General features: G+C 41.9%; 81 protein-coding genes and 3 tRNA genes (1 of these 84 only partly in view). 44 read left to right on the top strand and 40 right to left on the bottom strand.

The window, feature by feature from the left end; genetic code table 11:
- The first annotated feature begins 68 nt into the window (after window positions 1-68).
- Window positions 69-1,559: a capsule assembly Wzi family protein gene (locus LZG71_RS12800; protein ID WP_233820959.1), complete on the top strand. Its 1,491-nt coding sequence runs from the start codon at window positions 69-71 to the stop codon at window positions 1,557-1,559.
- A gap of 3 nt (window positions 1,560-1,562) precedes the next feature.
- Here LZG71_RS12800 and LZG71_RS12795 read toward each other — a convergent pair whose 3' ends face one another.
- Complete coding sequence (locus tag LZG71_RS12795; protein ID WP_233820958.1) at window positions 1,563-1,952, bottom strand: HIT family protein; 390 nt, start codon at window positions 1,950-1,952, stop codon at window positions 1,563-1,565.
- 128 nt (window positions 1,953-2,080) lie between these two features.
- On the opposite strand from LZG71_RS12795, the gene LZG71_RS12790 reads away from it, so the two are divergent.
- Window positions 2,081-2,791 carry a DUF1080 domain-containing protein gene (locus LZG71_RS12790; RefSeq protein ID WP_233820957.1) on the top strand — a complete coding sequence of 237 codons (711 nt, stop codon included), beginning with the start codon at window positions 2,081-2,083 and terminating at the stop codon, window positions 2,789-2,791.
- Here LZG71_RS12790 and LZG71_RS12785 read toward each other — a convergent pair.
- Together LZG71_RS12785 and LZG71_RS12780 are read right to left on the bottom strand one after the other, a co-directional pair.
- Complete coding sequence (locus LZG71_RS12785) at window positions 2,778-6,776, bottom strand: AAA domain-containing protein (protein WP_233820956.1); 3,999 nt, start codon at window positions 6,774-6,776, stop codon at window positions 2,778-2,780. The two genes, LZG71_RS12790 and LZG71_RS12785, sit on opposite strands and share 14 nt — an antisense overlap.
- Before the next feature lie 24 nt (window positions 6,777-6,800).
- Window positions 6,801-7,871 (bottom strand): TerC/Alx family metal homeostasis membrane protein, encoded by a 1,071-nt coding sequence (locus LZG71_RS12780; RefSeq protein ID WP_233820955.1) that lies wholly within the window; start codon window positions 7,869-7,871, stop codon window positions 6,801-6,803.
- A gap of 385 nt (window positions 7,872-8,256) precedes the next feature.
- Between LZG71_RS12780 and LZG71_RS12775 the strand changes: the two genes are divergently transcribed.
- The 3 genes from LZG71_RS12775 to LZG71_RS12765 all read left to right on the top strand — a co-directional run bounded on the left by LZG71_RS12775 (window position 8,257) and on the right by LZG71_RS12765 (window position 11,590).
- Window positions 8,257-8,329, top strand: a tRNA-Gly gene (locus LZG71_RS12775).
- Between the two features lie 70 nt (window positions 8,330-8,399).
- Window positions 8,400-8,488: transfer RNA gene (locus tag LZG71_RS12770), tRNA-Leu, on the top strand.
- Between the two features lie 150 nt (window positions 8,489-8,638).
- Window positions 8,639-11,590, top strand: a complete 2,952-nt coding sequence (locus LZG71_RS12765) for a DEAD/DEAH box helicase (RefSeq protein ID WP_233820954.1) — start codon at window positions 8,639-8,641, stop codon at window positions 11,588-11,590.
- Between the two features lie 58 nt (window positions 11,591-11,648).
- Here LZG71_RS12765 and LZG71_RS12760 read toward each other — a convergent pair whose 3' ends face one another.
- From LZG71_RS12760 to LZG71_RS12750, 3 genes are all read right to left on the bottom strand, one after another.
- A complete protein-coding gene (locus tag LZG71_RS12760; protein WP_233820953.1) occupies window positions 11,649-12,944 on the bottom strand; it encodes an adenylosuccinate synthase in 1,296 nt (431 codons plus the stop codon).
- A gap of 84 nt (window positions 12,945-13,028) precedes the next feature.
- Window positions 13,029-13,532: a Fur family transcriptional regulator gene (locus tag LZG71_RS12755; RefSeq protein ID WP_233821085.1), complete on the bottom strand. Its 504-nt coding sequence runs from the start codon at window positions 13,530-13,532 to the stop codon at window positions 13,029-13,031.
- Between the two features lie 135 nt (window positions 13,533-13,667).
- A complete protein-coding gene (locus tag LZG71_RS12750) occupies window positions 13,668-16,004 on the bottom strand; it encodes a bifunctional (p)ppGpp synthetase/guanosine-3',5'-bis(diphosphate) 3'-pyrophosphohydrolase (protein WP_233820952.1) in 2,337 nt (778 codons plus the stop codon).
- A gap of 123 nt (window positions 16,005-16,127) precedes the next feature.
- Here LZG71_RS12750 and LZG71_RS12745 point away from each other — a divergent pair.
- Together LZG71_RS12745 and tig are read left to right on the top strand one after the other, a co-directional pair.
- Window positions 16,128-16,209, top strand: a tRNA-Leu gene (locus LZG71_RS12745).
- A gap of 159 nt (window positions 16,210-16,368) precedes the next feature.
- A complete protein-coding gene (gene tig / locus LZG71_RS12740; protein WP_233820950.1) occupies window positions 16,369-17,721 on the top strand; it encodes a trigger factor in 1,353 nt (450 codons plus the stop codon).
- Between the two features lie 137 nt (window positions 17,722-17,858).
- On the opposite strand, the gene LZG71_RS12735 is transcribed toward tig, so the two are convergent.
- Window positions 17,859-18,236, bottom strand: a complete 378-nt coding sequence (locus LZG71_RS12735) for a helix-turn-helix domain-containing protein (protein ID WP_233820948.1) — start codon at window positions 18,234-18,236, stop codon at window positions 17,859-17,861.
- Between the two features lie 251 nt (window positions 18,237-18,487).
- Here LZG71_RS12735 and LZG71_RS12730 point away from each other — a divergent pair, with 251 nt between their 5' ends.
- The 5 genes from LZG71_RS12730 (at window position 18,488) to LZG71_RS12710 (ending at window position 23,980) form a co-directional block, all read left to right on the top strand.
- A complete protein-coding gene (locus LZG71_RS12730) occupies window positions 18,488-19,162 on the top strand; it encodes a ClpP family protease (protein ID WP_233820946.1) in 675 nt (224 codons plus the stop codon).
- A gap of 353 nt (window positions 19,163-19,515) precedes the next feature.
- Window positions 19,516-20,760, top strand: coding sequence for an ATP-dependent Clp protease ATP-binding subunit ClpX (gene clpX / locus LZG71_RS12725; RefSeq protein ID WP_233820944.1), 1,245 nt, complete (start codon window positions 19,516-19,518; stop codon window positions 20,758-20,760).
- 112 nt (window positions 20,761-20,872) lie between these two features.
- Window positions 20,873-21,649: an SDR family NAD(P)-dependent oxidoreductase gene (locus LZG71_RS12720; RefSeq protein ID WP_233820943.1), complete on the top strand. Its 777-nt coding sequence runs from the start codon at window positions 20,873-20,875 to the stop codon at window positions 21,647-21,649.
- A gap of 130 nt (window positions 21,650-21,779) precedes the next feature.
- Entirely contained in the window at window positions 21,780-22,742 is a 963-nt protein-coding gene (locus LZG71_RS12715; RefSeq protein WP_233820942.1) for a 1-phosphofructokinase family hexose kinase, read from the top strand.
- 176 nt (window positions 22,743-22,918) lie between these two features.
- The gene (locus LZG71_RS12710) at window positions 22,919-23,980 is read left to right on the top strand and encodes a 6-bladed beta-propeller (RefSeq protein ID WP_233820941.1); all 1,062 of its coding nucleotides are present in this window, start codon (window positions 22,919-22,921) and stop codon (window positions 23,978-23,980) included.
- Between the two features lie 43 nt (window positions 23,981-24,023).
- On the opposite strand, the gene LZG71_RS12705 is transcribed toward LZG71_RS12710, so the two are convergent.
- Window positions 24,024-24,749 carry a hypothetical protein gene (locus LZG71_RS12705; protein WP_233820940.1) on the bottom strand — a complete coding sequence of 242 codons (726 nt, stop codon included), beginning with the start codon at window positions 24,747-24,749 and terminating at the stop codon, window positions 24,024-24,026.
- Between the two features lie 236 nt (window positions 24,750-24,985).
- Between LZG71_RS12705 and LZG71_RS12700 the strand changes: the two genes are divergently transcribed.
- On the top strand, window positions 24,986-27,307 hold the full coding sequence (locus LZG71_RS12700) for a TonB-dependent receptor (RefSeq protein ID WP_233820939.1): 2,322 nt from the start codon (window positions 24,986-24,988) through the stop codon (window positions 27,305-27,307).
- 38 nt (window positions 27,308-27,345) lie between these two features.
- Window positions 27,346-27,897 (top strand): hypothetical protein, encoded by a 552-nt coding sequence (locus LZG71_RS12695; RefSeq protein WP_233820937.1) that lies wholly within the window; start codon window positions 27,346-27,348, stop codon window positions 27,895-27,897.
- A gap of 93 nt (window positions 27,898-27,990) precedes the next feature.
- Here LZG71_RS12695 and LZG71_RS12690 read toward each other — a convergent pair whose 3' ends face one another.
- Complete coding sequence (locus tag LZG71_RS12690) at window positions 27,991-28,404, bottom strand: Fur family transcriptional regulator (RefSeq protein WP_233820935.1); 414 nt, start codon at window positions 28,402-28,404, stop codon at window positions 27,991-27,993.
- Between the two features lie 197 nt (window positions 28,405-28,601).
- On the opposite strand from LZG71_RS12690, the gene LZG71_RS12685 reads away from it, so the two are divergent.
- Window positions 28,602-28,997, top strand: a complete 396-nt coding sequence (locus tag LZG71_RS12685; protein WP_233820933.1) for a MerC domain-containing protein — start codon at window positions 28,602-28,604, stop codon at window positions 28,995-28,997.
- A gap of 3 nt (window positions 28,998-29,000) precedes the next feature.
- Here LZG71_RS12685 and LZG71_RS12680 read toward each other — a convergent pair whose 3' ends face one another.
- A complete protein-coding gene (locus LZG71_RS12680) occupies window positions 29,001-30,251 on the bottom strand; it encodes a serine hydrolase (protein WP_233820931.1) in 1,251 nt (416 codons plus the stop codon).
- A 113-nt stretch (window positions 30,252-30,364) separates the two neighbouring features.
- Here LZG71_RS12680 and LZG71_RS12675 point away from each other — a divergent pair, with 113 nt between their 5' ends.
- Together LZG71_RS12675 and LZG71_RS12670 are read left to right on the top strand one after the other, a co-directional pair.
- A complete protein-coding gene (locus LZG71_RS12675) occupies window positions 30,365-32,083 on the top strand; it encodes an IlvD/Edd family dehydratase (RefSeq protein ID WP_233820929.1) in 1,719 nt (572 codons plus the stop codon).
- Window positions 32,084-32,173: 90 nt separating this feature from the next.
- A complete protein-coding gene (locus tag LZG71_RS12670; RefSeq protein WP_233820927.1) occupies window positions 32,174-32,965 on the top strand; it encodes an SDR family NAD(P)-dependent oxidoreductase in 792 nt (263 codons plus the stop codon).
- Window positions 32,966-32,981: 16 nt separating this feature from the next.
- Here the strand turns inward: LZG71_RS12670 and LZG71_RS12665 are convergent, their stop codons facing one another.
- The 4 genes from LZG71_RS12665 to LZG71_RS12650 form a co-directional block, all read right to left on the bottom strand.
- Window positions 32,982-33,689: a hypothetical protein gene (locus LZG71_RS12665; protein ID WP_233820925.1), complete on the bottom strand. Its 708-nt coding sequence runs from the start codon at window positions 33,687-33,689 to the stop codon at window positions 32,982-32,984.
- A gap of 75 nt (window positions 33,690-33,764) precedes the next feature.
- Window positions 33,765-34,367: a gliding motility lipoprotein GldD gene (gene gldD, locus LZG71_RS12660; RefSeq protein ID WP_233820923.1), complete on the bottom strand. Its 603-nt coding sequence runs from the start codon at window positions 34,365-34,367 to the stop codon at window positions 33,765-33,767.
- Window positions 34,368-34,492: 125 nt separating this feature from the next.
- Complete coding sequence (gene glmS / locus LZG71_RS12655) at window positions 34,493-36,331, bottom strand: glutamine--fructose-6-phosphate transaminase (isomerizing) (protein ID WP_233820922.1); 1,839 nt, start codon at window positions 36,329-36,331, stop codon at window positions 34,493-34,495.
- 258 nt (window positions 36,332-36,589) lie between these two features.
- Window positions 36,590-37,396, bottom strand: coding sequence for a glycogen/starch synthase (locus tag LZG71_RS12650; protein WP_233820920.1), 807 nt, complete (start codon window positions 37,394-37,396; stop codon window positions 36,590-36,592).
- 220 nt (window positions 37,397-37,616) lie between these two features.
- On the opposite strand from LZG71_RS12650, the gene panC reads away from it, so the two are divergent.
- The gene (panC, locus tag LZG71_RS12645; protein WP_233820918.1) at window positions 37,617-38,459 is read left to right on the top strand and encodes a pantoate--beta-alanine ligase; all 843 of its coding nucleotides are present in this window, start codon (window positions 37,617-37,619) and stop codon (window positions 38,457-38,459) included.
- A 39-nt stretch (window positions 38,460-38,498) separates the two neighbouring features.
- On the opposite strand, the gene LZG71_RS12640 is transcribed toward panC, so the two are convergent.
- Complete coding sequence (locus LZG71_RS12640) at window positions 38,499-39,971, bottom strand: Gfo/Idh/MocA family protein (RefSeq protein ID WP_233820916.1); 1,473 nt, start codon at window positions 39,969-39,971, stop codon at window positions 38,499-38,501.
- Window positions 39,972-40,267: 296 nt separating this feature from the next.
- On the opposite strand from LZG71_RS12640, the gene panD reads away from it, so the two are divergent.
- The 4 genes from panD (at window position 40,268) to LZG71_RS12620 (ending at window position 42,991) form a co-directional block, all read left to right on the top strand.
- Window positions 40,268-40,618 carry an aspartate 1-decarboxylase gene (gene panD, locus LZG71_RS12635; protein ID WP_233820914.1) on the top strand — a complete coding sequence of 117 codons (351 nt, stop codon included), beginning with the start codon at window positions 40,268-40,270 and terminating at the stop codon, window positions 40,616-40,618.
- 43 nt (window positions 40,619-40,661) lie between these two features.
- Complete coding sequence (locus tag LZG71_RS12630; protein WP_233820913.1) at window positions 40,662-41,681, top strand: lysylphosphatidylglycerol synthase transmembrane domain-containing protein; 1,020 nt, start codon at window positions 40,662-40,664, stop codon at window positions 41,679-41,681.
- Between the two features lie 50 nt (window positions 41,682-41,731).
- Window positions 41,732-42,217, top strand: a complete 486-nt coding sequence (rfaE2, locus tag LZG71_RS12625) for a D-glycero-beta-D-manno-heptose 1-phosphate adenylyltransferase (protein ID WP_233820912.1) — start codon at window positions 41,732-41,734, stop codon at window positions 42,215-42,217.
- Between the two features lie 93 nt (window positions 42,218-42,310).
- Window positions 42,311-42,991 carry a zinc metallopeptidase gene (locus tag LZG71_RS12620; RefSeq protein ID WP_233820911.1) on the top strand — a complete coding sequence of 227 codons (681 nt, stop codon included), beginning with the start codon at window positions 42,311-42,313 and terminating at the stop codon, window positions 42,989-42,991.
- Between the two features lie 72 nt (window positions 42,992-43,063).
- On the opposite strand, the gene LZG71_RS12615 is transcribed toward LZG71_RS12620, so the two are convergent.
- The gene (locus tag LZG71_RS12615; RefSeq protein ID WP_233820910.1) at window positions 43,064-44,236 is read right to left on the bottom strand and encodes a VCBS repeat-containing protein; all 1,173 of its coding nucleotides are present in this window, start codon (window positions 44,234-44,236) and stop codon (window positions 43,064-43,066) included.
- A gap of 164 nt (window positions 44,237-44,400) precedes the next feature.
- Here LZG71_RS12615 and gcvT point away from each other — a divergent pair, with 164 nt between their 5' ends.
- From gcvT to LZG71_RS12585, 6 genes are all read left to right on the top strand, one after another.
- A complete protein-coding gene (gene gcvT, locus LZG71_RS12610) occupies window positions 44,401-45,483 on the top strand; it encodes a glycine cleavage system aminomethyltransferase GcvT (protein WP_233820909.1) in 1,083 nt (360 codons plus the stop codon).
- A 56-nt stretch (window positions 45,484-45,539) separates the two neighbouring features.
- Entirely contained in the window at window positions 45,540-46,250 is a 711-nt protein-coding gene (locus tag LZG71_RS12605; protein WP_233820908.1) for a 2-phosphosulfolactate phosphatase, read from the top strand.
- 31 nt (window positions 46,251-46,281) lie between these two features.
- Window positions 46,282-48,213 carry a hypothetical protein gene (locus tag LZG71_RS12600; protein WP_233820907.1) on the top strand — a complete coding sequence of 644 codons (1,932 nt, stop codon included), beginning with the start codon at window positions 46,282-46,284 and terminating at the stop codon, window positions 48,211-48,213.
- A 12-nt stretch (window positions 48,214-48,225) separates the two neighbouring features.
- Entirely contained in the window at window positions 48,226-50,100 is a 1,875-nt protein-coding gene (locus tag LZG71_RS12595; protein WP_233820906.1) for a two-component regulator propeller domain-containing protein, read from the top strand.
- A 53-nt stretch (window positions 50,101-50,153) separates the two neighbouring features.
- On the top strand, window positions 50,154-50,795 hold the full coding sequence (gene udk, locus LZG71_RS12590; protein WP_233820904.1) for a uridine kinase: 642 nt from the start codon (window positions 50,154-50,156) through the stop codon (window positions 50,793-50,795).
- A gap of 689 nt (window positions 50,796-51,484) precedes the next feature.
- Window positions 51,485-53,065, top strand: a complete 1,581-nt coding sequence (locus LZG71_RS12585; RefSeq protein ID WP_233820902.1) for an asparagine synthase C-terminal domain-containing protein — start codon at window positions 51,485-51,487, stop codon at window positions 53,063-53,065.
- 7 nt (window positions 53,066-53,072) lie between these two features.
- Here LZG71_RS12585 and LZG71_RS12580 read toward each other — a convergent pair whose 3' ends face one another.
- Both LZG71_RS12580 and LZG71_RS12575 read right to left on the bottom strand, forming a co-directional pair.
- Window positions 53,073-56,402, bottom strand: coding sequence for a C25 family cysteine peptidase (locus tag LZG71_RS12580; protein ID WP_233820900.1), 3,330 nt, complete (start codon window positions 56,400-56,402; stop codon window positions 53,073-53,075).
- A gap of 93 nt (window positions 56,403-56,495) precedes the next feature.
- Window positions 56,496-59,549, bottom strand: coding sequence for a C25 family cysteine peptidase (locus LZG71_RS12575; RefSeq protein WP_233820898.1), 3,054 nt, complete (start codon window positions 59,547-59,549; stop codon window positions 56,496-56,498).
- 497 nt (window positions 59,550-60,046) lie between these two features.
- Here LZG71_RS12575 and LZG71_RS12570 point away from each other — a divergent pair, with 497 nt between their 5' ends.
- Window positions 60,047-62,017, top strand: a complete 1,971-nt coding sequence (locus LZG71_RS12570) for a sialate O-acetylesterase (protein ID WP_233820896.1) — start codon at window positions 60,047-60,049, stop codon at window positions 62,015-62,017.
- Window positions 62,018-62,326: 309 nt separating this feature from the next.
- The gene (locus LZG71_RS12565) at window positions 62,327-63,853 is read left to right on the top strand and encodes a malate:quinone oxidoreductase (protein WP_233820895.1); all 1,527 of its coding nucleotides are present in this window, start codon (window positions 62,327-62,329) and stop codon (window positions 63,851-63,853) included.
- Window positions 63,854-63,909: 56 nt separating this feature from the next.
- On the opposite strand, the gene LZG71_RS12560 is transcribed toward LZG71_RS12565, so the two are convergent.
- The 5 genes from LZG71_RS12560 to LZG71_RS12540 form a co-directional block, all read right to left on the bottom strand.
- Window positions 63,910-64,755 carry a sugar phosphate isomerase/epimerase gene (locus LZG71_RS12560; protein WP_233820893.1) on the bottom strand — a complete coding sequence of 282 codons (846 nt, stop codon included), beginning with the start codon at window positions 64,753-64,755 and terminating at the stop codon, window positions 63,910-63,912.
- 18 nt (window positions 64,756-64,773) lie between these two features.
- Window positions 64,774-66,027 carry a VCBS repeat-containing protein gene (locus LZG71_RS12555; protein ID WP_233820891.1) on the bottom strand — a complete coding sequence of 418 codons (1,254 nt, stop codon included), beginning with the start codon at window positions 66,025-66,027 and terminating at the stop codon, window positions 64,774-64,776.
- Between the two features lie 155 nt (window positions 66,028-66,182).
- Window positions 66,183-66,524, bottom strand: a complete 342-nt coding sequence (locus LZG71_RS12550) for a DUF6786 family protein (RefSeq protein ID WP_233820889.1) — start codon at window positions 66,522-66,524, stop codon at window positions 66,183-66,185.
- 193 nt (window positions 66,525-66,717) lie between these two features.
- A complete protein-coding gene (gene rhaT, locus LZG71_RS12545) occupies window positions 66,718-67,797 on the bottom strand; it encodes an L-rhamnose/proton symporter RhaT (protein ID WP_233820887.1) in 1,080 nt (359 codons plus the stop codon).
- Between the two features lie 273 nt (window positions 67,798-68,070).
- Entirely contained in the window at window positions 68,071-70,308 is a 2,238-nt protein-coding gene (locus LZG71_RS12540) for an FG-GAP-like repeat-containing protein (protein WP_233820886.1), read from the bottom strand.
- A 175-nt stretch (window positions 70,309-70,483) separates the two neighbouring features.
- Here LZG71_RS12540 and murF point away from each other — a divergent pair, with 175 nt between their 5' ends.
- From murF to ahcY, 4 genes are all read left to right on the top strand, one after another.
- A complete protein-coding gene (gene murF / locus LZG71_RS12535; RefSeq protein ID WP_233820884.1) occupies window positions 70,484-71,791 on the top strand; it encodes a UDP-N-acetylmuramoyl-tripeptide--D-alanyl-D-alanine ligase in 1,308 nt (435 codons plus the stop codon).
- A 218-nt stretch (window positions 71,792-72,009) separates the two neighbouring features.
- Entirely contained in the window at window positions 72,010-72,561 is a 552-nt protein-coding gene (locus LZG71_RS12530; RefSeq protein WP_233820882.1) for a peroxiredoxin, read from the top strand.
- Between the two features lie 173 nt (window positions 72,562-72,734).
- Entirely contained in the window at window positions 72,735-73,325 is a 591-nt protein-coding gene (locus LZG71_RS12525; protein WP_233820880.1) for a carboxymuconolactone decarboxylase family protein, read from the top strand.
- Window positions 73,326-73,603: 278 nt separating this feature from the next.
- Window positions 73,604-74,920 (top strand): adenosylhomocysteinase, encoded by a 1,317-nt coding sequence (gene ahcY, locus LZG71_RS12520; RefSeq protein ID WP_233820878.1) that lies wholly within the window; start codon window positions 73,604-73,606, stop codon window positions 74,918-74,920.
- A gap of 144 nt (window positions 74,921-75,064) precedes the next feature.
- Here ahcY and LZG71_RS12515 read toward each other — a convergent pair whose 3' ends face one another.
- From LZG71_RS12515 to LZG71_RS12450, 14 genes are all read right to left on the bottom strand, one after another.
- On the bottom strand, window positions 75,065-75,931 hold the full coding sequence (locus LZG71_RS12515; protein ID WP_233820876.1) for a mechanosensitive ion channel family protein: 867 nt from the start codon (window positions 75,929-75,931) through the stop codon (window positions 75,065-75,067).
- 132 nt (window positions 75,932-76,063) lie between these two features.
- Complete coding sequence (locus LZG71_RS12510) at window positions 76,064-76,933, bottom strand: anti-sigma factor domain-containing protein (protein ID WP_233820874.1); 870 nt, start codon at window positions 76,931-76,933, stop codon at window positions 76,064-76,066.
- On the bottom strand, window positions 76,930-77,475 hold the full coding sequence (locus LZG71_RS12505) for an RNA polymerase sigma factor (protein WP_233820873.1): 546 nt from the start codon (window positions 77,473-77,475) through the stop codon (window positions 76,930-76,932). The genes LZG71_RS12510 and LZG71_RS12505 overlap by 4 nt, the downstream gene beginning before the upstream one ends.
- Before the next feature lie 284 nt (window positions 77,476-77,759).
- Window positions 77,760-78,488: a gliding motility-associated ABC transporter permease subunit GldF gene (gene gldF / locus LZG71_RS12500; RefSeq protein WP_233820871.1), complete on the bottom strand. Its 729-nt coding sequence runs from the start codon at window positions 78,486-78,488 to the stop codon at window positions 77,760-77,762.
- 49 nt (window positions 78,489-78,537) lie between these two features.
- On the bottom strand, window positions 78,538-79,053 hold the full coding sequence (locus tag LZG71_RS12495) for a DUF4199 domain-containing protein (protein ID WP_233820869.1): 516 nt from the start codon (window positions 79,051-79,053) through the stop codon (window positions 78,538-78,540).
- Between the two features lie 74 nt (window positions 79,054-79,127).
- Window positions 79,128-79,679, bottom strand: a complete 552-nt coding sequence (locus tag LZG71_RS12490) for a DUF4199 domain-containing protein (protein WP_233820867.1) — start codon at window positions 79,677-79,679, stop codon at window positions 79,128-79,130.
- A 45-nt stretch (window positions 79,680-79,724) separates the two neighbouring features.
- Entirely contained in the window at window positions 79,725-81,008 is a 1,284-nt protein-coding gene (locus tag LZG71_RS12485) for a dihydroorotase family protein (protein ID WP_233820865.1), read from the bottom strand.
- Between the two features lie 221 nt (window positions 81,009-81,229).
- The gene (gcvH, locus tag LZG71_RS12480) at window positions 81,230-81,610 is read right to left on the bottom strand and encodes a glycine cleavage system protein GcvH (RefSeq protein WP_233820863.1); all 381 of its coding nucleotides are present in this window, start codon (window positions 81,608-81,610) and stop codon (window positions 81,230-81,232) included.
- 79 nt (window positions 81,611-81,689) lie between these two features.
- Complete coding sequence (sprA, locus tag LZG71_RS12475) at window positions 81,690-88,934, bottom strand: cell surface protein SprA (RefSeq protein ID WP_233820862.1); 7,245 nt, start codon at window positions 88,932-88,934, stop codon at window positions 81,690-81,692.
- Window positions 88,935-89,043: 109 nt separating this feature from the next.
- Window positions 89,044-89,637, bottom strand: coding sequence for a Holliday junction branch migration protein RuvA (ruvA, locus tag LZG71_RS12470; RefSeq protein ID WP_233820861.1), 594 nt, complete (start codon window positions 89,635-89,637; stop codon window positions 89,044-89,046).
- Between the two features lie 29 nt (window positions 89,638-89,666).
- Window positions 89,667-91,226 (bottom strand): lytic transglycosylase domain-containing protein, encoded by a 1,560-nt coding sequence (locus LZG71_RS12465; protein ID WP_233820860.1) that lies wholly within the window; start codon window positions 91,224-91,226, stop codon window positions 89,667-89,669.
- 245 nt (window positions 91,227-91,471) lie between these two features.
- Window positions 91,472-92,926 (bottom strand): Asp-tRNA(Asn)/Glu-tRNA(Gln) amidotransferase subunit GatA, encoded by a 1,455-nt coding sequence (gatA, locus tag LZG71_RS12460; protein WP_233820858.1) that lies wholly within the window; start codon window positions 92,924-92,926, stop codon window positions 91,472-91,474.
- A gap of 96 nt (window positions 92,927-93,022) precedes the next feature.
- Window positions 93,023-93,223: a twin-arginine translocase TatA/TatE family subunit gene (locus LZG71_RS12455; protein ID WP_026631334.1), complete on the bottom strand. Its 201-nt coding sequence runs from the start codon at window positions 93,221-93,223 to the stop codon at window positions 93,023-93,025.
- Window positions 93,224-93,291: 68 nt separating this feature from the next.
- Window positions 93,292-93,693: a YkvA family protein gene (locus tag LZG71_RS12450; RefSeq protein ID WP_233820856.1), complete on the bottom strand. Its 402-nt coding sequence runs from the start codon at window positions 93,691-93,693 to the stop codon at window positions 93,292-93,294.
- Between the two features lie 218 nt (window positions 93,694-93,911).
- Here LZG71_RS12450 and mdh point away from each other — a divergent pair, with 218 nt between their 5' ends.
- Both mdh and LZG71_RS12440 read left to right on the top strand, forming a co-directional pair.
- Window positions 93,912-94,838, top strand: a complete 927-nt coding sequence (mdh, locus tag LZG71_RS12445; protein WP_233820855.1) for a malate dehydrogenase — start codon at window positions 93,912-93,914, stop codon at window positions 94,836-94,838.
- Between the two features lie 362 nt (window positions 94,839-95,200).
- Window positions 95,201-98,257, top strand: a complete 3,057-nt coding sequence (locus LZG71_RS12440; RefSeq protein WP_233820853.1) for a TonB-dependent receptor — start codon at window positions 95,201-95,203, stop codon at window positions 98,255-98,257.
- A gap of 81 nt (window positions 98,258-98,338) precedes the next feature.
- Here LZG71_RS12440 and LZG71_RS12435 read toward each other — a convergent pair whose 3' ends face one another.
- A complete protein-coding gene (locus LZG71_RS12435) occupies window positions 98,339-99,715 on the bottom strand; it encodes a hypothetical protein (RefSeq protein ID WP_233820851.1) in 1,377 nt (458 codons plus the stop codon).
- Between the two features lie 85 nt (window positions 99,716-99,800).
- On the opposite strand from LZG71_RS12435, the gene LZG71_RS12430 reads away from it, so the two are divergent.
- From LZG71_RS12430 to LZG71_RS12395, 8 genes are all read left to right on the top strand, one after another.
- On the top strand, window positions 99,801-102,704 hold the full coding sequence (locus LZG71_RS12430) for a triple tyrosine motif-containing protein (RefSeq protein ID WP_233820850.1): 2,904 nt from the start codon (window positions 99,801-99,803) through the stop codon (window positions 102,702-102,704).
- 172 nt (window positions 102,705-102,876) lie between these two features.
- Window positions 102,877-105,906: a TonB-dependent receptor gene (locus LZG71_RS12425; RefSeq protein ID WP_233820848.1), complete on the top strand. Its 3,030-nt coding sequence runs from the start codon at window positions 102,877-102,879 to the stop codon at window positions 105,904-105,906.
- 13 nt (window positions 105,907-105,919) lie between these two features.
- On the top strand, window positions 105,920-107,413 hold the full coding sequence (locus LZG71_RS12420; RefSeq protein ID WP_233820846.1) for a RagB/SusD family nutrient uptake outer membrane protein: 1,494 nt from the start codon (window positions 105,920-105,922) through the stop codon (window positions 107,411-107,413).
- A 27-nt stretch (window positions 107,414-107,440) separates the two neighbouring features.
- On the top strand, window positions 107,441-108,283 hold the full coding sequence (locus tag LZG71_RS12415; protein WP_233820844.1) for a LamG domain-containing protein: 843 nt from the start codon (window positions 107,441-107,443) through the stop codon (window positions 108,281-108,283).
- Window positions 108,283-109,956, top strand: a complete 1,674-nt coding sequence (locus tag LZG71_RS12410) for a glucoamylase family protein (RefSeq protein ID WP_233820842.1) — start codon at window positions 108,283-108,285, stop codon at window positions 109,954-109,956. The genes LZG71_RS12415 and LZG71_RS12410 overlap by 1 nt, the downstream gene beginning before the upstream one ends.
- A gap of 80 nt (window positions 109,957-110,036) precedes the next feature.
- Window positions 110,037-111,398: a glucoamylase family protein gene (locus tag LZG71_RS12405; RefSeq protein ID WP_233820840.1), complete on the top strand. Its 1,362-nt coding sequence runs from the start codon at window positions 110,037-110,039 to the stop codon at window positions 111,396-111,398.
- Window positions 111,399-111,729: 331 nt separating this feature from the next.
- Window positions 111,730-112,710, top strand: coding sequence for a kelch-like protein (locus LZG71_RS12400; protein ID WP_233820839.1), 981 nt, complete (start codon window positions 111,730-111,732; stop codon window positions 112,708-112,710).
- 47 nt (window positions 112,711-112,757) lie between these two features.
- The gene (locus tag LZG71_RS12395; protein WP_233820837.1) at window positions 112,758-114,392 is read left to right on the top strand and encodes a M1 family metallopeptidase; all 1,635 of its coding nucleotides are present in this window, start codon (window positions 112,758-112,760) and stop codon (window positions 114,390-114,392) included.
- Here the strand turns inward: LZG71_RS12395 and LZG71_RS12390 are convergent.
- Together LZG71_RS12390 and mazG are read right to left on the bottom strand one after the other, a co-directional pair.
- A complete protein-coding gene (locus LZG71_RS12390) occupies window positions 114,387-115,052 on the bottom strand; it encodes a thiamine diphosphokinase (RefSeq protein ID WP_233820835.1) in 666 nt (221 codons plus the stop codon). The two genes, LZG71_RS12395 and LZG71_RS12390, sit on opposite strands and share 6 nt — an antisense overlap.
- A 42-nt stretch (window positions 115,053-115,094) precedes the next feature.
- Window positions 115,095-115,343: the end of a nucleoside triphosphate pyrophosphohydrolase gene (gene mazG, locus LZG71_RS12385; RefSeq protein ID WP_233820834.1), read on the bottom strand. 582 nt of this gene lie beyond the right edge of the window; 249 of the gene's 831 nt are visible here — the last part of the coding sequence; its start codon lies beyond the right edge, outside the window; the stop codon is at window positions 115,095-115,097.

Genomic DNA, 115,343 nt, shown 5'->3' with positions numbered 1-115,343 from the left:
GTTCTTATTATTTTTACTATTTATTTTAGATTAACACACACATCAATTAGATAGAACTAAAGTCGCTTATGCATAAATCCTTCCGGAAGATATTCTTTCTTTGCTTACTCATAAATCCACTAACAGGGTTTTCTCAATTCGAAATTATTCAAACACATTCCAAAGTTGATTCCAGTTATGGCTATGTTGAGGCAATCGGATATGGAAGCTCTCAGGAGAGATTACCGTTCTGGATTCACGCGAATCAATTTGGCGTGATCCCGAAAACAGCACCCTCAGGAACTGCAAGAATCGGACTTCAAAAATTTTGGGACCTATCAAAAACTACCGAAAAAGGAGCTGACTGGAAATTTGGGGCCGCCATTGAAACGGTTGGTAACACGGGAAATCCTGCAAAAGTATTACTTCCTCAGATACACGCTACTCTTAAATATAAAAATTGGGAATTATTTGTAGGAAGAAAGAAGCAATGGTTAGGTCTTGCAGATTCCACTCTTGGCTCAGGATCATATGCCTGGTCGGGTAATGCAATGCCCATACCCAAAATTCAAATTGGGACGACAAAATTTGTAAATGTCCCTTTGACTCAGGGGTGGGTAGCATTCAACGGATTTTATTCAGACGGTTTGTTTGAAAAAAACAGACCCGTTACCAGTGACATGAGATTCCATCATAAAGCATTGTACATAAGGTTGGGAAAAGAGACTTCCAGACTGAAGCTGTATGGTGGAGCCAACCATCAGGTACAATGGGGAGGCAAGTCTCCATACCACACAGCACAAAGTAATGATCTGCCCAAAGGTTTTAAAAACTATTTAAGTGTTATCACGGGAGCTATAGGTGGGGAAGGAGAAAGTATTACACACTTTGACAGCACGAGCCGGATAGGGAATCATCTTGGGTCTATCGATTTGGCTGTTGAAATAGAGACGTATGGCACAAGCTGGTTCATTTACAGACAATTCATCTATGAAGATGGGTCTCTGTTTTATCTTCAGGCATTAAAAGATGGTTTGAATGGAATTCGTGTACGAAGAAAAAACTCATATGGCGCAGGATTTGAAATTACTGAGGGTGTATTAGAATTTTTGTATACGAAAGATCAAGGTGGAAACGAATTTGTGATTGGTGATGGTAAAAGGAGGGGGATAGATAACTATTTTAACAATCAACAGGTGCGTGATGGGTGGTCCTATTACAAAAGAACCATCGGAACGCCTTTTATTCCTCCCACGTCGGATACAGAGTGGAAGTATCCCGCTTATGCTGATAACCACACCAGTAACAATCGAGTTCTTGTAGTACATTTGGGATTGAAAGGTACCATCGCGCAACAAATAGAATGGTATACAAAATTATCATATTCCAATAATTCGGGAGCTTATCTCGTGCCAATTTACCCGGCAGCAAAACAATTCTCCGGACTCATCGCCTTACAATCTCACATAGATTTCTTAGGAGGTTCAACCATCAAAGGCTCGTTTGCTGCTGATATGGGTGATCTTTATCCTAAAACCTATGGTTTCTCCCTTGGTCTGAGAAAAGATTTTACGTTCTGAATATTACAGATTGGCTTTGATCTGCTCTGCCAGATCGGTCAGTTCTCCCTTACTAATTTTAATCTTCTTGCTAAAATCAGCATCTGACATGCTATTTAACGGCAATAAGTGAATATGTGCATGCGGTACCTCTAAACCAATCACACTTACCCCTATTCGCAAGCAAGGGACTGTCTTTTCAAGGGCAGGAACAATACTTCTTGCAAAAAGCATCAACCGGGTATACAAGCCTTCTTCAAGATCAAACAAATAATCCACTTCTTTTTTCGGGATAACCAGTACATGTCCTTTTACAATCGGGAAAGCATCGAGAAAAGCCAGAAACTCCTCAGTCTCTGCGATTTTAAAACTCGGTATTTCTCCGCTGACAATTTTCGAGAATATAGACGCCATTACTATCTATTTTTTTGATACTTATAAAATATTACTGTGGGCTTACAGAACCCTACTTTTATCGAAAATAAGTGTTTTGATTAATAAAAGTACTTAATATTGTGTTCCAAACTTTTAACAATAAAGATATGAATTTTAAAAAATGGCAGACTTTAAGCAAAGCTGCCCTCGTTGCCTTACTTGCATTATCAATTGGTAACACCGAAGTACAAGCTCAAAAAAAAGGAAAATGGGTAACGTTGTTCGACGGCAAGAGCTTCAACGGATGGCACAGCTGGCAGTCTGATAAGGTTTTACCTCAGTGGAAGATTGAGGATGGCGCAATGGTTCTTGCGGAAAAAGGCGGTAAAGACCTCGTTACGGATAAAGAATACGGAGACTTTGAACTGGAACTGGAATGGAAGATTTCAGAAAAAGGAAATAGTGGCATCATTTATCATGTAATCGAAGATAAAAAATACTGCTGCCCCTACTCTACTGGCCCTGAAATTCAGGTATTGGACGACGAAAAACATCCAGATGCGAAAGCCGGCAAAGCGGGAAATCACAAATCCGGATCTTTATATGACATTCTGCCACCAACCGACTTCGCGGTGGTTAAGCCTGCCGGACAGTGGAATAAAGCCAAAATCGTGATCAAAGCAGGGAAAGGCGAAAGCTGGTTAAATGGCAAAAAAGTGGTAGATTTCCCTACACAAGGAGCTGAATGGGACGCATTAGTAGCCAACAGCAAGTTCAAAACCTGGGAGGGTTTTGGCTCTTTCCAGAAAGGCAAAATCGCATTGCAGGATCATGGCGATAAAGTATCTTACCGCAACATCAGAATTAAAGAACTTTAAGACTTTCTAAATTAAGAGTCTTATTCCAATATTCACGACTATAAACGCGGCTAAAAGGCCAGTTTTTTTGTCTGAGAAGAAGAGGCAGATAAGCGTGCGGTTCTTTTGACGAATCAGAGCGATGGTACAAATCATCGTCCGTCAGGATCAAACCCTTATAGGTCTCTTCTTTTTTTACGGTTATATCTCCAAATGGCAATTCTTTACTAAAATCATTGCTGCTGTTGAGCAGTCGATTCTTCAAAAGCCAGTTTGTCCTGAATCCCTCAGTAGAAATCGGGCTGGGCTTAAATTTCCCTTCCGATACGTCCCAAGCGTATTCCAGATAAGCGCGTAAAAGTTTAGGTCCCTCGTTGGCTGCACCTTCTGTATTTAACTGGGAGGGCCATAAACTGGTTACAAAGTGAACCCTTTCACGAGCACGGGTAACTGCAACATTAAGCCTGTTTTCACCTCCCTGCATGTTAAACGAGCCAAAATTCATACTTACCTTACCTTTTTCGTCCGGAGCATAGCCCATTGAAAAAATAATAATGTCCCGCTCGTCTCCCTGAACGTTCTCAATATTTTTGACAAACAAGTCTTTCACCAGCAGCCCGGCTTTCTCTATTCCTTCCTGAATAGCCTGTTGCTGAAAAAAATTAAAGGTTACAACACCAACGCTTTTATCTCCTCCCTGTAATCCACGCAGCAAATCAACCACCCGTTCCGCCTCGATCACATTAGCGTTATTTTTCCATAGTCCTTCTACCTTTTCATAAACGATACCCGGTTCCCGTTTATTAAGACGATTAAAATCCGGAAGAAGGCGTAAGGTATTTTTGTAAAAATGCCTGTTGGAAAAATCGATTAGATCCAGTGATAGACTGCGGTAATGGCCGGATAACTGATGTTGCTCCAATGACTGCGCAGCAAGATCCAGCAGCGATTCAATCTCCAGAGCAGGCGCATATTCCTCCTCCTCCGCCTTCTCCTCATACCTTACTTTATACAGATCACTTGGAGCAAGTTGTTTGCTGTCACCAGCCACAACCACCTGTTTTCCTCTGTAAGCAGCGGGCAGTCCATATTCGGCATAACACTGAGAAGCTTCATCAAAAATAACAAGGTCAAAAAGACCGTTTTCCATTGGGAAAATAGCAGACACCGCTTCGGGAGAGGCCATCCAGCATGGCACAAGTGAAAACACATCTTCCTTATGATTATCAATCAATTTGCGGATCGACCACACCTTACGCTTTTTTGTAACCTGGTGATTCAATTCCCGATAAGTCACCCGGTTCCCCAACCTGTTCTTTTCCACTCCCTGGTAAATATTCTCCCTCAACTTGATACCCGCTATCTGGCTGCTGAGAGTTTGCTTTGATCCAATACTCTCCTGAATTTGTCCCTCCCATTCCTTCATTTTTAAGGATGTCACAGCACGCAGTTCCGGATATTTGCTCTCAATGTGTCCGAGCCACGACAGGCGAATGCTATTTTCGAAAAGTTCATTTACTTCTTCTTCGCCCACCACATCTCTCTTGTCACAATCTTCAATTATCGCTTTGGTAATATCTTTTTCAACAGCACTCATTTCCAACCACAGCTTATCCATATCCACCATGGAATCAAAATCCGAACTCAGCGCGTCAAGCAAAGCACTGCTGTATTCCTGAGGATCGGCAAATAATTTAGTAATTTGTTCTTTTGCAAGAAATGGACTCATTGCCACGTCCATACGATCCCAGGTACGCAGCCATTTTATCAGGTCATTAACTTTTGTAATAAATGCCTCTACTGTGTTGCAGGTTTCTACAATGTCGAAGATAACACTGTACCATTCACCGTGCCGGGCCCTTCCGGCTGCATCTGCCGCTGCCTCCGCAGTATGAAAGAAATTCATAAAATCACGTTCTTCTTTCCCACCGCCAGAAACATACTTATCATCGAATAAAAGATCCTTATTTTTAAGCCAGTCTTCCAGTTCGATCCGGTTTCGAACTTTCAATTCAAGTTTCAAAAGATCATCAATTGCAGTAGTAAGACCATTTTCGGCTGCGACCTTCCCGATTAATTGCTTCTCAGAACCGAAGATATCCCACCATACACCTTTTACCGTTGACTTTTTCGTATCAATAACCTTAGCAAGCTGCGCCCGGAAATTTGCCAGCTCTTCATCCGGCAGAGACAGCTCAATACCATCTTCTTCAATGAAACCTTCAAATGAATCGGTTATCTGACGAATAAAAGACAGCCGCGCGTGAGGGTTTGAATCGGCAAGGAGATAAGCCTTAAAAAGAGCAAAGTGTGACTCATTTTGAATTTGTTCTCTAATATCTTCCAGTCGTTCGAGCGTTTCCGCCCTATTGTTCAAAAATTCATGCACAAAGGACCTGGTAGTAACTGTACGAAAGGATTCTAATTGCAGTTGGAATGCTTTTGGCCAGTCTGAAAGCATTTTTTCCATAGATCGAAGGTCTGCAATATCAAAAGTGGCAAAACTCTTCCTAGTCTTCCAGATGTGATCTGCTCCCAGATACAACCTGTATTTGCTATACGTTCTGAATCTCCTTTGATAGTCTCCTGATCCGTCCAGTCTGAAAAACTTATATTTCTGATCCAAATCAATATATGGCGCAGCAGGATCACTGGTGAGATACAATTCCTTTGCAGATACGCCGCACTCCTGCTCGTCAAACAGCGCAGATCGAAAAGCGTTGAGGTCTTGTACGGTTTTGTCAATCAAACGACTCTCTTTCGTAAATTGCCTTTCAATAAAAACAGCGTCCAGACTGTAATTTTGTTGCCTATAAGCTTCAACCTGATCTATTTGCAAAGCGAGTTGCTTGTATAATTCAGGCCTGTCGTTTTTAAAATCGTGGATTAATGCAGTGAAAGGAGCCATCCCGATCGTTTTCAAACGCTGATGAACAACATCCAATGCGGCGCGTTTCTGGCAAACCAAAAGAACGCGTTTTCCTCTTGCGGAAAAATCAGCCATCAAATTGCAGATCAGCTGTGATTTTCCGCTGCCCGGAGGTCCCTGAACTACCAGTGATCGCCCCGATTTGGCAGCCAGGATAATTTTTTCCTGTGAAGCGTCGAGTGCAAAAGGAGTTAATAAATCTTCCTCCTTGATTTTAGCACTCATCTTCCGTCCCTCCTCGAATGTATTAGATCCAATGTCACCCGACTTGGTGGATACTGAGCTTAAAAGTGGGATATCTATATCTTCTTTTTTATCCAGAAGCTGATTGTAATCCGGAACCAAATAGGATCCCGATTGAGGAAAAATTCCTAAAACAGCTTCGGGGAACAATTTAAGCTCACCATTACGCTCTTCAATCTGGAGCTGGCTACCCTTTTTTGCTTCAAAAGGTTTAAGTTTTTGATCAAATAAATCCTGATTAAAATTAATCCTGAGCGGTGTTTCTTTTAACCACTCATAAAGCTGGGTCCGAAACGCTAAGAAATCCCCGGAAAACTCTTCAAAAGATTTTTCCAGTACATCATCCGAGATTGTCGTTTCGTTAAAAAATCCATATGCAAGGGCAAAACTTCGGTTTAGACTAACGCCGACGTCATCTCTTTCAAATAAACACCATTGTTCCCTATCAATTTTTAGAGTGACCGGAAAGAAAAGCAATGGTGCATGAATTGGCGTTCCGTCTGCAAGTTTGCCCTGTATAAAAGGATAGCCAAGATAAAGGTCCCGTGAACCGCGTTCCTCCTGGATGAAGGACTCGGTTCTGGCGATTTTTCGTAGTTTTTTGCTAACCTCGTTAGAGCGCTCAAGACGCGGATCCTGGACATCGCAAAGCGGTATCCTCGCTTTCTTTTGAATTGCCTGTACAACAATGTCAATACAAGGCTTACCTAAAAGGAAATCCATTTCGAAAATATCGATAAACTGCTCCGAAGGTAATCCCGGAAGCAGCAACGATTTATTCCGTGTACTAAGATTGGTAAGCCGTTTTAAGTAAGCTTTAAGAATTCGGTTCATAAATACTCAAACGAGCACTGGTACCTAACTATTGGCTAGCGATTGCTCACTCTCCTTTTTCTCCGGAAAAATCACTGATGCCAGAATACTCACTGCAATAATTCCAAGAATGATGTATAGCGAATATACCGTTTTGAAGCCCAGCTCTTCCAGGTAGTCATGGGCAAGCATTTTACCTCCGATAAACACCAACAGAACGCCCAGTCCATATTTGAGAAACCTGAAGAGCCCCATGATATTACTCAGGAAAAAGAACATAGAGCGAAGCCCCATGATGGCAAAAATATTGGAAAAGAAAACGATATAAGGATCCTTGGTTACCGAGAATACAGCAGGAACCGAATCCACAGCAAAAATAAGATCCGTGAATTCCACAATAAGAACCACCACAAAAAGCGGGGTAATCATCCATTTTCCATGTTTTAGTACAAAGAAGTGCTCACGTACATATCTTGGAAAAACAGGGAAATATTTGGAAGTAAATTTCACTACAGGATGCTTTGCAGGATCAATTTTTTCATCTCCTCCCCCTTCAAAAAATATCTTCCCGCCCTGATAAACCAGCAATAAACCAAACAGATAAATGATCCACTCAAACCGCTGCATTAATGCTGAACCCAGGAAAATGAATAGGAAGCGCATGAGAATAGCCCCCAAAACACCCCAGAATAAGACCTTTTTATAATATTTAGGACGAACGCTGAATGAAGAGAAAATCAGAATGATCACAAAGATATTATCCACAGATAGCGCATATTCGAGAAGATAACCCGTGATAAATTCCAGAGACATGTTCTTTCTGTATATCTCCAGACTTTCTTCAAAATTTCCCGGTATCAACTGTATATGAGAAGCATATTTATCTCTGATCATTTCCAGCTGCGCATAATTTTCAACACCGTGGATCAAATCTCCGTGCGTGTTGATAATCAGATAGAAAACGAGGGCAAGTGCAATCCACGCAACAGTCCAGGCGGCGGCTTCACCAAACTTGACAACATGATCTTTTTTATTGAAAACACCAAGATCCAATAACAGCATTACACTAATTGCGAGAATAAACCCTCCGAAAAACAATACCTCGTTGGAAAACATGAAAAATATTTAATTAAATTAACACCATCTGATCTATGTATCAGGCTAATAAGAGCCATATCAACCCCCATTTTCACCTGTTTCGCAAAGGTAGTGAAAATATGAAGCCATTACCGGAATTGGGACGGACGGCAATAAGTATAATTATTCGGTCAGCGAGCCCACTTATTGACATACCCTGGGATGGGAAATGGCTTTCTGCTCCATGTTACGAACTCAATCTGGAACAACATGTCAGGATGCTAAAAAATAAACATAGCTTACTGCAATGATTTACAATTTGTTAATAAATAGTTAAGTAATTTTTGAAAAATATTTTCCAAAAAAGCTTGCGTCCAATATCTCTTGTCCCTACATTTGCACCACGTTAATCAGAAACGGTTATGCGAAAGTAGCTCAGCTGGTAGAGCGCGACCTTGCCAAGGTCGAGGTCGCGGGTTCGAACCCCGTCTTTCGCTCAGAGATAAAGCACCGGCAACGGTGCTTTTTTTTCTCTAAATTGCCCATCATCTTTTTATTATGGCGCAGGCCGGGGTGGTGGAACTGGTAGACACGCAGGACTTAAAATCCTGTGAGCCGAAACGCTCGTACGGGTTCGATTCCCGTCCCCGGTACCACTTATCCCAGAGACTTCCTTTACAGGGAAGTCTTTTTTTTGCTCCCCTTTTATCATATATTTGATATTTTGCCAGACACAAGAGAGCTCATCAGGGATTCATTATCTCTCTTTGAAGCTTCTCGAAAATGTCCGTTCAACGTATCATCTGATGAAAGTATCTCCCCTGCAACCCTTCAAGATCGTCTATTCGATTCTGAATCATGAGTATCTCGGCTATATTTTTGAAACCTTCGTGGTTCAGCTGGATCATCAGGGTGATTTTTCGTTTTTAATACAAAACATTTCTTCTAAAAACATAAACGAGTTCAATTCCGGCATTGATGAAAAGGACGTCGAACTCGTCAACCTCATTGACGATATTCAGCAGGATGCAATCCTGAAAAAATTCAATCCAAAAAAATTACATGCTGTTGATTTTTTCCTAAAAGTGTACGATCCTCAAAAGGGAGACAAAGGGACTCAGGAAGCCATCTTTAATTATCTCGAAAAAACCAAAGCGCAAATACTGGAAAGACTTGATGGTAAAAGTTTGTTCATCATGGGTAGTGACGGAAACCCACTCTGGAAGCAGATTGTCCGGGAGACTGAAAAAGCCACAATCCGCTTTCATTTTGTACGCAATGAAGACAACACCCATTACTTTCCTACAATCAGATTTAAATACGAAAAACTGGATTTTCAATACAAGAATGCAATACTGATCTGTGAAGAACCGGCATGGCTTATCGTTGACGCACATTTGTATCACTTTGCAGGTGACGTAGATGGTAAGAAAATCAAGCCATTTCTTGCCAAAAAATTTATTGCCATACCAGGCAAAGTAGAGGAGCAATACTACCGCAAGTTTGTGGCTCCTCTTATTGCATCGTATGATGTGGTTGCTAGAGGTTTCGAGATCAGAAATATCACCTCTTCTCCGAAAACAGTTCTGACCATATCAGATACCGCGGCAAATTTTAAAAAATCTGAAATGCTTCTTTTTGCTGATTCAGATAATACTGAAGTTGTGACTGATGAGCCCGACGATAATGAAGTAATATTGGATCTGTCCTTCCAATACGGTCTTGGAAATTTTGCATTCAGAACGGACTCTGACGCGGCTCCATCGAGTGTATCGATTGAAAAAAAAGGAACGGAATATTTCTTTCATAAAGTAAAGAGAGACCTATCTTCCGAAAAACAACAATTAGACAGGATAAAAAGCTGGGGACTAAATATTCGTAATGGAAAAATAATGCTTCCTAAATCAGAGGCGTTCGGATGGCTTCAAACCAATGCGAATCTGCTTGAAGAGCATGGCATTCAGCTTAAACAAAACACTGCCGATTCAAAACGTTACTTTCTTGGCTATTCATCGCTGGACATTTCTATCCAGGAAGGAAGAGACTGGTTCGATATTCATGCCAAAGTACAGTTTGGAGAATTTGAAATACCATTCATTCAGCTTAAAAATTACATTCTCAACCAGAAAAAGGAATTTCTTTTACCGAATGGAGAAACAGCTGTAATTCCGGAATGGTGGTTTACAAAATACTCAGAGCTGTTTTCTTTCACGGAAAATCATGAAGGTGAGCTGAGGCTAAAAATGCACCATCTGGCTCTGGTTCAGGAGTTGAGGGAGGACAATCTGGCAAGTGCTGTGATCAGCCGAAAACTTGAGAATCTCCGCGACTTTAATCACATAGAACCTACTGAGCAACCGGTTCATTTCAAAGGGATTTTACGACCGTATCAAAAATCGGGATACGATTGGCTTCATTTTCTAAATCAGTATCGTTTTGGTGGCTGCCTGGCTGATGATATGGGTCTTGGAAAAACGGTTCAAACGCTTGCATTTTTGCAGTCGCAAAAAGAACAGGGTATTTCTGAACCGTCCTTGCTAATAATGCCCACCTCGCTCATTTACAACTGGGTACTGGAAGCCAAGAGATTTACACCCGATCTTAAGGTACATGTTTACACGGGAACATACCGCGAAAAAAGCACAGAGCAATTTAGCCAATATGATCTGATTCTGACATCCTATGGTATAGTGCGGCTAGACATTAACATCATTCAATCTTACCGTTTCAATTACGTTATTCTGGATGAATCTCAGGCGATTAAAAATCCTTCTTCCATAATAACGAAGGCGGTCAGGAAACTGAACTCAGCCAACAGGTTAATCCTGACAGGTACACCTATTGAAAACAGCACCCTCGACTTATGGTCTCAAATGTCATTCGTTAATCCGGGATTGCTGGGAACGCAAACATTTTTCAGGGATGAATTCCAGATTCCAATTGAAAAACGTAATGATGCTGAGAAAAGCAAGCGGCTCTATAATCTGATCAAACCCTTTATTCTTCGCCGTCATAAATCGCAGGTTGCAACGGATCTTCCCGAGAAAGTGGAAAGCATTCAATACTGCGATATGACAGAAGAACAGGAAAAAGCTTACGAAGAATCGAAAGCTTATTACCGGAACCTGATATTACAAAGTATTGACTCTGAAGGTTTCTCAAAATCCCAGATGGTGGTATTACAGGGACTTACCAAATTACGACAATTGGCAAATCATCCCAGAATGGTCGATGCTGAATATGAAGATGGTTCAGGAAAGTTTGAGGATGTTCTTCACAAGATACAGACGGTATTGGGAGAGAATCACAAGATATTGATATTCAGCCAATATATTAAACACCTTGATCTTTTCAGGAATTACCTGAATAAAGAGAAAATCACCTATTCTTATCTGGACGGTTCAACCAAGGACAGACAGACTCAGGTCGAAAATTTTCAAAATAATGAAGATATCAAAGTCTTCCTTATTTCTCTTAAAGCAGGTGGACTAGGACTGAATCTGACAGCAGCTGACTACGTGTTCATTCTTGATCCGTGGTGGAACCCAGCCATTGAGGCGCAGGCCGTAGACCGGGCTCACCGTATTGGTCAGCAACGGACGGTATTTACGTACAAATTTATTACCAAAAATTCCGTCGAAGAGAAGATTCTTGCCCTGCAACAAACCAAGAAACAATTGGCCGACGACCTCATATCCAGCGAAGACGGTTTTGTTAAATCACTTACAAAAGAGGATGTACTGAGCCTGCTTTCATAAAAAAAGAATCCTGCCCGAAAAATTTCAGACAGGATTCTTTCACCTCAAATATATTTCCTTAGCTCAACTGGGCAGATATTTCACGGCTGATCAACGCTTCACGATCAGGACCTGTTGAAATAAAAGTAATTGGCAGGTTCAATTCTTCTTCCAGAAATTTCACATAAGCAAGTAGCTGAGACGGAATTGCTTCGAAATCATAGATTCCATCCAGGGATTGCTGCCATCCTTCAAATTCGCGATAGATTGGCTCTACTGTTTCGTCACACAAATCATAAGGAAGCTGATCGGTGGTAGTTCCATCTGGCAGGCGATAGTGTGTACAAACGTTAATTCTATCAAAAACCGTCAACACATCCACCTTCATCATAATCAATTGCGTAACACCGTTGATCATGATCGCATATTTAAGAGCTGGCAAATCCAACCATCCACAACGACGCGGACGCCCGGTGGTTGCACCAAACTCACGACCTTCCTGGCGCATTTTTTCTCCCGTTTCTTCCAACAATTCTGTTGGGAAAGGACCACTTCCAACCCGCGTGCAATAAGCCTTGAATATACCGAATACCTCTCCTACCTGACTCGGGGCAATTCCCAGACCTGTACATGCACCGGCAGCCATGGTTGTAGAACTGGTCACGAAAGGATAAGAACCAAAATCAATGTCCAGCAGAGAGCCTTGTGCACCTTCTGCCAAAACCGATCTTCCAGCCGTAAGCGCATCGTTTACAACATACTCACTGTCTACCAGTGTGAACTGCTTCATGAACTCAATAGCAGCAAAGAAATTTTCTTCCGATTGTGGTAATGCTGCAGAATAGTCAAACGCATAAAAGTCAAGAATTACTTTGTGCGCGTCAACCAGTTTTTTGTATTTATCAGCAAAATTTGGAGATAAAACATCACCAACACGAAGTCCGAGACGGGCAATCTTATCCTGATAGGTTGGACCGATGCCTCTTAAAGTAGAACCGATTTTTGAATCACCTTTGGAGCGCTCATACGCCGCATCAAGCAACGCATGGGTAGGCAGAATTAATGACGCCTTTTTAGATACAAACAGATTACTGAATAAATCCAGATTGTATTTCCCTAAATTTTCAACTTCACGTTTGAAAACAATAGGATCCAATACTACACCGTTTCCGATGATATTTTGAATATCGCTGCGGAAAATCCCTGATGGAATTTGATGCAAGACATGTTTAATGCCGTCAAATTCAAGAGTATGTCCTGCATTGGGACCTCCCTGAAAACGGGCTACGACATTATAACGCGGCGCAAGAACGTCCACAATTTTCCCTTTACCCTCATCTCCCCACTGGAGACCAAGCAATACATCAACTTTCATCTAATAATTGATTACTAAAAAATAAAATTTTTCATGCAAGACTGCCGGCTCATGCAGTCAGAACCGGACGGAGCAACAAAACTACTAATCTCTTTCGTGAGCAACAGACACTTCCTGACCAATTTCACTACGATTCTGGCAATTCTCTTTGGTGCAGTTACCGTAAAATATGAGGGAATGGTGCATAACACTAAAGTTGAGCATTTCCCCAACCATATTCTGAATGGACTGGATACGCGGATCGCAGAACTCCATTACTTTATGGCAATCGGTACAGATCAAATGATCGTGCTGTTTATTTCCGTATGATTTTTCAAACTGTGCCAGGTTTTTTCCAAATTGATGCTTGGTTACCAGATCACAGTCCACAAGTACGTCAAGGGTATTGTATACCGTAGCACGACTTACCCTGTAGCGTTTATTCTTCATACTGATGTAAAGCTCATCCACATCAAAATGATCCTCCCTCGTATATATCTCTTCCAGGATCGCAAAACGCTCAGGTGTTTTCCGAAGTCCTTTATTTTCTAAGTAAGCCGTTAAGATTTTCTTGGCGGCTTCAAAATTTGGTTTGCTGGCTTGTGGCATATCTTTTGAAATCTTGCGCAAATTACGCTTTTTTACTTAAACAAGGTGACTATGTGGCAGCTAACATCAAATTTGGAACTGCCGGAACCAATACCAGTTTCATAACAAGTATCATATGTATTGGTTCATAGATAACTATTTTCCGTTCAAATTGGTATCAAATCGCTGCACTTTGTAAACACCTTCTACTTCTTCCAATTTATTTATCAGTATATCCAAATGGCTTGTATCCTGTACATACAGCCTTATATCACCATTAAAAACGCCGTCTTTGGTGTCAATGGTAAGACCCCGCATATTAATGTGAAGCTCATTGGAAATGATTCGCGTCACGTCATTAATCAACCCAACTCGATCTGTTCCTGATATGTATAGCCCTGCCAGAAACGCTTCTTCCTTACTGGACTCCCATTTGGCTTTGATAATTCTGTTACCATGTTTTGACATCAACTCCGCCGCATTCGGGCAGGTAGTACGGTGAATTTTGATACCTTCATTAATGGTAACAAAACCAAATACGTCATCTCCGGCAATTGGATTACAGCATGGGGCAAGCTTGTAATCAATTTTATCCATGTCATCACCTATCAGCAGAGTATCGCTATCGGCTCTGTCGCCATGAATATTTTTTAAAAGTTTGGTAAATGCCTTGCCATCACTGTTTGCAGCAACAGGCGGTATGGTTGTGTTTTCACCTGCTTTCCGCTCCTTGGCCTCCTTATCTCTTTTGAATCTTTTTAACTCGTCGAGGTGAATATATGCTTTGCCAATCCTGTAAAAGAAATCAGCAGTTGTTTTACATTCAAAAAAAGCCCGAAGCTGGTTGGTAACCTCCGCTGTAAGTTCTATTCCAAGTACTTTTAATTTTTTTTCTACCAGTTGCCGTCCATCTGTTTCATAGCGACGATTATCTTCTTTGAGAAAATCCTTAATCCTGGATCTGGCCTTTGAGGTGACTACAATACGAAGCCAATCTTCATTAGGCTTTTGTTTAGCCGAAGTTATGATCTCGATCTGATCCCCGTTGTTGAGCACATAGCTGATAGGAACCAGTATTCCACCCACTTTGGCTGCCATGCAATGCGCACCGACTTCTGAGTGAATGTCGAATGCAAAGTCCAGAGCCGTAGCGCCGCTCTGCAGCACTTTCAGCTCACCTTTAGGCGTAAACACAAACACTTCCTCATTGAACAAATTGCTCCTGAACTCATCCAGAAACTCTATTGCGGCCGTTTTGTCTCCAAAACCGTTCTCCAACGTTTCCCGCACCTGCGTGATCCACTGCTCAATATTACCACGTACCTTGGTATCGTTCCCTTTGTATTTCCAATGGGCCGCATATCCCTTTTCGGCAATTTCATCCATTCTGGACGTGCGTATCTGCACCTCCACCCACTGCCCGCTTTTACTCATTACCGTCGAATGCAACGACTGATAACCGTTGGCGCGTGGCGTACTCAAAAAGTCTTTAAGCCGATCGGGGTTGGGCTTATAATGATCAGTCACGATGGAGTATGCCTGCCAGCAAATTGCCTTCTCTCTATCTCCTTCTACCGAAGATTCCAGCACGATCCTAACGGCAAAAAGGTCATAAATCTCTTCAAACGGCTTGTTTTGCTTTCGCATCTTATTCCAAATGGAATAAATCGACTTTGGTCTTCCTTTCAGAATAAAGTTCAAACCGGCAACTTCAAGGTCCTGTGCGATCGGCTCCATAAATTTGGAAATAAACCGGTCACGAATACCTTTTGTTTCTCTCAATTTCCTGGCGATAGCCCTATACTCCTGCGGCTCTGTATATTTAAGATACAGCTCTTCCAGCTCTGACTTAATACTGTATAAACCCAACCTGTGGGCAAGCGGAGCATATATAAAAATCGTTTCTGAGGCAATTTTCAGCTGTTTGTCACGAGGCATACTGTCGAGCGTACGCATGTTATGCAAACGGTCAGCCAGTTTCACCAGGATCACACGCACATCATCCGAGAGCGTCAGAAGCATTTTTCTGAAATTTTCTGCTTGCTGCGAGGTCCCGTATTCGAACCTTCCAGATATTTTGGTGAGACCGTCAATAATTTTCGCAACCTTTTTCCCGAACAGTCGCTCAATATCTTCAATACGCATGTCGGTATCTTCCACAACATCATGCAAGAGTGCTGCTACGATTCCTGTGGTACCCAAACCAATCTCTTCAACAACGATCTGAGCTACTGCCAGCGGGTGGTAAATATAGGGTTCTCCCGATCTGCGACGCATGTCTTTATGCGCCTCTACGGAGGTATAAAAGGCTTTTTTTATAAGTTTGGCATCGTTATCCTTCAAAAAAGGCTTTGCTGTCCTTAATAGTCTTCTGTATTTTTTGAGAATATCCTTACGCTCCTGCTCAAGGTCAATATTGAGGGATTCAACGAGTTGCTCCACTGCTAAATAGTAATTAGTACGCTTCACCAAAATAACAAATTTTAGTGACATTATTCAATATCATTTTACCAAAACATAAATTTTTTAAAAAAATTTGGATGTATTAAAAAAATTAACATACCTTTGCACTCCCAATTCAACGATCGAGTTGATAAACGGAACAAAAAACTAAGAGCGGGCGTGGCGGAACTGGTAGACGTGCTAGACTTAGGATCTAGTGCCGCAAGGCGTGGGGGTTCGATTCCCTCCGCCCGTACGAATAGCAAGGGAGTGACGGGGCGTCGTATTCCTAATTAAATTTAGAAATAAATTGCTCCGTAATTAACCCGTCAAATGCCCTCAGGACTATGTTTTGAGGGCATTTTTCATTTTCAATTTATCTAAAAAAGAATTTACCAATATCATAAAGGAAAGCATGGAAGTTTTATTAGAGAAAAATTCGCCGACATTAGCTTCACTTAAAGTAAAGCTGACCAAAGAGGATTATCAGCCAAAAGTTGATAAAACCATCAAGGATTATTCAAAACGTGTGAATTTGAAAGGTTTCCGTCCAGGAAAAGTGCCGGCTCATGTAATTCAGCGCATGTATGGTAAGAGCATCCTGGTAGACGAAGTAAACAATCTTCTGAGCGGTGCAGTGAGCAACTATATCCGTGAAAATAAATTGCAGGTTGTTGGGGATCCAATTCCTGACCGCAAATCTGCTGACGAAGTAAACTGGGATACCCCAAACGAATTTGAATTTAGCTACGACCTGGGTATTGCAACTGATTTTGATGCAAACCTTTCCGAGCTTCCGGCAGTAAAACGTTATTCAATCAACGTTGACGATAACGAACTGAACAAAACTTTGGACAGTCTTCGCGAAAGATTCGCTGACAGCGCTCATCCTGAGGTAAGTGAAGTTGGGGATATGATTTTTGGCGAACTGAAACAAGAATCAACTGAATTCACTACACGCACTGCAGTTCCTACAAAACAGGTTAACGAAGCAAATCAGGCTAAATTCATCGGTGTTAAAAAAGACGATATAATTACGTTTGATATCCAAACCACATTTGCTGATCAGGCTGCGATTGCACACATCACCGGCAAGAAAAAAGAAGACGTTAGCGAACTATCCGGAGAATATACTTTGGTAGTAGAAGACATCACCCGTCAGGCTCCTGCTGAATTAAACAATGAGTTTTTTGATAAAGTATTAGGACCAGGTGTTGCAGATACTGAGGAATCTTTCAAAGAAAAAGTTCTTGAAATCATTAAGAGCAACTACGAAAGAGAAACAGAAGCACTTCTTCGTCGTGACATCGAAACAGCTTTGATTGATAACATTGCTATTGAAGTACCTGAAGAATTCCTTAAAAACTGGCTTGAAAAAACAAACGAAGGCAAGTTTACCCGTGAGCAGATTGAAGAGCAATTCACTGATTTCCAGAAATCTTTAAAGCTTAGCCTGATCAAGAATAAAATTGCTGATACTGCTGCTATAAAAGTGGAGTATCCGGAAATTCTTGATTTTACCCGTGAAATGGTAAAAGGTCAGTTTGGCATTTACGGAGACGATGACAGCATGAAAGAAACCATCGACCGTGTTGCACAAGGTTACCTTGCTGATAAAGAACGCGATAACTACACAAGCATTTTCAATCAGGTATTTGACAACAAAGTACTTGACGTAATTCGCGGACAAGTTAGCACCGATGAACAAACTATTGAAGTAAGCGAATTCGAAGCTCTTGCAAAAGGAGAAGCGAAGGAAGAAGTATAGATTTTAAGTCAGGAGTTTACACTTTTCAGTAAACAGTTTCTTGACTATTCATAAAAGAGTTCAAAGTTGACAGTGGTCTGTTACTTTGGACTCTTTTGTTTTTCACGCACTTTGAACTGTTTACTCAAAACTCCTGACTAAAACCCAATCTTCTCCCGCTGCTCCCCTATCTGCCTGATCACTCCCTCACCAAACCATAACTTGAATTTGGCCTTCCATTGCTCTACTTCATTTTGCAAGCGGCTATTGACTGCCAGTAGCCTCGTATTTTCCTGACGCAGCCATTCGGTTTCTGACATGGTGAGCGATTCAAAACCCAATAATTCGGGAAGCGGGACATCCAGCAGCTTGGCAATATTTTCCAGCCGGGAAAATGAAAGTTCAGTTCGCCCCCTTTCCACATCGCCGTAGGCTGTTGTAGATAAACCCAGCATATCGGCCATATTCTCTTGCGAGAGACCCTTTTGAAGTCTGATCTGACGAATTCTTTCTGATAAATTTGATGCTAATTCCATAGCTTAAATTTTATTTTTCTTTATCATACCAAATCTTGGTGCAATATATACCGTCTGTAAAAAGATGACAATCGCAATTTTCGATAATTTATCACACCAACAGGCAAGGATTATTCAATGAAATATTCAAATTTGTGATCAGTAAAAAAAACCGAAGTACAAATTTGTTATAGAAACTAAGATAAAGTCCTTTTTGTTCTTCTGAACATGTACCCTTTAATTACATATCATTTTAAAATTTAAGTTTATTCATGAATCACGGAAATGAATTTAGAAAATATGCCGTTCATCATCTTGGGATGAGCGGTCTTAAGGTAGACGGTTATATGAACCATACTATCGATAATATGACACGTTCGGTAATTGAAGAACGTCCGATGAACTTCAGAGAGGTCGACGTATTTTCAAGATTGATGGCTGACCGTATCATTTTCATGGGAACGGGAGTGGACGATAATATCGCTAACATCATCGTTGCTCAGCTATTGTTCCTCGAATCTGCTGACGCTAAAAAAGATATCCTGATGTACATCAACAGCCCGGGAGGCTCGGTTTACGCAGGATTGGGAATTTATGATACCATGCAATATGTACGTCCTGACGTAGCAACAGTATGTACCAGCCTTGCCGCATCTATGGGTGCTGTACTTTTGGCAGGTGGTGCTGCCGGCAAGCGTTCTGCACTTCCACACGCAAGGGTGATGATTCACCAGCCATCAGGAGGAGCACAGGGAACATCTGTTGACATCGAGATCACAACACGTGAAATCGTAAAATTGCGTCATGAACTTTATGAGATCCTGGCAAATCACACAGGCCAGACAGCGGAACAAATCGGAATAGATTCGGATCGTGACAAATGGCTTCGTGCTTACGAAGCAAAAGAATACGGACTTATCGACGAAGTTCTTACAAGAGATAAATAAGCATTCTGGATTACCAGTAAAGGCCGCCCGGATGAGAAATTATCCGGGCGGCTTTGTTATACAGTATACCACAGATTTGGTAAGGCGGTCAAAAAACCGGAACTTTACAGCAAGTTTGCTCTGCATATGCGCAATGGTTAATTTGTTTGATGCTTCTGATGTTTGTTCGTGGTACATCTACAAATTATCCGTCCCATAATTAATATACCGGACTCCTTTGTTCGAGAGCAAAATCATCGGGTTGGCTGAAACAATATGTACAACCATTTTGTTTAGTTTTCTCAACAGTCGCAATCCGGTTGGGTTATGATTTATTTTAGAATTGCATCGTACCATCACTGAAATATTGATCAATGGCACAAGTAAGTTGTTCGTTCTGCGGACGTAAGAAGAATGAAGTTGACCTTTTACTTTCGGGTATTGATGCCCACATATGCAATCACTGTATTGCACAAGGGTATCAGGTTATTACCGAAGAACTAGGCTCTAAGGAAGATAAGAAAGAAAAGAAATCGAAATTACCCAAGCTAAAATCCATTCCGCCAACTGAGATCAAGCGTTTTCTTGAACAATACGTAATTGGCCAGGATGAAGCAAAACGTTCTCTGGCTGTTGCAGTATACAACCACTACAAACGTCTGAATCAGACTTCTACGGATGACGATGTGGTGATAGAAAAATCAAATATCATCATGGTAGGCGAAACCGGAACCGGTAAGACCTATCTTGCAAAATCCATTGCACGTATACTTCAGGTGCCATTTTGTGTTGCTGATGCAACCGTGGTAACAGAAGCAGGTTATGTGGGAGAGGATGTCGAAACAATCCTGACACGTCTTTTGCAAGCGGCTGACTACAATGTGGAAGCAGCTGAGCGTGGAATTGTATACATTGACGAAATAGATAAAATTGCGCGCAAGTCGGACAACCCTTCTATCACCCGTGATGTAAGCGGCGAAGGTGTGCAACAGGCCTTGCTTAAACTTCTTGAAGGCTCTTCTGTAAACGTGCCACCACAAGGAGGTCGTAAGCATCCCGACCAAAAGATGATTACTATCAATACAGAGAACATTCTGTTTATTTGTGGAGGTGCATTTGATGGTATCGAACGTCACATCGGAAAACGAATTAATACACGCCCGATCGGATTTTCCGGTGACAACCGCATTATAGAAATATTTGACAAAGGAAATCTGATGCGCTACGTTACAGCAATGGATTTGAAGTCATTTGGACTAATTCCTGAGTTGATTGGTCGTTTGCCAGTATTGACGCACCTGAATCCTTTGGACAGAGAAACGTTGCGACGTATTTTGACAGAACCTAAAAATGCACTTGTGAAGCAGTACGCTAAACTTTTTGCAATGGAAGGTATCAAATTACATTTCGATGAGGACGTTCTGGATTTCATTGTGGATCAGGCTATGCAATACAAACTTGGTGCACGTGGACTTCGCTCGATCTGTGAATCGATCATGACAGACGCCATGTTTGATCTGCCTTCTCAGAAGGAAATCAAAGAATTTACGCTTTCCCTGGATTACGCACAGGAAAAATTCGAGAAATCGTCGATGGCCTTGCTTCGCTCTGTGGCATAGTCAGTTATCATTCGATATTTTATATTAAAAATGCCCCGCAGCACTTCTGGTATTGCGGGGCATTTTCAATTTATTACAAATACCTCTACTTTGCGGTCAAAACAGTAGTATCATGGAAAACTGGTTAGTTAATAAATCAATTGTAGTAATAGGCGGAACGACCGGTCTTGGTTTTTCAGCGTCGAGAGCATTCATCAAAGCAGGAGCTAATGTCGTAATGGTGGGACGAAATCCTGAAAACTGCCTTTTGGCGGAACTGAACCTCGGTTCCAACTCCCGGGCAAAACAGGGAGACGCTACACATCCGCAAACGGCATTGGACGCAATTCAATTGTGCATCCGTGAATTCGGAAGTTTCGACGGCCTATATCATGTTGCAGGAGGAAGTGGTCAGAAATTTGGTGATGGTCCGTTGCATGATTTATCACTAAGTGGCTGGAACCAAACCCTGGATCACAATCTCACTTCCATGATGCTTTCCAACCAGGCTGCTGTCAGGGCTTTAATGGGTATGAATAAAGGAGGTTCAATCCTGAATATGAGTTCAGTTCTTGGTTTTTCGCCTTCTCCAACGCACTTTGCCAATCATGCATATGCAACTGCAAAATCTGCGATTATAGGCTTTTCCAAGTCTGTCGCTTCCACCTATGCTCCCAACAATATCCGGGTCAATGTTGTTGCTCCTGCTATTATTGAAGGTTTGGTAGATGCTTCGGAAGCACGCGATAAGTTCATTGCGACCAAACAACCGCTTAACAAAGGCCGCTACGGGCATGTTACGGACCTGGATGGAGCCGCAGTGTATTTCATGTCCGACTATTCCAATTTTACAACAGGTCAGGTTTTGTCTGTTGATGGAGGATGGGATGTTACTGACGGGCAATTATAAAATGTGTCTTCCCAATAAGCCAACATTTTAAAAAGAACCTCAAAACCATCTTTTTGAGTATAATCCTGTAATTTCGTGTACGCAATCTCCCATTGGAGGTCGCATTTTCTAACCACGACCATATCCATTCATGGCTACCGGACCTATTGTAACTTTAACGATCAACCCAGCTCTTGACGAAAGTTCAAGTGTGAACCGCATTGTCCCCGATAATAAATTGCGTTGCGAAGCACCAACTTATGAAGCGGGAGGCGGAGGCATTAATGTGGCCAAAGCCATTCACAGACTTGGCGGAAATCCCGTAGCGGTGTTTACTGTTGGCGGACCTACCGGACAGCGTCTTCACAAGCTTGTAAAAAGTGAAGGTGTGGAAACGATGGTAATTGAAACCAAACAATGGACCAGAGAGAATTTCCATATACTCGAAACAAGTACAGGTTTTCAGTATCGTTTCGGAATGCCGGGTACTGAAATGATGCCAACAGAAGTTCGGTCTATTCTGGAAACTTTGGAAGAATTTGATCCGAAACCATCTTACATCATCGCAAGTGGTAGCCTTCCTCCGGGAGTACCCGAAGACTTTTATGGACAGCTGGCCAAAATTGCTCAAAAACAGGGAGCAAAATTTATTGCAGATACATCAGGAGAGGCATTGCGATATGCCACGGAAACGGGCGTGTACATGCTCAAACCAAACATACTGGAATTGAGCCAACTCGTTGGTGTCGACAAGCTGGAAATGGATGAGGTAGATGACGCTGCCAGAGCACTCATTATTCGTGGACAATGTGAGGTTGTGGTTGTTTCTATGGGTGCAATGGGTGCAATGCTGGTCACAGAAGATCAGGTTGAACATATACCAGCTCCTCCTGTTCAACCAAAAAGTACCGTCGGTGCGGGCGACAGCATGGTTGCCGGTATCGTATGGACCCTTTCCCAGGGAAAATCCTTACGTGAAGCCGTGCGCATGGGTGTAGCCTGCGGATCTGCGGCCACAATGAACTCAGGAAGCGAATTATTCAAAATGCAGGATGTGAACCGACTTATGGATTGGCTGAACCGTTATGGAAAAAGATATTCTGCAACGGTTTGAAAACAAAGCCAATATTTATAATCTTAAAAGCCCTTTAACGGGCTTTTTTTGTTGTCAGATTACTTTCTGATAGTTACCGATCTTTAATATATTCGATCAAATGAAAACCAGCAGATGAGCATTCACATAATTAGTAAAAAGTAATTCAGTTTGTCTTTGGAATAAAACGATCAGCAATGACAGACAAACCTTCACGCCGTGAATTCGCCAAAGTGACAGCTACGCTTGCTGCCGCTATAACATTTAAGCCATTTTACATTCTTCAAGCAAAACCACGTTCCAACGGTGAAATTATTGGACATGGTTCTCATAAGTACAGGGTTCAGCAGGGATGGGGGAATCTGGATTCTTCTAAATTTCCGGTCAATAATTGTCACGAAATGGTGCAGGACAGCAAAGGACGGCTCCTGATGATCGGCGATGAGGTAAAAAATAACATTCTGATCTACGACCGATCCGGTAAATTACTCGACAGCTGGGGACATGATTTTCCAGGTGGACATGGCCTTACTCTATGGAATGCAAACGGAGAAGAATTTCTTTTTATCTGCGACCCTAACACAGGAAAAGTTTTCAAAACGGACTTAAAGGGAACGATTCTGCTCACAATTGAACATCCATCAAAAGTAGGGGCGTATAAAGAGAGTGACGCTTTTAAACCTACCGAAACCGCCATTGGTCCGGATGGCACAATTTACGTTGCAGACGGATACGGTTCTCAGTGGATATTAAGATACACGCCCAAAGGAGAATTTATAGACAAATTTGGCGGAGCGGGAGACGGTGATGCTCAATTCTCCACAGCTCATGGCGTAACTGTAGACTATCGGAATAAGGCCAACCCTACCCTTTTGGTAACTTCTCGTGCACACAATTCTTTTAAGAGATTTACTTTGGACGGAAAGTATCTGAATACCATGTTTCTTCCGGGAGCATTTGTATGCCGCCCGGTTATTAAGGAAGAAACGCTCTATTCAGGTGTATGCTGGTCGAGACTGAGATATTTGAACCAAACAAATGATTCCGGTTTCGTGACGATTCTTGACAAAAACGACAAGGTTATTTCCAATCCCGGAGGAACTCAACCCGAATACCGCAACGGACAATTGCAGCTCATGGTCCAGGAAAAACCAATTTTCATGCACTGCCATGATGTTTGTGTAGATAACGACAAGAATATATACGTCTGTCAGTGGAATGCAAAGAAGACCTATCCGGTAAAACTGGAAAGGGTTTGATATCTATATTAAGGTTTGTTTTCAATAAACCTTAATACGGGATTTAACGAACCAGTCTTACTGTAATACCATTGATCACCATTGTACTGATTGTCAGGATCGCATAAGCCCAGCCGACACCTAAAAGGGGCACCAGCCAATAGACCCCGACGAGAAAAGCCACAAATCCGTAGCCAGCCAGCAATAATCCGTACAGTATTCTGGCAGCTGCATCGCCTCCCTGCTGCGAATGTGTGAAAACCGCCAGTGTGGAAGTCATGATCGGAAATGGTGTTAGAATTCCACTCCATGTAGGACCAAGAAAATCGGCCGCTTGCGTTAGTACCACAACGAACAATGTGGCAACCAGCATTCTTAAAGGAATGTCATAAACAGGCTGTTTACGGGTTTCACTCTTCTTCTTCGGTTTTGGAAAAACATACAATATTCCTGTCAATACGACGATGTTCAGCAAAATACCAGCTGTTAATGAAACTGATCTGCCGAGAGAAGCCAGCGCTACCACGAAAAAGGCCGCGTAACTTAAAAGCACAGTAGGAAACCATTTCAATCTGGATGCTGAAACAGCATATACCAAAGCAAAAAACATGGTTCCAATGGATCCCAACAGCGCGGACGGAATTGTGGATGCAGCAAATGAAGTGCCATGCTCAATCGCGATGAAAAACGAAATGGGACCTGCAACCCAGGGAAAACCACCAATCCAACCTCCGAAACCTTCTCCCCATTTTCTTACCGCTAGTGTCACACCCGCAATGAGAGGCGGCATGAGCAGGATTTTGATCAATAACAGTAGAGACAACCTAATATAGTTCTGATAATGTAAGACACAAATTTACAGCTAAGCACATTACAACGAGCTTTTGAGGTAAAATACTTACAAATAATCATTGCAACACAGTTGCATATAATGTATTTTTGCAACGTTGTAACATAAATAGAAAATTCACATCGCTGGTAGTAAGATAAAATTCCGGCAACACCTTAGCACCTGGGAAGAACTTAATGATAAAAATATATTTCAGCCTACTGCTCTCAATTATGGTGACAGTTGGTTATGCTCAAAATTCATCCTGCGCCTGCTTCATTAAGGGTGAGGTTCGTGACCAACACAGCGGGCTTCCTGTTGTTGGCGCAACAGTCTTGATTATAGGGCAAAACAATGGTGTATTTACAGACGCTCAGGGTAAATATCAGATTAACAATCTTTGTCCTGGCACTTACCAGCTCGAATGCCGTATCGTTGGCTATACCTCTTCTTTGCATAAAATAGATCTGACCGAAGGCCATGAAGAAGATTTCAGTATTGAGGAAAATGAAATCCATCTACATGATGTTGAAATAACGGCTCATCGGACAGATGCTCCTGCTTCACAACCACTTACGACCATATCAGGAAGTGAATTATTCAGAACCAGAGGTGATAATCTGGCGGAAAGCCTCAAAGGATTAACCGGAGTAACATCCCTGCAAACCGGCTCATCGATCTCAAAACCTGTTATTCATGGAATGCACAGCAACAGGGTATTAATTATGAACAACGGGGTGCGTCAGGAAGGGCAACAATGGGGATCTGAACATGCGCCAGAAATTGATCCTTTTGTAGCGACCCGCCTTTCTGTGGTGAAGGGCGCAGCTGGTGTTCGCTATGGTTCCGATGCAATTGGTGGCGTTATTCTGGTCGAGCCAGAGGAGCTTCCATTCAATAAATCTTTAAGTGGAGAAGTTAATCTGGTAGGCTTCTCCAATGGCCGTCAGGGGGTTTCCTCGGCGACGATTCAGGGGGGTATAAAGGGATTTACAGGTTTTGGCTGGCGAGCGCAGGGAACATTCAAAAGAGGCGGAAATGTACGAACGCCAAATTACTATCTGGATAACACGGGTTTAAGTGAAAAAAACTTCTCACTATCAGTAGGATATCGTTTAAAAGGATTTGGCATTGACGTTTTTTACAGCCGGTTTGATACACAACTCGGAATCTTTTCAGGGTCTCATATCGGAAGCGTAACCGATCTGCTGAATGTCATAAAAAATGGAGAACCGCTCATTAAGCCTGGTTTCACCTATGATATAGCACGTCCTAATCAGAATGCGTCGCATAATCTGATCAAAGCGGAAACACATTACCATTTTAAGGACGGAAACAGAATACAATGGACCATCGCCCAGCAGCTTAATGATCGGAACGAATTTGACTTACATCGACCCCGCAACGATTCCATAGCAGCGCTCAATCGGCCTGAACTTACCTTTAAACTCAACACATTAACCAATGATGTGGTGTGGGATCACAAGCCCATTGGCGGAAAAATAAGTGGACAAGTCGGAGTAAGTTCACTGTATCAGTATAATCTGATGAGTGGCCGTCCGCTGATCCCTAATTTTAATCAGTTCAATATTGGTATGTTCTGGATTGAAAGATATGCGAAAAATGGTTGGGAAATGGAAGCTGGTATTCGTTATGATTACAGGACTTTGGCGACACATCGCATTGTAAGAAAAGAAAAAGTTTCAACAGACTTTACGTTTTCTAATTTTTCGGGAACATTAGGTGCAACAAAAAATATTTCCCAGACCTTATCAGCAAGGCTCAATGTGGGTACTGCCTGGCGTGCACCCAATGTGAGTGAGCTTTTCAGTGATGGCGTCCATCATGGTGCTGCTGCGTATGAAAAGGGAGATTCCACGCTAACTCAGGAACAGGCAATTAATACCATTGCAAGTGTAAAATATACATCAAACAGGCTGACTGTGGAATTAGGTGGTTATTACAATTATATAGCTGATTACATCTACTTAAAACCTCAGCCCGAACCAATGCTGACGATCAGAGGTGCATTCCCTTATTTTAAATACACGCAAACCAACGCTGTATTCAGAGGTATCGACCTTTCGGTAGACTGGGAACTTATTAAAAATCTGACACTGACCAGCAAACTGAGTTATCTGAATGTGTATGACAAGAGCAATGACAGCTACCTGGTGATGATTCCGCCGAACCGCTGGGACAATCAGTTAAAGTATCAATTACCAGTTTTAGGGCAGGTAAAAGATGCATTTATATCTGTTGGCAACCTTTCCGTGGCACGGCAAAAAAGAGTTCCCGCAAACAGCGACTTTGCTCCACCTCCCAAAGCCTATTCGCTTTGGAATCTGCAAGCCGGAGGTACACTTCCGGTTTCAGAAAAAAATGAATTCGAAATCAGTATCTCTGTTCAGAACCTTTTTAATACCGCTTACAGAGATTACCTCAACCGCTTTCGCTATTACGCGGACGATATGGGCAGACAAGTCTCCTTACGCCTGAAATGGAAGTTTGGTGTTTGAAATTAATTTTCACTTTTATTCAAAATAACAGATCAAGTATGAAAATGAACCGTAAAATAACCTGGATGCTTCTTTTTGGTATGACGGCCCTATTTACGCAATGTAAAGATTCGGGAGATGAAGTAAAGCCGGATGACGAAAACGAGCTGATCACCACAGTGATACTAAAATTTACAGAGCAAGGCACAACCAATGTAAGTACTTTCAAATCCAGTGATCCTGACGGAGAGGGGGGCAATCCACCAGTAACAGACGCGATTTCACTAAAAGCAAATACGACCTACTCTGTTGGCATACAGCTTCTGGATGAAAGCAAAACCCCTGCGGCGGATATTACCGAGGAGGTAGAAGAAAAATCCGACGAACACTTATTTATCTACACTGCATCTCCGGCAGCCTTGCTTACATACACTGCTGAGGATAAGGATGCCAACAACTACCCAATTGGTCTTGTCGGAAAAGCGGTGACAGGTACAGCAGCAACCGGAAAATTGAAAGTTCAGCTTCGCCATCAGGCAGGCACTAAAAACGGAACTGCAACGCCGGGAAGCGATGATGTAAATGTGGACTTTGACCTGAAAATACAATAATCTATTAATGAAAAAGACCGGATGAGGAGTTTCCTCATCCGGTCTTTTTCATCAGGGAAAATCTTTACTCCCTTATTTCAGCTTAGAAAATCACTAGTTATTACATTTTGGACAAGTCCCTTGTATCAACAGATTGAAGTTTTCAGGCTTATAGCCCTGCGGTAACTGCACTGCCGGTATGTGCTGATTTTCGAGACAATTTGTTTCTCCACAAGCATTACACTTAAAGTGAATATGGTCATGCTGATGCTTTTCTTCGGAACAACTGTGAGAGCACAAAGCGTAACGCAGCCCTTCATCGTCGAGCACTTTATGTATAATGCCTTTTTCCAGAAATGTTTTCAGCGTGCGATAGATCGTAACTCTGTCGTAATTTTCTCCAAGTGCACCTTCCAGATCTCCATGAGAAAGCGCATTTTTCTTATTTATAAATGTAGAAAGCACATCCTCCCGACAAGTGGTTGTCCGCAGGTGATGCACTTTTAATGTTTGTCTCAATTGTTCCATTATTTCTAACAATTTGGTTCGCTTGTCAGGTTGCACTACAAGTAAAACCCTTCCTGCCAAAGTTAAGTTCTAAGTTTGGAAAAATCCAATCTTAATATTATCCCTCAATAAATTATAAAATTAATTAAATTAAATACTGCAACACCGTTGCAAATGAAAGCTTATAGCGTTATTTTTGCAACATGATTGTATTTAGTATGAAAGCAACACACTCACACGGCAAAGCGGATTATATAGGAATTTTGGGCTCTGTACTATGTATTATACATTGCCTGCTGGTTCCCGCACTGGCTTTTGGTACCACAATGGCCCACGATCACCACGTACATACAGGACTTGTTTCTCTGGATTATCTATTTATAGTTATCAACGGCGCAGCTGTATATTTCGCAACCAAAGAGCATAAATCCATTCCTTTAAGAGTTCTTTTGTGGGGAGCACTTGTCATTTTCGCCGTGTCGCTTATTTTTGAAGGTGCACATCCTGCGTTCACCGTACTTGGTTATGTTGGTTCCGGTCTTCTGATCGCTGGTCACCTCATCAACCTTTACATTTGCCAGATAGCACCCCGGCTTAAATTCAGAGCTTCCTGATTTTTATTTATCATACTCCACTTCAAATCTACCTAAGTCGGGACGCACCGGACGTTTCCGGCTTAATTCATATTCAAGAATTGTCTTCCCGAGGTTAGCCATGAACGGCAAACCTACCTTATCATAATCGTACCTGTCGTCATTAAATATGCCATCTTCATTGGCATAGATTACGGCAGTAAGCATAAACTCTATACCTTTTTCGAAATCGGCTATGTACGCGTTGTCAAGAAGATAGCCATAAGCATCACCTGATTTATTGAATAACCGCAAATGCCGCGGAAGGCGCGTTTTAGTGGCTCCAAATAAGAGAAATTTCAGATAACCATCGTAGTAATCATCTGTATAATGAGCAGGATAACTTGTTTCTACCGGGAACTGAGACATATATCTATAAAGAAAGGCGTAATCATCCTCCGTGAGATTGAAACGCTGCAACTCAGGAGTTTGCCCTGGAAAAAATATAGCTTTCAGCAGTTTGTGCTGTTCCTCTATTGGGAAACTGTTCTTCTCCGTAAAAGCAAAAGGTTCATTTACTAAAACACCCTCCCTCATGTATCCATTTCCCTTTAAGACAGGCTCGGGTGCAAAATATGTTTTTGAAGAATAACGGGCTGGCTGTTCATAAATCACTTTCCCGTCTTTTTCAAATTTTATCGGATTGGTATACCTGTTATTCTCGGAGCCAATCGGAGATTCCAGCCGATGCGTGATTCTCACATCCTTATATCCTTTTTTCAGTAGCGTTTCGTTAAACTCTTCCTGCCCGATAAACTCATACAATCTATTGAAAGCGTCATTATCACTTGCTAACAATATCTTTTTGGCATAATGCGCAACCGAAGGGAAACCGTTTTCGGAGGTAGTGTCAACCCTTACGGCAGTTTGTTCGGGACGGACTACATCGGTAAGCATTGTCGTATTCTTGTCTATACCCAGTTTATTCAGCTTCTCAAATGCCAGAACAATGGAAAGCAACTTCACCGTACTCGCCGGATAAAAGTATTCACCCCTGTTTACTTGGTAGCCGTAGGTTTTAAAATGAGGCTCATTTTTAGCGTTCCTGTCAATGCGGGTGTAGAGAATCTGTATTTTATATTTTTCAGGCGTTTTTAGAATGTCCGAAAACCTTTCCGGATGTTTTTTAAGAAGTTTTTCAATAAATGTATCAGCTTGAAACTGAGCCGCGGCTGGCAGGTAAAACAGAGCAGAGAACAAGAGAATCAAAAGCTTATCAATCCTAAATTTAATCATAGATCATCCCGGGCGCGTATTAAACGAAGATACAGATTTTATTTTAAAGGGATGGATGAATTATATTTTACTGATAGTCGCCTTTACTCATTAACTATAACTATGGCGAGAAAATGGAAGAAAATGAACTACGCAGCAGAGGCTGGTTTGGCAAATCGGGCAAAGACGGATTTATTTACCGAGCCTGGATGAAAAATCAGGGATATCCAGCCGACGAATTCGAAGGCCGCCCTGTCATTGGAATTTGCAATACATTCTCGGAACTGACACCTTGCAACGGTCACTTTCGTGAACTTGCCGAATCAGTAAAACGGGGTGTGTGGGAAGCTGGTGGTTTTCCGTTGGAATTTCCGGTGATGTCCCTGGGGGAAACGCTGATTAAACCAACCGCAATGCTGTATCGAAATCTGGCCAGCATGGATGTAGAGGAGTCCATACGTGCCAATCCGATTGACGGCGTAGTGCTTTTGTGCGGTTGCGACAAAACAACCCCATCCCTGGTAATGGGAGCAGCAAGTGTTAACATCCCAACCATAGTTGTTTCCGGTGGCCCTATGCTTACAGGAAGATATAGGGGCAAGAGCATCGGTACCAGTGATATCTGGCGGTTTAGTGAAATGCACCGGAAAGGAGAAATTTCTCAGGAAGAACTAACAACCGCGGAAGCATGCATGTGCCGTAGTGACGGGCATTGTGCGGTAATGGGAACCGCATCCACCATGGCTTGTATGGTAGAGTCTCTAGGCCTCACGCTACCTGAAAACGCTGCGATTCCGGCTGCCGATTCCAGGAGAAAAGTTCTTGCACACATGTCTGGCCGCAGAATCGTGCAGATGGTAAAAGAAGATCTCCGGCTTTCTCAGATTCTTACAAAGGAGGCTTTTGAAAATGCGATCATGCTTAATGCTGCTATTGGAGGCTCTACCAACTTTGTGATACACCTGTTAGCCATTGCCGGCAGAATTGGAGTTGAGCTGTCCCTGGATCATTTCAACGATTTGTGCGCAAAGATTCCCTTACTGCTCAATCTTCAGCCGTCAGGTGGGTACTTTATGGAAGACTTCTATTACGCTGGCGGACTGCCGGTCGTTATAAAGGAAATGCGTGGAATGCTCCATCAGGATGTAATCACCGCAAATGGCAAAACAATGGGCGAAAACTGCGCTGATGCAGAATGCTTTGACCCTAACGTAATTGGTACGCTGGATGAGCCTGTAAAAAATCTGACGGGACTAGCCGTTGTCAGGGGCAATTTGTGTATAAACGGGGCAGTAATAAAGCCATCAGCATCGTTAAAGCCAGAGCTGATGCAGCACCGGGGTAAAGCTGTGGTGTTTGAAGATATTGACGATTATAAAGCCCGGCTTGACGATCCGGATCTGGATGTGGATGAAAACAGCGTTCTGGTTCTAAAAAATGTAGGTCCGAAAGGATATCCTGGTATGCCGGAAGTTGGCAATATGTCGCTTCCTAAAAAACTGCTTGCACAAGGTGTAATTGACATGGTCAGGATTTCGGATGGTCGCATGAGCGGAACAGGATTTGGAACAGTTGTTTTGCACGTTTCGCCGGAGGCGGCTGTGGGTGGCGTCCTGGCGCTGGTACAGGATGGCGATATAATAGAACTGGACGTAGAAAATCGCAAGATAAATCTTGAAGTGTCTGATGAGGAATTGGAACGCCGAAGAGCACTATGGCAGCCTTTGGAACTGGGTTATAACCGGGGTTATGTGAAGCTTCACATTAATCATGTTATGCAAGCGCATGAAGGAGCAGATCTCGACTTTCTAAAAGGCGGCTCGGGTGATAAGGTTACAAGAGATTCGCACTAAAAACCATTTACATTCCCACTTCCCTGTTGTGTACTCACTCCGTTATGTGGTGCACAACAGGGAATTTATTCAGTAACAGATAACAACCTTATGAACAGCCAATTATTTAATAATCAGGTAGCAATTGTTACAGGTGCCGGACAAGGTATTGGCTTTGAAATAGCCCGCCAACTTGCACAGCAAGGTGCAGGAGTAATACTTAATGATGCAGATCCGGAGATGGTCGCCAATTCGGCTATGACTATACGCAATGCGGGTGGAGAATGTATTGCATTTGCAGGAGACGTTTCTCAGCCTGAAATTATTGAAGGTATGGTAGAAGAGGCAATTCGTTGCTTTGGAAAACTTACCATTACAGTTGCCAATGCCGGCATTACCCTTTTCGGTGACTTTTTCGAATATCCGTTAGAAAATCTGAGAAAAGTTTTGGATTTAAATCTGGTCGGATCATTTCTTCTGACGCAAGCCTCTGCCAGACAAATGAGAGCTCAAAAAACCGGTGGCAGGATTCTGCTGATGTCCTCTGTTGTAGGTCATCAGGCACACCAGTTCCTGGGGGCATACGCTATGAGTAAGGCAGGACTGGAAATGCTTGCTAAAAATCTGGTGATTGAATTATCGCCTTTCGGCATCACGATAAATACGGTTGCCCCTGGAGCCACCCTCACTGAAAGGACATTGGCAGAAGACCCGACTTATCCTAAAACCTGGGCAGCCATAACGCCAATGGGGCGACCTGCTATCTGCGAAGATATAGCCAATGCTGCGTTGTTTCTTCTATCGCCACATTCGGGGCACATTACAGGACAAAGCCTGGTTGTGGATGGCGGATGGACTTCTGTAAGTCCGCTTCCTGACCTGAGTAATATGGGGGTGAGATAAAGAAACAAGCAAAATTCTATTCGTCTCCAAACAACTGTGCTTCCAGATCGTCGATATTACTGTCCTGTGAAACAAAAAGCTCTCTTGGTTTTGAAGAAGACTGGGGCGAAACAGTCATATAATTCCGATACTGTTCGTCGCTGATGATGAGTAATTTTAAAGCTCTTTTAAGCACCATCTGGAATGGAACTTTAAAGAAATTTGCAATGTCGAACGCCAGAAAACCGGGAATGGTAGAGATATCGTTCCTGAAAAAGCTCTCTACTTCACCGTAAGGTAAAAGAGCGTCAAACACCAATTGTTCGGACCTGTTTACTAAGGATGTTCTGGCAGGATAGGAACTACTAAGCCCCAAAGAGACAGTAAGCAAGTGTATCTGATAATTACGCTCATTTACGTCCGCTTTGGCATTCACAAAAACCCACCCTTTCTGATGAAAAATCGCTGAAAAACCTTTGAAGGTTTCGTCCACATGGTGCAACTGAGCGATTTTTATTCCTTCGGGATACGGAAGTTTGTGACCAAGCTGATGAACGATGTCTTGTGCATAGGATATATCTGCCACCTCACCCGCGGGTTCAATCATCCAGTCTCCATTCACCAACCCATCAAAAAGCTCATCTGCGATCCGCTGACTTTCTACCTGTCCTAGATGAAGAATAATTCGGTTTCCGCGAACAGAAAAGTCAAGTGGAAGCTGATTTTTGGGTTGCTTGCGAGGCATAACTAGTGGACTTTTTTATAGTGTATAATTCAAAGATACACCCTATCAATTTGCACTGCAATAGCCTTTCTTATTTTATCTCCATTCCAGCGTATTAAGTAATTGAATCATATCCTTTTGCAGGTAGTCAATTACCGGCGAAAGCGAATCATTTTTTGTGGCAACAGGAAAATAGATCGCTCCCCTCAGAAAATGATCAGTACTATCTGTGGTGTAAAACTGGTAGGGACTTGGAACATCACCTTCTATTTTGAAAATCATCACGGTATGTCCACTTTTGGTAACTACCCTTTGCTCCTGGATTGAGGAGGCGCGTATCTGATGTTTCCCTGCCAATTTATACGCGTCGTTGATGTAATCGCGAAGCAGGTTTTGATCCTTTTTTAAAGGCTTATAGGTAAGCTGAATGTTAGCAGAAAATTGCGGGTATTGAATAAAGAGCCAATCCTTCTGAGCTGTCGCAAAGGTATCGGGAAGAACCTTTGCCCATTTCGAATAAGCAAACGTATACGGATGTTTTTCAGTGAGCTGCGTATATGAATGGGCAGGAAGCTCGATTCTGTTGTATCCTTTCGGTTTGGGAACATAATTTTGATCCGGTTTGCCGCAAGACAATACAACCAAACACAAAACAAAAAATACACTCGTCTTTTCTCGGAGGAAAGATTTATTGGGCATAGCAAAAAAATACTAATCAACGTGCAAAGCTAACGAAATACAGTTAATTATATTTCTGAAAACAGATTCTAACAAAAAACGGAGCGACCATGAAGCCGCTCCGTTTAATTATTTACTGACAATATCTATTCAACCGTCACCGATTTCGCAAGATTTCTTGGCTGATCCACATTTCTTCCACGCATTACTGCGATATAATAAGAAAGAAGCTGCAAAGGAATTACCGACAACAAAGGCGTTAGAATTTCATGCGTTTTTGGAACTTCAATAACAAAGTCAACCATTGTCGGAATCAACGTATCTCCTTCCGTCACAATGGCAATTACTCTTCCTTTTCTTGCTTTTACCTCCTGAATGTTGGAGACAATTTTCTCATAAGAGCTATCTTTTGTAGCAAGAAATACCACCGGCATGTCTTCATCAATTAATGCAATCGGACCGTGCTTCATCTCAGCAGCCGGGTATCCCTCTGCATGTATATATGAGATCTCCTTAAGTTTAAGCGCTCCTTCCAAAGCAACCGGAAAATTCAAACCTCTTCCCAGATATATGAAATTCTTTGCATAGGTAAAGATGAAAGCTATCTCCTTAATTTTGGACGCGCTTTCGAAAACACGTTCGACCTTGGAAGGAATATTTTCAAGTTCAATCAGCAACTGGCGGTATGTCTCTTCTGAGATGGTTCCTTTTTTCTTTGCAGTTGCAAGGGCCATCAGCGTAAGCACAGTAACCTGAGCAGTAAATGCCTTGGTACTGGCTACGCCTATTTCTGGTCCAGCGTGTGTATATGCGCCTGCATGTGAAGCGCGGGCTATGGAAGACCCCACCACATTACAAACACCAAATATGATTGCGCCTTTCGACTTCGCCAGTTCAATGGCTGCAAGCGTATCGGCAGTTTCTCCCGATTGGGATATAGCAATGACAATGTCTTTTTCTTTAATTATCGGATTTCTGTAACGGAATTCGGATGCATATTCTACTTCAACATTAACACGTGCCAGTTCTTCAAAAAGATATTCAGCCACAAGACCTGCATGCCATGAAGTACCGCAACCAACAATTACAATTCTTTTCGCTCCTGCGAGCTTATCCATGTAACCACTCAGGCCTCCCAATTGCAAATGAGCCTCATCTGCCCGTAAGCGCCCACGCATGCTGTCGGCTATGGAGCGTGGCTGTTCAAAAATTTCTTTGATCATGAAATGGTCATAACCACCTTTTTCAATGGTTTCCAGTTCCATTTCCAATTTCTGAATGTATGGAATTGTTTCTGTGTTATCCAGGTTTTGAATGCTCAATTTCCCGTCACGCACTAACGCCACTTCGTAATCGTCCAGATAAACAACGTCTTTTGTATACTCTATAATCGGCGTAGCATCGGATGCGAAGAAAAACTCATTTTCTCCAACACCAATAACTAATGGGCTTCCTTTCCTCGCTGCAATCAACTGTCCGGGATGATCAACTGACATCACAACGATTGCATAAGCTCCTATAACCTCTCTAAGAGCCAGCTTAATAGCATCTTCAAGCGAACTCCCGGCCTCATTTTGTATGTCTTCAATAAAGTGGATAAGTACCTCTGTATCCGTATCGCTATGAAATACATGCCCCTTTTTGAGGAGATTTTGCTTTATGGAAGCGTAGTTCTCGATAATCCCATTGTGAATTATCGCCAGTTTCCTGTTGTTGGAATAATGCGGATGTGCATTTACATCATTAGGTTCGCCGTGAGTAGCCCATCTGGTATGCCCAATTCCAATTGTAGATTTCAATTCTTTTCCTGCCTGCTGCCCTTCGAGGTCGGACACTTTCCCCTTTTTCTTATAAATGTTCAATTTGCCTTCCTCAAGCAATGCAATTCCCGAGCTGTCATATCCGCGATACTCAAGACGTTTAAGTCCTTTAAGAATCAACGGAAACGCATCCCGTTCTCCTACATAAGCCACTATTCCACACATAACCAGTTAATTTTATTTGAGTGTATGTTCATAAAAACGTACAAATTAATATTAATCATAGCGGTATAACAAACATACGCACCCAAAAATATCCAATTTAGGGAAAGTGCTCGAACACACCGATCAAAGCACCAGTATCTTTCACCAGCATGTATTTTAAAAGCACAGCATTGTTTTGTAAGATACTTTCAATGGAGTCGTCGTAAACTAAAAAAGGCGACTTAATAGTCGCCTTTTTTTAAAAAATTTTATTAATTCCTAACTCATCAAATCTGTATAAAGATTGTAATAAGATTCGGAGAATTTCTCATCCTGTTCGTCAAGTTCGACACGCTTTGGTGCATCATTAAAGATCTGGTTCAAACTGTCGCTGCAATGCTCGTCTGCTTTAATTACAGCGTCGGCATAAGCACAACCAATTTTAACAAATCCTTCGAAATCGGCAGAATGAAGATGAGCCAAAGCTTCATCACTCACGTCCATCGCTTTAGCCTTACTTTGCAGATCGGCGTCAAATTTGAAGTCAAAGGCGTTGTTGTGAACAGTGAAAACACTCTTTGTATCCTTAAACATAGGATCGTTCCTGTAAGTTGTCTTAAGATACAAAGGAATCAATGCAGTCATCCAGTCGTTGCAATGCACGACGTCAGGAGCCCAGCCTAGTTTTTTTACAGTTTCCAGAACACCCTTGCAGAAGAAAATCGCACGTTCATCATTGTCATCATAAAAGTTATTTTCCTTATCAACGAAAACAGATTTACGATGAAAATAATCATCATTATCTATAAAATAGACCTGAAGCTTCGCATTTGGTATCGAAGCAACCTTAATGATCAGAGGCTTTTCTTCATCTCCTACGGTAATATTTATTCCTGACAGTCGAACTACTTCATGAAGCCTGTTTTTGCGTTCATTGATCAAACCAAAACGTGGTACCAGAATTCTAATTTCTGCGCCGCGCTCCTGCATCGCCTGTGGAAGTTTTCTTACATAATCGGCAACGTCGGTAGTCTGAAGGAAGGGGTTGATTTCACTGGCTACATATAAAATTCGTAGTTTCTCCATAGATATTTAGCAGTTTGTGAAAAAAAGTTTTGCAAAATTATACAAAAAAAATCGCAAAATCAAAAGATATTCCAAACATATTGTGATATTGCGCTCAGTTTGGGAATACCCATGCTAAATATTTTGGAATCATCCCGTCAGAGCTGGTTTTGTGATTGAGAAATCCGGAACAAGCCTTTCATCGAAAGGCTCTCATTGGCCAAAATCCCTTCTTTAATTCATGGAAGTATTTACTTCAATTCCAAGTCTTCGTTTTTTCCTGAATCAACAACGCAGTAACGGCAAATCGATTGGACTGGTACCAACCATGGGAGCATTACATCAAGGACATATATCCTTGTTGGATAAGGCTAACTCTGAAAACAATATTTCTGTCTGCAGTATCTTCGTAAATCCTACCCAGTTCAACAATCCGGAAGACCTTGCAAAATATCCCAGAACATTAGAGGCCGATCTGGACTTACTGAAAGCGGCAAACTGTTCAGTTGTTTTTGCACCGACAGCAGAAGAAATGTATCCTGAATCTCCCGTAATGACCTTCAATTTCGGATTACTGGAAACTGTGATGGAAGGCGCATCAAGGCCAGGACATTTTAACGGGGTAGGAATTATTGTTTCCAAGTTGTTCAATATCATCCAACCCGACAAAGCCTACTTCGGGCAAAAAGACCTTCAACAGGTTTCAGTAATTAAGAGACTGGTAACAGACCTCTCCTTTTCTTTAGATCTTGTTATTTGCCCAACGGTAAGGGAGATAAGCGGACTTGCAATGTCGTCAAGAAACCAGAGACTAAGTGAAGAAGAGAAAGCGACTGCTTCTCATATTTACAGAATACTATCTTTTGCGAAAGAGAAGATTCTAGGCGGAGGAAGTATTGAATTGGCAAGAAGAGAGGCAGTTGATCAGTTTTCAGCAATACCAGAATTTACAATGGACTACTTTGAGATAGTTGATTTGAATACCTTATTACCTCTTGCTAATTTAAAACCGGACGGAACAAACGCGATATGTGTCGCTGCGTTCCTCGGACCTGTAAGATTGATCGATAACGTCATTTTTTAAACAGGTGCAGATACCCAAAGATATCTGCACCCTTCTATGTTAAGACAATTTCCAGTCTCCTCTGTATTTACGGGTCACAAATTGATTGGCCTCGTCAAAGTTTGTAATCTTCATTGAGTTGCCATCCCAAAGCAATCTCTTGCGACCTGGGTAGTTGAATCCTTTTCCATCTGCATTTTCTTTACGCAAATTATAGCTGCGGATAGCCAGATTACCCATGATTACGGTTTCTGTGAGCGGACCGGAATAATCGAAAGAAGAACTCAAAGCTTTGTGTTCCTTACTTGCGAAACCTGCTTTACAAGCATCAGTCCATGCCACATGATGACCAAACTCAGGCAAAGATGTATATTTAGTCTGGAAAGCATTGGCAGGCATTTCCAGCTTCTCTCCGCCTTTAAGGTAAACCTTTGGCTTGTTTCCGTATGTGCCACACATCATCACACCTTTATCACCAATTAACATGGCTCCATTGCTACTATCTGCGTCACCTAGCGGGTCATTTGCTGGTACCAAATCCGGATGAAAAGGACGAAGGCCCCCGTCATGCCAGGTCATCGTCAGAGGTGATTTATTCACCTTCGTCGCTGGAAATTTGATCTCCACTCTTGAAGACGGCGGACATCCTTCCGGAATATATTCAGGAGTCCAGTCTTTCAGAAATACTGCACCCACACTACATTCTACCTCAGTTGGATAACCTAGTCCAAGCACACGGAACGGAGAATCGATTAGGTGACATCCCATATCTCCCAGTGCACCTGTTCCGAAGTTCCACCAGCCATGCCATTTGAACGGATGATATGCAGGACTGTAATCGACCCATTCAGCTGGTCCTACGTACAGATCCCAATCCAAAGTGCTTGGTACTTCTGATTTCTGGGTTGGTACGGGAATACCTTGTGGCCAGATCGGACGGTTTGTCCATACATCCACTTCCTTTACCGTTCCGATAACCCCTTTTTTAAACCACTCCACCATTTGCTGCTGACCCGGGTTAGAAGCGCCCTGGTTTCCCATTTGAGATACCAGTTTGTATTTGCGGGCAGCTTCGGTTAATACACGGGCTTCGTTGATGTTGTGAGTCAGAGGTTTTTGAACATACACATGTTTCCCTCTTGCCATGGCAGCCATCGCAATCACCGCATGGGTGTGATCCGGCGTCGAGATGGTTACAGCGTCGATGTCTTTACCCATTTCATCGAACATCTTGCGAAAGTCTTTGTATTTTTTAGCATCTGGAAACTTGTCAAAGCATTTCTGACCTAAATTCCAGTCGACATCACAGAGTGCCACGACGTTTTCTGCACCTTTATTATATGCATTTGTAATATCAGAAAAGCCCTTGCCTCCGATCCCGATACCGGCAATATTCAGTTTATCACTAGGTGCTTTGAAACCTTTACCCAATACATGCCTGGGAACTATAAAAAAACTTCCAATTGCTGCCGCAGTCGTCTTTTGGAGAAAGTCACGACGACTGACATCTTTTATCTTATTCTCTGTACTCATTGGTTTTGGAATTATAAAAAAGGTTAATAGTTAAAAGGTTAAAGCAAATTTCACTCGATTATTACCTAATGGTATTAATTCAGGCATAAATATAACAATGCACGAATGGATTTCATGTATATCAAAGTAAAATTAACCGATCAGTCGAGTAGCCCAAGCTTCCTTGGAATGCCCAGGCCATTCAGGACGAATCAGGAACCTGTTCTGCAGGCAGGTTGTTTTGAAGGCTCAGTATTATTCCTGTAACTTTGCTTTGAAGTTGCAATACAATAAATTTTAACTCATACCACTGAGTAATGCAAATAACACTCATGAAATCGAAGATTCACCGGGTTAAGGTGACTCAGGCAGAATTAAACTATGTTGGGAGTATCACGATTGATGAAGACCTGATGGATGCGGCCGGATTAATAGAAAATGAGCAGGTACACATTGTAAATAATAATAATGGAGAGCGCTTTGTAACTTATGTGATCAAGGGAGAGCGTGCATCCGGTATGATCTGCCTCAATGGCGCTGCCGCCCGAAGAGTTCAGCTTGGCGATATCATCATCATCATTGCCTATGGCAGTATGTCTCAGGAAGAAGCAAAAACGTTTAAGCCTATGGTTGTTTTCCCCGACCATAACAATCAGTTGGTTAGCTAGCAGCTTCTCTTCTCTGTATTTATCAATTCGCAATAAGAGCTCAATGAAAAGTGCATTACGTTACATTATTTCCCTTGGATTAGCGGGAGGCTTAATTTGGTTTGCCTTCAAAGACATTGATCTCGTAGACATGCTCGACAGGTTCGCACGCTCTGACTGGCGGTGGATAGCTTTGTCGTGTGCATTGTTACTACTTGCTCATGTGATCAGAGCGTGGCGCTGGAACATGCTTATGGAGCCGCTCGGATATAAGCCGGGCCTGTTCAACAGTTCTATATCAGTCCTGACAGGTTATTTTGCCAATTACATTGTTCCTCGCATGGGAGAAGTGACCCGCTGCGGTACGCTCTATAAGCTCGAACGTGTTCCCGTAAATCTCAGTTTCGGTACCGTAGTCGCCGAGCGGATTTTTGATGTCATTATATTACTGGTTATGATCGGGCTCAATTTTATACTTGAATTCGAAAGGCTGAGTAAATTTTTTACTGATTTTTTTACAAGTAAAGTCCCATCCGGAAACGGTGTTTTGCTTACGATTATGATCTTCGGGCTTATTGCTGTTGCAGGAGCAGGGGTTTACATTTTTAAGAATAAAGGTCTCAGAGACAAGCTTCAAAACAATGCCCTGATACAAAAAGTGATTCTCTTTGCTCAGGGCATGCTCGAAGGATTACTGAGTGTAAGAAAACTGAGTAGCCCGGGATTATTCATTTTCAGTACTATTGCTATCTGGGTGCTTTACTATCTGGTATCATATGTGTTGTTCTTCTGTATTCCTGAAACTTCCAGTCTGGGATTATTGGCAGGACTTACATTACTGGTTGTAGGTTCTATTGGCATGGCGGCTCCCGTACAAGGCGGACTTGGTGCCTACCACATGCTGGTGGGAAGTGTAATGGTTTTATATGGTTTGACATATAAGGACGGTATCACGCTCGCTACTTTTATTCATGGAGCTCAAATGTTATTTATGCTGGTTGTTGGTGCACTGGCATTCTTAATTGTTTTGGTAAAAAAAGATAAAAGCGTTTTGACGGAACCAGCCGAGATTCCGGCCAGGTAACACCCGATGACATTCGTGAAAAATATTTCCTCTATTCAAATCAAAAGTGTATGAACCAAACGGAAAGCAAAATTTTAAGATTAGAAGAAGCAGTACCTCAGATAGCCGACTGGCAACGGGCAGGACAAAAAGTGGTTTTTACCAATGGGTGTTTTGACATTGTTCATCTTGGCCACATTGATTATCTTGAAAAAGCACACGCCCTTGGCGATCGTTTGGTGCTTGGGCTTAATACGGATGCTTCGGTAAGCAGACTTAAAGGTCCGCTCCGTCCGGTGGTGAATGAATATGCAAGAGCACGTTTGATGGCTGCCCTTTCATTTGTGGATGCTGTCATTTTGTTCGACGAACCTACGCCTTCGGACCTGATAGAGGCAGTAAAACCTGACATTTTGGTAAAAGGTGACGATTATACAGTCGAAACCATTGCTGGCGCGGATTTTGTTCTTGGTAATGGAGGTGAGGTAAAAACCATAGCTCTTGTTAAAGGATATTCAACATCAGGACTGATTGAGAAGATCAAACAAGGGTATTGATAAGAAAACAATAATTGATAATTTCAACGTTATGTTTTGACCTGCTTCACCGAGCATTAATTATCATTAACTAAATCTAAAACATAACTCACTATGGGTGGTGCATATTTAATTGGTATACTCGTCATGATCATAAGTTTTTATGTTCAATGGCGCTTAAAAAAGAAGTTTGAGGAATATTCTCAGGTTGGCCTGAGCAACGGAATGAGTGGTAAGGAAATTGCTGAAACCATGCTACGTGAAAGCGGAATTTACGATGTGCGCGTACTTTCTGTTGAAGGCAAACTGACTGACCACTATAATCCGCAGGATAAAACAGTAAACCTGAGTCCGGATGTATTTTACGGAAGAAGTGTAGCGGCTGCGGCTGTTGCTTCTCACGAATGCGGACACGCCGTTCAACATGCAACAGCTTATAAGTGGCTGCAAATGCGTTCTCAGCTGGTTCCATTCCTGAGCGTTTCTTCTCAGTACATGCAATGGGTGATTCTTGGAGGAATTTTATTGCTGAATACAACTCCAATTCCGTTGGCAATAGGTGTTGCTCTTTTTGCATTCACAACATTGTTTAGCTTTATTACCCTTCCTGTGGAGTACGATGCAAGTAACAGAGCGCTTGCCTGGATCAAAAACAACAGGATAGTAAACGAACGCGAATATGTAATGTCTGCCGATGCCTTAAAATGGGCTGCAAGGACATATCTGGTAGCTGCAATCGGTTCTCTGGCAACATTGCTTTATTATGTGAGCATATTGATGGGAAGAAGAGATTAATCATATAGGATTTTCATTTACAAAAATGGGCTGGCGATCAATTCACCAGCCCATTTTTTGTATATCAGTAGATTAGTTTTTACGTTGATTCCAATAAATTACCAGATTGTGTGTGGCTCGCCCTGATGCAATGACATCCAGATCCCCGTCACCGTCCAGATCGGCAGACGCTAAGTCCTCACAAGCCATCTTTATTTTTTCATCGAGTGTGTATTCCTGCCATTTCTTGCCCTCCGAGTCAGAGCCTACAAATATCCTCACTCCCGTTTCCCCCACAACGTTCGGATTTCTCCAACCCATCACAACCTGATCTCTGCCTTGCCCGAAAAAGTCGGCACAAATCAACGCATGCCCTTCCTTGATTTTATCTGTAAGTACGGTTCTGTTGTCTTTTGAATAAACTACAAGAGAATTTCCGTGCATGGGTTCTATTGTGGCGGTAAACAATTGATTGTTCCCCAAACTTCCCGTTCTGATCTCTCCCACTCCATTGCCCGTCACCATCCAATTCCCCGACGTTGCCCAGCCTGTTGCGCCGTTCAGAAATACCTGAACACCTTCTTTACCGGCAACTGCCATTCCAAGAAACCGCTGTGATACTTCCATGGGCTGAAAATTGTGTGTCATATGCATTTCAGTGTCGAGCAGCTGATAGCTCCATATTCCCTTCCGTTTCTCAGGAACATCAAAAGCAATGGCTTTAACCCCGGCCCCTTCTCCGCCAATATTTCCCTCACCATGAAGTGGCAGCACAATGAGCTGATAAGTATCATCCGTTGTTTTTACAAACTGCATGCGATGAATCGTAACCTGATGATGTAAACGCACTGGTTCCCAGAGCTGGGTTCTGTCAGCAGGCGCATCCAGATAAAACACTGCCCCTGACTTCGCTGAGCTTTTAGTTTCGGACGGGTTCCATTGTGCACCAACAGCTACCTCTACTTTCCCGTCACCATCTACATCCCGGGCCGCAATACATACATTATCGTATTCCGTAAGGTCCTTTGCAATTACGTACCTAACCCACGGCTTGTCTTTTTCACCTGGATTTTTGTACCATACTATTTCCTTTTTATCTGCCAGTAAGATATCCGGTTTCCCATCACCATCCACATCTCCTGTAACCACCCCATAACCGATGCTGATCTTATCATCAACCACCTCCCCCTTGAAAGTGGCGGTTTGAGCGACTGACATTTGTACTGAGGCAAAGATTGGTATACAATAAAGGATGTACTTTCTCATCTGTTCTTATTTCTGTTTAATATCAAACAGACAAAAATTTATGTCTATTTTTTCCCAATATACTTCAAAAAGGTTTAACGGAATATTTGAAAAGACAGATTTTTGTGTGGCTTTGAACTGCATTACCTACTTTTGCAAATCAAAAGAAAATCAATTAACCATTCATGAAAACGATTCCGCTTCACCAGATACATGTTCAATTAGGTGCTAAAATTGTACCTTTTGCCGGTTTTGAAATGCCTGTACGCTATTCTTCCGATCTGGAAGAGCATCATACGGTACGCAACAACGTAGGTGTTTTCGACGTGTCTCACATGGGAGAGTTCAGCGTGAAGGGACCAAAAGCACTTGATCTGATCCAACGCGTTTCTGCCAACGATGCATCCACGTTGTTTGACGGAAAAGTACAATACAGCTACTTACCTAATGCCGATGGCGGTGTGGTGGATGATTTACTTGTTTATCGGATTGCAGAAGATGACTACATGCTCGTAGTAAATGCTTCTAACATTGAAAAAGACTGGAACTGGATTCAGCAGCATAATACAGAAGGTGTGGAGATGGAAAACATGTCTGCCGATGTATGCCTTCTTGCTGTTCAGGGACCGAATGCTACAGCAACATTGCAAAAACTCACAGAGGAAGATTTGGCAAGTATGGAATATTATACATTCAAAATCGGCAAAATGGCCGGCATTGAAAATGTTGTCATTTCAGCGACGGGCTATACAGGTTCAGGTGGTTTTGAAATATATGTAAAAAATGATGATGCCGAGGCAATGTGGAATGCCATTTTCGAAGCTGGTGAAGAATTTAGCATAAAACCCGTTGGACTTGGTGCGCGTGATACGCTGAGACTGGAAAAAGGTTTCTGTTTATATGGGAATGATATTGATGACAAAACTTCGCCTTTGGAAGCAGGTTTAGGATGGGTTACAAAATTCACCAAGAACTTTATCAATTCTGCTGCTTTAAAACAACAAAAAGAAGCTGGTTTACAACAAAAACTGGTTGGCTTTGAGATGATTGACCGTGGAATTCCGCGTGGACATTACGAACTATGCGACGCAGAAGGAAACAAAATAGGAGAAGTAACTTCCGGAACACAGTCGCCTACTTTACAAAAAGGAATAGGAATGGGCTATCTTCCGGCAAGTTACAGCAAGCCGGACACTCAAATTTTCGTAAAGGTTCGCGATCGGTTGCTTAAAGCCCAGGTTGTGAAGTTGCCCTTCGTAAAGGGATGACCGTTTGATACTGTCAAAATTAATCATCCATTATTGTCTCCGTATTATTTCTATTTATGAAACAACTTGACGTCTGTCTTACGCCTGACCTGCTGCATTTACATAAACTGGACAACTCCATAGTTGTAGTTGCCGATATTTTTCGTGCTACTTCCTGTATGGTAACCGGGCTTGCTTATGGTATAAAAAGCATAACGCCTGTGGCGAGTATTGAAGAATGTAAATTTTTGCAGGATAAGGGTTTCATTGCGGCCGCGGAGCGCGATGCAAAAAAAGAAGAAGGGTTTGATCTGGACAATTCCCCGTTCAGTTATATGAACGAGAGGCTAATTGGTGCAGAGATAGCAATGACAACCACCAACGGAACGTTATCCATCACCAAAGCACGTACTTCGGCGGTTAAAGTGATGATCGGCTCGTTCTTGAATCTGGGTGCACTTGCCAGTCACCTCAGAACGGAACCTTATGATGTTCTTGTTTTATGTGCCGGCTGGAAAGGAAGACCAAACCTGGAAGACACTCTATTTGCCGGTGCACTTGCTGATGAGTTAAAAGACCAATTTATGCTCCGGGAAGACGGAACACTCATGGCTCAACGGCTGTATGAACAATCGAGAGATAATTTGCTGGCTGCCGTCTCTAATTCTTCTCATGTTAGGAGGCTCCAACGCCTTGGCATTCAAAAGGATATTGCTTATTGTCTGCAAAAAGACCTTTACGATATAGTACCTGTGCTAAGAGGCAGCACTTTGGTTGCGATGAAATAGTATACCAAGTTTTAAATTATTAAAAATCTGCATGTTACGGTTCCTTTTTATTTTCTTCTTCACCGGGTTAGCTTGTATACAACATGTATCCGGACAGCGAACAACACCTAAAAAACCTGCTGTAAAACAGTCTGCCGTGAGTAAACCCGCGGTGCAAAAAGTACCTGCGCCTGCTGTAATACAGGATACATTAATAAAAAAAGCAGAATTGGATACAACAGCTGTGCCAGAGGGAGGTTTGACTGAAAAAGAAGCAGATGAACTTGCGGAAAAGGCTGCGAAAACTGCAAAAGACACCATTGACGCCTACAAAATAAAAATTGAGGATATTTCGTATCTGTCGGTCTGCCCGGGAACGACCGTTCACATACCTTTTACCACCGAAGGACCGTTTGATGACGAGAACACTTACATAGCTCATCTGATCGACGCCTCCGGTAAATCAATTGCAATTTCACTTCCCGGCAAAAAAAGCCCGTTAAAAGCCGTGATCCCGTCTTACAAGATCGGAGGTGAGGTATATCATTTACAAGTAGTAAGCAACATTTCTGTTATTAAGAGTCAGCTTGTACCAATCCGGTTGCTTCAGACGCCCGTTGCTCGTATAGAAGTAATCGACGGAACACAGGCTGCACGGATTATGCCCGGTCAGGAGGCGCATCTGAAAGTAAATTTAAGTGGTACTGCACCCTGGTCATTTCAATTGTCTGACAGTTCAAATGTATTGAACACCATGTCCAATCCACATTATCTGATCGTGAAGCCTACGCAAATTAAGGCTTACAAAATCATGGGCGTCTCTAATGCTTGCGGCAGTGGTACAATGAGTGGGGAAGCAATTGTGAATGTAGATAATAACCCTGAACCAAAGCTTGAATTGAAGGAAACCGATAAAATTGCGCGTGTCTGCAACAACATACCTTTCCAGGTTCCATTCAGTGCAACTGGTAAATTTAATAAGGGAAATAGGTTTGTAGTGCAGATTGCAGATCGGACAGGCGCTTTTAAAAATCTTTCGACTCCGGATTCATCTGGCTATATCAGCACCCAAATTCCTGAAACTTACAAACCTGGCGAGTACCGTCTTCGTGTTACGTCGTCAGCACCCTATCTGGTGAGTCAGGTTGCCAAAGTAACTATCGTATCACCAACGACAACGATTTTACAAAAAGATTCTTTGTTCCTGAATGAAGATCAGACAGGAGAATTAACTGTGGCATTTAATGGTGGCGGCCCTCCATGGTTCGTATTACTTTCGGATGGCACCTATGAGAACAATATTCAGGAATCTCCTTATAAAGTAAAGGTTAAACCTTATTACGACACCAATTATCAGATCACTTCTGCGGGGGGGCTTTGTGGCGTTGGCAAATTTTCGGGTCGTGCAAAAGTTGCTGTCAAGACACCACCCGTTGCTATAATATTAGAAAAGCTTTCCCAAAACATGGTTTGCTCTGGTGCTACTCTGGAAATTCCTTACAAAACCGTCGGACGCTACAATCCGGGCAACAAATTTGTAGTTCAGGTCACTGATAAAAATGGAAGGTTTGTTGATTTACCAACAACCATCACGCCTACGACAATGAATGTAAAACTCACGTCGGCAACCTCATCCGATACGATAAGAACGCATAAAATCAGAATCATATCCTCATCTCCTGCCGTATCCAGTGCCGTAGAAGAAATTGACATCATTGCTCCAAACAAAGCTGTTGGTGAAGTATCTGGAAAGGGTATTATCACTGCCGGAAGATCTACCCGGATTCAGCTTAAATTCAAAAACGGTTTGCCTCCATGGTCATTTACGTTGTCCGACGGCACAGCCATTAATGGAACTTTCCTTAATCCATATCTGATATCGGTAACGCCAGGCGCTACAACCGAATACAAGTTAACCTCTGTAAAAAGTGGCTGTGGAACCGGAACGGGAAAAGGTTCGGCAATCATTACGGTAGAAAATTAATTTTCGGAACCTGTGAGCAAGAAATCTGCAAAAAGGATGAAACCAGGTACAACAATGTGGGTATCCGCATCTGTAATGGCAACCATTCTTTTTGTCGTTCTCTTCAAATCCCCCACGGCATCAGCTCAAAATATCCCAATTGGTGCATGGGAATCTCATTTCAATTACCTCTCTGCACATCAATTGGTACAAACGAAAAGCCGTATATTTTGCGCATCCTATAACGGTTTATTTAGCGTAAACCTGGCAGGAACGAATCCAAAAGTATATGGTAAACAAGATGGTCTGGCAGATGTTGGCATTTCATCCATGGCCTATGAGGGTGCGACTAACACCATATTGTTAGCTTATCGCAACGGCAATATGGATCTATTATTTTTGGATGAAAATTCCGAATTGGAGCATACAGAGTCCTGGCCCATACTGCAACAGGCAACAGACCTTCCTGACATAAAAAATATTAGTAAAATTATTTTCCATAACAGCAACGCCTACCTGGCAACCAATTTTGGTATTGTAACACTCGATATTAAAAATCGCCAGGTACTTGAAAATTATCGCTACATAGGCTTCAACGGTGCAGAAGTGCAGGTTAAAGACATCGCCTTCACCCCCGATTCTATTTTTGCACTCACCTCTCAAGGCTTACAGGTCAGTTCTATGCAGGGATCCGTCAACAGACAATATTTTGCCAGTTGGAAAACACTTACCTCACCGTCTCCGCTCATTTCAATTGCCTCCGATAATGATGTCTTGTACGGCGGTTTATTCCAAAAAGGTGTTTACCAATTTTCCAACGGAATCTGGAAAACGTTACTCCCGAGCACCAGTAAGCACTACGCGCTTTCAAATACAGATCCGGGTCTAAGCATAACCCTGGATAACAGTTATGTTTTATTATCCAGGTCCGGGGAGACATCTTCCTTAGGCAGCGCTCTCCTCTTGGCTCCAAAAAAATCACTGGCAATTTCACAAAAAGTAGTATGGATTGCAGATTCTAAAAGTGGACTGCTAAGTAATACCGACGGCTCTTTAAAACCATATAGCCCAGCTCAAAAAGATACCATTATTTCTCCCCGAAAAGATTCAGTTATTATTGACCAGTCAGGATTCAGTTGTGCGAGACTTCCATCTTATCTGGGAGGTGGAATCCTTGTTAAGAATACTACAACAAACAAAGAAAGAAATTTAAGTACAGGTATAGGAAACGGTGCGTTACCATCTTCTGTAATAAACAGCATTGCCATAGATCGGGATGGGTACATTTGGTTCGCCAGTGATAAGGGAGTAGGCTATTTATTTCCAGACGAAGCCTTAAATGGTGCAAGCACTAATGCTATATTACCAGTTTACGGTCAGAGAAAATTGTTCGCAAATGAGAAGTGTACCGCCATTGCCGTGGAGGTGGGCAATCGCAAATGGATTGGAACCAGAAACGGCCTGTATCTTTTCAGCTCGGATGGCACAGAACTAATAAGCCATTTCACCGCTGCCAACAGCCCCATACCTTCCAATCTGATTACCTCCTTATATTTCGAACCCGAAACAGGACTTCTATTCATAGATACACCGAATGGAATGGTGTCTTACAGGACAAATTCAAGTGTAGCTTTTGAAAATATTTCCAACGTTACCATTTTCCCCAATCCTGTTAGACCGGGTTACAGTGGCAAGGTCGGCATTAAGGGCCTAACGGACGATTCGACTGTCAAAATAACGCAGCTCTCAGGCAGACTTGTTTATGAAACACGCTCACAAGGTGGTCTGGCCAGTTGGGATTTAAATGATTATACAGGAAAAAGGGCAAGCGGCGGAGTTTACCTTATTTATATAACTTCACAGAACGGTGACCAAAAAATTGCAGGAAAACTGGCAATTATTGATTAGGATTACATAAAAATCAAACTAAGAACTACTTAACAAGATTATCATTTCCAACAATGATACCAACAGACAAACCACCCTATATCATCGGTATTACCGGAGGAAGTGCATCTGGCAAGACTTTCTTTATGAAAAGCCTCATTGATTCCTTCGGAAAAGATCAGGTAACACGCATTTCTCAGGACAACTATTACCGTCCGATCCACGAAATTCCAAGAGACGAGAATGGAGTTGAAAATTTCGACTTACCTGAGACCATTGATCATCACCTGTTTGCAGAGCATATAGCTGTTCTACGTGCAGGCAGGGAAGTTCATCAGAAAGAGTATACCTTCAATAATCCACTTATCAAGCCTGAAATATTGATTTTCGAGCCTCGTCCGATCATCATTGTTGAGGGAATCTTTGTCTTTTACTTCCCTGATATAGCTCGTCTTATCGATTTGAAAGTCTTCGTCGATGCCAAAGAGCACGTGAAGATTAAGCGAAGGATCATCCGAGACAACAACGAGCGCGGTTACGACCTCGATGACGTTTTATATCGCTGGGAACACCACGTGGCTCCAACCTACGATAAATTCATCCAACCGCTGAAATCAGAAGCTGACATGATCATCAACAACAATACACGCTTTGATACAGGTCTGGAAGTGTTGGTAGGGTTTTTGAAAAAGAAACTGGAAGAGAGCGGCCATTGAAATTGGAATATTCATACTCCGCGACAAGTAGAGGAGCAACCGTATAATAGTGATAACGAAAATCTTCTATACATTTTTCAATGAATGAGTTATAAAATTTGTAATTCAAGAATATATATCTAAATTTACGCCGGATACTATTATTAAACACGTAACAATTCTAATATGAAAACAACTAATATGCACTCTACACAGACAAAGAGATCTTACAAAAAGCCTGTTTTGAACAAATTGGGCAAGGTTAGTAAGTTGACTATGAACCTTAAGGGAAGTAGCACTTTATCAGATGGCGGATCTACGTATTATGCTGTCTAATCTAAAAAAATACAAATAACAAGTAATTTTATATTACTTGTTATTTGAAACAAAAATCCCATGGGCTTTAAAGGTTTTTTTTCATTTAACAATTACAGTCTACCAAAACCTCTTCTGTCCAACCAACATGAACAAATTAATGTTGGTAAAGGATACTTTCACATTAATGGAGATTGGCTTAAAAAAAAAGTGATGATAGCTATCTCATTTTAATTCAAAATTCTTCTATAGACACTCAATCTTATCAAGCATCTTCTGCTCCAAAATGCTTCATTGAATGTAAGTCCAGCTCTTTCAGCGATTTTCTTTCCCTTAATAAAAACTCAATTTCATTTGCAGTATACTTTGACCTAGCAAATGAAAGACTTTTCTTGGTGCGTGACGCATTTGGAACGATTCCCTTGTATTATATCCACATACCCACCAAGGGGATATTATTTTCAACTGATATTGTAGAACTTCTCAATGAAAACAATGTTCTCAATCCTTCTAAAATTAACACCTCTAAAATATTTACATACTTATCTAGAAATGATTTTATTCAACCCTATGATAATGACACTCACTTTCATTACATAAAGAGCGTTCTACCAGGACATTTAATTTCATTTACTAACTCCGAAATTAAAACAGATTCATATTTGACTCCACTAAATGCGAACTGGGAGCACCTAAAAAACGAGCAGGAATACGGCACCGTATTTAAAGATTTATTCTTAAAATCAGTAAGTCGGGGCATGGTTAATAAGAGACACATTGGGTCACAATTAAGTGGAGGATTAGACTCTTCTTCAGTGTCCTCAACATTGAAGCTATTATCTCCAAACCTTAATCTACATACGTTTTATACCGACACCAATACGTCCTTATCCGATGAGACAATATATGCTCGTGAAGTAGTTCAACGCATTTCTTCTGATCATCATATAATTAATCCGTCATATAATGCAATTGACGATCTAATTTTCGCGACTCAGATATACGGACAGCCTGTTTATGGCTCTATGGGAACCTCTTTACTTGTTAACCTGTATCGAAGAGCGAATGAAATAGGGTGTGATTCCTTATTTACAGGGCACGACGGAGATAGTATCGTTGGCCATGGAATTGAATACTTAAACGAACTAATGAAACAGAAAAAATGGGACGAACTAAGACATGAGCTATCAGAGGTTGCCAAACTTGATAAATTCAGTATGGTTTACGGAAATGCCTGGAACTCTTACACCCGAGACTATCGAAATGAATTAATTTTCACAAGACATATTTACCGCAAACTTCTTTCCTTGGTAAAGCAAAGAAACTATTTAGAGAGTTTTGAGCTTTTAGTTGTTGCTCAAAGGCGCTTTAACCTAGACTCTTATTCGTTGGTTAATTCTGGAATCAAATCATTATTTAATAAATTAACAAAACCACATAAAACGACTACCTTCATTCAACGCAAAGATTTTATCGTTGATTACGATAAAGACAGCATACTATCATATAACAATCCTTACAAATCAATTACCTACAATCAGAATATAAGGGTTATTGAAGAACAAGCATCCTTAGGCGAGTACTTTAACATAGATGTCGTCCATCCTTTTTTTGACACACAAATCTATGATTTCTGCAAGTCTATACCCAGTTCCATTTTATTTGATCATGGTATGGGAAGAGGACCGTTACGTACAGCTATGAAAGACATACTACCCGAAATGGTGAGAACTCGTACAACAAAAGGAATATATAACGATTACGTCAAACGAGACACAATTCTTTTATTAAGTCAGTCACAAGATTTTTTAGTTGATACGTCAACTGTGTGGGAGTATGTTGACAAAAACAAATTTCATCATTCTGTCAAAATACTTACACAAAAAAACAACTCAATGGAGATAGAAAGTTTAATGATCTTTTTTGTTTGCAAAACAATCTTTTTAGCAGTGTGGCTCCAACTCTTCCAAAAGTAGAAATCACCTATCTTATGAGAATCAATTTTCCACTATTTTTTTGAACAATCGACTTGTTGACGTTGTAAAAATTCAGTCTATAATAGTACAACCCTCCTTGTACCTTTGGTATCCAATACCACTCATTCTTAAACTCGCCTAATTCTTCTTGGCCAAAATCAATTTTAACACCATATAGATTAAAAATAGACCATTCCACTTTGCCACCAGCTGCCCACTTCTTTCCGTCCGCAACAAATCTAATGTAATCAGTCGCTGGATTTGGACTGACAGTTACATCAATTCCTTCATTCACATCATCTCCTATCCTAAACCTTATGCGATAGCCTACCAGTAAGGAATTTCCATTTAAATCTCTGCCGTTAACTAACATTTCATATACCCCTGGAGTTAGCCTGGTCACATCGAAGCTAGCTTTTATAACATTAGCGTTTCTAACTGGATCAATATGCAAGTCTCTGCCATAAGATAATCTCACGAAGTTGCATTCTGTATCAAGACATGGTTTTAGATAAACATCCAAAAATACAGTATCCCTATCAGACACCAACGGATTGTCATCGACCAATTCGAAATCAATTACCGCACTAGATGATAATCTAACATCATCCTGAATAAACTTCCCTCCAACACTAACGTTTAGTCTAGGCGGCACCTTATCCTCTGTTGAGCCATTTGGATATACATTGTAAAGAACTGCATCATCCCAATTTATCACAAAGTCTAGAATGTTGTTAACTTTGTTAAGTTCCAAAATAACATTCTTTGGATCAACACTTACCTCTATCTTATTAATTCCACTGTTGTTATTTACAGATACAGTAAAAGTATCACGAACTGCAATAGAGGTTAACTTGCCATTCACATTCTCAACTGTTCCATTTTTATAAAAAATCTTAGCCTCTATCTCAACTTCCTGATTTTTTATGTACTTGCCTGAGTTTCCAACTACAACGAGCAATTTTAATTTCTTAGAACTACCGATCGTTTTATCCGGAGATTCAGCATGCAAAAAAATGCTCTTACCTGGAGTTAGTGTATAATCAGGTTGACTAGCCCTGGTTAGAACTAGGGAAGGATCTCCTAGAAGATTAGCCTGATGTATATTCGCAATATCGTAATTGTTAGCTCCATTAAGTACTATTTTTTCTGCAACGCGTTTAATCACTTGCCCCATTGATAATTCTGTGTCAACTGAATACAAGTTTTCATATACAGTAGTTAGATGTTTAACCGAGGGAGTTACGTAGCTTAAATAGGAATTTGCTATTACACCAATTGCTCCTTTTCCCTGGGCCAAAAGCCAATCGGCTGACATTGAAAAAGGTGATTTCCTGAAAAAGTGGTTTCCTACCCCGCACCCATTAAAATACATTAGTGGGTATTTATCACTGTTGTTATAGCCTCTATTAACATCCGTTACATATCCAAAATCCAAATCAGTTTTACTAATAGAACCATGACCAAAATAGGTTATCATTCCAACACCACTATTCACATCCTTTGAGATATTAACACTCTCTACATCCGCGGGATTTTGTTTCACATATGAAATAACCTTCCCTCCAAAACTTCCATTTTCAACATATGGAACTAAGTTGGCCAAAATACCCTTTAATTGATTAATTTCCGAAGTGCTCTGTCCTCCGTTCAAATGAAGAATATTTTTTTTCCAGGCATGTTCAACACCCTTCTCGTGAATTTTAACTTTCTCCAAATAATTTCTCACTTGGGTTACATTTATCGCAGGAATCCTTCCAACCGGAATCGAGGGAATATCTTCGTTCAAGCCATTCATTCCTGAAACCAATAAAATATCAGATCCAGGATCACCAAAAGTTGGGACTTCATCCTTTAATTCCCTTGTCATAGCCGCCGAAAAAGTAATTGACGACCCAATCAACAGCAGGTTGTGCTTATCTCGTATACCATCCTTTAGCATATATTTGACAAACTTCCTAATGGCCGCCGGACTAGGTTCTCCAAAGTTAAACTGGTCATAAATGGATCTGATATCCATAACTAACACCCTATTCCCACCACCTAATTCCGATTTTCGATACACTGCGTACTCTAATGCAGCTTCTTTAAGATTAGATGTTGTAATCAATAAAAAGTCATAGTTTTTAGAATACGCCAAAGAAGGAGTTGAAGTAGCGTTATCGCCGTACCAAGGCAACAAATTTACCTCGTTGATTGATGATTTAGCAACATTTTTAACTTCTGTATCCTTGTCATAAACAAACAATTTTAACCTTTCTCCGCGAACTCGTGGAGCTATAATTTCCAGCCCATCCTTTGTTTCATTGCCAGTCAAAATGGAAGGCAAATTAGGTTTGGATATATTAATTATTCCAAAGTTTTTACTTGCATTCGCAATTATCAGTTTGCTATACTCTGCATTAACCGGAGCAAAATTAAATATCCCACTTTTTCTTTTAACACCAGCTATTTGTAAATCAATAGATTGAGGAGAACTCACAGTAATATACCCTATTCCAAACCAATCCAAATTATTTTGGGCATCAGAAGTCACCCGAAGAAAACATTTTCCTTCATTTGATACAAAATTTTCATCTATTGTAAAAGATACCGATTTTCCGCTCCACCCCTCTAATGTGAAAGATGATACTTCTCTCAAATCTTCTGCACTATGTGATTTACCTACCGAAATGTGTATTTTATGTGTACCCTCCTGAAGTCCGTTTACTAAGACTTCTATGGTTATTTTCCCACCACTACTTCTTATATAATTAGCAATATCTAAGACGTGATCCGACTTAGTCTCCTTGACAGAAGAATTAGGTATTGCATTTATTCCTGCAATGGTCGCACTAGTCCAAGAATTCCCATTAACATAAAAGCTATTTTTCAAACTCTTCTCCGCAGAATAAGTACCAAAAGCGAATTGTTTATTAAACCTGTACAAGTCCTCCTGATAGTGAAAAGTCTCAACGTCTCCCTGGAAAGATGCAGATATAGTTTCAGAACGTCTAGCCCCTTGCTTCATTGTTAAAAAATAGGAACCTTCATCAGAAAACAAACTCATATAAGGATTAATTTTTGAACTCATCGGTCTAAAAACCAATGAGTCCAATTTCCCGTCATTCGCTTCTCCATAAAAAATAATTCCATCAGAGGTAGCATCAATTATTGACACCTCTTGCCCTCTGTGCCATAACTGAAAATCACTAAGTTTGGAAGTTCGAAAATCTTCTGGTAAATAAGCAAGAGGTATTCTATACAATCCATTTTCTGAAATTCCTATTCGCAAATACTTTTGAGAATAGTCAATCCATTCATTGCCATAACTATCCGTCTTTTGACCGAAACTCATGCAATTAACCAGACTAACTAAAAAAATTATCAAAAAATACCTACGCATAATATCTTGGGAAAAATGAATTATTTTGATTAAAAAACTTTCGGATTATTTTTTCACTATCTTTTCCTTATATACATCCCCGTTTTCTGTTATTATTTCCAGAATATAAATCCCCGCATCCAATTTCCCGATGGAAGGTGTTTTGTTGGCACCTCTAAGTAGCTGAACACCACTTTGATTTACTAATCTCCAAGACTTAAATTTAGTAGGTATATTAAGCTTTATTTCAAACTTGTCTATTACAGGATTAGGGAAAACAACAACCTGATTACTATTTGGGATTTCAACACTAACTATCTTAGAAAAGTTATTATCTACGTTGCCCGGTATTTGATCAATTGATTTAATTCTGTAGTAGTTCGTACCAGCATTAGGTTGAATATCTACAAACTGATACGAATTCTCATAGTCCGTATCCATCTTACCCTCTATTCGACCTATTTCTTCGAATTGCTTACCATTATAACTCCTTTCAACCAAAAAGTGGCTGTTATTTTTCTCCCAAGCCGTACTCCACTCCAACTTCACTTTTGTATCCTCAAATAATTTTGCCTGAAACCCAAAAAGACCTACTGGAAGACTACCATCATTGCTCTTTAGAATAGTTATGGCAGGATCTCCCATTAAGTTCATTTGATGAATCATTGACACAGTTGTCGGGTCAGCTGCCAATACTCTTCCTCCCTCAGAAGCATTAGGAAGAGTTCTTAAACCAATACTCCGTATAATTTGGCCAATTGTTGCCCGCTGTACGTCGCTTTTTGTAAAAACTTCTTCATAGAATTTTTTCATGTGATCGTAATCCTGCGGAATCCAGCTAAGAGCAGTGTTAGCCATAACTGCAATAGCCCCCTTATCCGGAGAGGCCGTGAGCCAATTCGCGGCAAAATACTGTCTACCAGGATTAAAACTATTATTCCCTACTCCACATCCTAAAAAATAAATCACTGGAAATTTTGAATTATTCGTGTAAATAGGGCTGGATGTTTTATTAATTTCCTGAAGAAACAATGAAGTTTCAACCTGATTACCGTGCCCAAAATAAGATATTAGGCCAACACCATCATTAATCCAGCCAATGGTCTCATTATCCACAGGTACAGCCGTGTAAGAACCAGCATTATCCTTAACTGGCAAAATATTCCGAGTTAACACACTATTCACATAAGTACTATTCACATGAGAGAAATAACCTTTGAACTCATTAACCTGCCCCATTCCCTTACCTCCAATTAATTGAAGCAAGTTTCTCCGCCATTCAACGCTCTGCTCTGACTCATATTTAGCAACTTTCGCTTTGTAATTGTCTATTTCTCCATGGGTGTAAGCATTAATTCTTCCAACAGGGATTGCGGGTGTATCTTCATTAGGAACTGGTTGTTGTAGACCAGAGACCAAGAGAATATCTGAACCTGGATCTCCAAAGGTTGGAACCTCCCCCTTTATTTCTTTTTTCAAAAAACCTGAGAAAGTTATTGAATGTCCTATTAATAATAAATTATGTTTAGGCCGAACTCCATCTTTCAACATAAACTTTACAAACCGTTTTATTGCGATCGGACTGGGTTCTCCAAAGTTAAATTGATCGTAAATATCTCTAATATTAACAACTATGGTGTTGTAATTACCACCAGCAGGTGAACTTCTATATTTAGCGTAATTCACAGAGGAAGTCAAAAACTCAGGATAGTTTGCACCATTCTGTTTGTTTACATTATGGGTAATGATAATATAATCAAATAGAGACGGGTTAACAATAACAGGAGTAGACTCAGTTCCCTGATTATTTGCGTATACAGGCTTTAAATTCACTGCTGTAAGATTAGGACTTGCTGCCGTGTTAACTAATGAATTAATTGAAGCTGGCGCAACAATAAATAAAACTAGAGATTTAGATACATTCCTAGGCACCATTGCAGTTAAAGTACTTCCAACTTGACTTGAAGTAATAAACTTAGGACTATCTTTCTCGGTTATATCGTATATCATTGCATTTAATGGGGCATTCAAGACACTAATGTTGCTCTGGCTATTCGCAGTTGCGGGAAAAGTAAAAATAGCCTGTGTTAAAGCCGCCGATGCAGGAATTGCAGTTGTGGAAGCAGTTGCATCTATGGCAGGTTTAGCGCCCATATCAACTGACTGAGGATAAGTTATTGCGTAATAGCTCAATCCAAAGAAATCGTTAAGATCATTCGGAGTAAGAGATTTCACTCTTAGGTATCCTTGACCCAACTGCGTTAAATGTTGAGGATAATCTATTTCTACGTTTCTTTTTTGACCCGTAAATTTGTTAAACTGAGGTATTGTAATAATATTATTAGCTTCTCTACTCGAATTAGAACTACCAACATAGAAATTTATATTATGATTTCCCGGATTAGTTCCATTAACCAAGACTTCAAGCTGAGGTTTAATTGTTTCTATACGAACCCAATTTTTCAAGAATACGTCAAAATCTTTGTACTGAGAGGTCGCAGGCTGACCCGTTCCCGGTCCGTAAATATGGGCGCTAGTCCACGAATTACCCGAGTAATAATAACTAGAATTCAGTTCCTCATTCTGCCCATAAGTAGTGTGTGAAAACTGATTGGTAAAAGCAATAACATCTTTTTGTAAATGGTATGCTTCAGGAGTACCACTTAGCGCCCCACCATTAACAACTGGTATTCTCTTTGCATTACCAGACTCCAAAATGGTAAGAAAATAATACCCAAGGTCCGAAAATATATTGGCATAAGGATTTAAACGAGCTTCTGGACCTGGCCTATATAAAAGCCCTTCTCCACTTCCATCATTTTTTTGTCCAAAAAAAATCAATTCGGTACTATTCACACTTATAGCAACTTCTTTACCTCTGAACCAGAGCTGAAGTTTTTCCGGAAATCGAAAGTCAAGAGGTAAATCAGTCAAGGGAATTTTATAAAATCCATCTTTCGCAACCGTAACCCTCACATATTTCTTGCTATAATCTATCCACTCATTGCCATATGGATTTTCCGTCCATGGAGACAAGTCCTGCGCATTACTACTACTCACGGCACAACCCAAACCTATCAGCACCAGTAATACAAAACGAGTAAAAGTTCTTTTCTTCATATACCTAGTTATGAAAATGTTATTTATTAATTAAGATTTAACTATTTAAAAATGAATCTCCTTGCGTCTGAACAACACTTCTGATCCAAGAGGTTTTTAGGAAACGAAATTACAATAAAATCTCTGGCGAAACAAAAAAGCAGTGACCATAGTGCGCATTTGTAACCGCAATCGCAAACTCTCACTAAGTATACGTTTCATTCTGATGAATAGATGAATTTCAGGCAGAACTTTTTAATGCACTGTTTCAAACTCGCTCTTCATCGTTTTGATAGTAGTAAAGCCACAGACTACTATAAGACTAATTCAGGACCTCATAGTAACTGTAAGAAAACAATAAAGCGTGCGCCCACTTCCTTTCCATTTACTAAGTCGATAGTATTTTTAATTATTATTCATCTAATTTTGCCCTGGCAAATGGGGTAACTGGCTGGTATTTCCATCAGTTCGAACTTTTGAACGCACGCTAATTCGATATTACTTTTTTTACCTCCTCAATGAAAAAAATTCACTCCTCACTGGTATGGCTTTGCTATACCCTTTCTGCTGGCGTTAGCTATGCTCAAACGATCACTTTCCCTTCTGACCGCGCAGTATTTCAGCGGGATCAGGCAAATCAGGCGATTATAACGATTGCCGGCTATTTCACATCCTGCCAGGATCAAGTCGAAGCTCGTTTTGTTCCTATTCAATCGAATCCATCGAGACCTGCAATGGGACAACCTGCTCCGGCCGGAGGAGGCTGGCAAGTAATTCAAAATGCTGCAACCTGTGGTAATTTTCGGGGAACCATGACCGTTTTAGGTGGCTGGTATCGACTGGAAGTGCGTGGCATCAGAAACGGCAGCGCCACACCGCTTTCCAATATTGAGCATGTTGGCGTCGGTGAAGTTTTTCTCGTATCCGGGCAGTCAAATGCAACAGGAGGCGATAGCAATCCTACGGGTCCGGGAGCAACAGAAGACGCGGTCAGCAGTGTTCATTTTAGAACGAACATTGAACCATACTCCAATTTAAAGGTAGATTGCCCTCAATTCACCCACCTCAACGAAATGACTACCACTGCTCCATTTGGCAACTATGCCTGGTGCTGGGGATATTTTGGAGACAGATTGGTAAAACAGCTTAACGTTCCCGTAATGATTTTTAATGCGGGCTGGTCGGGTAGCAGCATTGCTAATTGGAAACAGAGTATACCAACAAATGGACAAACTACGGCCTGGTTCGGATACATATATCCCCAAGGTCTGCCATTCGGCAATATGCGTATTGCACTGAATAATTATATTGCTCAGCTAGGCATAAGGGCTATTCTTTGGCATCAGGGCGAAAGCGATACAAAGACGGAAACGAGCCGTGACGCTTACAGAAACGACCTGAAAGAAGTTATTGAAGCCTGTCGTACTGCGTCAAACAAACCAAATCTTGCTTTTGTGGTTTCAAGGGCTTCCAGGTATTCATTTAAAAAATTAGGCGATGTGGTAGATGTAAGCTACACTTCTGCTGATGTTATTGCCGCACAAAATGATGTAATAGGAAATCCTACATCAGGATATTCTCCCCTATATAAAGTACCGTATACCTTTGCCGGACCGGAGACCGACCCGTATTATAATTCTGTTTACCGCCACGATAATGTACATTTTGCTGGCGGTGGACTTGATTCTCTTGCCAAATTCTGGGCTACCAAGCTTGACAATAATTTTTTCCAGAACGCTACACCCTATCCAGCAATTACACCTCCAAACATTGCGATAAGTCATACGGGAGGCACCGCAAGTCTTTCGGCCGAAGCAGGATGGAATGCCTACCAATGGCTGAATGAAACAAATTGCAACGATGTGCAATCTACCAATCACCAATGGACGGTAAACGCCGGTATTTTTCGACTAAAAACAATTGATGTACACAACAATACGGTCTTGTCTCCCGGTATAAATATCTCTACTTCTTCCCTCCCGGTGACCTGGATATATTTTAAGGGGACAGGCAATAGTGACCTCACTGCAAATTTATCCTGGGCAACAAGCGAAGAAGACAACACTGCAGCTTTTGAACTGGAACGGGCCGGTTCATTATCGGGATTTGAACAAATAGCAAGCTTGACTGCCGCAGGAAACTCTTCTGAATTAAAGGAATATTCTTTCCGGGATCAGCTTTCTGAAGCAGGAACATATTATTACAGGATTAAACAAACAGACCTTGATGGACAAAACTCTTACAGCCGTGTTATAAGCGTACAAGTGAGCGGCAAAGGTTCCATCAAATTGTTTCCAAATCCTGTTAGTACAAATTTAACTATTCAATCAGAAAAATCGATTCAATCCGTTGAGGTCTTTAATTCCCTGGGACTCAAAGTTTATTCCAATAGTAACCCGAGCAATTTTAAGAAGCTGGATATGTCGAGGTATCAGCCGGGCTTGTATCTTTTTAAAATAAACGGTGAAAGTTTCAGGATTGTGAGGTAATAATCGGCAGTGACACTATAACTGCCAAAAAATTCTGGCACTGGTCAGACTAATAAAACAGGGGGAGGTTATTGAACTTATCAATGACTTCCCTCTTATTATTTTAATGAGGTATCTCATGGGTTACATTCAGCAATAGAAACAAAATGTGTTTTTATTGACTATTAAAAAGAACTTTGGCATACATCCTTTACTTTATTTTTTAAATTATACTATTTTGGAAACATTTTAGGTATACACTGTTGTTGTGACTATACATTTGGATTTTTCCGGGTTGATAGATTACGTTAAAATAAACTTTCATTCCTAATGCGCATAAAAAGGTCATCCATAATTACCACCCCTGATATTGTCCTGATAGGTGCAGGGATCATGAGTGCTACGCTGGGAGTTTTGCTAAAAAAGCTAAATCCAGCTTTTACAATCTCAATTTTTGAAAGACTTGACAGGGTAACTGCCGAAAGTTCCGATGCCTGGAACAACGCAGGAACAGGTCATTCTGCATTTTGCGAGTTGAATTATACACCTGAAAAAGAAGACGGTAGTATTGAGATCGCGAAAGCAATCAAAATTGCTGAATCTTTTGAGGTGTCAAAAGAATTTTGGGCTTATCTCGTTGAGAATGGCATCATAGAATCACCAGATGCATTTATCCGCCACATCCCACACATGAGTTTTGTTTGGGGAAGCGAAAATGTTGAGTATCTGAAAAAGCGCCATAAAGCACTAACCAGGCATCATTTGTTTGAAGGAATGGAATATTCTGAAAACAAGGATGAGATTGCCGGCTGGATACCACTTGTAATGCAGGGACGCCAGGAGGCAGAAAAAGTTGCTGCAACGAAAATGGAATTGGGTACGGATGTAAACTTCGGAGCACTTACACGCGCCATGTTCGACTACCTTGAGAGTCAGGATGGCGTAAAACTTTATCTGAATCACGAAGTTGACGATTTTGAAAAAGCCAACGGGACATGGACACTTTCTGTAAAAGACAGAGAGAGCAGGGAAACCAGCTATGTTCGTTCAAAATTCGTATTTATTGGTGCAGGAGGCGGATCACTGCCTCTTCTTGAAAAATCTGATATTCCGGAAGGAAAAGGATTTGGTGGTTTTCCGGTTAGCGGACAATGGTTGGTATGCACCAATCCTGAGATTATCGAAAAGCATCAGGCGAAGGTATATGGCAAGGCTGCCGTGGGATCACCGCCAATGTCTGTTCCACACCTGGATACCCGTATGATTGATGGTAAAAAGGCTTTATTGTTTGGTCCATATGCAGGGTTTTCAACAAAATTCCTTAAAAACGGATCATATCTCGATCTTCCACTCTCAATAAAGCTCAATAATATTAAACCGATGCTTGCAGCTGGTATTCACAATATACCGCTAACAAAGTACCTGATCGATCAGGTGAGACAATCACCGCAGGACAGGCTTGCAGCATTAAACGATTATGTACCTGGCGCAAAACTGGAAGACTGGGTTTTAGAAACGGCGGGACAGCGCGTTCAGGTTATTAAAAAAGATAAGGATGAAGGTGGCGTACTTGAATTCGGTACAGAAATGGTAACTGCTGCAGATGGGTCACTTGCTGCGCTGCTTGGCGCATCTCCTGGTGCGTCTACCTCAGTTTCTATCATGCTGGATCTAATTCACCGTTGCTTCAAGGAAGAAGCTACGTCTCCGGAATGGCAAAAACAATTTAAAACGATAATTCCTTCTTTTGGGAAATCTCTTTCCAAAGATGCTGACCTGGCTGCTAAAACCAGAAACAGAACTACGAACGTGCTTAAATTAAACACATCGTATCTGGAAGAAGGTGTTACAGCTTAAAGATAATATCAGTGCCTGCTGACAGGAGGTTCCGGTGAAAACCGGAGCCTCTTTTTTTACAAACTCATTGATCTTAAAAACGCGAGTCCGTCAATGGCAATTGCCTCTTTTGAAGGTTCCATTTGTCGCCATATTGACGCCGCTTTTGCAATAATTTTCACATCTGGTGTAAAGGACTCAATCACAATATCTCCTTCATAGTTGATTTTATCCAAAGCATAAAAAATCCTGTCCCAATTTATCTGGTCACCTCCCGGCGTACCTCTGTCACTTCCCGAAGCATGTAAAAGGGCCAATCGTCCTGCTGCTTTGACAATAGCCATGCCAGGATCTTTCTCTTCCAAATTCATGTGAAATACATCAAGATGTACATACAGGGAATCACTTCCCACATCCTTAATCATTTGAAGTGCCTGTTCACATGTATTGATAAAATCCGTTTCGTATCGATTCAACGGTTCAATGGCTAATTTTACCTGATTGGCTGATGCATACTCACAAAGTCCCCTCAGATTTTCCACTACTAAATCCCACTGCCGTCTTTTATCGCTTTCAGTTACAAATTCTGCCCTTCCGACGGATGAATAAATAGGACCAGCTACAAGCCGGCTTCCAAGTATAGGCGCCAGGTCAATCAGAGCTTTAACATACTCTAATGAAGTAACCTGTTCCTTTCGGTTTCCTCTCAAATCGCGTCCCGGACCGGTGGCAGCACATACTGAACGGCATTCCAAACCATTTTTATCCAATTCGCTTCTTATGAATCCAGGATCAATATTAGCAGGATCTTCAACAGCAATCTCTACAAAATCAAACCCCCACTCCTTGAATAAAGGAAACAGAAACACACTTTCGTTGGTGAATGGTGAAGAAAACAAATAGGTATTAATCCCGAATTTCATAAAATGTACCTGAGCAGATTACTTATTTTTTTGCTGTGTAAATATCCGGACACCTTTTTTGTTACCGGTAACGATATCAACCAGGCCATCATTATTAATATCCTCGACCGTAACATGTAAGCCAAGCCCTGAGTCATTGTCAATCTCATGTTTGATCCAGGTCGGTGTTTTGCCAGGTTTGTATTCAAACCAGTATAAAACCGCAGGTTCTCTTTCTCCCGGATCTTTGCCATGATGTGCCCAATACCTTTTTCCAGTAACCAGATCAGGATTCCCGTCTCCGTTCACATCCACCAAAGCAAGCCCATGAGACTGCGAAAACGACTTATCAATTTCATGGTGCGTCCAGGTCTCTTTACCCTGATTATCTCTACCCTGCTCATGCCACCACATGCCATAATCATGCGCTGATGCACTGATCACATCATTTAAGCCATCACCATTTAAATCCATCACATACATCTGAGAACAGTCCTGCCCTAAGTCCGCCGGGTGAAAAACCCAGCCCTTATCTTTTCCATACTGCGCAGGGTTGTCTGCCGCAGGACCGCCTGCCGCAGGACCGCCTGCCGCAGGTCCGCCTGCCGGACCTTCCCACCAGCCTTCTTTCACTACCACATCTTTTCTTCCGTCACCATTGATATCACCGTACCCAATTCCATGCGTATACATGTGAGTAGATTGCTTTGGATCGGAACTAATCACATATTGTGTCCAGGTAGTGTCCCCCTTTTTAACAGGAGATTTCAGCCAGATAACCTTTTTGGCAGTCGGATCATTACAAAGTAAATCCAGCCTCCCGTCTCCATCCATATCTACAAGCATGGGCGACTCATTACCAACCGATGAATGAATGATGTGTTTTGTCCAATGACCCGGTTTATTTTTAGGATTTTCATGCCAGGTAGCGGCCTTTCCAGGCCAGTCGATCCGGATCAGGTCTATCCAGCCATCCTGATTCACATCCATCGCAAAGTCAAGAAATGAATCGCTGTAACTCCCATCATAATTAAACTTTTCAGGTTTTGCCAGTTCATGTTCTTTCCAGTCTGGTGCTTCAAACCAATATGCCCCGGATAAAACATCCTTCTTTCCGTCTTTATTGACGTCGCCCATGGCAGCACCTTCAGCAATAAATGTTTTGGTCAATTCGGTTTTTGTAAACGAAACAGATCTGCCTTTCTTTTGTTTCTGAGCATAACAGCCAATTTCTGAGAGAATTAACAAAACCAAACAGCCCGAGAAAATGATACACTTTTTATTACAGTTCATCGTCAGTATTTAATTGCAGGTTTAAGAATATAGTACCAATGTCAACTTTTTAAACAACATAAGTCCGGACAATAAACCTTATTGAACGGAACGTCCGATATTCAAAAGTATTTTGCTGATAGGTTATACCCTCACCAGTACCATATCAAAATATCTTATGACAAGTTTTCTTTCAACTGACCCAGTTTTACACCCAACACGCGAAATGCAATTTCGCTTACAACTATGTTATCTCCCTCAAAATGATAGGTTCTCTGACAATGCGTAAGCTTGTCTCCATTTGTCAGAGCGCGTGTCGAAGAACTGGATTTCAATTCGCAAAACGCCCCTATTTGTGTCCCGTCGTCCAACCTCCCATCGTTACATGCATTCAGTACATCACCTGAGCAGGGTTCATCGTGAATCTCCCAGGTCGATCTCAAATAGTTTTCATCTCTGTTTATATCGTATTGAATGACCATCAGAATGCCATTCTGATCCTCTGTTAATAATTTCATTCACCAACTCGTAGGCAACGGATTTGCAGTTTCCCAATGAAGTAATATTCAGCGATTGCCAAGGAAGTTCAGATCATATCCGAAAGCTCCGTGTGTTTGATTGATCTCATTCATGCGCTTAGTACTCGGAAAATAAAAAATGGCTACCTGACGCAGATAACCATTCTCCTAAATGTAAGCAGGTGCAAATTAACTACCGCAGGTAATTTCCATATCCAACGATCAGCACAGAAAGTATAATGATTAAAATACCTGATAAGATAGTCGTCAAGGTTTTTTTAGAGATACCTTTCCATTCTTTCAGGATCAATCCCCATGAATTGGCGACCAGAATTATAAACGCCATATGAAGGATCCACGAACTAGGCCCGTTCCCCAGCTTGCTTTCTCCCATTCCGTAAAAAAAGAATTGCAAAAACCAGGTTGTACCTGCCAGCGCTGAAAAAATATAATTGGATAGCAGTGGGGTTTTGGTATTGGTATAGTCACCAAAAGTTTTGTTCCTGGCGTTCAAAAGCATACACCATAGAAAATTGGTGGTTAGTCCGCCCAGCAGAATCACCACATAGGTCACATTGTTTTGGAACAAAAATTCACCTTCACCCGGATTAGCTGCCTTCCATAGTTCGTTGGCTTCCTCAGCCATTACTTTTCCGGCATCAATCCCAAAAGCAAAACAAGCACTTAATACCCCTGAGATAATAGCAACTGTAAGCCCCAATCCAATTTTAAATTCAGTTTTATCATCGGCAACAAATCCGTTTTTCTTAAGATCGTTGTCTTTCATGCCTCCTGCTTTCCCGCATACGATAATGCCGATCACACATACAAGCAGACCGAGTAATACCATTTGCCCCCAACTGCTGTTGACCAAATCCGAGATGGAGTCCTTCCCTGGTTGGGGCTTAAACTGATAATATATGGACGGTATAAGAGACCCGAATACAGAAGAAATCCCTAAGATGATGGAACTTCCCAGGGAGACACCAAGGTAGCGAACCCCCAGACCGTAAGTTAAACCACCAATTCCCCACAAAACCCCAAAGAAGTAGGTTAATGCAAGAATCCCTCCGTTGGTATGTGCGATTATTTCAGTAAAACCAGGAATGGTAAGGTAAGCGGCTAACGGAGGAACTATAAACCAGGAAAAAAGACCTCCTACGATCCAGTAGGATTCCCAGGCCCAGCCCTGAACTTTCTTGTAAGGAATATAAAAACTTCCGGAAGCAAAACCACCAATGAAATGAAATAAAACGCCTAAAAGAGCTTGCATGAGGTAGAGGTTATTTTTTATTCGGCCAGAAATGACCTTTTCGATAATTCAATCAAACCGTAATTTACTCATAGATAAAGATGCACGGCGTCCTGTACCGTACTGCTCATATGAATAAATTTTCCAGCTTTTAACCAATATTCCAGAGCTGACCGAATCGTTTCATGGGGTAAGTAACTGAGTACAAGTATCTACTTTTCGGGGTCCGATTATTTGTGATTTCCGGTATTATTTTTGAACTATTCCTTTTTATAGATTGACAAGCAAAGGAAGTTATTGAACCACTACCTTTTTCACCACCTTTTGCTGACCGTTTTGTAATTCCAGAATATACAAGCCTGGCAACCAGCTGGAAGTAATAATCTCTTTTTCTGTATTCGGCTGCAAATTGATCCCCGACATGATTGGCGTTCCACTCACATTCACAATACGCAGCGTAGCTTTTCGTGAAGAAATGACTTTGATATACTCCTTGGTCGGATTGGGATAAGCCTTCACATTGATTTCCAACGGAGGCTCTGTGCCGGTAATAGTCACAGGAAGTATGTTGGTAAACAAAGATAAACCTCCGCCGTTGTTGCCCACAGCGATATCCGGCTTCCCATCTCCATTGTAATCTCCCACCGCCAGCGCTAAATATCTCCCCAGAAACATGGCTGAGGGTTTTCTATTAAGCTCCACCAGCTGACTCACACGCTCAGTCCATTTCCCCCAGGCTGCTTTGTAAAAAATACGAATGTTACCGGTGTGATCAACAGTGAGCAAATCTGGCTGTCCGTCTAAATCTACATCAGTTGCCACGGCATGAGCAAATCTTCCTTCAAAACTTAGCCCTACTCCGGCAAACGCATCGCTTTCCAATTTGAAGGCAAACTGCCGGTTATTTCCTGTGTTTGTGTAAAAATGAATGTTTCCCTGTGGTTTACCTACAATCAGATCCAGATCACCATCACCGTCTGCATCATAAAAAAACGGGGAATCTCCCAATTGAGTCTCTGTTGGCATTGTTAGCAACACGGCTTCTGATACATTTAACTGAACAGCAGCACCCTTTGCTCCATTGTTTGGAATATACCTGTATTCCGGTCTCAGGGTTGAAGAAGAAGTCCCGAAAAATCCAAGGTCTGTCACTCCATCACCATTAAAATCAGCCCATTGTGGTTTGATATTATACAATCCAAAAGATGCGGCCAGATCCAGATAATTTTCAGAACTCACCTCGTAAGCAGGCTCTGATTTGGTTCCTGTGTTTGTCAATAACCAAAAACCACCTTTAAAACCAACGGTTCCCGGCATTCCACCGGTCCCGATCACCATGTCCAGATCGCCGTCACCGTCAACATCAAAAAATGAAGGTGAAGCATTTTCACCAACATCGATCATTTCATTTTGGAGGAAGTTGTTTTGGGTTAACCGGAAGTCAGGATTATCGGACGTTCCCGCATTGTGATAAAGTAAATTTGACGATTTAAAATCGACCATATTGCCGTCATTGGAAGCAACTCCAGGCGCCACAATGAGATCGTCTACACCATCGAAATCAACATCTTCCATAAATGCCGTAGGGAAAATATGGAAAGAGACCGGATCTTTGGCGGGATACGCATTATTGAAACTGTTGAACTCAGACGCCAATCCACCGGTGGCGTTATTAAGAAAAGACAAATGTTCATTACTCACATGCCCAATCACAAGATCTTTTTTGCCATCACCGTTCAGATCCCGAAGCAATATTGAATTACCCGCATGCTTTACACTACCTCCTGAAAAATCGGAGACACCGCAAGGAACATTAAATACAAAATCCTCATTTGTTCCTTTATGAAAATTTCCCCAACAGTCGCCGTTTCGTGCAAAAACGGGAGCTGTGGGTCCACCAAGGCTATCCGGAACTCCGAACTTTTCCATACTCATGTTTTGATGCAGCTCTATGAATTCACCGGCAAAGTCAAAAGTTACAATGTCAAGATCACCATCGCCGTCGATGTCCACAATGCCAGGAATATCGGGACCAGAAACCTGCAAATTAATTACTGAGCTGTAACCCTGTGTATTGATCACCTCCCTTTCCAACTTCCACGACCACACATTCCCTGTTTTGATTTGTCGGTACACCTTTATACCGAGGGAAGTACTGGTAAAAAGATCTTTCAGTCCGTCACCATTGTAATCTGCCAGAATCATCCAGTTATCCATTTTAGGAAACGCCGCTTCATATGCGGGAGCGTGCAAATAGGCCTTTTTTGCAGGATCAGGAGAAGCAATAAATGTTGTAACGCGACTATTTGTACGGTCAAAAACAACCAGATCCTCTATGTCATCATTATTCAAGTGCATTTTAAGTACTTGCGAGGCGTTGAGCCCTCCTGCCCATGGATTGAGCAACCGAATTCCTTTGGCAGACACAGTAATTGAAGAGTCGCGCTTAAACCAGGACTGCTGCCCGAAAACTGCCGTTGACAGACTTATATATACAAAGAAGAATAAACAGGAGGTATATTTCGTACGCATCGTTGAATAATAATCCGTTAATTTTGCTGATCAGTAGAATGGATTCTTAAACCTAACGAAATAAGATTCCATTTGATTGAGCTGTCGGAACAAAGTTTATGATCAGAACCGACTGCTCCTGAACGTCAGAACCAAAAAATTAAAACATTTCAGTTATTAACCTGCATATTTTCACATGTATACTCCTATTGAAACGCTATATGATATCTATTTGAATGGTGGAAAAATTTGCACCGATACACGCCAGATTGAGCCAGGATGCATATTTTTTGCTTTGAAAGGAGATAAATTTGACGGAAATAAATATGCGCTGGAAGCATTGCAAAGCGGTGCAGGTTATGCTGTTGTAGATGATACCGAACTTGGCACAAATTCCAGGTTATTGTTGGTTGAAGACGTACTGACAGCCTTGCAGGATCTGGCTCGCCATCATCGTAAAACATTCACCTTCCCTGTAATTGGGCTTACAGGTTCCAACGGAAAAACAACCACCAAAGAATTGATAGCCAAAGTATTGGGTATGAAGTTCAGTACCTATGCTACAAAAGGCAACCTCAACAACCATATTGGTGTACCGCTAACGCTACTTTCAATAGATAAAGACAAACATGAAATGGCTATTGTGGAAATGGGCGCTAATCACCAGCAAGAAATCGCTCTGCTTTGCAGCATTGCGCAACCCACACACGGACTCATCACCAACATCGGAAAAGCACATTTGGAAGGTTTTGGCGGAATACAGGGAATTGTCAAAGGCAAAGGAGAGCTTTATGATTTTTTATCCAAAAAGAAGGGAATCGTATTCGTTAATTCTAAAAACGAAACATTAATGGAAATGGTGAGCAAAAGGCGGGCTTTTGGTGAAATCGTTTTCTATTGCTCGGAATCCAGTCAGGTAAATCCGGAATTGATACAGGAAAGCCCTGTCATAATTTACAAAGGAAACAACCACCGCAGGGTTACGACGCATCTTCCGGGTCAATACAACTTCGATAACATTTGTGCAGCGCTTGCTATTGGGAAATATTTGGGTGTTTCCGACGAAGATGCACATGAAGCAATTGCAGCATACGAGCCCGACAATAATCGCTCACAGGTGGTAAAAAAGGGAAGCAATACTATCATTATGGATGCCTACAATGCAAATCCATCTTCCATGGCCGCCGCCATCGCCAATTTTGACAGGATGCAGGCTTCTAAAAAAATGCTTATTCTGGGCGACATGTTTGAGCTGGGAGATGCCGCTCCCGAAGAACACTTGTTATTGGGGCAGCAAATTGCAGCAGGAAAATTTGACATCGTTATACTGGCTGGTAATCTGATGCAGCATGCACTTGCCGCTCTTCCAAAAGCCTATTATTTCCCGGATAAATTTTCACTGCATAATTGGGTCATGGACAATCCGCAGGAGAATACATTTATTCTGATCAAAGGATCCAGGGGAATGGCATTGGAAACCATTTTACCACTGATGAAGGATTAATATTTATAATTACTTTAATTGTAAATATAATTATATAGTACAAATTTATGAATTCATAAACAAAATCTATTAATATTCATTTTTGATAGAAAAAAGTAAATCTATTCGATTTAATCAAGTCTTTCCTTTTATAGTACCATGTTAAAAATTGCCTTCAATGAGCTTGGATTGTAGATTTGCAACATTAAAAAATACAATTTATAAACTCACGAGCAATCATGGCAAATAGACTTTTATCGGTTGGATCAACGTTCCCCGAATTCAAAAAAACATCGGTAGTATCTCTGGAAAAAGGTAATGAATTTTACGATATCACTTCCGAAGATCACAAAAATGCTGAAAAATGGATGGTGATGTTCTGGTGGCCTAAAGACTTCACTTTTGTATGTCCTACCGAAATTGCTGAGTTTGGCAAAAAGGTTGACGACTTCGCAGATCGCGATACAGTTCTTATTGGTGCATCTACTGACAGTGAGTTCGTTCACCTTGCATGGCGTAAAAACCACGACGATCTTCGCGATCTTCGTTTCCCTATGCTTGCTGATACCTCTAAGTCATTGGCGGAAGAATTGGGTATTCTTGAAGCAAACGAAAAAATCGCTTACCGCGTAACATACATCGTTGATCCACAGGGAATTATTCGTTGGGTATCTGTTAACGATCTTTCTGTTGGTCGTAACGTTGACGAAGTAATCCGCGTTCTGGATGCACTTCAAACTGACGAGCTTTGCCCATGCAACTGGGTAAAAGGAGAAGCAACTTTGGCTTAGTTATTAGTCTTAAGTTCTTAGTAAACAGTTCACAGTATATCAATTGTGAATTGTTTACTAAAAATTAGGTTCCGGTTTAGGGAGAGTATAAAATTAAAAGTGTGGCCAGTTGCCTGCTTCCTATACAGTAATTACTCTAACTCCTGACCTCTCTAACTTCTTAATCAAAAAAAATGTACCCATTTGCAGCAGCAGGGAATACGAAAGATTCTCTGTATAAAGAAATAAATCTGCCCGCTGATTTTGAAAGTGTGCTGATCAACAAACTGGCGTCTTTGGATCACCGTTATCTTAAAGACCTTAAAATTAACATTGGCAACGTTCTTAAATCCCAGAACATCAACCGTAAAGAGGCGATTTTGATCGCACTTTCGGTAGCCATAAACGAAAAGAACGCAACGCTTATTTCTGCTCTTGAAGAACTGGCAGTTAATGAAGGGGCTGACGAAAAGGAAATTGCCGAGGTTAGCGCCTGCGTTTCTTTGATGAATGCGAACAACGTATTTTATCGTTTCAGGCACTTTATGGATAAAGAATTCTACAACAATGCACCAGCCGGAATCAAAATGAGCATCATGGTAAATCCTGTGCTCGGTAAAGAATTCTTTGAACTGCTAAGCCTTGTTGTTTCAGCACTTAACGGATGCGAAATGTGTGTAACTTCACATGAGCAATCGGTGTTGAACCATGGCGGAACCCAGGCAAGAATATTTGATGCAGTACGCATCGGAGCTATTTTCAAAAGCTTTACAGTTCTCGCTTAACAATTCAAAATCAATTATTAAAGGCGTGATTCCAAACGAATTACGCCTTTTTATTTTACGTTAGAAATCGTACCGAATTTTTTTAGCAAGACAATTTATCTACCACCTACACGCACAGACTATATCTTCTCTGCAATTATCGGAATAAAGCTTCCTTACAGGATAAAAAATCTAAATTCAGAGTCAAAAGCTCAAATTTAATCTACCAAACTTCACATCAATAGTTTTTCTGGTTAATTTTGCAGACATATTTAGACATTAAACTAAACTAGCAAATAATGGCAACGTCAACCGACACGTACATTCCATACAAGGTTAAAGACATTTCTCTGGCCGAATGGGGTCGTAAAGAAATCACATTAGCAGAAGCTGAAATGCCAGGTTTGATGGCGATTCGTGCTGAATACGGACCATCTCAGCCACTTGCAGGTGCGCGTGTAGCTGGTTGCCTTCACATGACGATCCAGACTGCTGTTCTGATCGAAACACTTACTGCTCTTGGTGCTGAAGTAACCTGGTCTTCATGTAATATATTCTCAACGCAGGATCACGCTGCGGCGGCAATTGCAGCAGCTGGTATTCCGGTATATGCCTGGAAAGGTATGAACGAAGAAGAATTTAACTGGTGCATTGAGCAAACACTTTTCTTCGGAGAAGACCGTAAGCCTTTGAACATGATACTTGACGACGGTGGTGACCTTACCAACATGGTTTTTGATGAATATCCTGAACTGATTGAAGGTATCAAAGGTCTTTCGGAAGAAACTACAACCGGCGTTCACCGCCTATACGAACGTTACAAAAATGGCACACTTCATTTGCCTGCTATCAATGTAAACGATTCCGTTACGAAATCTAAATTCGATAACAAATATGGTTGCCGCGAATCTCTTGTGGATTCTATCCGTCGTGCAACTGACTTAATGCTTGCTGGTAAAGTTGCGGTTGTAGCAGGTTACGGTGATGTTGGTAAAGGTTCTGCAGAGTCTTTGCGTGGCGCTGGATGCCGTGTTTTGGTTACTGAAATTGACCCGATCTGTGCGCTTCAGGCTGCTATGGACGGATTTGAAGTTGTAACAATGGACGAAGCTGCACCACGTGCTAACATTTTTGTCACTGCAACAGGAAACTATAAGATCATTACAGATCGTCACTTCCTGGCAATGCGTGACAAAGCGGTTGTATGTAACATCGGTCACTTCGATAACGAAATCGACATGGCTTGGTTAAACGGAACATACGGCGCATCAAAATCTCAGATCAAACCACAGGTTGATATTTATTCAGTTGAAGGAAAAGACATCATCGTTCTTGCAGAAGGTCGTTTGGTAAACCTTGGCTGTGCAATGGGTCACCCATCTTTTGTAATGTCCTGCTCATTCTCCAACCAGACTTTGGCTCAGATCGAACTTTGGACAAACACAGATGCTTACGAGAAAAAGGTATACGTTCTTCCAAAAGCTTTGGACGAAAAAGTTGCTGCGTTCCATCTTGCTCACGTAGGAGCGAAATTGGACATTCTTTCTGACGAGCAGGCTGCTTACATCGGCGTTACTCCTCAGGGACCATTTAAAGCAGAAACTTACAGATACTAAGAATTTCTTAGGTTCACGGGAGCGCCCGCCCCGCAAAGTAGATAAGCGGAGACGCCGCCCGGCAAAAAGCAAAGGTCGCAGAGTTTTTCTTTGCGACCTTTGCTTTTTCGTATTTTTGCTTTGCGTGAAAGTTTCACTAAGCCTCTACTCTTTTGCAACCTGAGTGGTTACATCCTGATTTCGGACAGGGAACGGAATCGTGATCCCATGCTCATCAAACTTGCTTTTTATTGCCATCATACCCGTGCTTTTAGCAGCTCCGGGGCCAGTTTTGATCTGGTCAATCCAAAACAGAACCTGAAAATCCACGCTGTTTTCTCCAAATTTGGTGAAGTTGAATTCCACCGGCCGGATGGCACTTAGAAAGTTTAAACTTTTTATCGTTTCCAGTGTCAGGTTTTCCACTTTTTTCAAATCGTCCTGATATGAAACACCGCACTCAATAGAAACTCTTCTTTCACCGGAATGTGTGAAATTCACAATTGGTTTCTGAAAAATATCCTTACTTGGTAATTCCACCATTTGCCCGGCGAAGTTATCCAACTTCACAGATCGCAACCCAATGGATTTAACCCTCCCGGTATAGCCGTTCGTTTCGATAATATCTCCAACGGCAATGGGGCGTTGTATAGCAATAAAAGCGCCCGAAATAAAGTTGGTGGTCAAATCCTGAAATGCAAAACCCAAAGCCAGGGCAAGTACTCCAGCTCCGGCCAGCAGGGAGGTAACCGTTTTATCCAGGCCCAATATCCCCAAAGCAAAAAATAACCCCACCGCAAACACGGCAATTTTAGTAATCGCAGAAATGAGGCTTACAAGCGCCACATTGTGAGATGCCTTTCCCAGTAGTTTTGAAACAAGATTACTGATGTATGATGCGGTATATCTGAAAGCGATGAGCACCAGTATCGCGATAATTACATTGGGTATGAAACCAACGCCAGCATCATACCATCTTTCCAGCTTGGTACCAATCGGGTCAATAATTTTTAAAATCTGTGTTAAGATCATCAAAGGCAAATTAAAATCTTCATCAAAAGTAACAGACAAATTTGTAAACCTGTTATGCGTCTGCCATGGTTTTAACCAAACAGAGCCGAGAATATGCATCCCGGCTCTGTTTTCATACGATGAAGTTTGTTTCTAAACTTCGCCCATCACGTACATTTCTTCCATGGTAGGCGTTGGGTTTCCTCCTTCTTTTTCCAGGGTAATTGCAAATGCAACTGCACCACTTCTGGTTTCCTTCATTCTAAGTAACTTGTTCTCAAACTCGTCGTCCAGCATTCCATTGTCCATCGGCTTTCCATCAACAATGCTCCAAAGCTGGTATTGTTTACCTGCTGGTGCGGGCGGTAGTTTCTTTACATCCAACATCACCTCATTGGTTTTTGGATCCCAAAACGCTGCTACGGAACTCTCAGGAGATTTTGGCAAACCTGCAAGGCGAATCACTTTATACCGCTGATCGCGGTACATCGCTGCCAGTTGTTGGCTATAATCCGTAGTTTTTTTCAGCTCCTGAATTTCCGAAGCCAAAGCCTCATTACTTTTTTTTGTTCCTGAAACCTCAGTAGCTGCCCAACCCGCAAACAATGCCAATAAGACCGTTGCTGCTACTGCTAATTTAGCCCAGAAAGGAGTGACCTCACGTATCTGCGTTTTACTGAACACATCTGTCACAATGGGGGCCTCCTCAGCTGTAACCGGTATTTCAACAAACTCGCCGTTTCTGATGTCTTCACTATTAGTAGTTTCTTCGTCAGAGACTTCGGCCGAATCAGTTGAATCAAAGTTCATTTGAGCGAAAATCGAATCTTTTAAAGACGCGGGTGGCGCTGTCTGGTGTTTAAGTGCATATTCTTCCAAAGCGCTTTCGGTCCTCAGCAGCTCTTCTTTTATCTCTGGATAAATGTGAGACATACACTCCACCTCCTGTTTCTCCTGTGGTGAAACAGTGCCCAATACATATTCCTCTAATATACCGGACTCTATGTAGGCTTGGATATTCATACTGCAAAGTATTGTTTTAACTCTTGTAACGCTGTCCGGATCCGCGATTTAACTGTGCCCAGAGGAATTTGCAATTCCTCTGCTATTTCCTCATGGGTGTACCCCTGGAAATAAGCCATATCGATCAGAATCTTTCGTTCCGGTCGCAGCATATTAATTATTGCTTTCATGTCTGAGCTCAGATGCTGTGCATTTTCCGCTTCATCAGGCTCATTCTGCACTATCTTTCCTTCAATATCATCCATTACAGGCTTTCTTCCTTCAACCCTTGCGGCATCAATGGCTCCGTTTCTGGCAATATTCATAATCCAGGTAAATAACCTTCCCTTCTCCGGATTATAGGATGCTATGTTCTTCCATATCTTCAGAAAAGACTCCTGCAATACATCGGCTGCACGTTCTTCGTCACGAAGCGTTTTTGAAATGATGTTAAACAAAGCACCGGAATAATGATCGTACAGAAATTCAAAAGCGGTACGCTCATTTCTTTGCAGAGCTGCCACTAATTCTTCTTCCGAATATTTTAACTTGCTGGTCGCCAAGAGTTGCTTAACGTTTAATTGTATATTTCGTAATGGCAAGCTAGCAAAATTTGCCAAGACGAAATGATTTGGAAAATAAAATATTGTACCGTTTCCATTGGTCCCCGAAAGTCCAACGAGATATTGCCCCGGTTGTGGCCTGACTCTGCTTGAAAACTTTCCCATCTTAGTGTGTTTTTAATCATATACGATGATTACACCAAAATGGATTCAAACTACATGTAGTCTGGAACTAAAAGGCGACAAATTCAGGACTCCCGCAATGCAATGATGTTACCGATACTTTATTTACGCAGTGTTTCTACTTTCCAGTAGGTAAGATATAAAAAGAAGGAAAGGAGACTCAGCAGATATATCACATTCCGCGAATCAATAAGTCCTTTCCCAAGCGCACTATACTGGGTATCCAGTGCTATCCATGAAAAAAGATCGGCTGCTGTCCCGCTGTTCCACAATTCTGAAATGGCACTAAATCCAACGTACCATATGAACCCAAGAAAGACGGCAAGAATAAAAGCGACAATTTGATTGTCATTTAGAGACGAGCACCAAAGCCCCATTGAGACAAGCACGCCGCAAAGTAGCAACAGGCCCATATACGAGCCGAAAACGGCGGCCGAATCGATGTTGCCCTGGGGATTGCCCAATTGATAAACGCTGAAATAGTATAAAAGTGTGGGAAGGATTGTGAATAGAACCAAAACCCAGTTGGCAAAAAACTTTCCAAGAATCAGATCTCTGTTTCGAAGTGGTTTGGTCAGCAGTAATTCCAGCGTTCCATTCCGGCTTTCTTCCGCCAAAGAACGCATGGTGATAGCAGGTATTAAAAATATTAACACATAAGGTGCAAGGCTAAAAAACGAGTTCATATCCGCAAAGCCGTAGTCCGGGATATTAGAATCCGGAAACACCCATACGATCAGACCTATTGCGGTCAGAAACACCGCCATCACAATATAGGCGATCAGTGAATTAAAAAAACTACCAATTTCCTTCTGAAAAATTGCTAACACCTTCTTGTCAAAAATTTAGTTTTGGGTATGCTAAAAAGAAAACTCCGGCTTATTCGAAAACCGGTTTTTCACGACGAAATATGGCTGAAACTACCAGTGATACAATGAATCCCATAAGAATTGACATAAAAACTCCACTGAAAAACATGATGCTTGGAGACATGAACTTCTGTGCCAATTCCATACTCTGATCAATTTGTGCGTCATCCATTCCCCGTTGCTCCATGTCTGTTCTCACTTTATCCACTGCCTGAGTCATGATAGAACTATCAATAAAGCGATTGTAGAAAGTACTGAATGTCGACACAAGCAATCCCATCACGGCTGACACCAGAGTTCCCAGTCCCAAACCTTCACCATAAGACATAAAACCTTTGTTCTGCTCCCTGAAATCCTTCATAGCCATCACAATGCCGGCAATCATAAAAACAAATTGCAACGAAGACAGAACAGGGTTCTGAGAAAGACCTGACACGTTGATGATGGTGGTGTAAACCATGATCACAACAGATACCAATACGCCGTATTTAAGGGCAACTCTTGCAGTAGATACTTTTTCTTCCATATCAATTCTTGTTTAGACCCTTGATCAAATTTATTTGCAAACCCTCCTGCGTTGTGATAATGCAGGTAAATCTATTATTTGTTATGGTAAATTCCGTAGTTCTGCTTTCTGAAAATAAGGGAGATAATGAGTATAGGGATAATTCCCATTACCATCTTCTTACTGATCTCATCTTTGATTACCACTGATGGCTGCATCGATTTTATATCCTGATACATTTTTAAAAACTCAGGTTCTTTAATGTTTTTGATCAACTCCACTTTACCTGCATCAAGTAATTGAAGCATTTCAGTGGTATACTGAGTGAATATACCGGGATCAACGTAGGTAATAAAAAGATAAATCAGCCAGCCATTTATAAGAGCCGCCACGCAATTAACTACATACCCGATCGTGAGCGCTTCCCACAAATGCAGAAACCCTTGCCCCACTGTTTTCCGGTAATACCAGCAGGCCCCGGCGATCATGATGATGTATATCCCGAAATCAAGGATCTTTCCAAGCGGCATAACATCCAAAGCATACAAGCCAAGAAAAAAACAAAATGCCAGCAATCCGGTTACAAGTCCGAATAACAATGAAATTTTTAAAAGAGGTTTATTAAAATAATCAATAATTGACTGCATAATTTTTAACTAAAAAACACTTCAAATCAGGACAGAATTACCCTGTTATTCAAACCACTCAAACTTATTATTGTTTGCCACTCCACGAACTTTTCCTTTTAGATTCTTGCCTAAGAAAGGTGTATTCTTCGATTTGGAATAACTTTTTTCAAAAGTCCATTCCGAGTCAGAGCTAAAGAATGTAAGATTGGCAACTCCACCTTCTTCAATCGTGCTCTCAGGAAGTCTCAGAATGCGGCGCGCCTGTGTTGTCAATTTCTCTACGATATCATCAACTGACAGACCACTATGCATTACAGACAACGAAAATGCTGTTTCCAGACCGGTTATTCCAAAATCGGCATGATCAAATTCCAGATTTTTACTCTCTTCATCATGTGGATTATGGTCAGAAACGATGGCGTCTATAGTTCCGTCGGCCAAGCCTTCCCGTAGTGCCTCCGTGTCATCAGCAGACCGGAAAGGTGGATTTACTTTCAGATTTGTATCAAAACCAATCAGATCACTGTCTGCAAACGCCAACTGATGTGCGGCTACATCACACGAAACGGGCAATCCTTTTGCTTTCGCCTCCCGTATCAGTTCCACTGCCCTTCTGGTGGAGATCAACGAAATATGCAGAATAGGCTTTTCAGCTGAATACGTACTATTTTCAAGTGCATACTCCAATAACTTTAAATCCCTGTGTAACATCATTTCCTCGGCAAGAGCAGGAATTCCTTTCATACCGATTAGCGTACTGGTTACACCTTCATGCATTTGTCCATATAAGGTAAGCTGCCTGTCCTCCGGACGATTCATAAGCAATGCTTCCAAAGGACGCAGATATAGAATCGTTTTAAGAAAAAGATCCGAATTCTGAACGGCATGCTCACCATCTGTAAAAGCAATGGCTCCTGCCTGGTGCAGGTCAATCATTTCGGTAAAGTCAACTCCTTCGGTTTTTTTGGTAACCGCAGCTGCAACATGCAGATTAACTAGTCCTCCCCTTCCCGATTGCTTGATGTAATTTAGCGTGTCTTTGCTATGTACCACAGGCTCCGAATTCGGCAACAGGACGATCTCCGTAAATCCTCCGTGTGAGGCTGCCGCCCGAACCGAAATTAAATCTTCTTTATGTTCGAATCCGGGATCCCGGGAAGCTACGCGCATGTCGACCCAACCCGGTGATACACTCAGCCCGTTACCATCGATTGTTTCAATCCCGGTAGCATTGATGTCATTCCCAACTTGTTTTATTATTCCATCCTCAATAAAAAGATCGAGAACCTGACCATTCACAGGCGAAATTTTATCTACGATCCGGACAGAGCGAACAATTACCTTCATAATATTTTACAAAATCCCCAAGCGAGTCAGTTTGAAGTTAACAGTTGTTAGTAAACCGCTCGTATTAATTGATTTATAACTATTTAATTCCTTTTATTTTCAAAGATAGGCTTGAAGTCAGCTAAAAGGAACCTGTTTACTTTTCACTTTTAACTTACATCATTTTGGTAGCTTATCTGTGTTGCAAAAAAAAAGCTCCCTTCGGAGCTTAAGGCTTGTTATCAGGCGCCTATAAATGTCTGATATTCTTCTGCTGAGAGAAGGCCATCAGTATCACCTGGATTTGCCAAACTAATCTTAACCATCCAGCCATTTCCGTAAGGATCGGAATTTACCAATTCGGGTTCACCGTCCAATGCATCGTTTACTTCAAGCACGGTTCCTGCTACTGGTATGAACAAGTCTGACACCGTTTTCACAGCCTCAACCGAACCGAATACTTCCCCTTTTTCCAGCGCATCTCCCACCGTATTGATATCTACATAAACAATATCGCCTAGTTCCTGTTGCGCATGATCCGTAACGCCGATGAATGCGACGTCGCCTTCAATCCGGATCCATTCGTGATCTTCCGTGTATTTCAGTTCAGATGGGAAATTCATAATGTATTTTGTATAAGTTTTGGGAAGTCTTTATATCCACAAATTACAGGATGTAGACTGTATTTTCCAAATAGAAATTTTATTCAGCCAGATTGAATTTGATCTGAACTCCTCCTGATGAACTCGCCCGGTAGAAAGTGTTGGAGACCAAAGGATCGTTGAACGTTCTGTCAAAATAGAATTGAAGACTCAACCTGTTGTTAACCATGTAATTGACCGTTGGCCGCAATTGAAAATTGATATTACCTGCAATTGGCGTGTTTTCACTTACATTTGTGACAACTCCATCCACAACAACTTCTTTTCCCAGCTTCCTTTGAATGGCTCTTGTGTCCCGGAATGTCATTCCAAGCTGCATGGTCAGATCATTCTTAAGTTTTTTCTTAACTCCGTTAATCTTAAACGGCAACGGAACATTGTTTTTGGTAAAGCCAATGTTCACTGTTACGTCCTGATTAAACAGCTCGGCAACCTGGGCGTTGGAGAGGTTCAATGCTACACTTCTGTCTCGGTTGTATTCAAATCGAGCAGTGATCTTGCCAATCGTTCTGAACTCTACACCCATCAATGGCTGGAATCTTTCGGCCATCGTAATCGTGCTCATAGAGAATACAGGCGTAAACTGACCTATCTGTTCAGTGATACCTAAGTTCTGACGTGCTGAGAGCGGGTAACCGTTAACTGCCAGATTCACGAAAGTTTCATCAAATCCCTGGTTAGAAGTAAAATTACCTACACTATAATTTGAATAGTATTTATGGCGAAGCGTAAACGAGCTGAACAATCTCTTGAAACCAGGGAGATTCGCCAAACCGCTGTATGTCACATCCCAGTTTGGCATCGGGAATTTCAGGAAGGGATTTACCCTCACTTTGCTTGGATCCGATACTCCCTTACCCGAATATGCCGAGAAGAAAGATGCCATCAGCACATCCTGAGATGTGTTGTTATACAAAGTCTTGTCCTCTCCAACCGCCGGATTTCTCTCATTTAATATGTTGATTATTTCGTTTCTGTAATTGTTGAAACGATCAAATACCTCCGAGGAATTATCCCTGTTCACTTTCGCAAAAGCGGTTCTGAAAGACCAGAACGACATGCTGAACTGTCCGTTTCGTAAAGGACTTTGAGATATAAAATCGGTCGAATCTGTTGGACGATAAAATTCCTGATAGGCGTCCTGCCTCGTGAGACGAACGTCAATGATCATTCGGAAATCTTTGAATGGTTCCAATGTTGTATTGGCAGAGAAATTCTTGGCAACGGTCATCTGGAAAGGCTGGTTTTGATCCTGACTTCTCGTGACCCAACCTTTGGAAGCAGCCATTTTCTGGAAGTTCCGGTCCTGCTCACCCATTACAAAACGCAAACCCGGAGCTTTGGTATTGTCAATTCCAAAATACTGCGGAGCGCGTAAATATCCTGGCAGCGACGTGGTTTCTAATAAAGAATAATTGAAGTTGATACCTCTTACCGTCATCAACATCCGGGTAATATTTTTGAGAACATTGGTGGATCTCACATCAATTTCTTCCATGTCACCGGGGCTTCTTGCAAAGTTTTTACGTGCAGCTGACGGCGTATTGGCGAATTTCAGATATTTCAATTTGTTATACAGCAGTACGAAATCCACCTTGCCACTCACACCTCGCTCACGACTGTTGCGTATCACATCACCAAACAATTGATCATTTGCGTCTTTAAGACCATATGCATTTGCCTGATATTGGAAACCGACAGTATGTTTGTAATCGGCGCTCATCCAGTCGGTAAGCGGTATTTTGTCAAGAGGTAGACGATATGTAAGACCGATCCGCTGATCAAAGTTCTTGATACGTCCCAGTTTTTTAAAATTGGACCATAACGAATCTTTTTTCTCCTGCGTATCAATATCACCCATAGGCTCATCTATAACCGAATTGGCTGATGAATTATAAGACAGGGTCATATTTTTAGTCAGGTTCCAGTTCAGATCGTAGTAACGGTTAAACCAGAAATACTTTTCATACATGGGCTGCACGCCTTCTGTGGTTCTATCCGCATTTCTGAGCTGTGTTTTAAGGAATCGCCTGTCCACATCCGCCCGTATTGATACCATATTCGGAAGCAAAGTGACGTTAAAGTCCCGGATTAACTCCGTCCAGCGATTTTTGGCTTCATACTTTTTGAAAGGCTCAAACGCCTTGGGCTGGCTACTGTAAACATAAGCAATACCGCCCTTGTACATGCGCTGTGCATATTGCTGCGTCAGAATATTCCTTCGATTGTCGTCACTATAGGCATAAGTGAACGACAAGTTCTCGAAATCGTAAAAGTGATTTTTAGCGCCCGGTTTCGTCTTGGTCTTTCTTACATTTGAGAAGTTAATCCCACGTTTTACCGCATTATCTTCCACCATTCGCCTGTATCCGTCACGTTCTTCGGAAGTACGAAGATTGTCCAGCGAGGTTGTCAATTCCGTATCGGGATCCAGCGGATCAAAATGTGGTTTGATATTTCTACGGTCGTAGCTCAGGAAAACCGGAATAACAAATCCCCAACTCTGTGGCAACAATTTATCAAGTGCAATGTTTGAAGAAAACCCATATTCCGTAGTGAAATTACGGGAACGTTCGCCGATTCGCTGCTGCACACTTCCAAAGCCAAATGTTTCCAGCCTGCCGGAAGCAGTTACGGTTGCAAAATCCGCAAGTTTGGCGTTCAGCTGTGCAATGGCGGCCATCCCACCCGTTTCATCAAAGCCCTCCACGTGCATTTCATTCACCCATATACAAAAGGCTTTGGAACGTTCATCTTCCGACTTTGGATTCCGCATTCCTATCATCATCACCCGCACCGAACTGAGATCAGGATTTCCAACAACAGTAATGTTATAGCGACCATCTATTGACTTGCCTATAAATGGTTGCCCGCTTTTTCTTCCGCCACCTTCTCTGTTTCTCAAAGCCTTGGCATTGATCAGATCCGCAATGGCAATATTTAACTCATTCTCTACCGGCCATATTTCTCCTTTATCCGTGGCAGATGGTAAAGTAGATCTAAGCTCAGAAATATCAATCTCGTAGTAATTCTGAGTAACGTCAGTTCCAATCCGTAAAAATGCGCCAACTTGTTTGTTTTCATCCTGCTCACTGTGCATATGGACATACATACGCAGACGCTTTCTGAATTGCAGATCAAGGTTTACATTTTTGAAAACAGCACGGGAATCGCCATCACGAAGATCAGAAACACATAAGCTCATCGATTGCTCATTCAGCAACAACGGAGGTCGTTGGGTAGCATCCTGATCTCTAATCCAACCCGGAGGGATATCATATTTGTATTTGTTTTTGTCTCCTTCATTTGGCTGTCCATTCTCATCAAGACTAACAGTCCCAACAACGAATTTTGCATCATAAGGCTCAGGCACTTCCTGTAAGCCACCCGCTGCAAGATTGTTGGTGTATTTGCGGTACTGCTGCCCAACCATTTGAAGCTGCGCGAAACGAAGCACTACCGGCTGTTGAAAATCGGTGAGGTACATCCGCATAAACCGGATCGACTTGAAGCCGTTCATGCCACCTACTTGTCCCGAAAATTCTTTGATTGGAACCCGGAATAAGTACCAGCTTTGTCCATCCTTGGTATTCACTGTTTTGTCAACAATAAATCCTTTACCTACTTCCAGCTGACCTGGTTTCAGGTCAATCTCATATTTGTAATAAGCCTCGTTGTCGTTGATCGTGTTGTCTACGTTCATGTCCTCTCCATCGGGGATGTTGGTCGAAGCAGGTGTAACGGTAGTAGCTCTGCCCTGGCTTTCAGGAGAGTTATTCTCCATACCCATGTAGTTTTTATAACGTTCAATCACCTTGGCATTGTTGTCGTCAAAATCTTGACCCAGGAAAAAAGAAAAATCATCTCCTGACGGATCCTCACTAAATCTTTCTCTTACACCTTGTGGTAATGCATCCAGATATTTTTTAAAAAATATACGTTCTTCTTCATTGTTCATCCCGTCCAGACCTACATCCTGGCGTTGGCGCGCACCGGGCTCATTGCTAAATGCGTTGATCAGATACTGCGACTTTGTAACATATCCCCAAGCTGTGGAATCTACATTATCACCCACGATTTTAGGACCAATAGGAAGGCCGTTTTCAAAATTGTAACGCTCGTCAGGGATAACGTCTTCAGAAATATCGCCGAGGTTAAATACCAGCTTGCCACCTGTTGTGTTATTAACACCTGTATTTTCGTTCTGTGCATTTTTACTTCCATCGCGAACAACTCCATTGGGACCGGATATAAAAGGATCCAATATCCAAAATTCAATACTTTCTATATTGGCATTATCAAAATCGTTATCGGATGTAATTGCCCGGCTAATTCCTCCAAAATTCTGTCTCGGCATTTTAAGACGCCCTTCATTAGTCAGGTCTGTATTGTAATTATACATTCCCCTCTCGGAAGGGAAATATGCAATGTCCAGTAGGTTTTGCGGATAGGTAACCATTCCTGCAATAGAACGGTTTGGAAATATCTGATTTGGCAGGTATAGTTTTTCGTAATAATTACTATCCGCAGAAGTGATGTTTGTCGGGATCTGATAGCCGCCGCCAAGGCCGTCCAAACCTCCGAAAATATTATCAACCGTATATGCCGATATTTTAGCACGTTTGTATCCGTAGGAAAGCTCTTTTGATGTACCAGTCCTGAACTCTTCAGGCACAGCACCGAGTCTCCATTTTTGAGGCTGACGCGCCAGATCGTATACAGTTCGTGTTGCTTCAAAGTCGTCGACAAGTGAACGGTTGTTCACGTCTTTTGAAACGCCGGGAAACAGCTTGGCAAATTCTGCTTTGAACTGGATGCTGGACATTTCCTTCGTTTGAAGAAATGGCAGTTTGTCAAGCATCTTCGTCAGGAATGGAACATCCTTACGAACGTTTATATCAAAGCCGATCATCGTATTGTTAACCGGTTCATTGCCAATAGATACCCTCGAAAGAAATCCGGCAGGACGCTCTCTGTATTTCATGGCTGTAAAACCAATACTCATATCGCGATTTACAAGGTAATCCAAGCGAGTCCCAAGTAACGAACGTATCTGATTGTTGAACATGTCAGGCCTTTCATACTCAATCACAATCTCGCGACCCGAGTTCATAACACCCTGGTTTAGAATCCTTACACGGCCGATCTGTGCTTCTACGATGTAATCCGAGCCGGGTGATAAAGGCACACCACCTGAAGTAACTGTTACCGAAGTTTCAACTACACCAAATGGCAGCTGCACTTCTGCTCCTTCGCTGGATTGATAAGAACCTTTGATGAAGAATTTGTTTCTCTCCGTCACCAATGAGGCATCAATCATAGTGGTGCGGTACAGCTCATTAAAAACATACTTGCTTCTTGCCGCCTCATTACCAGCAGAAAACTTGCCCGCCAGATTTGAACCGAAAGGTTCCAGCACCGGGAAGAAGATTCTACCGGTTTTACTGTCTATGGTAATTCCTTCAACATAGTCGAAGTTACCATCTGGCTGAAGATCGTTCACGGGATTAAGCCTGTCGAGCCCCATCAGTTTGATCAGAGGGATATTGGCAATTTCACTGTCCTGAAGTTGGGGATTATCCATCCCGGTGAGGTCATCCTTGTATATGACACGCAACTGAAATCCCTGACGATCGATCTGGCTCGTTCCTAATGAATATACGTTTTTCATCATCAGGTTCCACATCGGCAGGTTCGTATTGTTCCTGATGGTAGACGATTTCAAAAGTTTCAGTACAATTACTTCATCCTCTGTCTTATCCTGATAATCTTCTGTAAGCTCTCCTACTTTAAATGAGCGCCCGTTAAGTGTATATTCATAAGCAACTGCCAAAACCTCATCGTTACGAAGCGTTGTAGTAAGTGATATGAAACCAAGCTGCGGATGAAATACATAGTCACGGTCAGCAACGAGCTTTTTCGCACCTCTCAATAACTCATAATCGCTGGATTTCTCCAAACCAAAAGTTCCGAATAATACAGAATTTGTATTATCTACCTGGCGAAATGCACCATTTCTCTGAAGATTACCAAATAGACCATTCGCTCCGTTTGCCGCCGCCGAGCTACCAACAATAGGCTGCAAATTAGGATTTCCACTTTTATAAGGAGCAGGTTCTCCCAGATCAGCAAAACCAACCACATTCCTAAGTGACTCGGTGGTTGTTGTCCGGTTCGTCACGTATACTTCCATTCTCGTAATGGTTACTCCGGAAGTAATTGTAGGCGTATTTGTCAGCGACTTTTCATATATGTTTCTAAAATACTGTGAGAGAAAGAAGTTCCTGTTCTCGTCATATGCATCCGCCCTGATCTCAAATTCTCTTCCTTGTGCACCACCGCGCAACACAATCCGCTCCTTGCTCGACTTTTGCTGCGACGCCACAAATGTCGCTTTCAGTCTCCCAAACTGAAAATCGGTCTTCAAACCAAACAGGTTCTGCACGCCCGGAATCAATTGACTGTTAATGGCCCAATTGATGTTACCGGCTTCGATTTTCTTAATGAAACTTTCCTCCGGATTTTTATAGTTCAGTTTGATCGCATTCTCAAAATTGAAATTAGCCTTGGTATCGAAGTTGGTTTGAAAACCCAACATATCACCAAGTCTGGCATCAAAGTTGATATTAATCTGCTCGTTGAAAATGAACTGGGTATTTCTTCTCTGGCGAATCGGGATAGTAGGATTATCCAGAAACTGGTGCATTACTCCAAGATCCAGGGATACGAAACCAGTTGGCTTAAAATTCAGAAAATCGTCACCCAATAGTTTTGATAACGCGGGAGGTACATCAAGCTTTGGCAGCAGACCTCTCGCCCCCATGGCTCCCTGCCCATCCTGACGGCTCGAATATTCTTTCAATAAGCTCCTGAATGCACGTCCTTCCTGCACTTTATCATATTGCTGCAAATCCATTCCCTCAGGCGCACGGTAGTCCAGCGTTCCTGACGGAGTCTGAATTTGTTCTGTAACAGCTACTTTACCGGTACTGTCCAGCAAAATTTCAGTTTTGATATTTGCAGGATCACGCAGGTAAAATGCAGATTTTGGCCGGGGTTGTACAAGTCTGTTGGAATAATAATCCTTCCAGCGCATAACGAACTGGCTTCCGGACTTATTGACGTTATTTTTGGAAGAATCCTCCGGTAGCGTATCGGCCAGCATTACCAGCTCTGGCTGGGGACCACTGTAGACATCGTTCTCCACTGAAACGGACGCAAGCAACGCCGCACAGGTTGATATAGTTAACGCCTTAAAAAGTAGAGAGTAAATTGTTGACGACAAGGCTAATATCCGTATTTAGAGAAGGTTAGTACTGCGATCCGTTTCAGCATTTCAATTGAATGGTTCAGGTTTTCCACAGGTCATAAAGTAACAGCTATTTCTATCAGGCTCAACGTAGTGCTAGCTTTATCAGTTGCTCCACGCTCATTTCGTGCCCTTCCCTTTTCAGGATCACATCCAGACTCTTTTCTGCTGTTGCTTTTGGAATACCCAAAGTGACCAGCGCCGCCAAAGCTTCATTTTTAAGTGAATTGGATTGGTTCATAACAGGTTTACTGTCTGCAATACCGCCCCATTCTTCCTTCCGAATTTTATCCTTTAATTCGAGGATAACCCGTTGTGCTGTTTTGGATCCTATTCCTTTTATCGACTGTATCAATCGTATATCCTCATCTACAATGCCCTGTCGGATCTCATTTGAAGAAAGCGAGGAAAGCATCACCAAAGCGGTAGCCGGCCCCACGCCGGAGATTCCGATTAAATCCAGAAAAAGTTTCTTTTCGTCCGTTGCCCAGAATCCATAGAGAATATGAGCATCTTCACGAATATTGAGGTAGGTTACGAGCTTGCACCGGGCACCACTTTCAGGCATTGCGGTATAAGTTTGCAAGGATATCCGGATCTCATACCCAACTCCGTTAACGTCAATAATTGTATAAGCAGGATCTTTGTAACTAACCGTCCCGTTAACGTAAGCGATCATAAATAAAGTATGTGTATTAAACTCAACTGCTAACTTGATATGATCAATTTCTGACCAGGTTTGATTTCATTTCCTCTGATTTTATTTGCCTTTTTGAGGTGATCAAGAGGCAGGCCGTAACGCTGCGAAATTGTCCACAGTGTATCTCCCTGCTGAACGGTGTGGTAACGCATTTTCAGCTTCCTCGTTTTCTCGTATTCCTTTTCAGGCTTTGCGGCAGCAACCACAGCAATTTTGGCCGCCGACGGAACTACTTCTTTCACTTCCTTCATGATCACCAAGTGCTGGCCTCTCATGATATTACTTCTCCGTAACCGGTTCCATTGTTTCAATTGTGAAACAGAAACTCGGTATTTTTTGGAGATGGATAAAAGCGTCTCTCCTCTTCTTACCGTGTGAGAAGTTCTCTTCGTTCTTTTCACAGTGGTTGGAGTAGCCTCATCGGCTTCCTCCTCATATTCGTCGTTCTGTCCGGTGCTGGCAAAAGCGTAAGGAAAAGCTTTGTTTTGCCCTAAAGAATCATTGCGTGTACTGTCCGCAACAGCCAACATGCTATTGACAGGCAAAAGTTTACGTGTACACGAATCCATAATCATTGAGCGATTACTTACCAGGTAAGTATACTTTACACTCGGCACCCGTAATACAAAATCCCGCGTCTTATCAGGAAGCAGATTCTTCGTAATGGAAGGGTTCAGCTTTCCCAGTTCCTGAAAATCTATTCCGGCATTGTCACAAAACGCAACCAGATCAATGTAACCGTTTATATGAATTGTATCATTGGGTATCTGGTATTCAGGATTTTCTGCATAAATACCGTGATCATTTCCATAATTCATCATATAGTTCATCGCCACGTATTGCGGAACATAAGACCTGGTTTCTCTTGGCAATGCATTGTAAATAGTCCAGAATGTAGTACCTCTTGATCGGCGCATCGCCCTCTTAATATTTCCCGGACCCGTGTTATAAGAAGCAAGCGCAAGCTCCCAGTCACCAAAGATGTTATACAATTGTTTCAAATATCTGCAAGCTGCCTCAGTGGCCTTTACAGGTTCAAAACGCTCATCAATGTAGCTATCCTGATACAAACCAAATTCTCTTCCTGTTGCAGGCATGAATTGCCACAACCCGCCTGCGCGAGCATGTGAAATAACCTTGGGATTCAATCCCGACTCAATCATGGAAAGGTATTTTAGTTCAGCTGGCAAGCCGTGCTTCTGAAGTGTTTTTTCGAATAAAGGAAAAAACAAAGGCATTTTCTCCATCATGGATTTGGTGAAGCTCGCCTTTTTGTAAATGAAATACTCCACAAAATCGTGTGAGGACTTGTGGTATGTAAGTGGAATGGACTTTTCCAGCTTCGCAAATCGCTCCCGAAGCAGCTTCTCCGGAACAGCCGGATTAGCACTGAATTCTTCAATTGCAGGTAAATTGTAAAACAGAGAATCAAGCTGTTCAGTCCCTACCACTGTATCTGCCTGCGCAACTTGCGGCAAAACAAAAACTGCCCCGTTGGCCAGTTGCGATACATTACACAATCCCATACACATGGCTCCCAGCCACAATACTCTTCTAGAAATCTTCATCAATAACTTTTTTGAAGGTTAATCAATTCCCGGTTTTCAATGGCTCTAGTTTGCTGTAAAAGGCGCAGACATAAATCCTATTATATAATTTTCAGCTTTTTGAAAATTAGCCTGCTGAATCAGATAATCTTAAACAATTTTAATTACTGACCTCATTTTGTGCCGAAATGCTTTATTTCTGGCACGATTTTTTACTCTCAACATGTGTAGAACTCTGACATTTGTAAGCCAGAAGTTCAAAAAAATTATCTGGCAGATGCCGTTAGTTTACTCTCTTTTGTTAAGCCCGACAGATAGCTGGTAAAAGAAAGCATCTTTCCCTCCTCAAACGAAGACGCCATCACCTGTAAACCTATGGGCATTTCATTTTCATCTACACCATTCGGAATAGAAATTGCCGGATATCCAACCACATTAGCATGAACAGTAAATATATCTGCAAGATACATCTGCAATGGATCTTCCGACTTTTCTCCCAAATTGAACGCGGTTGTTGGTGTTACGGGTGAAATAAAGAAATCAAATTGTTCGAAAAACCTACTTGTTTCTTCCCGCACCAATCTTCTAACGCGTTGCGCCTTGGTATAGTATGCGTCATAGTAATTTGCACTCAATACAAATGTTCCAAGCAAAATTCTCTTGCGGACCTCGTCTCCAAAACCCTCAGTGCGGGATTTTTTATACATCGATTCCAGATCCACACTTTCACCAGAACGATGACCATACCTGACTCCGTCAAAACGAGACAAGTTTGAGCTGGCTTCTGCTGTTGTTAATATATAATAGGTTGGTAAAAGGTATTCAAGAAGAGACATTTCAACAGGTTCCACTTCATGCCCCTCATCCCTTAAGCGATTTAAAACTTCAAGCGTATTACTTCTGATTTCAGGAGCAATCGAATCGCTCTCCAACGTCTCTTTGATATAGCCCACCCTGGCTTTGCCATTCCACGCAGGTAATTTGCTGTAAGCAGGAACGGGTTTTTCTGAAACTGTGCTGTCAAAACCATCTGCTCCAGCTATAATTTCCAGAATAAGAGCGGCGTCTTCAACACTCTTAGTAATTGGCCCTACGCAATCAAAAGAAGAAGCATAAGCAATTAATCCCCAGCGGGATACCCGACCATAACTTGGTTTCAACCCAACTACGCCGCAGAAAGCAGCCGGCTGCCTCACCGAGCCTCCGGTATCACTACCAATAGAGGCGTGGCACAAACCTGCCTGGACTGCAACAGCAGATCCACCCGAAGAACCACCAGGAACTTTGGAATGATCAGCTGCATTGAGAACAGGTCCCAGAGAAGAATTTTCATTGGAAGAACCCATGGCGAACTCATCGCAATTCTGACGACCGATCACAATGGCATCCTCATCCAGCAAGCGTTGAACCGAGGTAGCGGTATACGGAGCCTTGTAGGAATTCAGTATCTGACTGCCAGCCTGCAAACCATGTCCCTTGTGAGATAAAACATCTTTCAGGCCAATAACCAAACCTGCCAAACGCCCTGCAGTTCCGTTCTTTATTTTTTCATCTACACGAATCGCCGACTCTTTCGCTTCTTCCGCGTAAACATCGACAAAGGCATTGAGATGAGCCTGAGAAGAAATACGATCCAGATAATGATCTACCAACTGCACGCACGTTAGAACTCGTTCACGCAAATCACCCTGAATTTCCGTCAGCGTCAGATACTCTTTCAATGTATATATTTTTGTGGGGTTACAAATAAAGAATCAGAGCCAATAAGTTAACACTTAACGGCTCTGCCAATATTATTACAATAAAGAAACGGAAGATTATTTAGGATCCTCCATGCTTTTTTCGATGTTCTCTTTAACGTCCTTGGTAGCATTTTTAAACTCGTTGATACCTTGGCCCAAACCACGCATCAGCTCAGGAATTTTCTTTGCACCAAAGAATAGTAAAACGAATAATGCAACCAAAAATATCTCCTGACCACCCAATCCCATAAATGCCAAAACGGTTACTGATTCCATATCTAGTTTATTTTTTATGATTACAAAAATACTTATTCTTTTTTTAAGACCGAAGGAATACGGCTACTTTATCCTATATTAATTGTTTTTTTACTCTTCTCCCATTCACTGAATTTGGCTATGTCGCCACTCAGGCTTTTGAACAGCCAGATCACCAGTGCCACATCATCAGTGATACCTATTACAGGCAGAAAATCAGGTATAATATCGATTGGCGAAACGAAATAAATCAGAACTGCAACAATTGATACTAGACTTTTCCAGGGAAGGGACTTATACTCACCGGAAGCACATGCCCGGATCATTCTGATCAGCAACCCAACGCTGTTCTGAAATTCGGCCATATTACCTGCGAATCCCACAGTATTCAGTTTTCCCATGGCCTGCTTTGCCAGGTCGAACAATTTTGCTGTATTTCCGGCATACTTACCCGCCTTTCCGGTAGCCTTTTTAAAAAAAACTGACTTCAAAATTTTTGTTAACAATGACTCATTATTCATCTTCAAAAAGAAAAAGTGGTTAGTTTCGGCAATATAACTATCTAATTACGCAAAAAATTGCATGTTGGATTGAGACGTATTACTTTTCCGTCTAAAAATAAAATTCTTTATGGTTTTAATAGAATATGTACCCTATTTTTAGGACATTATTTGAAACCATTAACTTCTTAACATTAAATACATTATTTATGAAGATTACCGTTGTAGGAGCCGGAGCAGTGGGAGCAACCACCGCAGATAATATTATTCGCCGCGAACTGGCAGAAGAGGTAGTGTTACTGGATATTAAGGAAGGAGTTAGTGAAGGCAAAGCACTTGACATGTACCAGACAGCAGCCTTGCTTGGCTTTAACACAAAACCAATCGGCTCAACAAATGACTACGAAAAAACAAAAGGATCGGATGTAGTGGTAATCACCTCAGGCCTTCCCCGCAAACCAGGCATGACCCGTGAGGAACTGATAGGAATCAATGCAGGCATCGTGAAGGGTGTTACTGAAAATATTCTTAAATATTCGCCAAAGGCGATCATTATCGTGGTTTCCAATCCAATGGACACCATGACCTACCTTGCACTGAAAGAATCAGGGATACCTAAAAAACGCCTGATCGGTATGGGTGGAGCTCTCGACAGCGCACGCTTCAAAACCTACCTTGCTCTGGAAATGGATGTTTCGCCATTAGATATTCATGGGATGGTAATTGGCGGACATGGAGATACAACCATGATTCCACTCACACGTCTTGCCACATACAATGGGATCCCTGTAAGCCGATTCCTTTCTTCTGAAAAACTGGAAAAAGTTGCTGCCGACACCATGGTGGGCGGAGCAACACTTACCAAATTGATAGGAACATCAGCATGGTACGCACCAGGAGCAGCCACCCTTCTACTGGTGGAAAGCATTGTCCGCAACCAGAAGCGTATTGTTCCTTGCAGCGTTTACCTCAATGGAGAATATGGCCAAAAAGACATCTGTATGGGTGTACCCGTTGTATTGGGACGCAACGGTTGGGAGAAAATCATTAACCTTCGCCTGAGTGATGCTGAAAAAGCAGCATTCGAAAAATCTGCGGAAGCGGTAAGGTCCATGAATGGCGCGTTGAACTTGTAGTACAATATCTTTTTTTTAAAAGCCGGCTCCAAACAAGAGCCGGCTTTCTTACTTAAGAAGCATTCCGTTCACACCTGTAAACATACGCTTCAGCACACGTCAAGCCAACAATCAAATCTTAGAAAAGTTATTTTTTATTTTTAAAATAAATTAATAACTCCAGACATCCAGCCTGCATTCTTCTTATCCTATAATTTTAGTAGAAAAATTATATATGGCATTTATCGAAAAAATCAATTGATAATTTTAATTTATTTTTGGTCAATACAATTTTATTCTCCTACTTGCACGCTTCAAAATATTTTTGAAGAAAATTGTCACTTTTGAATCCACTTCATCAATCTAAAAACCAAATTTAAATTATGAGAAAATTACTAATTCTACTAGTCACCACTTTCCTGTCCGGTGCGGCTATAGCACAAGGAATAAAAGGAAAGGTTACTGATAGCAAGACCGGCGTTGGCCTTCCCGGAGTAACAATATTAATACAGGGTACTAATACCGGAACCGCTACTGAAGCAGATGGGAATTACACACTGAACATCGCTGACGGGACTTACAAAATGAATGTCAGTTTCATAGGCTTCACAACCCAAACTGTTGATGTGAAGGTTGCCGGAACAACGGAAGTGAATGTAGCTCTTTCGGAAGGGACCTCAACACTGGATGAAATCGTGGTAACAGGATCAAGAGCTGGTGGTCGCGTCAATACGGAAAGCCCGGTGCCTGTTGATGTAATTAATCTTGCTCAAATGAGCACACAGGTACCTCAAAACAACCTCAATCAGATTATGAACGTGGTGGCTCCATCATTTACTTCCAACACCTCAACGGTTGCAGACGGAACTGACCATATTGACCCTGCACAATTACGTGGGCTGGGGCCGGATCAGGTATTGGTTTTGCTAAACGGTAAAAGAAGACATACCTCTTCATTGGTGAATGTAAATGGTACACCCGGGCGCGGATCAGTTGGCACAGACTTAAATGCAATTCCTGCCTATGCAATTGAAAAAATCGAAGTCTTACGTGATGGCGCCTCAGCACAATATGGCTCAGATGCAATCGCAGGTGTTATTAATGTTAAAATGAAGGAGGCCACGGGCAAATTAAATATGTCTCTGTACAGTGGCGCAAATTTCTCGCAAGGATCTAACGACCACACTGGTGGTGTCGACGGAGGCAACCTTCAAATTGATGCAAATTACGGTATCAGACTTGGTCAGAAAGGGTTTATCAATTTCACAGGCTCGGCCTTAACAAGAAAACCTACTCAACGTGCAGACTTTGCTACAGGTAGTATTTTTAATGCTTATAACGCAATTGAATACCGTGTTCAGCAAAATGGCGGAAACGTAGGTAATTTGGTAAACGACATTTCGGCCATCAAACAAGGTGCCCTGGGCGTGAGCTATCTGGATGCTGCTACACAATCTTCGATTGCTGCTTCCACTTCAATCAGCGATCTGCAAAAAGTACTAGGCGCAGATGTGACCGACAACGAGCTATCATACAGAGGGCTGGAAAGAAGAGATTTCAATATGCGCATCGGACAGTCTCAGTTGAAAAGTATTCAGCTTTTCGCGAACATGGCTATTCCAATAAACGAAAATCATGAATTTTATGCTTTCGGCGGATATGGCAAAAGAAAAGGGAATGCAGCAGGTTTTTATAGAAGACCAAATCAGGCACGTACCTACACAGGGATATTTATCAATGGCTTTTTACCTGAAATCCACTCAGATGTGATCGACGCATCCGCAGCAGCTGGTGTCAGAGGTAAATTGGGACAGTTCAACTACGATCTGAGTAATACATTTGGCTCAAATACATTCAATTATGGTGTAGAAAATACAGTTAACACCACCATGCTAAGTAATTCTCCTACCGTTTTTAAAGCTGGTGGCCTTAATTTTAAACAAAACACCATTAACCTTGACCTTAGCCGTAAATTTGATGTGCTTTCAGGTCTAAACCTTGCGTTTGGAGCGGAGGGGCGTTTCGAATCATACCGCATTAAGGCAGGTGATGAAAATTCATACGGAAGATACGATGTGAGTGGAAAACCAATTGATATTAACAATTTAACTGGTGTAGCCCCAACCGATTTTTTCGGAAACGGTCGCCCAGGCGGAGCGCAAGTTTTTCCAGGGTTTAGACCGATCAATGAATCAGAAACCCAAGATGCAAACCGTCAGAGTGTTGCTGTATATGTTGACACAGAATTAGATGTAACAGACAAATGGCTTCTTGGAGGTGCGGTGCGTTTTGAAAATTATTCGGATTTCGGAAGTACCACCAATTTCAAATTGGCAACCCGTTACAAACTGACGGACAATATCAATCTCCGCGCAGCAGCATCAACGGGTTTCCGTGCGCCTTCTCTGGCTCAAATCTACTTTAACTCAACATCAACTCAGTTTGTAGGTGGCGTTCCTTTTGAAGTAGGTACATTTAGCAACGCATCAGATGCTGCTAATGCTTTAGGTATTCCTGATTTAAAACAGGAAGAATCTAAAAGTCTGAGTGCTGGCTTTACAGCTAAGATACCAAGTTCGAATTTGACGATTACAGCAGATGCTTATTTTGTTCGTATTAATGACAGGGTAATTCTAACTGATCAATTCCTGAGACCATCCAATTCAACCTCACCTGCTCCTACCTATTATTTCCCAGAAGGTACGGTTCAAAGAGAATTACAAAATGCTTTCGATGGTGCCAATGCTACATCAGCAACTTTCTTCTCAAACGCGATTAACACAGAATCGAAAGGAATTGACTTAGTCATCTCTCATAAAGCGAGATTTGACAATGGTGCAACTTTGAGAACCGACCTTGCCGGTACTATATCCCAAACCAAACAAGTAGGCCGTATTAAAGCGTCAGATATTCTTGCAAACAATGGTCAGATAAACAGTTATTATTCAGAAGCTTCAAGAATTTATTTACAGGAGGCTGTTCCAAGAGTGAAGTTCAACTGGAGTCACAGTTTGACAGTCAATAAGTTTGACCTATTCCTTAGAAATGCGTATTTCGGTAAGGTTACTGACCCGAACACGGTTGACGTAAATGGAGATGGTTTCATTGGAGCTATTATTGTAAATGGGCAGGCTGTCGAAAACGAACATCCTGTTTGGGCTGGGAGGTTGATCACAGACCTTTCGGTAGGCTATCAGATCACTAAAATGATCAAGGTAGTTGTTGGAGCTAACAACCTGTTTGATATTTATCCGGACAGAAATTATAACCCAATCACAGCAAAAAGACCTTCGGGAGTTGCTAATGGAAAAGTTGTTTATAACAATCCAGCCGCAACGGTTGATCTTTCCAACGCAAATCAGTTCGTGTATTCAAGAAACACCTCTCAGTTCGGTATGAATGGAAGATTCTTGTTTGCACGATTGAACTTTACCTTTTAATATTCAGGAAAGCTGAATTTACTTCATAACAAAAATGGGCAACCTTAACCGGTCGCCCATTTTTGCATTCAAACATTTGAATCAGATCGAAATCTGATATTGCAATATCCATGATCCACGTCTGCCATCTTTCGCCAGTTCGTTGGCAACAATGCTGGTTTTATAAACGGGCCTGTTTTCGTAATTCAAAGTTAATTTCCCATTCTGACCTTTTATGAGCCAGTTTACACCTACGTTGTAAACCTTCATTGCATCACTTAACCGTTCGTAATCTGCATGTTGCAAAGAAACAAAAGGCATTAATGTTCCCTGATTTCCCAACAGCCGGTCTTTAAACTTATATCCCGCCTGCGTGTAAATAACATTACCCGTTCCAAACATCGGATAGGTATTGCCATGCGTTCCGCTTACTCCCGCAATTGGTTGGGTCGTGCCGGTTCCAGGGTTCATACTGCCATTGTAACGGAGGTATCCCTTTCCATAATCGGTATGGAAGTAACCAACATAACCAGACACGGCACTGCCTTTATCTTTATTTACGGGCATATCTGCATAAGCCGCAACAGACCACAAATTCATGTTACCATATAGTGTGTCTGCTCCTTCTCTACGCCAGGTGGCATTCTTTTGAGAAATAAATCCAGCTTCCAGATTCAACACCTTTCTTTTCCCCAAATAGGTACCTGTCATGTAACCCGGTGCAGTGTTGTCTTCGGTGTCGAAGAAATTATAGATCAGCAACCCATCAAATTGTTTCTTGTGTTTCTTTTGAGCAAATACTGAATTAACTCCCAAACCGGGAGGAGTTGCGCCACTGGTTTCTATCGGAAATGGATCCGCTATGGCGACACGGTAGTTCAGCTTACCAATCTGCCCACGGCTATACACTGCAAGTTTTCGAGAGAAAATATCGGTTTGATCTACTGTGGCTTGCGCGAATACAGGTACATCCATCGTCATGATCGTCCCTATACTGGGCTGCGAAAAACGTGATAGTCCATTCACAATAGTGAGCCCGGCTCCAAAACGAATGAAATTGTTCCCCTTCCGTTGCACCTCATATTCTCCCAATGCATCGTGGAAGAATGCCGCTACTTTTCGGTTGCTTGGTGTACCGTTGGTATTATAGGCCGGAAAACCATTGGCTTTATTAAAATTATTCATCCCAAACTGAGTGTAAAAGAAAATCCGGTCTGTAACTTGTCCGAAGAGCTGCATTCTTGTCCGCCTCAAACCAATATCAAAGGTGTTCGAAGCGGCATCGCCCAGGACGGTGGTTCCAGGATTATTCTCGTTCAGCCTGAGCCATATCTGATTTGTAAAAGTTACTTTGACGTAATGTGAACCGGAATTGTTAAGATTGTAACGAATATCATTCTTTGTGTTATCATCGGATGGTTTGGTTTGAGCAAAAGCCATAGAAGATGTAAGTACCAACAGAGGAATTATTTTTAACATAAGCTTACTTTATTATTGATTCTAAAAGGCAAACGGCACATTAAACTTTTTATGACGAGTTAAAACAAAATTAAAAGTCCGTTACATGATTTTTTTTGCATTTGAAAACCCAGGCAAATTAAGGTTATACAGCAACCATCGCTTACAAACGAAGCGGATGTGCCGTATATCTTTACTCCTTTTTTTTGCTTTATTTTCATTTGCAGTTGCTCAGGAAACACCACCTCTGATCAATTTTACTCCACAGGTATACAAAGCCCACCAGCAGAACTGGGCTATTGATCAAAGCGCTGACAACATCATTTACGCAGCAAATTCCGACGGGCTTGTTGAGTATGACGGATCTTCCTGGAAACTGTATCCCTTACCCGACCACCAGATTATACGTTCAGTGCTGTGCGATGAAGTAACTATTCCCAAGCCAACAACGGGAAAGACCTTAACACAGAACACAACCACTGCAAACCGTATATACGTAGGAGGTTATGCCGAGTTTGGCTATTGGCAGGAAAGTGCTACCGGTCAGCTTTTATATCATTCTTTGAGCAAAAAAGCGGGGTTTTCCACATTAAAAACGGAGGAAATATGGCATATCCAGAAGACACCCGACTATATATACTTCCAGTCATTCTCTCGCATTTATCGTTTCGACGGAAAAAATCTGACTGAAATTAAAGTCCCCGGCAACTTTATGTTCATGCGATATGTACACAACAGACTGCTTGTTCAAATGATCGGCAAGGGTTTATATGAATTGAACAATCGCACCTGGACTCCGGTATCTGGTACTGATGCACTTGCATCAACAATCGTATCTTCAATTCTTCCATTGGGTGAAAATAGAATACTCATTACCACAACCAAAAATGGTCTGTTTATTTACGAGGATGGAAAGTTAATTCCGTGGAATATTCCCATTGCTTCTGATCTTAAGCGAAACATTATCAATAAAGCGATCTTACTCAGCCCCGATAGCAGTTATGCAATAGGCACGATTCAAAAAGGAGTTTACATTATTTCCAAAGATGGTGTTCTGAAATATCAGTTTAACAAAGAGAACGGCTTGCAGAACAACACCGTATTATCTTTGGCCGAAGACAAAAGAAACCATCTCTGGATCGGAATGGATAAGGGTATTGATCTCATCAGCATTTCGTCTCCCATTATTTCCTATCAAACGAACGACAATCCGCTCGGCTCTACCTATGCCGCTGCGGTGTGGCGTGGAAACCTGTACGTGGGATCCAACAATGGAGTTTTTGTTAAAAGGTGGAAGTCATCTGAGCCTTTTCGTTCCATTCCCGGCCTGGGTGGACAAACCTGGTTTTTGAAAGTAATTAATGATCAGCTCCTTTGCGGGCACAACGATGCTACTTATCGTATAGAAGAGAATGGAATTTATAAAATTTCAGGCGTTACAGGAGGGTGGGTATTATTACCCGTAAAAAGTGGAAATGACACGTTGCTCTTGCAAGGCGCCTACACAGGCCTGCACGTCTATAAAAAAAACAAGAACAATTTATGGAGTTACGCATATCCTGTAAAATCGGTACCACCACTTCCTATTCGCCAGCTGGTTCAGGACAGTGACGGTTCCTTCTGGCTTGCACATGCCTATAAGGGGCTCTATCGCGCAAAGCTCACACCGACACTTGATTCCGCTATTTTTTGGAAAGAGTACAGATCTCCAAAAGAAATACCAAGTGAGTTTTCCATTGAGATCAATAAAACAAGAGGCAAAATTCTGGTTCGATCAGGCAGTAAGTACTACGAACCTGACTCTACCAAACAACTCCATATTGTTAATACATTTCAAAGCACCCCCGAAGAACCGTTTAAGATACGGGAAGGCATTCATGGTGAGTGGTTTAAAATTTTCATGAACCGTGTCGAATTTTATTCGGGCAATGGTGAGAAAAAAAACTTCGAGCTTACTCTGGTAAGGAACAGCGAAACCATACTGCCATTATCTGAGTCATTTTACTTTTTCTGTCTGGATAATGGCTACGCGTTGTACGACCGGCTGGGAAGTACCCGACAAATACCGGAAAACATACTACCATCCGTTCGCCGCGTTTCTAACCTGCGGAACCTCTCGGAAACATTTGCTATAAAAAGCGGCGTGACACTTCCGGAGGATATCCGCTCGATCCGGATTGCCTATTCGCTACCTGTATTCGGGCAAAATATCCAATTCAAATACCGGTTAAAAGGCCTTACTGAGCAGTGGTCAGAATGGACCGACCAAAATACCGTCGAGTTCACCAATCTGGATGCCGGGAGTTATGTTTTTGAAATTAGGAGTAATCTCAGCAACAACATTGCAGCGTATCAGTTTTCGGTTACACCCTACTGGCGTGAGACATTCTGGGCAAAACTGCTATTCTGGGTTACTGTTACTGTAGTTCTACTGGCTTTGTTGCTTTATCAGGAGAGAAGGCTGGAACGACACAGAAGGAAATTATTAGAAGAGCAGGAAGAAAAGCTCCGTCAGCAAAGGCTATCGAGTGAACGCAAAATCATGGAGATCCAAAATGAAAAGTTGCAAAGCGAGATCAAAAACAAAAGCCAGCAAATAAGTAATGTTGCCATTAACGTGGTTCGCAAAAACGAGATACTTGAGGAGATCAGAGATGAACTTAAACAGGTGAAACTGGATATGGGACAGCAGTTACCCAACATCCATTACCAGAAGCTTCTCAACAGTATAGAAAGAAACGTCGCAGGCAAAGAAGACTGGCAGCTTTTTGAAGATAATTTTGAAGAAATACACGAACAATTTTTCAAAAGACTTCGCACAATTTGCCCGGCGATCTCGCCTTCTGAACTTCGCCTTGCGGCCTGTCTCCGCATGAATTTATCCACTAAGGAAATGGCACCCGCACTGGGAATTTCGATACGCGGTGTGGAGATAAAACGCTATCGTTTGAGAAAAAAGCTGGATTTAGGGCTTGATGCCAACCTCGTGCAATACATGATGGATATCTGACACAATTGCATTTATCTTCTACAAAACATCTTTAAGTTCTATTTATACTTGCATTATTCTCATTGATGTAATGATGATGTAGTGCTTTTTTTGATGATCTGATGCCTATTGAAGTACATTTGGTGACAATTCAATTAATTCTTTTAATAATTATATCACCAAATTGTCATCAATGAAAACTGTTTTACGACTACTGTGCGTGCTGGTTTTCCTGTCGGGAAGTATTTCTTCCTTCGCACAGGAAATAGGTGTGTCAGGTAAAGTTACCGCATCAGACGGATCGCCACTTCCCGGTGTAAGTGTGCTGATAAAAGGTACCACAACAGGTGTACCTACTGACGGAGAGGGAAATTATAGCGTTAAAGTACCTTCAAAGGCAGCTATACTGGTTTTTTCAATGATTGGAATGACTCCCCAGGAAGTGGCTGTGGGATCTCAATCCATCATCAATATTGAACTTAAAGATGACGCACGTGCTTTGAACGAGGTTGTTGTAGTTGGGTATGGCTCCCAGCGTAAACTTGATGTCACTGGCTCTGTTATATCAATTAAGGGAGCAGAAATATCCAAACAACCTTCGATGAACGCAGTGAGTGGTCTTCAGGGTAAAGTTGCCGGTGTTCAGATCAACAACTCAGGAAAGCCAGGTGAAGCCCCACAAATTCGGATTCGTGGTGTAGGTACTGCATACGGTAGCGCTAATCCACTTTATGTTGTGGACGGAGTATGGTTTGACGACATCAGCTTCCTTAATTCCGGAGATATTGAAAGCATGAACATCCTGAAAGATGCTTCCAGCCAATCTATTTACGGTGTTCGTGCGGCCAACGGGGTAGTTCTTATCACTACTAAAAAAGGAAAATCAGGAAAAGCTATTATTGACTACAATGGGTTTGTAGGTTACCAAAAAGTGACCAACCAGATCAAAATGGCAAATGCAAATGAGTATGCCACGATGATCAATGAACTGAGCGTGATTAATGGTAAATCCGCTATACTTGATCCTGCTCAATTCGGTGAAGGTACGGACTGGTATCATCAAATTCTTCGCAACGCTCTGGTGACCAATCATCAGGTTTCAATTAGCGGTGGTGGCGAAAAATCCAACTACAATTTTTCGTTGGGTTATCTTGACCAAAACGGTGTTGTAGAGAACAACAATTTCAAGAGATATACTGCACGGATGCAAAACGACCTGCAGGCGTTCAAATTCTTAAAGATCGGATATTCTGCAACTGGTTCATTCAGTAAATCAAAGGATGAAGCAGGTGGAATTTTCAGACAACTATACGCTGCCGGACCAGTTGTTCCGGTTTACTACGCAGATGGAACGTATGGTGATCCAACCGATTATAACCTTGGAGACGGAAACAATTTCAACCCACAGGCTACAATTGACTTCTACAACCAAAATACTAAAAAGACTTTACTGACAGCTAATATTTACGCTGAGGTGAATCTTCTTAAAGGATTGGTATTCAAATCAAGCCTTGGTGGAAAATATTCTCAGGATGAAACACGTAACTACAATCCTGAATATGTGGCTACTTTCAGACAGCGTAATACAACCAGTAAACTTGAATTTACCCGTCCACAGACACGCTACTGGATTTTTGAAAACACGCTTACCTACAACAAAGATTTTGGCAAACACAGCTTCACTGCACTTGTTGGACAATCTGCTCAGCGTGACCAGTTCTACAAGGTTACAGCCAATGCTCTGAATGTTCCTTATACAAGCGAAGGGGATTTGTACCTTACTCTTGGAGATGTTAACGGACGTACCGTAGTAGATGAGGGTGATTTGGGAACTTACGCTTCTTATTTCGGAAGACTTAATTACTCATTCTCTGACAGATATTTGATCAATGCTTCGCTACGTGCCGATGGTTCTTCTAAATTCTATCAGGGAGGCAATGCATGGGGTTATTTCCCATCAGTTGGTGCTGGCTGGGTTGTGAGCAACGAGCCTTTTATGGCTGATCAAAGAATTTTTGACAATTTGAAACTAAGAGCAAGCTGGGGTAAAATAGGAAATGCTTCTGTACCTTCCAACCTATCTACACTTACGGTTGCAACTGGTGGTGGTTTGGCTGCAATTTTTGGTGGACAAGCATATACGGGTGCAAGTATCAACTCAATCATTCCACCTACTACACTTTGGGAAAGAGGAGTTGGAACTGACTTTGGTATTGAGGCAGGTTTGCTTAACAACAAACTTACCCTGGAACTTGACTATTACATCAAGAAAACTGAACAGGCAATTTTTGACATCCCGGTTCTTAATTCAATTGGAACTGCTTCCGGAAAAATCATCGGAAACCAGGCAACTTTTGAAAACAAAGGATTTGAATTCGCAGCTAGTTGGAGAGATACAAAAGACAACGGCTTCTCATATAGCGTAGGAGTGAATGGTGGTATCAATGACAATAAAGTATTGTCTGTAACCTCAGGAGCCAACCCAATCTATGACGGTGGTACAGGTCTTACCAGTGGAGCGCTGGCTACACGCACAAGAGTAGGTGACCCGATCGGTTCTTTCTACGGTTATGTTGTAGACGGTATATTCCAAAATGCAGAAGAAATCAAAAATTCTGCCCAGACAACTGCAAAACCTGGTGATTTCAAATACAGAGATATCAGCGGTACAAACGGTGTACCAGATGGTACCATCAGCTCTCTGGACAGACAAGTGATTGGTAATCCTAATCCTAAGTTCACTTACGGTATCAACACAAGCTTTGACTACAAAAACTTTGATTTGAGCCTTGACTTCCAGGGTGTAGCGAAAGTGGATATATACAATGCGAACCTTGGATGGAGATATGGTAACGAAAACTTTACCAAAGATTACTTCGACAATCGCTGGCATGGAGAAGGCACTTCGAACACATATCCTTCTGCTAACATTGGTGGTGGACAAAACTACCTTCCAAATACTTTCTTCGTTCAAAGCGGAAGTTATTTCAGAGTTCGTAATGCACAAATAGGTTATACATTCCCGGCTGCATTCAACGAAAAATTGAAAATCAGAAAGCTACGTTTGTATGCAAATGCGCAAAACCCATTGAATTTCTTCAAATACAAAGGACTTTCACCTGAGGTAAGAGCAAACGAAAATAAACCTACCCAAGCAGGTATTGACGCCAATGTTTACCCATTGTCAGCTACTTACAACTTCGGTATCAATGTCACTTTCTAAGACCATCATTATTATGAAAAATATAAAGTTCAATCAAAATATCAGCCGCGCTGGATTGTATCTTGGACTAGCCTCTCTACTTGTCGTTCCCAGCGCATGTAATGAAAGCTTTCTTGACACCGACCCGCAAGGAAAAGAAGCAGGATCTGTTTTTTGGCAAAATGGTGAAGATGCTACGAAAGCAGTAAACGCCATGTACTCCAACCTTAGAGGATGGAACAATACAGCTTTCGGTCCTATTGCAGTAGAAAGCATTGGTTCGGATGAGACAGAAAAAGGTAGCTCAGCTTCCGATGCCACTTTCTTCAACGACTACGACACATTTACTGTAGGATCTGGTGATGGTCAATTGGGTGGATTCTGGGAAGGTCAGTATCAGAATATCAACTACGCAAATCAGGTTTTGGGCAATATTCCTGCTATCAGCATGGATGAAACGCTTAAAGCCAGATATATAGCAGAAGCTAAGTTCATCAGAGCTTATTCTTATTTCAGGTTGGTAAGAGCATTTGGAGACATTCCTTTGCGTTTGGCTTTGCCCGTTGATGCATCAGAATACAATTTGCCACGTACTGCAAAAGCTGAGGTTTACGCCGCAATTGAAAAAGATCTTACAGATGCAGCTGCCGCACTTCCTCAAACTTACGGTTCTGCGGATTTGGGACGCGTTACAAAAGGTGCAGCATTATCGCTTCACGCAAAAGTATCGATGTACCAGCAGAAGTGGCAACAGGTGTTTGATCTTACCAATCAAGTCATTGCTTTGGGTCAATATTCGCTGTTCAACAATTTCGAGCAATTGTTCCGTGTGAAAAATGAAAACGTATCTGAATCCATTTTTGAAATCCAGAACGAACTGATCACTTCTATTTCTGGGGCAAGCGGTTCTCAGTATTCAGAAGTTCAGGGAGTGCGTGGTTCAACTGGTGGCGGATGGGGTTTTAACGTACCTACACAAGTACTTGCTAATGCATTTGAAACTGGCGATCCAAGAAGAGACGGAACCATTATTTTCCGTGGAGAAACCACTCCTGACGGCGACGCAATACCAACAGTGGGCGATAACCCGATGTACAATCAGAAATCGTATGTACCATTCAAATTGTTTAACACTGCATTTTCATCCGGAGCACAGCAGAACGTAAGGGTTCTTCGTTTTGCAGAAGTTTTGCTTATGAATGCAGAAGCTGCTAACGAGATCGGAAACAGTACACAAGCACTGGCATCTCTTGAAAAGGTAAGAGCGAGAGCAAGAGGTACAAGCACTACTATTCTTCCAAAGGTTACAACAACGGATAAAACTGCCCTTCGGAATGCGGTCTGGCATGAGCGTCGTGTAGAGTTGGCCATGGAATTTGACAGATATTTCGATGTGATTCGCCAGGGAAGAGGAACAGAGGTTTTTGGACCAAAAGGCTGGAAAGCCGGGAAAAACGAAGTATGGCCAATCCCTCAAAACGAGATCGATTTGAGTGGGGGATTACTTACGCAAAACCCAGGTTATTAATATCCATTTCTTATTTAGAATTTAACGATGAAAGTTATAAACTCAAAATTAATTCTGGCAGTCAGTGTTTTCCTGATTGCCAGCTTGACAGCCTGCTACGAAAAATTCGATGCAGAGAGTTACGCTCCCAAGGTCTCCATTGGCGGTTTCACCGGATCAAATGAGATAGCAGCTTCGAACCTGATTGCGCATTTCCCTTTTGACGGAAACTATGAAGAAATCATTTCCAAGACTGCCGGAGTGAATACAGGCACTTCTTTCGGAAACGGACTTAAAGGACAGGCTATGAAGGGAGCCAAAAATGGTTATGTACTGTTCGATCCAACAGCTGCCATTCTGGGCTTGAAAAGTTTCACACTTACCTATTGGGTAAACAATGAGTCTACAACTGCTGCTGGTGGTGTTGTAGGAATGGTGGGGCTATCTCAAAAAGCTGGTTTTTGGGGTAATATTGAAACTTTTTTTGAAGGAAGTGGCACCAACGCAAGTGGAACGTTTAAAGCACATATCCAAAACGATTCTACCGAGACTTGGGTTGAAAAAAAGGAACTAGTAAACCTTTTTGATTCATGGAATCACATTGCGCTGTCTTATGATGCTGCTTCGTCTACTTTTAATCTTTATTTGAACGGATCTAAATCTGTTACAACCACGGTTAAAAATTATGGAAACCTCAAATGGAAAAACCCAGGCAAGATGGTCTTCGGAACGGTTCAGTTTCAGACTAAACCAAGCCTTACTACGTCATCAGCTGGCGAACCATGGGCAAGCTACATGACTGGCCTACTTGATGAAGTAAGGATTTACAATGTACCATTGAAGGATACCGAAATTGACGCTCTTGTTAAACTAGAGGCAAGAGGAAAGTAATGTCTTTTAAAAACATACTTATTTTCTGTTTAACTGTTTGGTTCGGGGTTGCCTGTAAAAAGGGGAATAATCCCGAACCACCGGTTACGGTTACCCCGCCAACCTCTTTCTCTTTCAATAGTTTGAGAGTAGATGGCGTTTTCAATGGCTACACCTACCTGGATGTAAGTTCAAAACCCAAGTTGCGATTCAATTTTTCTGCGCCTTTGAATACCGCCTCTTTCCCGAATGCGATCAGTATTATTTCTGCCACAGGTGAAGTAATACCGTATTCTACAAACTTAGAAAACGGCGACAGCACAGTAACAATTACACCGACCAATAACCTACCCTACCTGAATAACTTCAAAGTTCAGGTTACCAAAGCATTAAAATCTAAATCGGATGGCTCATTACTGAGTGAGGTGGTCGTAAACCTTACCACCCCACTCGACCCAACCGACAAATTTCCGATCATTCCCGACGACGAACTTTTAACATTAGTTCAAAAGCAAACATTTAAATACTTCTGGGACTTTGCACATCCGGTGAGCGGACTGGCCAGAGAAAGAAATACTTCCGGTGATGTTGTTACATCCGGTGGCAGTGGTTTTGGAATCATGACTATCCCTGTTGCCATTGAACGAAAGTTCATAACACGGTCTCAGGGGTTGGAAAGAATGCAGAAGATTGTGACGTTCCTGAATGATAAAGCGCAGAAATTTCACGGAGCATTTCCCCACTGGCTTAACGGCTCGACTGGTGCCGTTGTGCCTTTCAGTCCTAAAGACAATGGAGCAGATCTGGTTGAAACGTCATTCCTGATACAAGGCCTGCTCACTTCCAGACAATATTTCAATGGAGGCAGCGCCGAAGAAACCGCTCTTCGTGCTGACATCAATAAATTATGGCACGGAGTAGAATGGGATTGGTTCAGAAAAGGCAAGGAAGATGTACTCTACTGGCATTGGAGTCCCGACAACGGCTGGGATATGAATTTGCCGATCAGAGGATGGAATGAGTGCCTGATCACGTACGCTCTTGCGGCAAGTTCGCCTACTCACCCTATACCAAAATCGGTATACGACAATGGCTGGACAGGAAAAGGCAGCTTCGTCAACGGAAAGGATTACTATGGAATCAAATTACCACTGGGTGAACCTTTTGGTGGTCCGTTGTTCCTGTCACATTATTCCTTTTTGGGTATTAATCCAACCGGACTTTCGGATGGTTTTACCAATTACCTGACCCAAAACAAAAGTCATGCTTTAATTAACTACAATTATTGCAAAGCCAATCCGGCTTCTCACGCCGGATACAGCGATTCGAGTTGGGGGCTTACTGCGAGTGATATACCTGGAGGCTACACAGCCAGCTCACCCACAAATGACAGAGGTGTAATTGCACCAACAGCCGCACTATCCTCGTTTCCTTACACGCCAACGGAATCGATGCAGGCGTTGAAGTTCTTCTATTATAAACTGGGAGATAAGATGTGGGGCGAGTACGGGTTCCGGGATGCCTTTTCACTTGACCAATTGTGGTTTGCGGATTCTTATCTGGCCATTGATCAGGGACCTATTATCATCATGATTGAGAATCACAGAACTGCTTTGCTTTGGAATCTCTTTATGGGCTGCCCCGAAGTAAAAACCGGAATGAAGAGCATTGGCTTTCAAAGTCCCGGTCTTTAATATCAAAATTCAGATAACTTAACCTTGTGTCAGTTGCGATGCGGCTTGGCAACATTTACTCTAAATCCATAATAATGATCATGAAAAATCCCTTTTACCTGATCCTATACATTTGTCTCTTTTTCCTATCAACGGCGACATTTGCACAAAAGAAAAAAAACAACCTGACTAAATCGACCGCTTTTGATCCTTCTAACAGACCCAAAAACCTGTCGGATACCGCTTTGCTCGAACTTGTTCAAAAGCAAACATTCCGGTATTTCTGGGATTTTGGACATCCTGTTAGCGGTCTATCGCGGGAGCGAAGTAACAAATCGTTTGACTATGGCGATGAGGTTGTAACCACGGGTGGAACAGGTTTTGGCATTATGGCCATGATCGTCGCCTCCGAAAGAAAATGGTATCCAAGAGATTCCATAGCGAACCGTGTTGCCAAAATGGTAAAGTTTCTTGCCAAAGCTGATAATTACCATGGCGCATTTCCGCACTGGCTCGATGGCGAAACAGGCAAAACCATTCCTTTCGGAAGAAAAGATGATGGAGGCGATCTTGTGGAGACGTCCTTCCTGATGACAGGCTTGCTTTGCGCAAAACAGTACTTCAATAAGGATACTGAAGCCGAAAGAACCATCAGAAGCAGAGTAGAATGGATTTGGAATGAATTGGAATTTGACTGGTACACAAGAGGTAATCCAAATCAGCTTTACTGGCATTGGAGCCCGAACCAGGGCTGGGCAATGAATTTTGAACTGAGAGGATACAACGAAACCCTCATTACTTACATACTTGGTGCTGCTTCACCACGATATCCGATTACAGCGCAGGTTTATAACAAATGCTGGGCACAGAGTGATTTTTTTAAAAATGGAAGGGAGTTTTACGGAGTGAAATTACCGCTCGGCTTCGATTATGGCGGACCACTGTTTTTTACCCATTATTCCTTTGTAGGCCTTGACCCAAGAAACCTGAAAGACCGTTATGCCGACTATTGGCAACAAAACGTGAATCACACCTTGATTAATTATAAACATTGTGTGGCGAATCCAGGTAAGTTTAAAGGGTACGGAGAAAACAGCTGGGGACTTACGGCGAGCGATACTTACAATGGTTACAACGCACACTCGCCTACCAACGATTTCGGTACCATTACACCAACTGCTGCTTTGTCGTCATTCCCGTACACACCTGAGCAATCCATGAAAGCGCTGAGGCATTTTTATGATGACATGGGAGATAAACTTTGGAGCGAATACGGTTTTATCGATGCTTTTAACGAATCACAAAACTGGTATGCAAGCTCACACCTTGCGATAGATCAGGGACCGATTATCGTGATGATCGAAAATTACAGAACTGGCCTGCTCTGGAAACTGTTTATGCAGGACAAAGATGTTCAGAATGGTTTGAAAAAACTTGGATTTGAAAGTCCTGCATTGAAATAGCACCGATAAATTAACTAGTTATTTACCAAAATTACCACAGAGGCCGGCACATTGCCGGCCTTTCCGTTTTATAAAATATAATTGTACCTTAAGAGCCTGTTTAAAATTCATTCTGTAATTTGTTTATGCCATTTTTTTACTACAACTGGGCGGCGGCCGCTGCGTTAAATTTTTCACGACGGTGCGCCGCTGCGATAGCTTCCAGCTATCCTTGCAAAATTTGCCTTGTTTCGTTTAAAAAATAATCTATAAACAATTTTACATTACGAATTTAAACCGGCTCTAATGGTGTCTAATATTAAAGCCTCTGCATTCATTAAACACAACCACCATGAATATACATCTCAAAATCTGCACATTGATCGTTGCCTGCCTTGGAGCCACTTCCATGGTTCTGGGTCAGGCATGGCAGGCTATGGAACCGGATAATCTGCCAGAAAAAAGGCATGAAAATGCAATGGCTGTGGCCAATGGGAAAATATATTTACTTGGCGGAAGGGGCATTAAACCTGTGGACGAATATGATCCAAAAAAGGATACATGGAGAACGCTAGGTGAATCGCCACTGGAAATGAGTCACTTCCAGGCAGTTTCTTACAAAAATGAGATTTATGTATTAGGGGCATTTACGGGTGGTTACCCGCACGAAATTCCCATTCCGGATATTTACATTTTTAATCCTGTAAAAAACGAATGGCGTAAAGGTGGCGAAATACCTAAGGACCGACTGAGAGGCGCTGCCGGTGTCTTTGTGCAAAATGATAAAATTTATATGGTATGCGGAATTCAGGACGGACATTGGGATGGACAGGTTGCCTGGTTTGATGAATATGATCCGGCGACGGGGAAATGGACCGTTTTACCAGATGCTCCCCGTCCGAGAGATCATGTACAGGTTGCAGTGGCTAACAATAAATTGCTGGTAGCAGGTGGCAGATTGTCAACAGCGAGAATCAACCAGGTACTGAATACGACCATTAAAGAAACAGACATCTACGATTTCTCAACCGGCAAATGGACCGCACTTCCAGCAGAAAGTAACATTCCAACCATGCGTGCCGGTAGCACCGCAGTGGCTTATGGAAACAAGATTTTGTTAATTGGTGGCGAAAGCGGCGCGCAAGTAGCTGCTCACAGCGATGTGGAAGCATTTAATACACAAACCAATAAATGGGAGAAATTCCCTTCCTTGCATCAAGGCAGACATGGAACCCAGGCTGTTATACTGAATAAAAAGATATATATAGCAGCCGGCTCAGCAAACCGTGGCGGTGGCCCTGAACTTAACGATATGGAGGTATTGGTGAAATAATCTTCAAGCGAAAACCTTAATTAATTAAACCTGAACTCATTTAATACATGTTAAAAAAAATGCTGGCCGTTGGCCTATTGCTTAATTCATTTTATTCTGTTGCGCAAAATACCACATTCACCCATGCTGATACACTGAGGGGAGCGATTACCGCCGAAAGAGCATGGTGGGATTTAACTTACTATCATCTTCAGGTAAAACCCAATGCAGCCGACAGCTCCCTTACCGGCAGTACACTGGTTCAGTACAAAGTATTGAAGCCATCACAAGTGATACAAATTGACTTACAGGAACCGTTGCAGGTTCAAAAAGTTGTGCAGGATGGTCGGGAGCTGAAATACAAAAGAGATGGGAATGCATTTTTTATCACACTGAATAAGGAACAAAAAACAGGAAACAAGGAGTCTATTGAAGTGTTCTATTCCGGTCGTCCTCGTCTTGCGAAGCGCCCGCCATGGGATGGCGGCGTTCAGTGGGTTCCGAATGGGAAGGGCAATACAATCATTTCTACTTCCTGCCAGGGATTGGGTTCCAGCGTATGGTGGCCATGCAAGGATCACATGTACGACGAACCGGACAGTATGATGATCAGCGTGACGGTTCCTGCCAACATGAAAGACATTTCCAATGGTGTGTTACGAAGTGTTATTGACAATGACGACCAAACCAAAACCTTTAACTGGTTCGTAAAAAACCCGATTAACAATTACGGGGTAAATATGAACGTGGCCAACTATGAAAGTTGGGATGAAGTATACAAAGGCGAAAAAGGAGATCTCCCCGTGAGTTACTATGTACTTCCAGAAAATCTGGAAAAGGCGAAGGTACAATTCAAGCAGGTGCCGATGATGCTCAAAGCATTTGAACACTGGTTTGGACCTTATCCATTTTATGAAGATGGCTATAAACTCGTGGAAGTACCCTATCTCGGAATGGAGCATCAGAGCTCGGTAACGTATGGTAATGGATACAAAGACGGATACCTGGGCAGGGATTTATCAGGAACGGGCTGGGGATTGAAATGGGATTTTATAATCATTCACGAAAGCGGACATGAATGGTTTGCCAACAACATCACTTACAAAGATGTTGCCGATATGTGGGTACACGAAAGTTTCACCAACTATTCGGAAAACCTTTATACAGAGTTCTATTTCGGAAAAGAAGCCGGAGCCGATTATGTAATTGGAACAAGAAAGGTGATAGCCAACGATATTCCAATTGTTGGAACTTATGGGGTGAATCAGGAAGGTTCGAAGGATATGTATTACAAGGGTGGCAACATGCTTCATACCATTCGTCAGGTTGTGAATAATGATGAAAAATGGCGCCAGATTCTTCGTGGACTGAACAAAGAATTTTATCACCAGACTGTCGATGGCTCTCAGATAGAAGCCTATGTAAGCAAACATGCTGGCAGAGATATTTCAAAGGTGTTTGACCAATATCTCCGTGATGTGCGAATTCCTGTGTTGGAGTATCAATTCAAAAATGGAGCAATGCAATACCGCTGGGCCAATGTGGTGGATGGCTTTGATATGCCGGTAAAAGTTCAGATCGGCAGTGGAAAAGATCAGTTTATATACCCTTCAACAGACTGGAAAAGTGTGAAAGCAAAAGGCACAACAACTATGAAAGTTGACCGTAATTTTTACGTAGAATCCAAGCTGGCGAAATCATAGATCCCAGCATTCCATAATTAACAAGTCACCTTGCGAGGCAGCGATTCGAACTAAACCATCGGTTGCTGCCTCGTTGCTGTTTCCAGTCCGATAGCCCATTGTCAGAGTTTCATCATTCAGATTATACTTCAACCCGCTTGTAACAATACCTTTTACCTCTCCAACCGGGATGAGCGAAACTGGTGTTCCTGCTACATACCATTTCTCAAAAATGCCTTTCAGAGGGAAAATTTTAGAATAATCATCAAACAGAACCAGACGAATACTGTCTTTATATCGCACCAGATTGGTAATATTGGTAATCGCATGATCCGCACGGCGGCCGGTTGCCCACACGATGTTTGCAGCCGGAAAGCCTCTTTGAATCAAAAAATCAATCGCCTTTTCTAAATCAGTTTTCTCCTGATCGGGTGTAGCTATAATTTCCAGTGGTTCCTGACTTGCCCGTATTGCTTCAAAATCATGTTCCTGATCAAAATCACCCATCCACACATCAACCTTGATCCCAAGTTCAAGAACCCTGTAAATGGCGTGATCCAAAACAACTATAAACGGACTCCATTCGAGCAATTGACCCAACAATTCTTCGCTACATGCCTCGCCGTTGGCAATGATGAGCGCTGGTTCCTGTTTTTCCTTAACGATATGATGTGAAGACATTAATGCTTATTTACTTTTCAACATGAGATTACCTAACCCTACTTAAATTTTCAATTCCTTTGCTTTATTCCAATAGGCATCCATTTCATTTAGAGTCATATCTCCCAGCACCTTACCGTCTGCTTTGGAAGCTTCTTCCATATATTGAAAGCGTTTTATAAACTTCTTGTTCGTTCTTTCCAATGCAGTTTCCGGGTTGATATCTACAAATCTTGAATAATTAACCAGTGAAAACAGCAAATCACCAAACTCTCCTTCCGCTTCCTTTTGGTCAATAACCTCCCCTGTTTC

This window comes from Dyadobacter sp. CY312, assembly GCF_021390535.1.
In the GTDB taxonomy this organism is placed as follows: domain Bacteria; phylum Bacteroidota; class Bacteroidia; order Cytophagales; family Spirosomataceae; genus Dyadobacter.
This window is presented reverse-complemented; position numbering and strand designations above follow the sequence as displayed.

Coding starts and splice junctions, on each gene's coding strand:
- LZG71_RS12800 (WP_233820959.1), top strand. CDS start 69: ATGCATAAATCCTTCCGGAAGATATTCTTTCTTTGCTTACTCATAAAT.
- LZG71_RS12795 (WP_233820958.1), bottom strand. CDS start 1,952: ATGGCGTCTATATTCTCGAAAATTGTCAGCGGAGAAATACCGAGTTTT.
- LZG71_RS12790 (WP_233820957.1), top strand. CDS start 2,081: ATGAATTTTAAAAAATGGCAGACTTTAAGCAAAGCTGCCCTCGTTGCC.
- LZG71_RS12785 (WP_233820956.1), bottom strand. CDS start 6,776: ATGAACCGAATTCTTAAAGCTTACTTAAAACGGCTTACCAATCTTAGT.
- LZG71_RS12780 (WP_233820955.1), bottom strand. CDS start 7,871: ATGTTTTCCAACGAGGTATTGTTTTTCGGAGGGTTTATTCTCGCAATT.
- LZG71_RS12765 (WP_233820954.1), top strand. CDS start 8,639: ATGAAAGTATCTCCCCTGCAACCCTTCAAGATCGTCTATTCGATTCTG.
- LZG71_RS12760 (WP_233820953.1), bottom strand. CDS start 12,944: ATGAAAGTTGATGTATTGCTTGGTCTCCAGTGGGGAGATGAGGGTAAA.
- LZG71_RS12755 (WP_233821085.1), bottom strand. CDS start 13,532: ATGCCACAAGCCAGCAAACCAAATTTTGAAGCCGCCAAGAAAATCTTA.
- LZG71_RS12750 (WP_233820952.1), bottom strand. CDS start 16,004: ATGTCACTAAAATTTGTTATTTTGGTGAAGCGTACTAATTACTATTTA.
- tig (WP_233820950.1), top strand. CDS start 16,369: ATGGAAGTTTTATTAGAGAAAAATTCGCCGACATTAGCTTCACTTAAA.
- LZG71_RS12735 (WP_233820948.1), bottom strand. CDS start 18,236: ATGGAATTAGCATCAAATTTATCAGAAAGAATTCGTCAGATCAGACTT.
- LZG71_RS12730 (WP_233820946.1), top strand. CDS start 18,488: ATGAATCACGGAAATGAATTTAGAAAATATGCCGTTCATCATCTTGGG.
- clpX (WP_233820944.1), top strand. CDS start 19,516: ATGGCACAAGTAAGTTGTTCGTTCTGCGGACGTAAGAAGAATGAAGTT.
- LZG71_RS12720 (WP_233820943.1), top strand. CDS start 20,873: ATGGAAAACTGGTTAGTTAATAAATCAATTGTAGTAATAGGCGGAACG.
- LZG71_RS12715 (WP_233820942.1), top strand. CDS start 21,780: ATGGCTACCGGACCTATTGTAACTTTAACGATCAACCCAGCTCTTGAC.
- LZG71_RS12710 (WP_233820941.1), top strand. CDS start 22,919: ATGACAGACAAACCTTCACGCCGTGAATTCGCCAAAGTGACAGCTACG.
- LZG71_RS12705 (WP_233820940.1), bottom strand. CDS start 24,749: ATGCCGCCTCTCATTGCGGGTGTGACACTAGCGGTAAGAAAATGGGGA.
- LZG71_RS12700 (WP_233820939.1), top strand. CDS start 24,986: ATGATAAAAATATATTTCAGCCTACTGCTCTCAATTATGGTGACAGTT.
- LZG71_RS12695 (WP_233820937.1), top strand. CDS start 27,346: ATGAAAATGAACCGTAAAATAACCTGGATGCTTCTTTTTGGTATGACG.
- LZG71_RS12690 (WP_233820935.1), bottom strand. CDS start 28,404: ATGGAACAATTGAGACAAACATTAAAAGTGCATCACCTGCGGACAACC.
- LZG71_RS12685 (WP_233820933.1), top strand. CDS start 28,602: ATGAAAGCAACACACTCACACGGCAAAGCGGATTATATAGGAATTTTG.
- LZG71_RS12680 (WP_233820931.1), bottom strand. CDS start 30,251: ATGATTAAATTTAGGATTGATAAGCTTTTGATTCTCTTGTTCTCTGCT.
- LZG71_RS12675 (WP_233820929.1), top strand. CDS start 30,365: ATGGAAGAAAATGAACTACGCAGCAGAGGCTGGTTTGGCAAATCGGGC.
- LZG71_RS12670 (WP_233820927.1), top strand. CDS start 32,174: ATGAACAGCCAATTATTTAATAATCAGGTAGCAATTGTTACAGGTGCC.
- LZG71_RS12665 (WP_233820925.1), bottom strand. CDS start 33,689: ATGCCTCGCAAGCAACCCAAAAATCAGCTTCCACTTGACTTTTCTGTT.
- gldD (WP_233820923.1), bottom strand. CDS start 34,367: ATGCCCAATAAATCTTTCCTCCGAGAAAAGACGAGTGTATTTTTTGTT.
- glmS (WP_233820922.1), bottom strand. CDS start 36,331: ATGTGTGGAATAGTGGCTTATGTAGGAGAACGGGATGCGTTTCCGTTG.
- LZG71_RS12650 (WP_233820920.1), bottom strand. CDS start 37,396: ATGGAGAAACTACGAATTTTATATGTAGCCAGTGAAATCAACCCCTTC.
- panC (WP_233820918.1), top strand. CDS start 37,617: ATGGAAGTATTTACTTCAATTCCAAGTCTTCGTTTTTTCCTGAATCAA.
- LZG71_RS12640 (WP_233820916.1), bottom strand. CDS start 39,971: ATGAGTACAGAGAATAAGATAAAAGATGTCAGTCGTCGTGACTTTCTC.
- panD (WP_233820914.1), top strand. CDS start 40,268: ATGCAAATAACACTCATGAAATCGAAGATTCACCGGGTTAAGGTGACT.
- LZG71_RS12630 (WP_233820913.1), top strand. CDS start 40,662: ATGAAAAGTGCATTACGTTACATTATTTCCCTTGGATTAGCGGGAGGC.
- rfaE2 (WP_233820912.1), top strand. CDS start 41,732: ATGAACCAAACGGAAAGCAAAATTTTAAGATTAGAAGAAGCAGTACCT.
- LZG71_RS12620 (WP_233820911.1), top strand. CDS start 42,311: ATGGGTGGTGCATATTTAATTGGTATACTCGTCATGATCATAAGTTTT.
- LZG71_RS12615 (WP_233820910.1), bottom strand. CDS start 44,236: ATGAGAAAGTACATCCTTTATTGTATACCAATCTTTGCCTCAGTACAA.
- gcvT (WP_233820909.1), top strand. CDS start 44,401: ATGAAAACGATTCCGCTTCACCAGATACATGTTCAATTAGGTGCTAAA.
- LZG71_RS12605 (WP_233820908.1), top strand. CDS start 45,540: ATGAAACAACTTGACGTCTGTCTTACGCCTGACCTGCTGCATTTACAT.
- LZG71_RS12600 (WP_233820907.1), top strand. CDS start 46,282: ATGTTACGGTTCCTTTTTATTTTCTTCTTCACCGGGTTAGCTTGTATA.
- udk (WP_233820904.1), top strand. CDS start 50,154: ATGATACCAACAGACAAACCACCCTATATCATCGGTATTACCGGAGGA.
- LZG71_RS12580 (WP_233820900.1), bottom strand. CDS start 56,402: ATGAGTTTCGGTCAAAAGACGGATAGTTATGGCAATGAATGGATTGAC.
- LZG71_RS12575 (WP_233820898.1), bottom strand. CDS start 59,549: ATGAAGAAAAGAACTTTTACTCGTTTTGTATTACTGGTGCTGATAGGT.
- LZG71_RS12570 (WP_233820896.1), top strand. CDS start 60,047: ATGAAAAAAATTCACTCCTCACTGGTATGGCTTTGCTATACCCTTTCT.
- LZG71_RS12565 (WP_233820895.1), top strand. CDS start 62,327: ATGCGCATAAAAAGGTCATCCATAATTACCACCCCTGATATTGTCCTG.
- LZG71_RS12560 (WP_233820893.1), bottom strand. CDS start 64,755: ATGAAATTCGGGATTAATACCTATTTGTTTTCTTCACCATTCACCAAC.
- LZG71_RS12555 (WP_233820891.1), bottom strand. CDS start 66,027: ATGAACTGTAATAAAAAGTGTATCATTTTCTCGGGCTGTTTGGTTTTG.
- LZG71_RS12550 (WP_233820889.1), bottom strand. CDS start 66,524: ATGAAATTATTAACAGAGGATCAGAATGGCATTCTGATGGTCATTCAA.
- rhaT (WP_233820887.1), bottom strand. CDS start 67,797: ATGCAAGCTCTTTTAGGCGTTTTATTTCATTTCATTGGTGGTTTTGCT.
- LZG71_RS12540 (WP_233820886.1), bottom strand. CDS start 70,308: ATGCGTACGAAATATACCTCCTGTTTATTCTTCTTTGTATATATAAGT.
- murF (WP_233820884.1), top strand. CDS start 70,484: ATGTATACTCCTATTGAAACGCTATATGATATCTATTTGAATGGTGGA.
- LZG71_RS12530 (WP_233820882.1), top strand. CDS start 72,010: ATGGCAAATAGACTTTTATCGGTTGGATCAACGTTCCCCGAATTCAAA.
- LZG71_RS12525 (WP_233820880.1), top strand. CDS start 72,735: ATGTACCCATTTGCAGCAGCAGGGAATACGAAAGATTCTCTGTATAAA.
- ahcY (WP_233820878.1), top strand. CDS start 73,604: ATGGCAACGTCAACCGACACGTACATTCCATACAAGGTTAAAGACATT.
- LZG71_RS12515 (WP_233820876.1), bottom strand. CDS start 75,931: ATGATCTTAACACAGATTTTAAAAATTATTGACCCGATTGGTACCAAG.
- LZG71_RS12510 (WP_233820874.1), bottom strand. CDS start 76,933: ATGAATATCCAAGCCTACATAGAGTCCGGTATATTAGAGGAATATGTA.
- LZG71_RS12495 (WP_233820869.1), bottom strand. CDS start 79,053: ATGGAAGAAAAAGTATCTACTGCAAGAGTTGCCCTTAAATACGGCGTA.
- LZG71_RS12490 (WP_233820867.1), bottom strand. CDS start 79,679: ATGCAGTCAATTATTGATTATTTTAATAAACCTCTTTTAAAAATTTCA.
- LZG71_RS12485 (WP_233820865.1), bottom strand. CDS start 81,008: ATGAAGGTAATTGTTCGCTCTGTCCGGATCGTAGATAAAATTTCGCCT.
- gcvH (WP_233820863.1), bottom strand. CDS start 81,610: ATGAATTTCCCATCTGAACTGAAATACACGGAAGATCACGAATGGATC.
- ruvA (WP_233820861.1), bottom strand. CDS start 89,637: ATGATCGCTTACGTTAACGGGACGGTTAGTTACAAAGATCCTGCTTAT.
- LZG71_RS12465 (WP_233820860.1), bottom strand. CDS start 91,226: ATGAAGATTTCTAGAAGAGTATTGTGGCTGGGAGCCATGTGTATGGGA.
- LZG71_RS12455 (WP_026631334.1), bottom strand. CDS start 93,223: ATGGAATCAGTAACCGTTTTGGCATTTATGGGATTGGGTGGTCAGGAG.
- mdh (WP_233820855.1), top strand. CDS start 93,912: ATGAAGATTACCGTTGTAGGAGCCGGAGCAGTGGGAGCAACCACCGCA.
- LZG71_RS12440 (WP_233820853.1), top strand. CDS start 95,201: ATGAGAAAATTACTAATTCTACTAGTCACCACTTTCCTGTCCGGTGCG.
- LZG71_RS12435 (WP_233820851.1), bottom strand. CDS start 99,715: ATGTTAAAAATAATTCCTCTGTTGGTACTTACATCTTCTATGGCTTTT.
- LZG71_RS12430 (WP_233820850.1), top strand. CDS start 99,801: ATGATTTTTTTTGCATTTGAAAACCCAGGCAAATTAAGGTTATACAGC.
- LZG71_RS12425 (WP_233820848.1), top strand. CDS start 102,877: ATGAAAACTGTTTTACGACTACTGTGCGTGCTGGTTTTCCTGTCGGGA.
- LZG71_RS12420 (WP_233820846.1), top strand. CDS start 105,920: ATGAAAAATATAAAGTTCAATCAAAATATCAGCCGCGCTGGATTGTAT.
- LZG71_RS12415 (WP_233820844.1), top strand. CDS start 107,441: ATGAAAGTTATAAACTCAAAATTAATTCTGGCAGTCAGTGTTTTCCTG.
- LZG71_RS12410 (WP_233820842.1), top strand. CDS start 108,283: ATGTCTTTTAAAAACATACTTATTTTCTGTTTAACTGTTTGGTTCGGG.
- LZG71_RS12405 (WP_233820840.1), top strand. CDS start 110,037: ATGAAAAATCCCTTTTACCTGATCCTATACATTTGTCTCTTTTTCCTA.
- LZG71_RS12400 (WP_233820839.1), top strand. CDS start 111,730: ATGAATATACATCTCAAAATCTGCACATTGATCGTTGCCTGCCTTGGA.
- LZG71_RS12395 (WP_233820837.1), top strand. CDS start 112,758: ATGTTAAAAAAAATGCTGGCCGTTGGCCTATTGCTTAATTCATTTTAT.
- LZG71_RS12390 (WP_233820835.1), bottom strand. CDS start 115,052: ATGTCTTCACATCATATCGTTAAGGAAAAACAGGAACCAGCGCTCATC.